This is a genomic window from Mesorhizobium sp. WSM4810, from assembly GCF_055811235.1.
This window is the reverse complement of record NZ_JBVVQV010000005.1, coordinates 94,353-205,426: the sequence shown is the minus strand read 5'-3', so window position 1 is coordinate 205,426 and position 111,074 is coordinate 94,353. Positions and strand designations below refer to the sequence as shown.

At 63.4% G+C, this 111,074-nt stretch carries 100 protein-coding genes, 1 tRNA gene, 1 other RNA gene and 5 pseudogenes (2 of these 107 cut by a window edge); 37 read left to right on the top strand and 70 right to left on the bottom strand.

What is annotated here, in order from left to right; translation table 11 throughout:
• The 4 genes from AC0L3O_RS10040 to ssrS all read right to left on the bottom strand — a co-directional run.
• Nucleotide 1, bottom strand: partial view of a TerC family protein gene (locus AC0L3O_RS10040; protein WP_128245934.1) — a 1-nt sliver only. It extends 767 nt beyond the left edge of the window; only 1 of the gene's 768 nt is visible here; its start codon straddles the left edge of the window (only 1 of its three bases is visible, at nt 1); its stop codon lies beyond the left edge, outside the window.
• Between the two features lie 72 nt (nt 2-73).
• Nucleotides 74-898 carry a TIGR00282 family metallophosphoesterase gene (locus AC0L3O_RS10035; protein ID WP_023800020.1) on the bottom strand — a complete coding sequence of 275 codons (825 nt, stop codon included), beginning with the start codon at nt 896-898 and terminating at the stop codon, nt 74-76.
• An 81-nt stretch (nt 899-979) separates the two neighbouring features.
• Nucleotides 980-1,567 carry a 5-formyltetrahydrofolate cyclo-ligase gene (locus AC0L3O_RS10030; RefSeq protein WP_473535742.1) on the bottom strand — a complete coding sequence of 196 codons (588 nt, stop codon included), beginning with the start codon at nt 1,565-1,567 and terminating at the stop codon, nt 980-982.
• 94 nt (nt 1,568-1,661) lie between these two features.
• A non-coding RNA gene (gene ssrS / locus AC0L3O_RS10025) (6S RNA) lies at nt 1,662-1,817 on the bottom strand.
• A 181-nt stretch (nt 1,818-1,998) separates the two neighbouring features.
• On the opposite strand from ssrS, the gene AC0L3O_RS10020 reads away from it, so the two are divergent.
• The 6 genes from AC0L3O_RS10020 to msrB all read left to right on the top strand — a co-directional run bounded on the left by AC0L3O_RS10020 (nt 1,999) and on the right by msrB (nt 6,440).
• Complete coding sequence (locus AC0L3O_RS10020; RefSeq protein ID WP_128245933.1) at nt 1,999-2,838, top strand: AAA family ATPase; 840 nt, start codon at nt 1,999-2,001, stop codon at nt 2,836-2,838.
• Nucleotides 2,839-3,006: 168 nt separating this feature from the next.
• A complete protein-coding gene (locus AC0L3O_RS10015; RefSeq protein ID WP_023800023.1) occupies nt 3,007-3,453 on the top strand; it encodes a GNAT family N-acetyltransferase in 447 nt (148 codons plus the stop codon).
• A 46-nt stretch (nt 3,454-3,499) separates the two neighbouring features.
• A complete protein-coding gene (locus AC0L3O_RS10010) occupies nt 3,500-3,904 on the top strand; it encodes a type II toxin-antitoxin system HicB family antitoxin (RefSeq protein ID WP_036269921.1) in 405 nt (134 codons plus the stop codon).
• Nucleotides 3,905-3,914: 10 nt separating this feature from the next.
• Nucleotides 3,915-5,105: a vWA domain-containing protein gene (locus AC0L3O_RS10005; RefSeq protein WP_128170685.1), complete on the top strand. Its 1,191-nt coding sequence runs from the start codon at nt 3,915-3,917 to the stop codon at nt 5,103-5,105.
• On the top strand, nt 5,106-5,927 hold the full coding sequence (locus AC0L3O_RS10000; RefSeq protein ID WP_023800026.1) for an MBL fold metallo-hydrolase: 822 nt from the start codon (nt 5,106-5,108) through the stop codon (nt 5,925-5,927).
• Between the two features lie 108 nt (nt 5,928-6,035).
• Nucleotides 6,036-6,440 (top strand): peptide-methionine (R)-S-oxide reductase MsrB, encoded by a 405-nt coding sequence (gene msrB / locus AC0L3O_RS09995; protein WP_023800027.1) that lies wholly within the window; start codon nt 6,036-6,038, stop codon nt 6,438-6,440.
• A 60-nt stretch (nt 6,441-6,500) separates the two neighbouring features.
• On the opposite strand, the gene AC0L3O_RS09990 is transcribed toward msrB, so the two are convergent.
• Nucleotides 6,501-6,845 (bottom strand): hypothetical protein, encoded by a 345-nt coding sequence (locus tag AC0L3O_RS09990; protein WP_473535743.1) that lies wholly within the window; start codon nt 6,843-6,845, stop codon nt 6,501-6,503.
• Between the two features lie 217 nt (nt 6,846-7,062).
• Here AC0L3O_RS09990 and AC0L3O_RS09985 point away from each other — a divergent pair, with 217 nt between their 5' ends.
• Complete coding sequence (locus AC0L3O_RS09985) at nt 7,063-7,572, top strand: arsenate reductase ArsC (protein WP_473535744.1); 510 nt, start codon at nt 7,063-7,065, stop codon at nt 7,570-7,572.
• A gap of 21 nt (nt 7,573-7,593) precedes the next feature.
• Here the strand turns inward: AC0L3O_RS09985 and AC0L3O_RS09980 are convergent, their stop codons facing one another.
• The 12 genes and pseudogenes from AC0L3O_RS09980 to AC0L3O_RS09925 all read right to left on the bottom strand — a co-directional run bounded on the left by AC0L3O_RS09980 (nt 7,594) and on the right by AC0L3O_RS09925 (nt 22,054).
• Nucleotides 7,594-8,049: a hypothetical protein gene (locus AC0L3O_RS09980; RefSeq protein WP_128170682.1), complete on the bottom strand. Its 456-nt coding sequence runs from the start codon at nt 8,047-8,049 to the stop codon at nt 7,594-7,596.
• A 48-nt stretch (nt 8,050-8,097) separates the two neighbouring features.
• Nucleotides 8,098-8,358 (bottom strand): DUF2312 domain-containing protein, encoded by a 261-nt coding sequence (locus AC0L3O_RS09975; protein WP_023800031.1) that lies wholly within the window; start codon nt 8,356-8,358, stop codon nt 8,098-8,100.
• 369 nt (nt 8,359-8,727) lie between these two features.
• On the bottom strand, nt 8,728-12,186 hold the full coding sequence (gene pyc / locus AC0L3O_RS09970; RefSeq protein ID WP_287260526.1) for a pyruvate carboxylase: 3,459 nt from the start codon (nt 12,184-12,186) through the stop codon (nt 8,728-8,730).
• 238 nt (nt 12,187-12,424) lie between these two features.
• Nucleotides 12,425-13,543, bottom strand: a complete 1,119-nt coding sequence (locus tag AC0L3O_RS09965; protein ID WP_023800033.1) for a branched-chain amino acid ABC transporter substrate-binding protein — start codon at nt 13,541-13,543, stop codon at nt 12,425-12,427.
• Between the two features lie 139 nt (nt 13,544-13,682).
• Nucleotides 13,683-14,030 carry a DUF6867 family protein gene (locus AC0L3O_RS09960; protein ID WP_027152865.1) on the bottom strand — a complete coding sequence of 116 codons (348 nt, stop codon included), beginning with the start codon at nt 14,028-14,030 and terminating at the stop codon, nt 13,683-13,685.
• 17 nt (nt 14,031-14,047) lie between these two features.
• Complete coding sequence (locus AC0L3O_RS09955; RefSeq protein WP_287218932.1) at nt 14,048-14,776, bottom strand: ABC transporter ATP-binding protein; 729 nt, start codon at nt 14,774-14,776, stop codon at nt 14,048-14,050.
• A gap of 17 nt (nt 14,777-14,793) precedes the next feature.
• Nucleotides 14,794-15,924, bottom strand: a pseudogene (locus tag AC0L3O_RS09950) (ABC transporter ATP-binding protein); the annotation flags it as partial.
• A pseudogene (gene livM / locus AC0L3O_RS09945) lies at nt 15,924-17,417 on the bottom strand (high-affinity branched-chain amino acid ABC transporter permease LivM); the annotation flags it as partial. The pseudogenes AC0L3O_RS09950 and livM, both read right to left, overlap by 1 nt.
• A 106-nt stretch (nt 17,418-17,523) precedes the next feature.
• Nucleotides 17,524-18,426 carry a branched-chain amino acid ABC transporter permease gene (locus AC0L3O_RS09940; RefSeq protein WP_473535745.1) on the bottom strand — a complete coding sequence of 301 codons (903 nt, stop codon included), beginning with the start codon at nt 18,424-18,426 and terminating at the stop codon, nt 17,524-17,526.
• Between the two features lie 338 nt (nt 18,427-18,764).
• Nucleotides 18,765-19,763, bottom strand: a complete 999-nt coding sequence (locus AC0L3O_RS09935; RefSeq protein WP_473535746.1) for a 4-hydroxyproline epimerase — start codon at nt 19,761-19,763, stop codon at nt 18,765-18,767.
• A gap of 12 nt (nt 19,764-19,775) precedes the next feature.
• A complete protein-coding gene (locus AC0L3O_RS09930) occupies nt 19,776-21,113 on the bottom strand; it encodes an NAD(P)/FAD-dependent oxidoreductase (RefSeq protein WP_473615479.1) in 1,338 nt (445 codons plus the stop codon).
• A gap of 47 nt (nt 21,114-21,160) precedes the next feature.
• Nucleotides 21,161-22,054 carry a dihydrodipicolinate synthase family protein gene (locus AC0L3O_RS09925; protein ID WP_128173579.1) on the bottom strand — a complete coding sequence of 298 codons (894 nt, stop codon included), beginning with the start codon at nt 22,052-22,054 and terminating at the stop codon, nt 21,161-21,163.
• Nucleotides 22,055-22,122: 68 nt separating this feature from the next.
• On the opposite strand from AC0L3O_RS09925, the gene AC0L3O_RS09920 reads away from it, so the two are divergent.
• Nucleotides 22,123-22,815, top strand: coding sequence for a GntR family transcriptional regulator (locus AC0L3O_RS09920; protein ID WP_473535748.1), 693 nt, complete (start codon nt 22,123-22,125; stop codon nt 22,813-22,815).
• Nucleotides 22,816-22,905: 90 nt separating this feature from the next.
• Here AC0L3O_RS09920 and AC0L3O_RS09915 read toward each other — a convergent pair whose 3' ends face one another.
• The 3 genes from AC0L3O_RS09915 to AC0L3O_RS09905 all read right to left on the bottom strand — a co-directional run bounded on the left by AC0L3O_RS09915 (nt 22,906) and on the right by AC0L3O_RS09905 (nt 25,609).
• A complete protein-coding gene (locus tag AC0L3O_RS09915; RefSeq protein ID WP_473615478.1) occupies nt 22,906-23,196 on the bottom strand; it encodes a hypothetical protein in 291 nt (96 codons plus the stop codon).
• A 286-nt stretch (nt 23,197-23,482) separates the two neighbouring features.
• The gene (locus AC0L3O_RS09910; RefSeq protein WP_473535749.1) at nt 23,483-23,782 is read right to left on the bottom strand and encodes a hypothetical protein; all 300 of its coding nucleotides are present in this window, start codon (nt 23,780-23,782) and stop codon (nt 23,483-23,485) included.
• A 330-nt stretch (nt 23,783-24,112) separates the two neighbouring features.
• The gene (locus AC0L3O_RS09905; RefSeq protein WP_473535750.1) at nt 24,113-25,609 is read right to left on the bottom strand and encodes a CoA-acylating methylmalonate-semialdehyde dehydrogenase; all 1,497 of its coding nucleotides are present in this window, start codon (nt 25,607-25,609) and stop codon (nt 24,113-24,115) included.
• Between the two features lie 230 nt (nt 25,610-25,839).
• Between AC0L3O_RS09905 and AC0L3O_RS09900 the strand changes: the two genes are divergently transcribed.
• Nucleotides 25,840-26,721: a LysR family transcriptional regulator gene (locus tag AC0L3O_RS09900; protein WP_287224954.1), complete on the top strand. Its 882-nt coding sequence runs from the start codon at nt 25,840-25,842 to the stop codon at nt 26,719-26,721.
• Nucleotides 26,722-26,816: 95 nt separating this feature from the next.
• Here the strand turns inward: AC0L3O_RS09900 and AC0L3O_RS09895 are convergent, their stop codons facing one another.
• The 8 genes from AC0L3O_RS09895 to rsfS form a co-directional block, all read right to left on the bottom strand.
• Nucleotides 26,817-28,073: a D-amino acid dehydrogenase gene (locus AC0L3O_RS09895; RefSeq protein WP_473615477.1), complete on the bottom strand. Its 1,257-nt coding sequence runs from the start codon at nt 28,071-28,073 to the stop codon at nt 26,817-26,819.
• A gap of 152 nt (nt 28,074-28,225) precedes the next feature.
• Nucleotides 28,226-29,374, bottom strand: coding sequence for an alanine racemase (gene alr, locus AC0L3O_RS09890; RefSeq protein ID WP_473615475.1), 1,149 nt, complete (start codon nt 29,372-29,374; stop codon nt 28,226-28,228).
• A 90-nt stretch (nt 29,375-29,464) separates the two neighbouring features.
• Nucleotides 29,465-29,986: an RNA pyrophosphohydrolase gene (locus AC0L3O_RS09885; protein WP_128173586.1), complete on the bottom strand. Its 522-nt coding sequence runs from the start codon at nt 29,984-29,986 to the stop codon at nt 29,465-29,467.
• Between the two features lie 2 nt (nt 29,987-29,988).
• A complete protein-coding gene (locus AC0L3O_RS09880; RefSeq protein ID WP_473535753.1) occupies nt 29,989-31,200 on the bottom strand; it encodes a divergent polysaccharide deacetylase family protein in 1,212 nt (403 codons plus the stop codon).
• A gap of 130 nt (nt 31,201-31,330) precedes the next feature.
• Complete coding sequence (locus AC0L3O_RS09875; RefSeq protein ID WP_128173588.1) at nt 31,331-32,656, bottom strand: S41 family peptidase; 1,326 nt, start codon at nt 32,654-32,656, stop codon at nt 31,331-31,333.
• A gap of 1 nt (nt 32,657) precedes the next feature.
• Nucleotides 32,658-34,079 (bottom strand): murein hydrolase activator EnvC family protein, encoded by a 1,422-nt coding sequence (locus AC0L3O_RS09870; protein WP_473615474.1) that lies wholly within the window; start codon nt 34,077-34,079, stop codon nt 32,658-32,660.
• Nucleotides 34,080-34,225: 146 nt separating this feature from the next.
• Nucleotides 34,226-34,708, bottom strand: a complete 483-nt coding sequence (gene rlmH, locus AC0L3O_RS09865; protein WP_128173590.1) for a 23S rRNA (pseudouridine(1915)-N(3))-methyltransferase RlmH — start codon at nt 34,706-34,708, stop codon at nt 34,226-34,228.
• An 82-nt stretch (nt 34,709-34,790) separates the two neighbouring features.
• Nucleotides 34,791-35,168, bottom strand: coding sequence for a ribosome silencing factor (gene rsfS, locus AC0L3O_RS09860; protein WP_023800052.1), 378 nt, complete (start codon nt 35,166-35,168; stop codon nt 34,791-34,793).
• Nucleotides 35,169-35,408: 240 nt separating this feature from the next.
• On the opposite strand from rsfS, the gene AC0L3O_RS09855 reads away from it, so the two are divergent.
• Nucleotides 35,409-36,263 carry a mechanosensitive ion channel family protein gene (locus AC0L3O_RS09855; protein WP_473535754.1) on the top strand — a complete coding sequence of 285 codons (855 nt, stop codon included), beginning with the start codon at nt 35,409-35,411 and terminating at the stop codon, nt 36,261-36,263.
• Between the two features lie 17 nt (nt 36,264-36,280).
• On the opposite strand, the gene AC0L3O_RS09850 is transcribed toward AC0L3O_RS09855, so the two are convergent.
• From AC0L3O_RS09850 to obgE, 5 genes are all read right to left on the bottom strand, one after another.
• Complete coding sequence (locus AC0L3O_RS09850) at nt 36,281-37,576, bottom strand: MFS transporter (RefSeq protein ID WP_473535755.1); 1,296 nt, start codon at nt 37,574-37,576, stop codon at nt 36,281-36,283.
• A gap of 160 nt (nt 37,577-37,736) precedes the next feature.
• Nucleotides 37,737-38,324: a nicotinate-nucleotide adenylyltransferase gene (locus AC0L3O_RS09845; RefSeq protein WP_027152843.1), complete on the bottom strand. Its 588-nt coding sequence runs from the start codon at nt 38,322-38,324 to the stop codon at nt 37,737-37,739.
• Nucleotides 38,325-38,589: 265 nt separating this feature from the next.
• Entirely contained in the window at nt 38,590-39,876 is a 1,287-nt protein-coding gene (locus AC0L3O_RS09840; protein ID WP_419695103.1) for a glutamate-5-semialdehyde dehydrogenase, read from the bottom strand.
• A gap of 3 nt (nt 39,877-39,879) precedes the next feature.
• Complete coding sequence (proB, locus tag AC0L3O_RS09835) at nt 39,880-41,076, bottom strand: glutamate 5-kinase (protein ID WP_128245913.1); 1,197 nt, start codon at nt 41,074-41,076, stop codon at nt 39,880-39,882.
• Nucleotides 41,077-41,078: 2 nt separating this feature from the next.
• Nucleotides 41,079-42,107: a GTPase ObgE gene (gene obgE / locus AC0L3O_RS09830; protein WP_128168566.1), complete on the bottom strand. Its 1,029-nt coding sequence runs from the start codon at nt 42,105-42,107 to the stop codon at nt 41,079-41,081.
• Between the two features lie 147 nt (nt 42,108-42,254).
• On the opposite strand from obgE, the gene AC0L3O_RS09825 reads away from it, so the two are divergent.
• Nucleotides 42,255-43,124 carry an endonuclease/exonuclease/phosphatase family protein gene (locus AC0L3O_RS09825; RefSeq protein WP_473535756.1) on the top strand — a complete coding sequence of 290 codons (870 nt, stop codon included), beginning with the start codon at nt 42,255-42,257 and terminating at the stop codon, nt 43,122-43,124.
• 10 nt (nt 43,125-43,134) lie between these two features.
• Here the strand turns inward: AC0L3O_RS09825 and AC0L3O_RS09820 are convergent, their stop codons facing one another.
• From AC0L3O_RS09820 to AC0L3O_RS09810, 3 genes are all read right to left on the bottom strand, one after another.
• A complete protein-coding gene (locus AC0L3O_RS09820; protein WP_473535757.1) occupies nt 43,135-43,722 on the bottom strand; it encodes a GNAT family N-acetyltransferase in 588 nt (195 codons plus the stop codon).
• Between the two features lie 116 nt (nt 43,723-43,838).
• Nucleotides 43,839-44,108 carry a 50S ribosomal protein L27 gene (gene rpmA, locus AC0L3O_RS09815; RefSeq protein WP_023678077.1) on the bottom strand — a complete coding sequence of 90 codons (270 nt, stop codon included), beginning with the start codon at nt 44,106-44,108 and terminating at the stop codon, nt 43,839-43,841.
• A 99-nt stretch (nt 44,109-44,207) separates the two neighbouring features.
• Nucleotides 44,208-44,903, bottom strand: a complete 696-nt coding sequence (locus AC0L3O_RS09810) for a 50S ribosomal protein L21 (RefSeq protein WP_473615473.1) — start codon at nt 44,901-44,903, stop codon at nt 44,208-44,210.
• A gap of 321 nt (nt 44,904-45,224) precedes the next feature.
• Between AC0L3O_RS09810 and AC0L3O_RS09805 the strand changes: the two genes are divergently transcribed.
• Nucleotides 45,225-45,314 (top strand) — tRNA-Ser (locus AC0L3O_RS09805).
• Nucleotides 45,315-45,760: 446 nt separating this feature from the next.
• Nucleotides 45,761-46,477, top strand: coding sequence for a pentapeptide repeat-containing protein (locus tag AC0L3O_RS09800; protein ID WP_473533653.1), 717 nt, complete (start codon nt 45,761-45,763; stop codon nt 46,475-46,477).
• 182 nt (nt 46,478-46,659) lie between these two features.
• Here the strand turns inward: AC0L3O_RS09800 and AC0L3O_RS09795 are convergent.
• A pseudogene (locus AC0L3O_RS09795) lies at nt 46,660-46,935 on the bottom strand (hypothetical protein); the annotation flags it as partial.
• 201 nt (nt 46,936-47,136) lie between these two features.
• Between AC0L3O_RS09795 and AC0L3O_RS09790 the strand changes: the two are divergent.
• The 3 genes from AC0L3O_RS09790 to AC0L3O_RS09780 all read left to right on the top strand — a co-directional run bounded on the left by AC0L3O_RS09790 (nt 47,137) and on the right by AC0L3O_RS09780 (nt 49,756).
• Nucleotides 47,137-48,255 (top strand): alpha/beta hydrolase, encoded by a 1,119-nt coding sequence (locus AC0L3O_RS09790; RefSeq protein ID WP_473615471.1) that lies wholly within the window; start codon nt 47,137-47,139, stop codon nt 48,253-48,255.
• A gap of 123 nt (nt 48,256-48,378) precedes the next feature.
• Nucleotides 48,379-48,732: a cyclophilin-like fold protein gene (locus tag AC0L3O_RS09785; RefSeq protein WP_473536378.1), complete on the top strand. Its 354-nt coding sequence runs from the start codon at nt 48,379-48,381 to the stop codon at nt 48,730-48,732.
• 130 nt (nt 48,733-48,862) lie between these two features.
• A complete protein-coding gene (locus AC0L3O_RS09780) occupies nt 48,863-49,756 on the top strand; it encodes a LysR family transcriptional regulator (protein WP_236384761.1) in 894 nt (297 codons plus the stop codon).
• A gap of 120 nt (nt 49,757-49,876) precedes the next feature.
• Here the strand turns inward: AC0L3O_RS09780 and AC0L3O_RS09775 are convergent, their stop codons facing one another.
• Nucleotides 49,877-50,857 (bottom strand): Tim44 domain-containing protein, encoded by a 981-nt coding sequence (locus tag AC0L3O_RS09775; RefSeq protein ID WP_473536454.1) that lies wholly within the window; start codon nt 50,855-50,857, stop codon nt 49,877-49,879.
• A gap of 189 nt (nt 50,858-51,046) precedes the next feature.
• Here AC0L3O_RS09775 and AC0L3O_RS09770 point away from each other — a divergent pair, with 189 nt between their 5' ends.
• Together AC0L3O_RS09770 and AC0L3O_RS09765 are read left to right on the top strand one after the other, a co-directional pair.
• Nucleotides 51,047-51,940, top strand: coding sequence for an alpha/beta fold hydrolase (locus AC0L3O_RS09770; protein ID WP_473536379.1), 894 nt, complete (start codon nt 51,047-51,049; stop codon nt 51,938-51,940).
• A 78-nt stretch (nt 51,941-52,018) separates the two neighbouring features.
• A complete protein-coding gene (locus AC0L3O_RS09765) occupies nt 52,019-52,342 on the top strand; it encodes a hypothetical protein (protein WP_473536380.1) in 324 nt (107 codons plus the stop codon).
• Between the two features lie 104 nt (nt 52,343-52,446).
• Here the strand turns inward: AC0L3O_RS09765 and AC0L3O_RS09760 are convergent.
• Together AC0L3O_RS09760 and AC0L3O_RS09755 are read right to left on the bottom strand one after the other, a co-directional pair.
• Nucleotides 52,447-52,789 (bottom strand): annotated as a pseudogene (locus tag AC0L3O_RS09760) (type II toxin-antitoxin system PemK/MazF family toxin).
• Nucleotides 52,786-53,028: an antitoxin MazE family protein gene (locus AC0L3O_RS09755; RefSeq protein ID WP_287137677.1), complete on the bottom strand. Its 243-nt coding sequence runs from the start codon at nt 53,026-53,028 to the stop codon at nt 52,786-52,788. The pseudogene AC0L3O_RS09760 and the gene AC0L3O_RS09755 overlap by 4 nt, the downstream one beginning before the upstream one ends.
• On the opposite strand from AC0L3O_RS09755, the gene AC0L3O_RS09750 reads away from it, so the two are divergent.
• Nucleotides 53,027-53,371 carry a hypothetical protein gene (locus tag AC0L3O_RS09750; protein WP_473615470.1) on the top strand — a complete coding sequence of 115 codons (345 nt, stop codon included), beginning with the start codon at nt 53,027-53,029 and terminating at the stop codon, nt 53,369-53,371. The two genes, AC0L3O_RS09755 and AC0L3O_RS09750, sit on opposite strands and share 2 nt — an antisense overlap.
• 25 nt (nt 53,372-53,396) lie before the next feature.
• Nucleotides 53,397-53,708 carry an SEC-C metal-binding domain-containing protein gene (locus tag AC0L3O_RS09745; RefSeq protein ID WP_287180042.1) on the top strand — a complete coding sequence of 104 codons (312 nt, stop codon included), beginning with the start codon at nt 53,397-53,399 and terminating at the stop codon, nt 53,706-53,708.
• A 36-nt stretch (nt 53,709-53,744) separates the two neighbouring features.
• Here the strand turns inward: AC0L3O_RS09745 and recQ are convergent, their stop codons facing one another.
• The 9 genes from recQ to uxaC all read right to left on the bottom strand — a co-directional run bounded on the left by recQ (nt 53,745) and on the right by uxaC (nt 63,151).
• Complete coding sequence (gene recQ / locus AC0L3O_RS09740; protein WP_473615469.1) at nt 53,745-55,589, bottom strand: DNA helicase RecQ; 1,845 nt, start codon at nt 55,587-55,589, stop codon at nt 53,745-53,747.
• Between the two features lie 423 nt (nt 55,590-56,012).
• Nucleotides 56,013-56,351: a cupin domain-containing protein gene (locus AC0L3O_RS09735; protein ID WP_128173604.1), complete on the bottom strand. Its 339-nt coding sequence runs from the start codon at nt 56,349-56,351 to the stop codon at nt 56,013-56,015.
• A gap of 28 nt (nt 56,352-56,379) precedes the next feature.
• Nucleotides 56,380-57,147, bottom strand: coding sequence for a 2-dehydro-3-deoxy-D-gluconate 5-dehydrogenase KduD (kduD, locus tag AC0L3O_RS09730; protein WP_128173605.1), 768 nt, complete (start codon nt 57,145-57,147; stop codon nt 56,380-56,382).
• The gene (gene kduI, locus AC0L3O_RS09725) at nt 57,144-58,001 is read right to left on the bottom strand and encodes a 5-dehydro-4-deoxy-D-glucuronate isomerase (protein WP_287224973.1); all 858 of its coding nucleotides are present in this window, start codon (nt 57,999-58,001) and stop codon (nt 57,144-57,146) included. Before kduI ends, kduD begins: the two co-directional genes overlap by 4 nt.
• Before the next feature lie 27 nt (nt 58,002-58,028).
• The gene (locus tag AC0L3O_RS09720) at nt 58,029-58,805 is read right to left on the bottom strand and encodes a FadR/GntR family transcriptional regulator (RefSeq protein ID WP_023800077.1); all 777 of its coding nucleotides are present in this window, start codon (nt 58,803-58,805) and stop codon (nt 58,029-58,031) included.
• A gap of 9 nt (nt 58,806-58,814) precedes the next feature.
• Entirely contained in the window at nt 58,815-60,095 is a 1,281-nt protein-coding gene (locus AC0L3O_RS09715; RefSeq protein ID WP_023800078.1) for a TRAP transporter large permease, read from the bottom strand.
• A 4-nt stretch (nt 60,096-60,099) separates the two neighbouring features.
• Nucleotides 60,100-60,627 (bottom strand): TRAP transporter small permease, encoded by a 528-nt coding sequence (locus tag AC0L3O_RS09710; RefSeq protein ID WP_031255309.1) that lies wholly within the window; start codon nt 60,625-60,627, stop codon nt 60,100-60,102.
• Nucleotides 60,628-60,727: 100 nt separating this feature from the next.
• Complete coding sequence (locus AC0L3O_RS09705; RefSeq protein WP_287050659.1) at nt 60,728-61,705, bottom strand: TRAP transporter substrate-binding protein; 978 nt, start codon at nt 61,703-61,705, stop codon at nt 60,728-60,730.
• Between the two features lie 36 nt (nt 61,706-61,741).
• Nucleotides 61,742-63,151, bottom strand: coding sequence for a glucuronate isomerase (gene uxaC, locus AC0L3O_RS09700; RefSeq protein ID WP_128168581.1), 1,410 nt, complete (start codon nt 63,149-63,151; stop codon nt 61,742-61,744).
• A 176-nt stretch (nt 63,152-63,327) separates the two neighbouring features.
• Between uxaC and AC0L3O_RS09695 the strand changes: the two genes are divergently transcribed.
• Nucleotides 63,328-64,812, top strand: a complete 1,485-nt coding sequence (locus AC0L3O_RS09695) for a mannitol dehydrogenase family protein (RefSeq protein WP_473615467.1) — start codon at nt 63,328-63,330, stop codon at nt 64,810-64,812.
• Between the two features lie 219 nt (nt 64,813-65,031).
• Here the strand turns inward: AC0L3O_RS09695 and AC0L3O_RS09690 are convergent, their stop codons facing one another.
• From AC0L3O_RS09690 to AC0L3O_RS09660, 7 genes are all read right to left on the bottom strand, one after another.
• On the bottom strand, nt 65,032-65,439 hold the full coding sequence (locus AC0L3O_RS09690) for a F0F1 ATP synthase subunit epsilon (RefSeq protein WP_027154563.1): 408 nt from the start codon (nt 65,437-65,439) through the stop codon (nt 65,032-65,034).
• A 115-nt stretch (nt 65,440-65,554) separates the two neighbouring features.
• Nucleotides 65,555-67,138: a F0F1 ATP synthase subunit beta gene (gene atpD / locus AC0L3O_RS09685; RefSeq protein ID WP_027154564.1), complete on the bottom strand. Its 1,584-nt coding sequence runs from the start codon at nt 67,136-67,138 to the stop codon at nt 65,555-65,557.
• Between the two features lie 73 nt (nt 67,139-67,211).
• A complete protein-coding gene (locus AC0L3O_RS09680; protein ID WP_473615466.1) occupies nt 67,212-68,096 on the bottom strand; it encodes a F0F1 ATP synthase subunit gamma in 885 nt (294 codons plus the stop codon).
• Nucleotides 68,097-68,130: 34 nt separating this feature from the next.
• Nucleotides 68,131-69,660 (bottom strand): F0F1 ATP synthase subunit alpha, encoded by a 1,530-nt coding sequence (gene atpA, locus AC0L3O_RS09675; protein WP_023800086.1) that lies wholly within the window; start codon nt 69,658-69,660, stop codon nt 68,131-68,133.
• On the bottom strand, nt 69,660-70,220 hold the full coding sequence (locus AC0L3O_RS09670; protein WP_023800087.1) for a F0F1 ATP synthase subunit delta: 561 nt from the start codon (nt 70,218-70,220) through the stop codon (nt 69,660-69,662). The genes atpA and AC0L3O_RS09670 overlap by 1 nt, the downstream gene beginning before the upstream one ends.
• Before the next feature lie 246 nt (nt 70,221-70,466).
• On the bottom strand, nt 70,467-70,862 hold the full coding sequence (locus tag AC0L3O_RS09665; protein ID WP_023800088.1) for an AGROH133_08824 family phage infection protein: 396 nt from the start codon (nt 70,860-70,862) through the stop codon (nt 70,467-70,469).
• A 301-nt stretch (nt 70,863-71,163) separates the two neighbouring features.
• Complete coding sequence (locus AC0L3O_RS09660; RefSeq protein WP_128168585.1) at nt 71,164-73,347, bottom strand: primosomal protein N'; 2,184 nt, start codon at nt 73,345-73,347, stop codon at nt 71,164-71,166.
• Between the two features lie 188 nt (nt 73,348-73,535).
• Between AC0L3O_RS09660 and fsa the strand changes: the two genes are divergently transcribed.
• Nucleotides 73,536-74,189 (top strand): fructose-6-phosphate aldolase, encoded by a 654-nt coding sequence (fsa, locus tag AC0L3O_RS09655; protein WP_473615465.1) that lies wholly within the window; start codon nt 73,536-73,538, stop codon nt 74,187-74,189.
• A 106-nt stretch (nt 74,190-74,295) separates the two neighbouring features.
• Here fsa and AC0L3O_RS09650 read toward each other — a convergent pair whose 3' ends face one another.
• Both AC0L3O_RS09650 and leuS read right to left on the bottom strand, forming a co-directional pair.
• Nucleotides 74,296-74,883 (bottom strand): LPS assembly lipoprotein LptE, encoded by a 588-nt coding sequence (locus AC0L3O_RS09650; RefSeq protein ID WP_128168587.1) that lies wholly within the window; start codon nt 74,881-74,883, stop codon nt 74,296-74,298.
• On the bottom strand, nt 74,870-77,494 hold the full coding sequence (gene leuS, locus AC0L3O_RS09645) for a leucine--tRNA ligase (protein WP_473615463.1): 2,625 nt from the start codon (nt 77,492-77,494) through the stop codon (nt 74,870-74,872). The genes AC0L3O_RS09650 and leuS overlap by 14 nt, the downstream gene beginning before the upstream one ends.
• Nucleotides 77,495-77,640: 146 nt before the next feature.
• Between leuS and AC0L3O_RS09640 the strand changes: the two genes are divergently transcribed.
• The 4 genes from AC0L3O_RS09640 (at nt 77,641) to AC0L3O_RS09625 (ending at nt 80,229) form a co-directional block, all read left to right on the top strand.
• Nucleotides 77,641-78,303 (top strand): YggS family pyridoxal phosphate-dependent enzyme, encoded by a 663-nt coding sequence (locus tag AC0L3O_RS09640; RefSeq protein ID WP_473615462.1) that lies wholly within the window; start codon nt 77,641-77,643, stop codon nt 78,301-78,303.
• Between the two features lie 85 nt (nt 78,304-78,388).
• Entirely contained in the window at nt 78,389-78,643 is a 255-nt protein-coding gene (locus tag AC0L3O_RS09635; RefSeq protein WP_123151235.1) for a type II toxin-antitoxin system Phd/YefM family antitoxin, read from the top strand.
• Nucleotides 78,643-79,044, top strand: coding sequence for a PIN domain-containing protein (locus AC0L3O_RS09630; protein WP_473615461.1), 402 nt, complete (start codon nt 78,643-78,645; stop codon nt 79,042-79,044). Before AC0L3O_RS09635 ends, AC0L3O_RS09630 begins: the two co-directional genes overlap by 1 nt.
• A 135-nt stretch (nt 79,045-79,179) precedes the next feature.
• Nucleotides 79,180-80,229, top strand: coding sequence for an aldo/keto reductase (locus tag AC0L3O_RS09625; RefSeq protein WP_473615459.1), 1,050 nt, complete (start codon nt 79,180-79,182; stop codon nt 80,227-80,229).
• A gap of 49 nt (nt 80,230-80,278) precedes the next feature.
• Here AC0L3O_RS09625 and AC0L3O_RS09620 read toward each other — a convergent pair whose 3' ends face one another.
• Complete coding sequence (locus tag AC0L3O_RS09620; RefSeq protein ID WP_023800095.1) at nt 80,279-81,187, bottom strand: LysR family transcriptional regulator; 909 nt, start codon at nt 81,185-81,187, stop codon at nt 80,279-80,281.
• 137 nt (nt 81,188-81,324) lie between these two features.
• Between AC0L3O_RS09620 and AC0L3O_RS09615 the strand changes: the two genes are divergently transcribed.
• Entirely contained in the window at nt 81,325-82,500 is a 1,176-nt protein-coding gene (locus AC0L3O_RS09615; protein WP_473615458.1) for an MFS transporter, read from the top strand.
• 29 nt (nt 82,501-82,529) lie between these two features.
• Nucleotides 82,530-83,564: an aldo/keto reductase gene (locus AC0L3O_RS09610; protein WP_128168592.1), complete on the top strand. Its 1,035-nt coding sequence runs from the start codon at nt 82,530-82,532 to the stop codon at nt 83,562-83,564.
• A gap of 258 nt (nt 83,565-83,822) precedes the next feature.
• Here the strand turns inward: AC0L3O_RS09610 and AC0L3O_RS09605 are convergent, their stop codons facing one another.
• Nucleotides 83,823-84,095 carry an usg protein gene (locus AC0L3O_RS09605; RefSeq protein WP_473615457.1) on the bottom strand — a complete coding sequence of 91 codons (273 nt, stop codon included), beginning with the start codon at nt 84,093-84,095 and terminating at the stop codon, nt 83,823-83,825.
• Between the two features lie 308 nt (nt 84,096-84,403).
• Between AC0L3O_RS09605 and acs the strand changes: the two genes are divergently transcribed.
• Nucleotides 84,404-86,359 carry an acetate--CoA ligase gene (gene acs / locus AC0L3O_RS09600; RefSeq protein ID WP_473615456.1) on the top strand — a complete coding sequence of 652 codons (1,956 nt, stop codon included), beginning with the start codon at nt 84,404-84,406 and terminating at the stop codon, nt 86,357-86,359.
• Between the two features lie 59 nt (nt 86,360-86,418).
• Here the strand turns inward: acs and AC0L3O_RS09595 are convergent, their stop codons facing one another.
• The 3 genes from AC0L3O_RS09595 to AC0L3O_RS09585 form a co-directional block, all read right to left on the bottom strand.
• Nucleotides 86,419-87,687: a class I SAM-dependent methyltransferase gene (locus AC0L3O_RS09595; protein WP_473615454.1), complete on the bottom strand. Its 1,269-nt coding sequence runs from the start codon at nt 87,685-87,687 to the stop codon at nt 86,419-86,421.
• A gap of 432 nt (nt 87,688-88,119) precedes the next feature.
• On the bottom strand, nt 88,120-89,481 hold the full coding sequence (locus AC0L3O_RS09590; RefSeq protein ID WP_287353338.1) for a pilus assembly protein: 1,362 nt from the start codon (nt 89,479-89,481) through the stop codon (nt 88,120-88,122).
• A gap of 337 nt (nt 89,482-89,818) precedes the next feature.
• Nucleotides 89,819-90,688 (bottom strand): transglutaminase-like domain-containing protein, encoded by an 870-nt coding sequence (locus tag AC0L3O_RS09585; protein ID WP_023800101.1) that lies wholly within the window; start codon nt 90,686-90,688, stop codon nt 89,819-89,821.
• Between the two features lie 172 nt (nt 90,689-90,860).
• Between AC0L3O_RS09585 and AC0L3O_RS09580 the strand changes: the two genes are divergently transcribed.
• Entirely contained in the window at nt 90,861-91,526 is a 666-nt protein-coding gene (locus AC0L3O_RS09580; RefSeq protein WP_473615453.1) for an HAD-IA family hydrolase, read from the top strand.
• Between the two features lie 180 nt (nt 91,527-91,706).
• Here AC0L3O_RS09580 and AC0L3O_RS09575 read toward each other — a convergent pair whose 3' ends face one another.
• Complete coding sequence (locus AC0L3O_RS09575; RefSeq protein WP_287063409.1) at nt 91,707-91,946, bottom strand: DUF1674 domain-containing protein; 240 nt, start codon at nt 91,944-91,946, stop codon at nt 91,707-91,709.
• Between the two features lie 123 nt (nt 91,947-92,069).
• Here AC0L3O_RS09575 and htpX point away from each other — a divergent pair, with 123 nt between their 5' ends.
• The 4 genes from htpX (at nt 92,070) to purH (ending at nt 98,040) form a co-directional block, all read left to right on the top strand.
• Complete coding sequence (gene htpX / locus AC0L3O_RS09570) at nt 92,070-93,083, top strand: zinc metalloprotease HtpX (RefSeq protein WP_023800104.1); 1,014 nt, start codon at nt 92,070-92,072, stop codon at nt 93,081-93,083.
• Nucleotides 93,074-94,474, top strand: coding sequence for an RsmB/NOP family class I SAM-dependent RNA methyltransferase (locus tag AC0L3O_RS09565; RefSeq protein ID WP_473615451.1), 1,401 nt, complete (start codon nt 93,074-93,076; stop codon nt 94,472-94,474). The genes htpX and AC0L3O_RS09565 overlap by 10 nt, the downstream gene beginning before the upstream one ends.
• Nucleotides 94,475-94,607: 133 nt before the next feature.
• Nucleotides 94,608-96,332, top strand: a complete 1,725-nt coding sequence (locus AC0L3O_RS09560) for a heparinase II/III family protein (protein ID WP_473615450.1) — start codon at nt 94,608-94,610, stop codon at nt 96,330-96,332.
• A gap of 91 nt (nt 96,333-96,423) precedes the next feature.
• Complete coding sequence (purH, locus tag AC0L3O_RS09555) at nt 96,424-98,040, top strand: bifunctional phosphoribosylaminoimidazolecarboxamide formyltransferase/IMP cyclohydrolase (RefSeq protein WP_287345562.1); 1,617 nt, start codon at nt 96,424-96,426, stop codon at nt 98,038-98,040.
• Nucleotides 98,041-98,215: 175 nt separating this feature from the next.
• On the opposite strand, the gene AC0L3O_RS09550 is transcribed toward purH, so the two are convergent.
• Both AC0L3O_RS09550 and AC0L3O_RS09545 read right to left on the bottom strand, forming a co-directional pair.
• Nucleotides 98,216-99,661, bottom strand: coding sequence for an MFS transporter (locus AC0L3O_RS09550; RefSeq protein WP_473530294.1), 1,446 nt, complete (start codon nt 99,659-99,661; stop codon nt 98,216-98,218).
• 282 nt (nt 99,662-99,943) lie between these two features.
• Nucleotides 99,944-104,752, bottom strand: a complete 4,809-nt coding sequence (locus tag AC0L3O_RS09545; RefSeq protein WP_473615449.1) for an NAD-glutamate dehydrogenase — start codon at nt 104,750-104,752, stop codon at nt 99,944-99,946.
• Nucleotides 104,753-104,887: 135 nt separating this feature from the next.
• On the opposite strand from AC0L3O_RS09545, the pseudogene AC0L3O_RS09540 reads away from it, so the two are divergent.
• Together AC0L3O_RS09540 and AC0L3O_RS09535 are read left to right on the top strand one after the other, a co-directional pair.
• Nucleotides 104,888-105,046: pseudogene (locus AC0L3O_RS09540) on the top strand (peroxidase-related enzyme); the annotation flags it as partial.
• Nucleotides 105,047-105,213: 167 nt separating this feature from the next.
• Nucleotides 105,214-105,537 (top strand): YciI family protein, encoded by a 324-nt coding sequence (locus AC0L3O_RS09535; RefSeq protein ID WP_023800470.1) that lies wholly within the window; start codon nt 105,214-105,216, stop codon nt 105,535-105,537.
• 9 nt (nt 105,538-105,546) lie between these two features.
• On the opposite strand, the gene AC0L3O_RS09530 is transcribed toward AC0L3O_RS09535, so the two are convergent.
• Entirely contained in the window at nt 105,547-106,161 is a 615-nt protein-coding gene (locus AC0L3O_RS09530; RefSeq protein WP_023800471.1) for a LysE family translocator, read from the bottom strand.
• 300 nt (nt 106,162-106,461) lie between these two features.
• Nucleotides 106,462-108,291, bottom strand: coding sequence for a translational GTPase TypA (gene typA, locus AC0L3O_RS09525; RefSeq protein ID WP_027154593.1), 1,830 nt, complete (start codon nt 108,289-108,291; stop codon nt 106,462-106,464).
• A 200-nt stretch (nt 108,292-108,491) separates the two neighbouring features.
• On the opposite strand from typA, the gene AC0L3O_RS09520 reads away from it, so the two are divergent.
• Complete coding sequence (locus tag AC0L3O_RS09520) at nt 108,492-108,767, top strand: hypothetical protein (RefSeq protein WP_128168604.1); 276 nt, start codon at nt 108,492-108,494, stop codon at nt 108,765-108,767.
• Nucleotides 108,768-109,024: 257 nt separating this feature from the next.
• Here AC0L3O_RS09520 and AC0L3O_RS09515 read toward each other — a convergent pair whose 3' ends face one another.
• Together AC0L3O_RS09515 and AC0L3O_RS09510 are read right to left on the bottom strand one after the other, a co-directional pair.
• A complete protein-coding gene (locus AC0L3O_RS09515; RefSeq protein WP_128168605.1) occupies nt 109,025-110,593 on the bottom strand; it encodes an alkaline phosphatase D family protein in 1,569 nt (522 codons plus the stop codon).
• A 278-nt stretch (nt 110,594-110,871) separates the two neighbouring features.
• Nucleotides 110,872-111,074 carry the 3' end of an MFS transporter gene (locus AC0L3O_RS09510; protein WP_473536401.1) on the bottom strand. It continues 1,081 nt past the right edge of the window, so 203 of the gene's 1,284 nt are visible here — the last part of the coding sequence; its start codon lies off the right edge, out of view; it ends in the stop codon at nt 110,872-110,874.

The window sequence follows — 111,074 nt, the reverse complement described above, 5'->3', positions numbered from 1 at the left end:
TGGAGGTCGTCCCCTCTTACGATCTGAAGCAGGCGTGGCCGGCAATTAGGTACTACAATCGCTTACATCAATGTCATGACCAGAACGAGGGCGCTGTTTCTTCGAGCCGCGGCCCGCGGCGAAACGGCGCAATCCGCTCGGTAAGGCCGCTGCGATCCGAAATGTCGACGCCGACGCCGCACAATGTCGCCGGGCCGCTCGCCGCCTCGAAGCGCCCTTTCGGCACCTTCGACAGAAAGCGGTTGAGCGGCTCCTCCTTGTCCATGCCGAGCGAAGAATCATAGTCGCCGCACATGCCGGCGTCTGAGATATAGCCGGTGCCGCCGTTGAGGATATGGTGGTCGCCGGTCGGCTGATGCGTGTGAGTGCCGACAACCAGGCTGGCGCGGCCGTCGACGAAGTGCGCAAAGCACATTTTTTCAGAGGTCGCCTCGGCATGGAAATCGATGACCACCGCATCGGCCTGTTCGCCAAGCGGGCAGGCGGCAAGCTCGCGCTCGCCGGCCTGAAACGGATCGTCGAGTTCAGGATGCATGAACACCCGGCCCATGATGTTGGCGACCAGAACGCGCGCGCCGTTCCTGGCGATGTAGACGCCCGAGCCCCGCCCCGGCGTGCCCTTGGGGAAATTGGACGGACGCAGAAAGCGTTCCTCGCGCGGCGCGAAAGCCAGCGCATCGCGCTGGTCCCAGACATGATTGCCGGTTGTGACGACGTCGGCGCCCGCCGAGATCGTCTCGCGAAAGATCTCTTCGGTAATGCCGAAGCCGCCGGCGGCGTTCTCGCCATTGACGATGACGAAGTCGAGTTTGAAATCCGAGATCAGGCCGGGCAGTTGTTCCCACACCGCCGTGCGTCCCGTCTTGCCGACCATATCGCCGAGGAAGAGAAGTCTCATCTAAACATGATCCCGAACCGAAGGTCAGCGAAGCAAAAAGCTGCATGACTTCCGGAAAAGACCATGCGTCCAGGAACTTATCTACAATTTCGGCGCGAACCGGCGCAACCCGCTCTCGGTGAGTATTTCCGGAATGGTCACGTCATGCGGCTCGTCCGGCACCAGCGCCACCTGCTGGCAGTCGAAAGCAATGCCGATCAGCCTTGGCGGCTGCCCCTTGTCGACCAGCCGCGCGATGGCACGGTCGTAATAGCCGGCGCCATAGCCGATGCGGTGGCCGCACGCGTCGAAAGCCGCGAGCGGCACCAGCATCACCTGGGGATCGAGCACCTCGGCCTCCTCATGCGGCCCGACGGTGCCGAACCCCATGTCGATCATCGGCGCGCCGCGCACCAGTTCGCGAAAGACGATGGTGGTCTTGTCGAGAATCGCCGGCAGGCAAAGCCGTGCCCCTTTTTCGCGCAAGGTGAACATCAGCGGCCGGACGTCGACTTCCGAGCGCATCGGCCAGAAGCCGGAGACGATCTGGCCCGGCTCCATCGCAATGCTGTCCCGCGCCGTCTCGGCCATTTCGAGCGCTGCCTCCACCCGCCAGAACGGATCGAGCGCGTCGCGGCGCCCGAGTGCTTCGCGTCGCAACTGTCTTTTCAGGTCTTTCGAGGATGTCATGCGCCGACGATAGAAAAGGTCAGATTTGGATGGAGTTTTAGGAGCGACGTTTTCCACCGCATGATCCACCGAGGCGTGGATCCTTTGCGTCGAGTGACGATCCACACAACCGGTGGAGAGAGCGATCCCGGGAACCTACAAAGTAGGTGGGCGCCGTATGAGAAAACCCACGGGTCTTCCCAGGGACAGCTCCCTAGGGATCATTAAGGCCCCGGGGAAAATGTTCTCCTGCCGGGAAGCGCAGACCGTCACGCTCAATATAGGCCGATGGCAGGCCAAGCGCCAGAGAGACGGCCATGTTCGGCGGCTTTATTCGTCGCAAGGTACTGCCTGGGAGCTGCGCGGCACATGGGTTCACCGCGCCCTCGCCGCTGCGCCTTGCATGGGCTGGGCTGTCTCCTTACGGTTGCCATGAAAACCGAGGAGCAAAAATGCGTTTCGAAGGCACGGCGGCCTATGTCGCCGACAAGGATTTGATGGTGGCGGTCAATGCGGCGATCGCGCTGGAGCGGCCATTGCTGGTCAAGGGCGAGCCCGGCACCGGCAAGACGGAACTGGCCAGGCAAGTGGCGGCCGCGCTCGGCCTCGAGCTGATCGAATGGCACGTCAAGTCGACGACAAGGGCGCAGCAGGGGCTCTACGAGTATGACGCCGTCTCGCGGCTGCGCGACAGCCAACTCGGCGACGAGCGCTTCAACGACATCAGGAACTATATCAAGCGCGGCAAGCTGTGGGATGCCTTCGCGACGGCCAAGAAGGTCGTGCTTCTGATCGATGAGATCGACAAGGCCGACATCGAATTCCCCAACGATTTGCTGCAGGAACTCGATCGAATGGAGTTCTTCGTCTACGAGACCGGCGAAACGATCCGCGCTGCCGTGCGCCCGATCGTCATCATCACCTCCAACAACGAGAAGGAACTGCCGGACGCCTTCCTGCGCCGCTGCTTCTTCCACTATATCCGCTTTCCCGACTTCGAGACGCTGCATCGGATCGTCGACGTGCACTATCCCGGCATCAAGCAGAACCTGGTGCGCGCCGCGCTCACCCAGTTCTACGAGATCCGCGACGTGCCGGGCCTGAAGAAGAAGCCGTCGACCTCCGAGGCACTGGACTGGATCCGCCTGCTCGTGACCGACGATATCGCGCCCGAGGATTTGCGTGCCGACCCGAAAAACGCACTGCCTAAGCTGCACGGCGCGCTGTTGAAGAACGAACAGGACGTGCATCTGTTCGAGCGGCTGGCCTTCATGGCGAGAAGGCAGGGGTGAGGAGCGGTCGGCCGACGAAAAGCCGACGATTTGGCTTTTCGAGCGACGAACGCCCGAAGCCATAGCGGATGGCCGGGCATGCGGCGGACAGCGCTTTCCCGTTGCTGGACCGTTGCCGCCGTCCGGGCACCGGGGCAGCCTGGGCCCGAAGCTTCAGAAGGAAATGAAATGACCGAGATCACCGTCCGCCCACTGGCACAATCCGACCACGCCGACTGGCAGCGTCTGTGGACTGCCTACCTCACCTTCTACAAAACCGAGCTGCCGGAAGACGTCTACGCCGTCACCTGGAAGCGGCTGTTCACGGCGGGTGAGTTTGAACCAAAAGGGTTCATCGCCACGCTCGGCGGTAAGGCGGTCGGCCTGACGCACTATCTCTACCATCGCTCCTGCTGGTCCGAAAAAAACAACTGCTATCTGCAGGACCTGTTCGCCGACCCGGACGTGCGCGGCAAAGGCGTCGGCGCCGCCCTGATCGAAGCAGTAAAGCAGGAAGCCGGCAAGATCGGCGTCAAGAACGTCTACTGGATGACGCACGAGACCAACACCACCGCGCGCAAGCTCTACGACCACGTGGCGCGCAGGACCGGCTTCATCGAATATGATCTGATGTGATGAACGGTCGATCGCCCGGCTTGCCGGATGGATTTAAGGAGGAATGATGACGCACTATGTCGGAATTCTTGACGGCGCACATGATGTCTGGGGAGTGCGGGTCCCCGATCTTCCCGGATGTCACGGCGGTGGCGCAAGTCCCGAGGAGGCGATAGCCGACGCGACCTCCGCCGTTCGCGAATGGGCTGAGGCACGAAGGGCGAAGCACTTGCCCTTGCCCGACGCACGCACGGTGGCAGATCTGCTCCGACTGGGCGAAATCGATAGCGCCGCCGGAGAATCTGCCGTGATGATCCCCGTGCTGATCGATTCCGGACGGCCTGTCCGAGCCAATCTGTCGCTCGACGCAGGTCTCTTGGCGGCAATCGATGCCGAAGCGAGCCGACGCGGCCTCACGCGTTCCGCCTTCATCGCCAGCGCCGCTCGCGAGAAGATCGAAGGGCACAGATAGAAGTCGGACGATGTTCATCCCCTTCTTCCTCGAACTGAAGGCTGCGCGGGTTCCCGTCTCGCTCCGGGAATATCTGTCGCTGCTGGAAGGGCTGGAGGCGGGGCTGGTCGACTATGACGTCGAGGGTTTTTACTATCTCGCCCGCTCGGCACTGGTGAAGGACGAGCGCCACATCGACCGTTTTGACCAGGTCTTTTCGCACATCTTTAGGGGTGTCGAAGCGCTGGCTGGCGAAAATCCGGTCGACGTCGAGAACATTCCGGAGGAATGGCTGCGGCGGCTTGCCGAAAAGCACCTGACCGATGAGGAGAAAAAGCTGGTCGAGGCGCTGGGCGGTTTCGAAAAGCTGATGGAAACGCTCAAAAAGCGGCTGGAGGAACAGAAGGGCCGCCACCAGGGCGGGTCGAAATGGATCGGCACCGGCGGCACCTCACCCTTCGGCGCCTATGGCTACAATCCCGAAGGCGTTCGCATCGGCCAGCATGAGAGCCGCAACCGCCGTGCGGTGAAAGTCTGGGACAAGCGTGAGTTCAGGAATTTCGACGATGCCGTCGAGCTCGGCACCCGCAACATCAAGATCGCGCTGAAGCGCTTGCGTCGCTGGGTGCGCGAAGGCGCCGAGGAAGAGTTCGACCTGCCCGGCACCATCCACGCCACGGCCGAGCACGGCTATCTCGACGTGCAGACACGGCCCGAGCGGCGCAACGCCGTGAAGCTGCTGATGTTCTTCGATGTCGGCGGCTCGATGGACGATCACATCAGAAGCGTCGAGGAGCTGTTTTCGGCCGCCCGCGCCGAATTCCGCCAGCTCGAATATTTTTACTTCCACAACTGCCTCTACGAAGGTGTGTGGAAGGACAATCGGCGCCGCCATGCGGAGGTGATTCCGACCTTCGATCTCCTCCACAAATACGGTCCGGACTACAAGGTGATCGTCGTCGGCGATGCCTCGATGAGCCCCTATGAGATCGCGCATCCCGGCGGCTCGGTCGAGCACTGGAATCCGGAGGCCGGCGTCGTCTGGCTCAGCCGTCTGCTGCAGCAATGGCCGAACGCGGTATGGCTCAACCCCGAAAGCGAAAAGCACTGGGGTTTTACCCATTCGATCGCCATGATCCGCGACATCTTCGGCGGCCGCATGTTTCCGCTGACGCTCGCCGGACTCGAGGCCGCGACGAAGCAGCTTTCAAGGAAGCACTGAATGGATTTACGCAAAACAGGACGTCCGACCTGTTTCCTCTGCCTGCAATGTGGCGTCCAGTTCGCGGCGGCAGCCGCGCCGCCGCAACGTTGCCCGATCTGCGAGGACGAGCGGCAATATGTGCGCTGGGAGGGCCAGGCCTGGATCACGCCGCAAGAGCTCGCCGCCGGGCATCGGATCGTGATGAAGGACGACGCCGGCGTGCTCGCCTTCGGCATCGAGCCGCGCTTCGCCATCGGTCAGCGGGCGCTGCTGGCACAGACGCCGCACGGCAATGTGCTGTGGGACTGCATCTCTATGGTCAGCGACGAGGCGGTGGCCGAAATCAACCGCCGCGGCGGCCTCATCGCGATCGCCATTTCGCACTGCCATTACTATTCGGCGATGGTCGAGTGGAGCGAGGCGTTTGGCGGCGTGCCGATTTATCTGCATGCCGATGACCGCAAGTGGATCATGCGGCCGCATCCGGCTGTTGTGAGTTGGCAGGGCGAGACGCGCGCCCTGAACCCCTCGCTGACACTTATCCGTTGCGGCGGTCACTTTGCCGGCGGCCAGGTGCTGCACTGGAAGCGCGACGGCGGCGACGCCATCCTGGCCGGCGACATCCTGCAGGTGACGCCAACCCGCCGCCATGTCAGCTTCATGTACAGCTACCCGAACTACATCCCGCTCAATGCGGCGAAGGTACTCCGCATCGCGTCGGCACTGGAGCCTTTCGCGTTCGACCATATCTATGGCGCATGGTGGAACCAGAACGTCATCGGCGATGCAAAGACGGGATTTGCAAGGTCTGTTGCGCGGTATCTCGCAGCGATCGCCTAAGGAATTCTTCGCGGCAGGACTGGAAATATCGGCAAAGGCCGTAACAAAAGCCTATTTTAGGCGAACTTGGGAAGCAGCCCAATAGCGGCATGAGCTAAGAGGCATAAAATGGATAGTCACATCTACCCTGTCACCCGCACTGATGCCGAATGGCGCGCCCGGCTGACGCCGGAGCAATATGCGGTGATGCGCAACCACAGCACCGAGCGGCCGGGCAGCTGCGCCCTGCTCCACGAGAAGCGCGCCGGCACATTTTTCTGCGCCGGCTGCGACCAGCCCTTGTTCGAATCCAAGCTGAAGTTCGAGAGTGGCACCGGCTGGCCAAGCTTCAACGATCCGGTGCCCGGTTCGGTCGAGACGACCGTCGACCGCAGCTACGGCATGGTCCGCACCGAATGCCACTGCGCCCGCTGCGGCAGCCATCTCGGCCACGTCTTCGAGGACGGCCCGCCGCCGACCGGCCTACGCTATTGCATCAACGGGGTCGCGCTGAAATTCGAGCCGGCCGCCTGACTGGAATTCAACGTTGTCAAAGGACGGCTTCCGCCGGCCTTTGACGGCAGCACTGTCCCGTCAGATCACCACCACCAGTAACAGCCACAGCACGGCCCCCAGCGTCATCAGCGAAGCCTTGACGCCGCCGGTTTTCTCGGCGGTCCGCCACACCGCAAAAGTCAGGAAGAAATTGTACGGCACCGGCGCGAAATGCACCGCCAGAACGAGAGCGAGCGGCAGCTTCAGCCCGAGCAGGATCAGCGCCAGCACCGACACGGCGATGTTGATCGCCGTGCCGACAAGGACAAGATCGCGCCAGAACAGCCGGTCTAGCGGGGCCGTGCCTTGCCAGCGCGAGCGGAAGAAACCCGCCGCACGGCCTGCCTTGCCGTCTTCGCTTTCGAAAGTCTCCGGCGCACTCATCGATACAGCTTTCTCTCATTCGACAGCCGCAGAGATTTCCAAAGCAGCAATCCTGTCAACGCAAATCGATCATCGGCACGCAAGCGTATGATTTGACAAATTGTCATCAAACGGTCGTGAAACCTTTCTACGTCGCCCTTGTCGGCGTCTCGGCAAAGACACCTTGCCGGACTCTGCCGCCCCCATCATCCAGTCGCCTGCCAAGGGAGGTCTTGAGATGAGCGATAATGTCTACAACGTGCTGTTTCTTTGCAACGCCAATTCGGCGCGATCGATCATGGCGGAAGCCATTCTCAGCCGGATCGGTGGCGGCAGGTTCAAGGCGTTTTCCGCCGGTTCGCAACCGAAGGGCGAGGTCAATCCCTACGCACTGCAGCTGCTCGAAAGGCTCGGCTACGATACGAACTTCGCCCGTTCGAAAGGCTGGGACGAGTTTGCCGAGCCCGACGCGCCGGAAATGAATTTCATCTTCACGCTTTGCGACAGCACCGCGAATGAATCCTGTCCGATCTGGCCGGGTCATCCGATGACCGCGCTCTGGTCGATACCGGACCCAGGCAAGGCAGACGGCACCGAAGCCGAACTGCATCTTGCCTTTGCCGACGCCTATCGCATGCTCAACAACCGCATCTCGCTGTTCACCAATCTGCGGATGGATGCGCTCGACCATCTGGCGCTGCAACAGCATCTCGATCGGATTGGCCGCGACACGGCGAAGCCGAACTAACTCAGCCACTGCGACGCGAATTCACGGTCCGGCTTCGCCACCCCCGCCCAGCACCTCGGAAACAGCGCGCTCGAAGCGCGATGCTTCCGTCACCAGCCAGTCGGCCATGGCCGGCCAATTGTCCTCGGCAAAACAGTTCACGCGCCACAGCGAATTGATGCCGAGGCCCTCGCAGCTCTGTTCCGGCCTGAGCTTCAACCTGTCTTCGATCGCAGGCTGGAACGGCTTCAACCGCGACCAGGCTTGCGTGGCACCGAACTTCTCGTTGCGGCCGAAGAAGACGCCGACATGGTTCTGCGCCGGCGCGACATACATGGAAAGGACCAATGCGAAGTCGGGCAGCCCGCGCTGCCAGAACCAGGGTCCGCGCCGCGCCATCAGAGGCCTTTCTTCCGGATGCCGTTCCGCGAACAGCGTCCAGAAGCCGCGTTGGCGGAACTCAGAGGCGCGGCGGCCGCCAAAGTCGAATTCGCTCATGGTTCGACCCGTTGCGGGCGCAACCGGCGCCCAGGGCTGTTACCAGCCTTACACCATGCCGAGTGCGGCTTTGTAGAGATCGAGGATGGTTTCCTCCTCTTGCCGCTCAGCCTGGTCCTTCTTGCGCAGCCGGATGATCGACCGCATCGCCTTGGTGTCGAAGCCGGTGCCCTTGGCCTCGGCGAACACTTCCTTGATGTCGTCGGCGATCGTCTTCTTCTCTTCCTCGAGCCGCTCGATGCGCTCGATGAAGGCTCGCAGCTGGCCGGCGGCAACAGTCTGGCTGGTCTCGGTGATGTCGTCGGCCATTTTTTCTCCGCGTCGTTTTCCATGCCGCGACTCACGAACCGTCGCGGCGAATTTGCAGCGGTTCGATGCCCGACCGGAGGCGACCGGTCAAGCTGTTATCGATGCGGCATGAAGGGTGGACAGGACCTAAGGTGTGTTGAGATTCAGGTCAGGCCGAGTCGAGAACGCCGGCTTCCGAGAACCGGAGCGGAGCGTACTTAAAGTACGTGAGCCCGCGCATGATCCCCGAAATCGGAATCGAGTTGCGGAAAGGATCATGCGCAAATCAAATACTACAGCGTCCTTTGCGCGCCCGGGGGCGCGCGGCGCTGAAAGCAAGCGCAGGAAGCTGGCGTTTGCAGGCCGGCATCACCTGAATATCAACGCACCTTATCCGAAGGCGATCAGCAAATCCTTGGCGTCGATCTGATCGCCGGCCTTGACCAGCACTTCGGCGATTGTGCCGTCGCGCTCGGCATGCAATGCCGTCTCCATCTTCATCGCCTCGATGGACAAAAGCACGTCGCCGGCCTTGACCGCCTGGCCGGCGGCAACCGCGAGCGCCGAGACGACGCCCGGCATCGGTGCGCCGACATGCGCCTCATTGCCCGGCTCAGCCTTGCGCCGCGCCTTGGCGGCGGAAGCGCCATGCGCCCGATCCGGCACTTTGACCCGGCGCGGCTGGCCGTTGAGCTCGAAGAACACGGTGACCATGCCCTTCTCGTCGACATCGCCTATGGCCAGGCAGCGCACCACCAGCGTCTTACCCTTCTCGATGTCGACAAAGATCTCGTCCTCCGGCTTCATGCCGTAGAAATAGGTCGGCGTCGGCAGCACGCTGACCGGCCCATAAGTTTCCTGCGCTGCGGTAAAGTCGGAGAAGACCTTCGGGTACATCAGCCACGAGGCGAATTCGAACTCGCTGAGCTTGCGCTCGAGCTTGTCCTCGATCTCCTTGCGGCTGGCCTTGAGATTGGCTGCTTTCAGCAGCGAACCGGGCCGCACGGTGATCGGTTTGTCGCCTTTCAGCACCTTCTTCTGCAGCGCCTCCGGCCAGCCGCCGGGCGACTGGCCGAGGTCGCCGCGCAGCATCGACACGACCGAGTCGGGGAAGGCGATATCCCTGGCCGGATTTTCGACATCGGCAACCGTCAGGTCCTGGCTCACCATCATCAGCGCCATGTCGCCGACGACCTTGGACGACGGCGTCACCTTGACGATGTCACCGAACATCAGATTGACGTCGTGATAGGTCTGCGCCACTTCGTGCCAGCGCGTTTCCAGCCCGAGTGAGCGCGCCTGCTCCTTGAGGTTGGTGAACTGCCCACCCGGCATTTCGTGCAAATAGACTTCCGAGGCCGGCCCCTTCAGGTCGCTTTCGAAGGCAGCATACTGGTTGCGCACCGCCTCCCAGTAGAACGAGATGTTCCTGATCCATTGCGGGTCGAGGCCCGGATCCCGCTCGGTGCCCTTCAGCGCCTCGACGATGGAGCCCAGGCAAGGCTGCGAGGTGTTGCCGGACAGGGCATCCATCGCCGCATCGATGGCGTCGACACCGCTGTCCACCGCCGCCAGCACCGTCGCCGCCGACAGGCCTGACGTGTCGTGCGTATGAAAGTGGATCGGCAGGTCGGTCGCCTCGCGCAGCGCCTTGAACAGAGCGCGGGCGGCGTTCGGCTTCAAGAGCCCGGCCATGTCCTTGACCGCGATGATATGGGCGCCAGCCGCCTGCAACTCCCTGGCCAGCGCGACGTAGTATTTGAGGTCGTACTTGGCTCGGGCCGGGTCGAGTATGTCGCCGGTGTAGCAGATCGCTGCTTCGATCAGCTTGCCTTCGGCGCCGACAGCGTCCATGGCGACGCGCATGTTGTCGACCCAGTTCAAACAGTCAAAGACTCGGAACAGGTCGACGCCGCCACTTGCTGCCTGTTTGACGAAATGCTGGACGACATTGTCCGGATAGTTGGTGTAGCCAACGCCGTTGGCGCCGCGCAAAAGCATCTGCAATAACAGATTGGGCGCTGCCTCGCGCACCAGCGCCAGCCGCTCCCACGGGTCTTCGGTGAGGAAGCGCATGGCGACGTCGAAGGTCGCCCCGCCCCAGCATTCGAGCGACAAAAGCTGCGGCAGTGCGCGCGCATAGGTGCCGGCAATGCCGGCGATGTCATAGGTGCGCACGCGCGTCGCCAGCAGGGATTGGTGTCCGTCGCGCATCGTCGTGTCGGTGACCAGCACTTCTTTGCATGCGCGCATCCAGGCCGCGAATTTCTCCGGCCCAAGCGCGTCGAGCTTCTGCTTGCTGCCATCGGGCACATTGCCGTTGAGATAGGGCACCATGGGCGCCGCCGCATCGGCCTTCGGCTGCGGCCGGCCGCGGGTTTCGGGATGACCGTTGACGCTGACATCGGCCAGGTAGTTGAGCAGCTTGGTCGCGCGATCCTGCCGCTTCACGCTCGCGAACAGTTCCGGTGTCGTATCTATGAACTTGGTCGTATAGGAATTTTCGGCGAAACTCGGGTGATTGATGATCGCCTCGAGGAAGGTGAGGTTGGTCGCCACCCCGCGAATACGGAACTCGCGCAGCGCCCGGTTCATGCGGGCGATGGTCTCGGCCGGCGTCGGCGCCCAGGCCGTCACCTTCTCCAGCAGCGGATCGTAGAAGCGGGTGATGACCGCGCCCGAATAAGCGGTGCCGCCATCGAGGCGGATGCCGAAACCGGTGGCGCCGCGATAGGCGGTGATGCGGCCATAGTCGGGGATGAAATTATGTTCGGGATCTTCCGTGGTGATGCGGCACTGCAGCGCGTGGCCGTTGAGCCTGATATCCTTCTGCGCCGGCACGCCCGATTCCGGCGTGCCGATGGCAAAGCCATCGAGGATGTGGATCTGCGCCTTGACGATGTCGATGCCGGTCACCTGTTCGGTGACCGTGTGCTCGACCTGGATGCGCGGATTCACCTCGATGAAGTAGAATTTGCCACTGTCGGCATCCTGCAGGAACTCGACCGTGCCGGCGCCGATATAGCTCGTCTCGCGCGCGATCTTGAGCGCGTAGCCGCAAAGCTCTTCGCGCTGCGACATTTCGAGATAGGGCGCCGGCGCGCGCTCGACCACCTTCTGGTTGCGGCGCTGGATCGAGCAATCGCGCTCGAACAGGTGCACGGCGTTGCCGTGTGTGTCGCCCAGCACCTGCACCTCAACATGGCGGGCGCGCTCGATCAGCTTTTCGAGATAGACCTCGTCCTTGCCGAAGGCAGCTTTCGCTTCGCGCTTGCCCTCCGTCACCTCGCGGGCGAGATCGGCTTCCGAGCGGATGGCGCGCATGCCGCGGCCGCCGCCGCCCCACGACGCCTTCAGCATCACCGGATAGCCGATCGTCCTGGCGAGCGCCTTCACCGTCTCGATGTCGTCCGGCAAGGGATCGGTGGCGGGAATTACCGGCACGCCGACCTCGATCGCCAGGTTGCGTGCGGCGACCTTGTTGCCGAGCCTGCGCATCGTATCCGGCTTGGGTCCAATGAAAATAATGCCGGCCTTGACACAGGCTTCGGCGAATTCAGGGCTTTCCGACAACAGCCCATAGCCCGGATGGATGGCATCGGCGCCGGAAAGCCTGGCGACGCGGATCACTTCCTCTATCGACAGATAGCTTTCGATCGGCCCCATATCCCTGGTCAGATGCGGCCCGCGCCCGACCTGATAGCTTTCATCCGCCTTGAAGCGGTGCAGCGAGTACTTGTCCTCCTCGGCCCAGATCGCCACGGTTTTGAGGCCGAGTTCGTTGGCCGCGCGGAAGACGCGGATGGCGATTTCGGACCGGTTGGCGACAAGGATCTTCGTGATTGCCAAGGACAAGGCTCCGGACGCTGACGGAAGGGGGACTGCGCCATGATTAACGCGAAAATGCTGCAGCGCAAACAAAATCGGGCGGCGACGATTAACCGATTTAAATCCACTCATTGGGTAGAGCGCCGCGCGTTCCCTCGAATGCGCAAAGGGTGCTCCGACGAAAGGTAAAACGGCACACACGAAAAATGCCCGGCGCGAGGCGCCGGGCATTCCGGAATTGTCGTCGTCGTCGACAGGCTTACATCTTCTGGACGTAGGTGTATTTGCCGTCGTCGCCCTTCTTCCATTCGTACATGACGTAGCCAGGCAGCGTCGGATCGCCCTTCTCGTCGTAGGAAAGATCGCCCAGCACGGTCTTGAACGGGCCGTTGGCCTTGAGAGCCTTGGCAACTTCCATCGGATCGTTCGACTTGGCGGCTGTGGCGGCTCCCACGATCGCCTGCATGGCGGCGTAGGAATAAAGCGTGTAGGCCTCCGGCTCGAAGCCCTGCGCGCGGAACTTCTCGACCAGTTCCTTGTTCGCCGGGATCAGACGCGGATCCGGGCCGAACGTGTTCAGCGTGCCCGCAACCGCGTCACCGGCGATTGAGGCCAGTTCGTTCGACACGATGCCGTCGCCGGAAACCAGCGTGGCCTCGAGGCCCTGGTCAGCCACCTGGCGGATGATCAGTCCGGCTTCGGTGTGCAGACCACCCCAATAGATGATGGAAACGCCGGCTTGTTTCATCTTGGCGATCAACGCCGAGAAGTCCTTGTCGCCGATATTTACGCCTTCATACATGACTTCCGTCACGCCGGCAGCGTTCATCGCCTTCTTGGTCTCGTCGGCAAGGCCCTGACCATAGGTCGTCTTGTCGTGGACGACCGCGATCTTGGCATCCTTGAAGTTCTCCGCGAGATAGGCGCCGGCGATGCTGCCCTGCTGGTCGTCGCGTCCGCAGGTACGGAACGTGTTCCACAGGCCGCGCTCGGTGAACTGCGGGTTGGTCGCGGCCGGCGTGATCTCGAGGATGCCGTTCTCCGCGTAGACTTCCGATGCCGGGATCGAAACGCCCGAGTTGAAGTGGCCGACCACGAACTTGACGCCGTCGCCGACGAACTTGTTGGCGACCGAAATCCCCTGCTTCGGATCGGAGACGTCGTCGCCGACCGTGAGCTTGACCTGCTCGCCGTTGATGCCGCCGGCCGCATTGATGTCGGCGACAGCCTGTTCGGCGCCCTTCTGCAGCTGCGCGCCGAAGGCGGCATTCGGGCCGGTGATCGGACCGGCAACTCCGATCAGGACGTCAGCCCACGCGCTTCCGCTGAACGCGACGAGCGCGGTCAGGGCGACGGCGGACAAAAGTGATTTTCTCATGTAAAACGCTCCCATTTACAGAGTGGGCGTGGATGATGCTTTCATGCGATGCCCACCTTTACTCGCAGAAAGCGTACTTTGCCGATTTTCAGGCACTTGTCACGCCGATTCATCCGCGAAAAGGCGTTAATGATGAACGTCAACCTTTTGGTTTCCAACTCAAAAGCGATGCTCTTTCGTAGAGCCAGCTATACTGTGTCACCATCTGGTTGGTGCGCGTGTATTGATAGCCGATGAAGCCCAATATCATCAGGACGATGGTGTCGACGATGTAGTAGTGCAGCGAAAACATCGTGCCGCCGAACAGCGCGTGATGGATGAACCTTACGGCTATACCGAGGCCGAGCAAATAGGCGAACAATTGGACAACGCTGCGCCATGTCTGGGCGCAGGCCTTGCCCGTCATCCACGCCGCCCAGCCGCCAAGCAGGCAGGTGACGAAGAAGAACTGCCAGACCGAGGGTTCCTCATAGAGAATGCCCTGCATGATTAAGACTCCTGAACTCAGTGATGGCCGCCTTCGAGATAGGCGGCGCGCACGTCCGGATCGGCGAGCAGCTCCTTGCCGGTGCCGCTCATCGTCACGTTGCCGTTGACCATGACATAGCCGCGCGTGGCGAGCTTCAGCGCGCCGAAGGCGTTCTGCTCGACCAGGAACACGGTCAGCCCCTGCGTGCGGTTCAACTCGCGGATGGCGTCGAATATCTGCTTGACGATCAGCGGCGCCAGGCCTAGCGACGGCTCGTCGAGCAAGAGCAGTTTCGGCCGCGCCATCAGCGCACGTCCGATCGAAAGCATCTGCTGCTCGCCGCCCGACAGCGTGCCGCCGCGCTGGGCAATGCGTTCCTTCAGGCGTGGAAACAGCGTGAACACCTTCTCGACGTCCTCGTCGTAGTGGTTGAGGTTGTCGAGGCTGGCGCCCATCTGCAGGTTTTCCATCACCGTCATGCGCGGGAAGATGCGCCGGCCCTCCGGAGACTGGGCGATGCGCATGCGCGCGATCTCATGGGTCGGCAACTGGGTGATGTCGGTGCCGGCGAAGGTGATGGTGCCGGCCCGCGCCCGTGGAGCACCAAAAATGGTCATCATCAGCGTCGACTTGCCGGCGCCATTGGCGCCGATCAGCGCCACGATCTCGCCCTGCTTGACGGTGACATCGACGCCGTTCAGCGCCCTGATGTTGCCGTAGTAGGTCTGGACGCCCTTGATGTCGAGCAGCGTTGTGCCGGCCATCATTCATTCCCTCCGCCGCGGTTGGAGTCGCCCGGTGTCTTGGGCTTTGCCGGAGCCTTGGCGTCCGGCTTTGCCGCGGAGGATTTCGCGTCGGCTTCGGCCGGCGATGCGGGCCTTGCCGCCGCGCCCGGCCTTGCATCGACCTGCCCGGCTTTCGACGCGCCCTTCGACACCGTGACGCGTTCGCCCTCACTGTGTCCGACGGTGTCGATCACTGGCCCGGCGAAATACGAGGACGAAGAGTCCGGACCGTGCGTCGAATCCGGGCCGGTGTCGAGTTGCTCGATGACGTCTTCGTCGCCGACCTCGATCAGCACCGTCTCGACGTCCTCGTCTTCGACCCCAAGATAGGCGGCGATGACACGCGGGTCGGTTCGCACCGCATGCGGACTGCCGTCCGAGATCTTGCGCCCGTATTCGAGCACCACGACATGGTCGGAAATCTGCATGACCACCGCCATGTCGTGCTCGATCAGCAGGATCGAGGTGCCGGTGTTGTCCTTGATGTCCATAAGGAGCGCGTTGAGCGCCATTGATTCCTTCGGATTGAGCCCTGCCGCCGGTTCGTCGAGGCAGAGCAGTTCCGGACCCGTGCACATGGCCCGCGCGATCTCCAGGCGCCGCTGCGCGCCGTAGGGCAAGTCGCCGGCCGGATCGTCGGCTCGATCGACGAGGTCGGCCTTTTCCAGCCAGTGCCTGGCGAGATCGATCGACTCGGCCGACGCCGTCCGGTAGCCGCTGAAGCCAAACAGGCCGAGGACAGTGTAGCCGGACGCCTTCATCAGCTTGTTGTGCTGCGCCACCAGCAGGTTCTCCAGCAGCGTCATGCCGGAAAACAGGCGGATGTTCTGGAAGGTGCGCGCCACCTTGGCTCGCGCCGGAATCTCATGGTTCGGCAGCCGTTCGAGCAGATAGCTCGAGCCGTCGCGCCGGTTGAGCGTGAGCATGCCCTCAGACGGCTTGTAGAAGCCGGTGATGCAGTTGAACACGGTTGTCTTGCCGGCGCCGTTCGGCCCGATCAGCGCGGTGATCTCGCCGCGCCTGGCCTGGAAGGACAGGTCGCCGATGGCGACCAGACCGCCGAACTTCATCGACAGATGTTCGACCTGCAGGATGGCATCGTTCACGGATGGGTTCGCATCGCTCATCAGCCGTGGCCCTCCTTGGTGAAGGAGCCGGATACAGCCCTGCTCTCCTTGAGAAAGGCTGTCGGTTCACGACTGCCGACGAAGCCGCGCGGCTTCCACAGCATGACGATGACCATGGCCATGCCGAACAGCAGCATGCGGTAGAGTTCCGGCGTGAAGTCGGGACCGAAGACCTGCTTCAGGAAATCGAGTTCGCGCAGCACCTCGGTGCCACCGATCATCACCATGGCGGCGACGGCGATGCCAACCAGCGAACCCATCCCGCCGAGCACGACGATGGCGAGGATGATGGCCGATTCCAGGAAGATGAAGGATTCGGGGCTGACGAAGCCTTGCCGCGCGGCGAAGAACGAGCCGGCGAAGCCGCCGAACATGGCGCCGGTGGCAAAGGCGGTGAGCTTGGTGGTGGTGGTGTTGATGCCGAGCGAGCGGCAGGCGATCTCGTCCTCGCGCAGCGCTTCCCAGGCGCGGCCGACGGGCATGCGCCTGAGCCTTATGGTGACGAAGGCGGTGAGCAGGCAGAGCCCGAGGATCAGGTAGTAGAGGAAGATTTTGTAATAGGCGCTCGACGTGGCGATGTCCAAGACCTTGGCGATATAGTTCGGATCCGAGACGTTGAACGACATCAGTCCGAAAAACGTGACCTTGGGAATGCCGGAGATACCGGCCGAGCCGTTGGTAACCTCACGCCAATTGATCAGCACGAGACGAATGATCTCGCCGAAGGCCAGCGTCACGATCGCCAGGTAGTCGCCGCGCAGGCGCAGCACCGGAAAGCCGAGCAGCACCCCCCAGAAGGCGGCCATGGCGCCGGCGGCAGGCAGCAGGATCCAGAACGACAGGCCGTATTGCGTGCCGAGCAGCGCATAGGCATAGGCGCCGACTGCATAGAAGGCGACATAACCAAGGTCGAGCAGGCCGGCGAGGCCAACGACGATGTTCAGCCCCCAGGCCAGCATGACATAGATCAGGATCTGAATGCCGTAATTGTCGACCCATTTCAGAGAACCCTGGAACCCGGCGGCCACCGATCCTCCATACACAGCAAGCACCAGCACAACGATGATCGGGTAGAGCGCCAGTGCGGTTATGCCCAACGCCGAGAAATGGGCATGAATGAAGGTTCGGAAATAAAACATCACCGAGGCGAGGGCGTAGATGGTCGCCAGCGCTCTCAGGAACCGTGCATAACCGGCCAGGCCGGGCCCCAGCAATCCGTCAAGGGAGCCGGCAAGGAAAACCAGCACGGCCACTGTGACGATGGCAGCGATGAAATACGGCAGGCGGAAGAACCGCGCCGCCATGCTCTGCGGCAGCAGGCCGGTGGCGACGTCGACGATCTTCTGATTTGCCAGGAAAGGCTGTCCGTAGGCGACATAGAGAAAACGGCCAGCCATGGTCAGCACGACCACGACTGCAAGAAGCCACCAGCGCTGTACAAGGATCAGCTCGTTGGAGATGTTCTGATCGGTCCTCAGGCCGATGAAGAGCACGAACAGGCCGAGCGCGATGGCGCCGGCATAAAGTGCTTCGCGGGTAGCGCGCTGCATGGGAGTGGCGACGATGTCGCGCTCCGGAGACGTGGTGACCGCCATGAACTCAGACCTTTTCGACTTCTGGCCGGCCGAGAATGCCGGAAGGCAGGAAGATCAGCACGATCGCCAGGATGGAGAAGGCCGCGACGTCCTTATAGTCGATCGAGAAATAAGCCGACCACATGCTTTCGATGAAGCCGATCATAAGCCCGCCGAGCACGGCGCCGGGCAACGAGCCGATGCCGCCGAGCACGGCCGCGGTGAACGCCTTCACGCCGGGCGTGAAACCGTCGGAGAAGGCGATGACGCCATAATACATCAGGAACAGCGTGCCGGCGACGGCGGCAAGGGCCGCACCCATGACGAAGGTGATCGAGATGGTGCGGTCGACGTCGATGCCGAGCAACGCCGCCATCTTGCGATCCTGCTCGCAAGCCCTTTGGGCTCGACCCAGCGAGGTCTTGTTGACCAGGTACCAGAACAGCCCCAGCAGCAGCGCGGTGACGATGACGATGACGATTTGCTTCAGCGACACGCTGACGCCCTCGATATTATAGACCTTGGACACCATCGGCGGGATCGGCTTGTTGCGCGGCCCCTGCGTCACCTGGACGAAGTTCGACAGCGCGATCGACATGCCGATCGCGGTGATCAGCGGCGCCAGCCGGAACGACCCGCGCAACGGCCGGTAGGCCACCTTTTCGATCGTCCAGTTGTACAGGCTGGTCAACAGCATCGCGACGATCATCATGACCAGCAGCGCGATCACCACCGGCACCGAATAGAACATCGCGCCGAGGATGAGGAAAACGATGAGGGCGGCGAAGGCGCCGACCATGAAGATGTCGCCATGGGCGAAATTGATCATGCCGATGATGCCGTAGACCATCGTGTAGCCGATCGCGATCAGTCCATAGATCGATCCCAGCGTCAGCCCGTTGATAAGCTGCTGGACAAAATACTGCATGCTGTCGTGGCTCCCCTGGAATGTCGCCCATGCAGACGCATTCCTTTTCAGTATTTCCCCTAGTCGTAAAGTTTCGAGCCCGGATTGCAACGTCATTCTTTAATCGGCATGCGTGATTTTGAAGCACGCAATCGGATTGCCCGTTCTTCCCTTCCCGGCCTCTGGACTATCGCCGACCCTATCATTGGCCTAACGCAATGTCTTTGGCGATTCGTCGTCAAAATGCACGCTGCTTCGAAGGAATCGCCGTAAAAATAAGTTGATGAGCGGGATCGTTGCGCCGTCTGGGCAATCGATCCTTGCATTCTGTTCGATTCCCCTGCGTCAGGATTCTCTCTCTATTTGACGACGAATCCGTGCGCGAACGGATCGCGATCGTCGATGAAGATCGTGTTCAATCCGGTCATGCGCGCCCAGCCGCCGATCGAGGGGACGATCGCCGGCTTGCCCGCCACCGTGACTTCCTTCTCGACCCTGCCCTTGAACAGCGAGCCGATGATCGATTCGTGGACGAATTCGTCGCCGGTCCCAAGCTTGCCCTTGGCGTGAAGCTGCGCCATCCGCGCCGAGGTGCCGGTGCCGCAAGGCGAGCGGTCGATCGCCTTGTCGCCGTAGAAGACGGCGTTGCGCGCATCCGCCTGGCTGTCGGTCGGCGCACCCGTCCACAGTATGTGCGACAGCCGGCCGATGCCGGGATTCTCGGGATGCACGAAGGCGTATTTTTCGTTGAGCCGCTGCCGCACCACCGGGCTCCAGGCGATGAGGTCGCCGGCAGAGTGGTCGGCCATGTCGCGATAGGTCTTCTGCGGCTCGACGATGGCGTAGAAATTGCCGCCATAGGCGACATCGACGCTGATCTCGCCGAGCTGCGGACATTCGACAGTCAGACCCTCCGCATGGAGGAAGGACGGCACGTTGGTGATGCGCACCTCCTCGACATAGTCGACGAGCCTGTACTCGGCGGTGACCAGGCCGGCCGGCGTGTCCAGCCTGAGCAAGCCCGGTGTCTTCGGCTTGACCAGCCCGTGCTCGATGGCCATCGTCACCGTGCCGATGGTGCCGTGACCGCACATTGGCAGGCAGCCCGAGGTTTCGATGAACAGGATGGCGATATCGCAATCGGGCCGCGTCGGCGGATAGAGGATCGAGCCGGACATCAAATCATGGCCGCGCGGCTCGAACATCAGCCCTGTTCGGATCCAGTCATATTCGGCCAGGAAATGCGCGCGCCGCTCCATCATCGTCGCGCCGTTGAGCAGCGGTCCGCCCCCGGCGACCAGCCGCACCGGATTGCCGCAAGTGTGACCGTCGATGCAGAAGAAGGAGTGGCGCGCCATTTCTAGATCCCGTCAGAAGCGGTTCGGAGAAAACGGAGACAGATCAAACACCGGATTTTGGCCGAGAATGAGATCGCGAACCAGGCGTCCGGTGGCAGCCGCCTGGGTGAGGCCGAGATGGCCGTGGCCGAAGGCATAGACTATCGTGCCGGCCTGCCTGGCGCCACCGATCACCGGCAGCGAATCCGGCAGCGATGGCCGCAATCCCATCCATTCGCGGCCGCCGGCCGGGTCAAGCCCCGGCAGGAATTTCTGCGCCTTGTCGAGCAGCGCTTTCGAGCGGGCGTAGTTGGGCGGCCGCTCGATGCCGCCGAGCTCGACCGCGCCGCCGACGCGCACGCCGGTTTCAAGCGGCGTGACGACGAAGCCGTGGCCGGAGAAGATAAGTTGCCGCTTCACGTCGAATGCGGTCTTCGGCAGTGTCGTGTTGTAGCCGCGCTCGGTTTCGAGCGGGATGCGGTCGCCGATATGTTTCGCCAGGAGATGCGACCAGGCGCCGGCGGCGATGACGAGGCGTTTTGCCTGCCGCACCGTGCCGTCGGCCAGCGTCAATGTCGCGCCGTCCTGTCCCGCCCCGACGTGGTCGATCCGAGCCTTTTCGAAACGCCCGCCCTTGGTTTCGGCATAGGCCCAGATCGCTTTGCCCAATAATTTCGGATCCGTAACGGTCTTCCATCCCGGCACGAAAGTGCCCTTGACGAACCGCGGCGACAGGCCCGGCTGCAAGGCGGCGAGCGCATCGCCCTCGACTTGGCTGAAGCCGATGCCGAAGCGTTGCCTCGCCGCCCAGCCGGGCAGCGACGCCTTGAACTCGGCCTCGCTCTCGTAAAGTTCGAGCGAGCCGTCCTCGCGCAGCATATTTTCGGTGCCCGAGCGCGCCATCAGCCCGGCCCATTCGGCCTCGGCGAGCCGCATCATCCCGGCCTGCGCCGCGAGGCTGGCCTCGTAGCGGTCGCTTCGTCCGGCGCGCCAGAAGCGGATGAGCCAGGGCAGCAGCTTCGGCAGATAGGCCGGCGGGATGCTGAGCGGGCCGAGCGGATCGGCAAGCCATTTCGGCAGATGCCTGATCATGCCCTTGTGGGCCAGCGGCAGCACATCGGAAAAGGCCAGGGCGGCGGCATTGCCGGAACTCGTTTCCTCGCAGATCCCCGTCCGATCGAAGATCGTGACGTTTCGCCCCGCCTCGGCCAGATAGGTGGCGACACAGATGCCGATGATGCCGCCGCCGACAATGGCGATGTCCTCACCTTCTCCCCGTTCACGGGGAGAAGGTGCCCGAAGGGCGGATGAGGGGCGGCGCCCCGCTTTTGCCGACTTGGAAATTCCTTGCACGTGGGCGCTGCCCCTCATCTGGCTGCCGCCATCTCTCCCCGTAAACGGGGAGAAGAGAGCCTGCCTCAAAACCTCGGCAGCTCCGGCCGCGCCGCCAGCGCATCCCGGACGATCTTCTCGACCATCTTGCGGCGCTCGCCCGACAGCGGCTGGCGCGGCATGCGCACGCGGTCGTTGGTGTTGATCGCCAGGACTTCGGCGAGCTTGATGTTCTGCACCAGATAGGTCGACACGTCGAGGTCGAGCAGCGGCCGGAACCAGCGGTAGATTGTCAGCGCCTCCTCGCGGCGGCCCTGCTTCATCAATTGGTAGATCGCGACCGTCTCGCGCGGGAACGCGGTGACCAGCCCCGCCACCCAGCCGATGGCGCCGACCGACAGCGCCTCGAACGCCAGATTGTCGACGCCGGTGAACAAATCGTAGCGGTCGCCGAAGCGGTTGATGATTTCGGTCGAGCGGCGGATGTCGTCGGAGGATTCCTTGATGGCGACGAAGCGCTTGTCCTTCGCCAGTTCCTCCATCTGATCGACGGTGACGTCGACGCGGTAAGCAAGCCGGTTGGAGTAGATCATCACCGGCAGGTCGCCGGCCTCGGCGACGGCGCGCAGTGCGGCAACCGTCTCCTCCGCATTGGTGTGATAGATCGGGCTCGGCACCACCATCAGCCCGTTGGCGCCCTCTCTGGCGGCGCGGCGCGCGATCGCCGCCGCCTCGCGGGTGCCGGGTTCGTTGACAGTCAGCAGAACCGGCTTGCCGCCGGCGATCTTCTGCGCGGTCTTCAGCACGTCGATCTTCTCGTCATGCGAGAGCATCGGCCCCTCGCCGAGCGAGCCGCAGACGATGATGCCGTCGCAGCCAGCCTCCATCTGCAGCGCAAAGCAGCGTTCCATCTCGGCATGGTCGAGGCGGTCGTCCTCAGTGAATTTGGTTGTGACGGCGGGGAAAACTCCGGTCCACATAGCGGTGCTCCATCTGATATATCAGTCGTATATTTATCAGGAAACGGACTGTCAACACGGATTTTGCTATGATATACCAAAAACATATCAGGAGCTCGCCTTTGATATTCAATGAAACAAACCCGGCATTCGAGCCAGTGGCGGCGAAAGCCTACCGCGTGCTCGAGCACATGATCGTGACGCTCGAACTGGCGCCTGCAAGCTTCATCACCGAAGGCGCGCTGATCGACAGGCTGGGGCTCGGCCGCACGCCGGTGCGCGAGGCGATCCAGCGGCTGGCGTGGGAGGGACTGCTGGATGTCCGGCCGCGTGCCGGCATCGCCATTGCCCCGCTGCATCCCGGCGACTGGTTGCGCGTTCTCGATGCACGACGTGGCGTCGAGGTGGTTCTTGCCCGCTCGGCCGCCCGCTTCGTCACCCGCGAGGCGGCCGACCTGTTTCACGACGCGGCACTGGCCATGCAGAGGGCGGTGATATCGGGCAATGTGCTGGCCTTCATTCAGGCCGACAAGGCGCTCGACGAGGCGCTGGCGCTGGCGGCCGACAATCCCTTCGCCGCGCGGCTGGCGGCCCCGTTGCAGACCCACAGCCGCCGCTTTTGGTTCCGCTACAAGGCCGACACCGGGCTTGCCGAATCGGCCGAGCACCATGTCGCGCTGATCCGCTCGATCCTCGACGGCGACGAGGACGCCGCCGCCAAGGATGCCAAGCGTCTGATGGCGCTGCTGCGCGGCCATGCCGCGGCGGCCGCTACGCGATAGAGATCGGCAGCAAGCTTCGGCAGGCTCTTTGAGTTCCGCCCACAGGCGCTGAGCATCGCTCAATTCGTCAGGCGTCCTGGTCGGTCGGGATCACCACGTTTTCCCAATGTTCGCCGGCCGCGACAATGCAGCTTCTGCCGGCGACGTCGGTGACGATGATCGTCCAGCTTCCGCTGTCGGCGACATAGACTCCATAATCGCCATCTGACCGATCAGCCCGAAAGCAAACTGTCTTTCCTGGAACTGCTCGCTCAGGTGGGCGACGAGATCGCGATGTTCAACGCAGTATTGATATTGGGCGCTTGCGGCGTTCGTACCCACCGCCGATGCGCCAGCAAGAATGAGGGTTTTCAACCCAACCAACAGCGATTTGCGCGCCATAGGGCATCTCCTTTGCCATCACGTCCGGCAAAGGAAGAGCCCTCATTTTGCCGGAACGATCCAGGCCGGTCCCGACGTCATCATCATCGCGTCGTTCCTTTCCGTGTTCCGGTCTGTCATCAGCGGGGACGAAAAAAATGTTCCCACTATGTTCCATATATGGTGTCGGCAACAAAAAAGCGCAAGCAGGCGCCCGCTGGGGCGCCTGTGGATCGTTTTATGGTCGTCGCCGAGAACCGCGGCCTGCGCGCGGCTATGCTAAGGCGGCTGCCACCCGCTAGGCGGCTCAGGTCCCTGGCAGCGCCGCTGTCTTCACCGCGCTCTCCCAGCCTTCACCCACCGAAACCACGCAGCTTTGACCGCGTGTGTCACTGGCGAGGATGGTCCAGGTGCCCTGATCGGAAACGAAGACTTCAACAATCACATTCGGATTGACGACGCCGATCGCGGTTGGATTTTCCCGGAACTTCTCGCCGAGCGCCTTGATCATGTCGGCTCGTGACGCGCATTGTTCGGCCGCTGTTGCCGGGGCCGCGGAAAACGCGGCAGCCGCCGCGCCAAGTATCGACACCATGAGACGTGTCATCTCACACCTCCTTGCGCCGGCCGTACCCCCCGAAGCTGTCGTCAGCGCCGTTGGTCGATCTGCCGCGTCTCCTTTGCGGCAGGATTGCAAGTTAAGGCTTCTGCTGTCCGCCTGGTTCCATCACATTAGCGTTCAGGCATACACGCGGCCGCGACCGGTCAGCCAAAAGGCCCGGTTTCTGGCCGGGCCTTTTTCGTCTTCAATCATAAAATCTGGAGCTGTTTGTCGACTGGCTAATCATCGTCGGGATGACGAATTCGGCGCCGTCTTTCACGCCTGCCCGCGCGCCCGCAGCCGAAGGCGAGGACGCGCAGACAAGCAACCGCCCGGCTAATTCATCGTCGGAATGACGAATTCGGCGCCGTCCTTCACGCCGGACGGCCAGCGCGAGGTCACCGTCTTGGTCTTGGTGTAGAACCGGAATGCGTCCGGTCCGTGCTGGTTGAGGTCGCCGAAGGAAGACGCTTTCCAGCCGCCGAACGTATAGTAGGCGATCGGCACCGGGATCGGCACGTTGATACCGACCATGCCGACCTGGACCCTCGAGGCGAAATCGCGGGCGGCATCGCCGTCGCGGGTGAAGATGGCGACGCCGTTGCCCATTTCGTGATCGTTGGCGAGCTTGATCGCGTTCTCGTAGGTCGGCGCACGCACTACCGAGAGCACCGGCCCAAAAATCTCTTCCTTGTAGATGCGCATATCGGCGGTCACGTTGTCGAACAGGCAGCCGCCCATATAGTAGCCGTTCTCATAGCCCTGCATGGAAAAGCCGCGCCCGTCGACGACCAGCTTGGCGCCTTCCCTGACGCCGGTATCGACATAGCCCTTGACCCGCTCCAGCGCCTGCGCCGTCACCAGCGGGCCGAAATCGGCGGACGAATCCGTCGATGGGCCGACCTTCAGGCTTTCGACGCGCGGCACCAGCTTTTCCATCAGCCGATTGGCGGCATCGTTGCCGACCGGGACAGCCACCGAGATCGCCATGCAGCGCTCGCCGGCCGAGCCGTAGCCGGCGCCGATCAGCGCGTCGACGGTCTGGTCCATGTCGGCGTCGGGCATGATGATCATGTGGTTCTTGGCGCCGCCGAAGCACTGCACGCGCTTGCCGGCCGCGCAGCCGCGCGAATAGATGTACTGGGCGATCGGCGTCGAGCCGACAAAGCCGATGGCCTTGATATCGGGATCGTCGAGGATGGCGTCGACCGCCTCCTTGTCGCCGTTGACGACATTGAGAATGCCCGCTGGCAGGCCGGCCTCGATGAACAGTTCGGCGATGCGCATCGGCACGCCCGGGTCGCGCTCCGAAGGCTTCAGGATGAAGGCGTTGCCGCAAGCGATAGCCGGCGCGATCTTCCACAACGGGATCATCGCCGGAAAATTGAACGGCGTGATGCCGGCAACGACGCCGAGCGGCTGGCGCATCGAATAGACGTCGATGCCGGGGCCGGCGCCGTCGGTGAACTCGCCCTTCATCATGTGCGGCGCGCCGATGCAGACCTCGACCACTTCCAGGCCGCGCTGGATGTCGCCCTTGGCGTCAGCGATGGTCTTGCCGTGCTCGCGCGCCAGAATGTCGGCCAGCGCATCATATTCCCGGGCGACCAGTTCGAGGAATTTCATCAGGACGCGCACGCGCCGCTGCGGATTGGTCGCCGCCCAGCCAGGCTGCGCCGCCTTGGCGTTCTCCACGGCTGCGCGCAGCTCCGCCTGCGAAGCCAGCGCCACGGTGCCGCGCACCGTGCCGTCCATCGGCTGCATGACGTCCTGCTTGCGGCCGCTGGTCCCGGCGACACGCTTGCCGCCGATGAAATGACCGTAGTCGATCATGGTTTTCTCTCCCTGTATTTGTGATGCGGCATTGTCCGCCTTTGCGCCGCCGATGGCAACGTGAGCGGAAACGCAACCGTTGTGCAGAAAATAGAGTGCGAGCGACGCCTGTGCATCAATTGCCGCAAGTGATAGGGATGCAGGTCCCTTAGCGGCAAGGATAGAGAAATTGAGTTCCTTCGCGCCCCCCACGGAACGCAACGTCGACGATTGTCATCCGGACCCTCCTCATGAACTGGGATGACGTCCGCATCTTTCTTGCGGTGGCGCGTGCCGGCCAGATACTTGGCGCGGCCAAGCGGCTGGAGCTGAATCACGCCACTGTCTCGCGCCGCGTCGCCGCGCTCGAGGATGCGCTGCGCACAAAACTCTTTCGCCGGCTGACCACCGGCAGCGAGTTGACGCCGGCGGGCGAGCGTTTCCTCGACATCGCCGAGCGCATGGAAGGCGACATGATCGCCGCGCGCGCGACCGTGGCGGGCGAAGGCGACGACGTCTCCGGCACCGTGCGCATCGGCGCCCCTGATGGTTTCGGCGTTGCCTTCCTGGCCAAACGACTCGGCGCACTGACGGCGCTTCACCGCGAACTCACCATCCAATTGGTGCCGGTGCCGCGTTCCTTCTCGTTGTCCAGGCGCGAGGCCGACATCGCCATCACCGTGGAGCGACCGACCGAAGGCAGGCTGGTGGCGGGAAAGCTGGTGGATTACACGCTCGGCCTGTTCGCGTCCCGCGCCTATGCCGACGCGCATGGCCTGCCGCAGACGCCGGCCGAGCTTGGCCGGCACACGCTGATCGGCTATGTGCCGGACCTCATCGTCAGCCCCTCGCTCGACTATGCGGCCGAGTTCAGTGCCGACTGGCGCACGAGCTTCGCCATCTCCTCGGCGCTCGGCCAAGCCGAAGCGGTGCGCTCCGGCGCCGGCATCGGCATCCTGCACACTTTTGTCGCCCACTCGATGCCGGAACTGGTGGCCGTCGACATCGTCGCGCCCATTCGCCGCGCCTACTGGCTGGTCTATCACGAATCGGTCAGGCCGCTGCGCCGCGTCCAGATCGTCGCGAGCTTCATCACCAGGGCGGTGGAACGGGAGCGGAGCCTGTTCGTCTGACGATATTTTCTCTGACGCGGCGAGGTGTGCTGGAGACTGATGCCGAGTCACGCGGCAAGTTCCTCCGCTCAAATGCGTGAAGAATCCTTCCGATCCTACCGCTGGTATCGCTCCGATCCGAGATCGCGGACATCGATGTCCGGCACCCGGCTGGAAATGATGTCGGCCAGGACCTTGGCCGAGCCGCAGGCCATGGTCCAGCCGAGCGTGCCGTGGCCGGTGTTGAGATAGAGGTTGGAAAACTCGGTGCGGCCGATCAGCGGCGGCCCGTCCGGCGTCATCGGCCGCAACCCGCACCAGAAGGTCGCCGACCGCATGTCGCCGCTGCCCGGAAAAAGGTCGCCGAGCGAATGTTCGAGCGTGCGCCGCCGCGATTCATGCAGCGTCAGGTCAAAGCCGGAAATCTCCGCGGTGCCACCGACGCGGATGCGATCGCCGAGCCTGGTGATCGCCACCTTGTAAGTCTCGTCCATCACCGTCGAGACCGGTGCTGCGGCAGCATCCTTGATCGGCACGGTGATCGAATAACCCTTGACCGGATAGACCGGGATAGGTCGTTTCAGATAGCGCATGAACTTTGCCGAATAGCTGCCCATCGCCATCACATAGGCGTCGGCGGCCTTCCATCCCTTGCTCGTATTGATGTTGGCGATCTGGTTGCGCTTGCGCACGATGCGCCTGATCGACGTGTCGTATTCAAAGGTGACGCCGCGCGCTGCGCAGAGCTCTGCCAGACGGTCAGTGAACATCTTGCAGTCACCGGTCTCGTCGCCCAGCAGCCGCAGACCGCCGACGAGCTTTTCACGGATCCCTGCCAAGCCCGGCTCGGCCGCGATGCAGCCGTCGGGATCGAGGATCTCGTAGGGAACGCCATATGTCCTCAGCACCTCGACATCGCCGGCTGTGCCATCGAGCTGCTGTTGCGTGCGAAAAAGCTGCAGCGTTCCCTTGCTGCGCTCGTCATAGGCGATGCCGGTCGCCTCGCGCAGCGCTTTCAGCGTGTCGCGGCTGTATTCGGCCAAAGGCACCATGCGCGACTTGTTCACCGCATAGCGCTCGGCGGTGCAGTTGCGCAGCATCCTGACCAGCCAAATCCACATATGTGGATCGAGAGTCGGCCGCACCACCAGAGGACCATGCTTCATCAGCAGCCATTTGATCGCCTTCAGCGGGACGCCGGGACCGGCCCAGGGCGAGGCGTAGCCTGGCGAGATCTCGCCGGCATTGGCAAAGCTGGTTTCCAGCGCCGGGCCCTTCTGGCGGTCGATCACCGTCACTTCATGGCCGGCCTCGGCCAGGTAATAAGCAGTGGTGACCCCGACGACGCCGCCGCCCAGCACGAAGATCTTCATCGCATAGCTCTCCAGAACGATGTCTTGTCAGCGGGTGCATCGGGCTTTCTGTCTGCCGGATTTTACCGCGTCCGCCAAGTGCCCAAGCATGTCGCCCAAAAGTAGGCAGGAGGTTGTGGGACGACGACACATGCCTAAAAAAAGCCCGCGCGCTATCCATTCACATAGCGCCGGTGAAAGCGGTGTCCGAGGCTGGTCAGGATTTCATAGCCGATGGTGCCGGCATGGCCGGCCGCCTGGTCGACCGTCTGCGACGGGCCGATCAGTTCGACGAGGTCGCCCGCCTTCAGCCTGCCGGGCGGCAGGGCCGAAATGTCGAGGACGATCGAATCCATCGACACACGGCCCAGGAACGGCAAGCGCACATTTTCGAACCAGGCGGCCGAGGCCGCACGTCGATGCCAGCCGTCGGCATAGCCAAGCGAGATCGTTGCGGCGATCAGCGAATCGGTGACGTGAAAAATATGGCCATAGCCGACGCCGGCTCCCCTCTCGAGGCTGCGCGTCTGGATGATTTTTGCTTGAAGCCGCAGCACCGGCAGCACCGGATTTTCCTGCGCAGGCGTCGGATTGATGCCGTAGAGCGCCGCACCGGGTCGGACGAGGTCGTAGTGAAAGGACTGCCCAAGAAAGATACCGGAGGAATTGGCGAGCGAGGCCGGCGCATTTGGCAGCATCCTGCGTAGCCTCTCGAATTCCAGCCGCTGCTGCTCGTTGGCCGGATGTTCGGGCTCGTCGGCGCGAGCGAGATGGCTCATCACGATGGTGACGTCGATACCATCGAAAGCCTGCGGGTCAGCAGCGACGGCCTCCACCTCGGCTGCCGCCATGCCGAGCCGCGACATGCCGCTGTCGACCTGGATTGCAGCCTTGAGCTTGTGGCCGGCCCGCTGCGCCGCCGCGCGCCAGGCGGCGAGCTGGCCGGCACTGTTGATGACCACGCCCAGCTCCGCTGCGACGGCTTCGCTTTCGGCGCCCGGCTGAATGCCGTTCAGCACATAGATCGCCGCCCGTGCGCCGAGCGCCTGGCGCAGCAAGGCACCCTCGGCCAGATGCGCGACAAAAAAAACGGCGCAGCCTTCGGCCGCCAGCGCCGCGGCCACCTGCGGCCCGCCGAGCCCGTAGCCGTCGGCCTTGACGACACCGGCGCAGCCGACACCGCCCAACCGCGCCTTGAGCCGCCGGTAATTTTCGCGGATGGCGCTGAGATCGACGGTCAATATGGCGCCGGCCGCCGCTTCGCTGATCGGCGCGGCTTTGACGGCCCTTTCAGAAAGAGATTTTTTGGAAGTGCCGTTCATGCCAATCCCGTCTGCAGCGGATCGGCCATCAATAAGGCCACCGCGCCGACGCGGCAACCGTGGTCGGCGCGAGCGCGGCTTGCGCCAGGCCTACGCAACCAGATGCCGGAATGCCACAACCACGTCCTCATAGACCTGACGCTTGAACGGAACGATCAGGTCGGGCAATTCCTCCATTGACCGCCAGGCCCATCTGTCGAACTCGGCGGTGTGGCCGCCCGGCGGGGGATTGATCTCAATCTCGCTCAAATCGCCGTGAAAGCGGAAGGCGAACCATTTTTGCGTCTGGCCACGATACTTTCCCTTGAAGGCGACGCCGACCAGATGGGCCGGCAGGTCGTAAAATATCCAGTTCGGCGCCTCATCCAGCAACGAGACGCTGCGCATGCCGGTTTCTTCGTAGAGTTCCCGCTGTGCCGCCTGCAGCGGCTCTTCGCCCTTGTCGATGCCGCCCTGCGGCATTTGCCAGAGCTGCGTCGTGCCGGCGAATTCGCTGTCCGGCTCGGCAATGCGATGCCCGACCCAGACCAGCCCGTCTCCGTTGAGGACCATCGCTCCGACGCAGCGACGATAGGGCAGCGTCTCGGGGTCGACCGGTTTTTTCTTCGCCATGCTCAACCTTTTTCCGGATCCACCGCCACTGCCGAAATCGGCACGATCTCGATGCCGCGCTTCTTGGCCTCGATCACCCAGGACGACACGGTGTCGACCGTCAGATCGAAGGCCGAGCCGATGCCGACTGCAAAGCCTTTCGCCCGCGCGGTTGCTTCCAGTTCGTCCAGCTTCTTCAATATGGCGCCGCGGTCACGCACGGCGTCGATCGACGTGTCGCCGGCGGCGAACGGCACACCGTTCTTCAACGCCAGTTCGGGCGCCAGGCTGCGTGCCGACGAACCGTCGTCGACATAGGCCAGGCCGCGCCTGCCAAGCTCGGCCATCAGTGGCCCCATCGCCGCCGCATCGGCCGAAAAACGAGCGCCCATATAGTTCATGACGCCGGTGTAATTGGTCGTCCGCGACAGCGCCCAGCGCAAATTCTCCAAATTCTCGTCGGGTGTCGCCACGACCGTCAGCGTGTTGCGGCCGGGATTGACATTCGGATAATCGAACGGTTCGAGCGGCACCTGCATGACGATCTCATGGCCGCTCTGCCGCGCCGCCTGCATCCAGCGGCCGATGCTGTTGCCCTGCGGCGCGAAGCCCAGCGTCACTTCGGCCGGCAGCTTGGCGATGGCAGCCTGCGTGCCGGTCTGTGACACGGCAAGCCCGCCGATGACGATCGCCACGCGCGCACCGCGCGCGCCGGACCATGGTCGCGCATAGACATCGAACGGCCGCCTGCCGTCGGCAGCACGAACCGGCAATGGACCGGTTTCGCCAGACTCGACCAGTGCCCTGTCGGGAATATGCGCGATCCTCAGGTTCTGGCCGGTCGTCGAAGGGTCGTGGATGACGATGGCCCCGGGCGGACCGTCGCCCGCTTCGGTCTGCATGTGGATGATCTGCGGCCCGCCCGTCTTGGATCCGCTTGCCTTGGACCCGCCCGTCTTGGGTATGCTCGCCTTGGACGCTGCTTCGGCCTTCGGCGCCGGTTCAGTGACCGGCGCTGCGGGTTCGACCACGGCTGTCGCCTTCGGCGTCGAAACGGCGACTTCTTCCGGCTTTCGAAACGGCCTTTCACGCAGCGCAATCGCCCCGGAGACGCCGATCACGGCCAGCACCACGACAGTGGCCGCGACCACGCCAGCGCTGATCCTGCGGGCCACGCGCGGCGGCCGGACGGCCTGCCCGAGTGGGCGTTCGATGTCACTACCGATGTCAGCCAAGCCGCATCCCCAGCCGCGGTCCCCGAATCAAACTGCCGAGGCCTTGCAGCCCCGGCAGCATTACATCGCTTCGATCAGGCAGCCAGACCTGTTGTCCGGCTGATCGACTTTTACTGGTTCAGCACGGCCCCTACTGGTTCAGCACAGCCTTGTCCGGATTCGGCGGGAACGCCGGATCGGTCTTCTCGCCGCGCAGCAACTGCTGGGCGAAGATGAGCTGCAGATCGTCCTTCGGCTCCGGCGGCACATAGGCTGCCGAGCCTGAACCGGCATCGCCCTCCTCGCTGCCCTTGATGTGGCCCTTCAGGTCCGACTCGCCGCGCGTCAGGTCCCTGCCCTGCAGGTCCGGCGGCAACGGCTGGTCGACCTTGATGTCGGGCGTGATGCCCTTGCCCTGGATCGACTTGCCGGACGGCGTGTAATAGAGCGCCGTTGTCAGGCGCAGCGCGCCGTTCTCGCCGAGCGGGACGATGGTCTGCACCGAACCCTTGCCGAACGACTGCGTGCCGACGACCGTGGCGCGGCGCAAATCCTGCAGCGCGCCGGCGACGATTTCGGACGCACTGGCCGAGCCGCCATTGACGAGCACGACCAGCGGCTTGCCGTCGATATCATCGCCCGGCCGCGCGTCGAAGCGGGTGACGTCCTTCGGATCGCGGCCGCGCGTTGAGACGATCTCGCCACGGTTGAGGAAGGCGTCGGACACGCTCACCGCCTGATCGAGCAGCCCGCCCGGATTGAGGCGCAGATCGAGCACGTAGCCCTTGAGCTTTTCCTTCGCCACCTGCTTCTCGATGGTTTCGATGGCGCTCTCGAGATCATCATGGGTCTTTTCGGTGAAGGAGGTGATCTTGATGTAGCCGATGTCGTTCTCGACCCGGAACTTGACCGCCTTGACCTTGATGATGTCGCGCACCACCGTCAGTTCAATCGGCTTGTCGGCGCCCTGACGCAGGATGGTGAGCTTGATCGGCGTGTTGACCAGCCCGCGCATCTTCTCGACCGCATCGTTGAGGCTCAGGCCGCGAACCTCCTCGCCGTCGATCTTGGCAATATAGTCGCCGGCAAGCACGCCCGCCTTGGCAGCCGGCGTATCGTCGATCGGCGTGATCACCTTGACCAGGTCGTTCTCCATGGTGACCTCGATGCCGAGGCCGCCGAACTCGCCCTTGGTCTGCACGCGCATGTCCTGCGCCTCTTCGGCGTTCATATAGGAGGAGTGCGGGTCGAGCGAGGTAAGCATGCCGTTGATGGCGTTTTCGACCAGCGACTTGTCGTCGGGCGGCGTCACATATTGCGCCCGCACCCGCTCGAAAATATCACCGAAGATCGCCAGTTGCTTATAGGTCTCGGAGCCCGCAGCGTTCGCCGTCGAGCCGGGCGCGCCATAGACCAGGCTCATCGCGGATGCGCCCATCAGCGCACCGGCAAACAGAAGCGACAGTTTCCGCATCATCTCACGTCCTTCCAGACAAACGGTCCGCCCACCATGGGGTCGGATCGACGGGTTTTCCATCCTTGCGGAACTCAACATAGAGTTCCGGCGTGGCATTTCCATTCTTCGATGCCGAGGTGCTCGCCACCCGGGCCTCTCCCATCGCGCCGACCGGCTCTCCTGCGAGCACCGACTGGCCAGACGCGACGCTGATTCTGCTCATCCCCGCGAGAACGACATGATAGCCGTCACCTGCGTTCAGGATCAAGAGTTGACCATAAGAGCGAAAAGGTCCCGCATAAAGTACATTTCCGTCCGCCGGCGCGGTGACGATGGCTCCCGATTGTGTCGCAACCATGTCACCGAGCATCACTGCGCCGTTACCGTCGCTGGCCCCGAACCGCCGCTTGATCTTGCCGGTGACTGGCAACGCGATCTGCCCCTGAAGCGCCGAAAACGGCGCAGCGGCGGTGAGCCGGTTGGCTTCCGGCACCGGCAGGGCCGCCAGTTCCGTCTGTTCCGGCGCCTTCTGTGCCGGAGCCGTCTGCGCCGGAGCCCCCAGTGCCGGGGCCTTGTCGGCACCCGCTGCCTTCTGCTCCGCGGCTTTCTGTTCGGCGGCTTTCTGCTCGGCGGCCTTCTGCTCGGCTGCCTTCGCCGCGTCCGCAGCCTTGCGGGCCTTGTCGGCCTCGAGCGAGGCGATCAGTTCCTTCAGGCTGCCGGCCTTGGTCGCCAGTGCTGCGGATCGCTGCTTTTCCGCCGCCAGGGCCGTTTGCGTCTCGGCCTCGAGCTTCTGCTTGGCTTCGAGCAGCATGCCGAGCCGCTTCTTTTCCGCCGTCTGCTCGGCGACTGCCGCCGTCAGCCGCGCCCGCTCCGCCTCGATCGAGGCCGTCACCCGTGACTGCTCCTTGAGTTCCGCCAGCAATATCTCGGTCTGCTGGCGCAGTTCCGGCACTACGGCGCCGAGCAGAATGGCGCTGCGCACCGACGACAGCGCGTCCTCCGGCTTGACCAGGATGGCCGGCGGCGGATTGAGCCCCATGCGCTGCAGCGCGGCCAGCACCTCGGCCAGAACGTCGCGTCTGGCAGCCAGTGAGGCACGGATTTTCTGCTCGTCGCCCTTCAGCCCTTCCAGCTTGGCACCGATGTCCTCGATGTCCTGGCCGAGCTTCTGCTCGGTCATCGCCGACTGGATCAGCGCCGCGGTGATCGAGGCATGGTCCTTCTTGACCGTCGCCATGTCGGCGGCGAGCTTGGCCAGCCGCTCCGACGACAGTGTGATCTCCTGCGATATCCGTTCGTATTCGGCGCGGCTCTGGTCCGGGTCGGGCGCCATGTCGAGCCTGCTCTGCGCCCGCGCGGCACCGAGCGACAGCATAAGCACCGCCGCTGCCAAGCCGCAGCCTGCGCGCCAAAAGCCCGTTCGCGATTTCCAACCTTCAGCCATTGAAGCCCGACTCTATGCGTGGCTTCGTTAACGAACAATCAACCATGTTCGAGAGCCCGCCGACCGAAAACAGCCTCGTGACGCATTGAGGCGAAAATCCGGGCGGCTCACGCCAATCCACCGGTTTCGGTCGAATCTGCAACGGCTCACGAGCGATGATAGGGATGGCCGGACAGGATTGTGGCCGCCCGGTAAAGCTGCTCGCCCAACATGACACGGACCAGTTGGTGCGGCCATGTCGGCGCGCCGAACGACACCATCAGGTCGGCCTGATCGCGCAGCGACTGGTCGTGACCGTCGGCGCCGCCGATGGCGATGACCAGCGCCTTGCGGCCGCTATCACGCAGCAGCCCGATGCGCCCGGCGAAATCCTCGGAAGAAAAACTCTTGCCGCGTTCGTCGAGCAGCATCAGTGCGGCACCAGGTTGCAACTGCGCCTGCAGTTTCTGGCCTTCCTCGCGGCGACGCTCGTTGGCGGTCTGGGCGCGGCCCTCCGGGATCTCGACGACCCCTGAGAATTCGAGCCCCACGGCCGGTCCGCTCTTGGCGAAGCGCTCGAAATACCGGTCGGCGAGCAGCTTCTCGGGGCCGGCTTTCATCCGGCCCACGGCATGAACGGTAATTTTCATCCCTGCCTCGAAGAGCCGCTAATGCACGTCACCAAAAGTGGTCACCGGTTTTGGGACACGACATGCATCAATCAAATGCGACTCAGTGGAGGGTCTCTTCCTCGAGGTCCGGCGCCTGCCACATCTTTTCAAGATTGTAGAAGTCGCGGACTTCGGGGCGGAAGACATGGACGATGATGTCGCCCGAATCGATCAGGACCCAGTCGGCGCCGGCCAATCCCTCGACGCGCGCCGTGCCGAGCCCGGCATCCTTGAGCGCCTTGAGGAGATGATCGGCGACAGCCGAGACATGACGGTGCGATCGGCCGGACGCGATGACCATATAGTCACCGAGGCTCGATTTTCCCTGAATGTCGATTGAGACGATGTTTTCGGCCTTGGAGTCTTCCAGACTGGCAAGGACTGTCTTGATGGCGCGAGACACGGCGTCGTTTACGCTGATCCCGGCCGGCGAAGGCACGATGTCGGCCTTCTTCCAAAGTGCTGTTCTCAGTGTATTTCCTTTCGCAGCAAGAACAACCAAATCACCCTTCAAAGCAGGTGACACCCCTTAGATAGGCAGAGTTGCGTTGCAGTTTCAAGACGGCAGCCCTACCGTAGCCAACGAAGAACCGTTCTTCCGGTTCCGCTGTTGAAGAAAAAACGGAACTCTTGCCGCCCGGCGAGGGTTATCGGCGCATTGACCAATCGGATCCCCCTCATGCCTGTCGACCCTCAGAACGCTCTCCTCGCCGTGCAGTCCGGCCTTGCGCAGCTCAGCGCTCTGATCGTCTCGTACTCGTTCTCGGCCATTGGCGCCGCCATCCTGCTGGTTCTCGGCTATATCGTCGCCGGCCTTGCCCAGCGCTCGATCTACGCCGGCCTCGGCCATATCCATGGCTTCGACACGACGCTGCGCCACTTCTTCTCGCGGATCGTCCGCTACGCCATACTGATCCTCGTCGTCGTCATGGTGCTCGGCCAGTTCGGCGTCCAGACGACCTCGATCATTGCCGCGATTGGCGCCATCGGCCTGGCCATCGGCCTGGCGCTGCAGGGCACGCTGCAGAACATTGCCGCCGGCATCATGCTGCTGGCGCTGCGACCATTCCGTATCGGCGAATATGTCGAGGTCGGGGTCATTTCCGGAACCATCGAGGAAATCGGGCTGTTCGCCACCACACTGAGAACGGTCGAAGGCGTTTACGTGCTCGCTCCCAATTCGACGCTGTGGAACCAGCCCGTCCGCAATTTTACACGCAACGGCGTCCGCCGCGCCGATATCACCCTGACCATCGGCTCGTGGAACGATATCGATCTCGCTCAAAAGACCATGCTGGGCGTCGCCGCCGCCGAGCGACGCGTCAGGCGGGAGCCGGCGCCGATTGCCTTTGTGGCGACCGTCGGCGACAGCAACGTCGCCATAACCTTGCGCTACTGGACCTCGGCTGCGGATTTCTTCGCGACCCAGATCGATCTCACCAAACGCGCCAAGCAGGCCTTCGACAGCGAAGGCATTTCTATACCCGCGCCACCGCCGGAAGCACCGCAGCAGGAAACCGTCACCAGACAGTGAGACGATTCCCGGTATAGCTACTTATCCGCCCGGCGCTGCTCTTCGGACGGAAAGGCAAGATCGACCGGCAGCGGTGCCTGCGCCGTCATCGGCGCGAAATTGCCGGTCTCGGCGGCGGGAACAGGCGACATCGCCACGACGCGCCACAGCACGAACAGGCAAAAAACGGTGGCAATGACGATGGCCACATGGATGAAGGCCTGGGTTCCGTAGACGGCGGAAAGCCCGGTCACGATGCCGGGCACGATGAAGCCGGACAGCGACCACGCGAACAGCAGTGAACTGGACAGCGCCACCATGTCGTCCTTGCCGGCGCGGTCGGCGGCATGTGCGCTGGCCAGCGAATAGATCGATTCCGACGCGCCGGCCCAGACCACATAGATGACGACCAGCGCCGCCAGCGCACCACCATCGAAGCCCAGCGCGAACAGTCCCGCCACCATGGCAAGCGCCGAAGCGGCGACCAGCACAAAGCGGCGGTCGGTGCGGTCGGAAATCCAGCCGAGCGGGATCTGCAGGATCAACGTGCCGATCGGCATCGCCGACAGCAGCAGTGCCACATCGGCCTGGCTGTAGCCCTTGGCCGTGGCATGGATCGGCGCAAAGCCTGAAATCGTCATCGACAGGCCGCCGACGGCAAGCATGCCGGCGACGCCGACCGGCGAAATCCGCCAGGCCCGGCCAAGCGCCACCGACGCCGCCTGCGGCGGCGGCGGCTGGGCAAGCCGCGTCAACCCGACGGGGAGGATCGACAGCGCGGTGAAGGCGATGCCGACCAGCGGCGCGTCCGCAGCCCGTATGTCGATCAGCGCCAGTGTGGAGTAGCCGACACCGAGCCCGGCGACATAGGCGACGTAGAAGAAGGCCATGACCCTGCCGCGTATGGCGTTGGCGATGACGTCGTTCAGCCAGCTTTGCGCAACGATGAACAGGCCGCATATGGCAAAGCCGTAGAGCGCGCGTGCCGCGATCCACGACAGCGGGTGCGGTCCGGCCCCGACGGCGGCGTTCGACAGCACGATCAACGCCGACAGCACCATGAATGCGCGCGCATGGCCGACGCGTCGTACCAGCGGACCGGTCAGGATGCAGCCTGCCAGGCCGCCGGCCGAGAGGCCGGTGACGATCAGCCCGGCCCAGGTCGGATCGAAGCCTTCGGCGCCGAGCCGGACCGGGATATAGGCGAACATCAGTCCGTTGCCGACCGCTACCAGCGCCATCGACAGGACGACGCTGGCGATGGCGATCGCCGGGGCCGGCGGGCTGCCCTGTGCCGGGTCGCGTCTGGTCTGGTTTCGCTCGAGAATCGCCATGCCCGCGCAGGATCGCTCACGGACCGAGGAAAGGCAGCCGCAAATGCGACATCGCCGTAAGTGCTTAGGTCTTCAAGGTAGCGATCCTTCCAGCACCCCTCATCCGACCGAGCTTCGCTCGGCCACCTTCTCCCACAAGGGGAGAAGGAGAAAGAGACTCCTATCCCTGCGCCATCTTGCGGATCGCGGTCGACGACAGCGACGAGCGCGGGCCGTGAATGAAGGTCCAGGCCGGCGCCTTCATGCGGGCGAGCCGCGGCGCGTCGCCCTCGTCGACACGCGCGTAGTCGAAGGTCTTGGCGACAACCGACGACAGGAACGACAGCGTCGCGCCAGGGCGATCGATCACCGCGATCGGAAACGTCATCACGATCTGGCGCCAGCGCTGCCAGCGATGAAAATCGCGCAGCGAATCGGCGCCCATGATCCAGACGAAGTCGACGCCCGGGTTGCGCGCCTTGACCAGGGCCAGCGTGTCGGCGGTGAAGCGGACATAATGGCTCGCCTCGAAGGCGGTGACCTTGACCTTCGGGTTCCGGGCAATCTGCTCGGACAGGCGTAGCCGCTCGGCCAGCGGCGCCAGTTCCCGCGCGCTCTTGAGCGGATTGCCCGGCGTCACCATCCACCACAACTGATCGAGCGCCAGGCGCCTGAGCGCGATCTCGGCGACCAGCGCATGGCCGGCATGGGCAGGATTGAACGAGCCGCCGAACAGTCCGACGGCCAGGCCCTTTTCGGCATGCGGCATATGAAGGTAGCGAGAGGGGACGGGTTGTTCGGACGGGGATAGCATGTGTCAGGCACCCCCCTCTGCCCTGCCCTGTTTGCCAAGACTTGGCATCTCCCCCTCTAGGGGGGAGATTGGCGGCTTCATCCCTGGCGCCCTTACTGCGACGCCGGAGGTTGGCGAAAGTCCATGCGACAGCCAATCTCCCCCCTTGAGGGGGAGATGTCCGGCAGGACAGAGGGGGGTGGCTGGGCGCACGCCTCTCAGGCTCTAACCGCGAATGAGCTCAAGGCCTCACCTGTCCCGTCCCGCGCACGCGGTACTTGAACGAGGTCAGTTGCTCGACACCGACCGGCCCGCGCGCATGCATCTTGCCGGTGGCGATGCCGATCTCGGCGCCCATGCCGAATTCGCCGCCATCGGCAAATTGCGTCGAGGCATTGTGCAGAAGGATCGCCGAATCGATCTCGTTGAAGAACCGTTCGACGGCGTTCGTATTCTCGGCGACGATCGCCTCGGTGTGGTGCGAGGAGAAATTCTCGATGTGCTCGATCGCACCGGCAACGCCATCGACCAGTTTTACTGCGATGATGGCATCGAGATATTCGCTCACCCAGTCGGCGTCGGTCGCAGGCTGGGCGTCGGCAAACACTTTCAGCACCTCGGCGTCGGCGTGGATTTCGCACCCTGCCGCGCGCAACGCCCCGAGGATCGGCACCAGATGAGTGGCGGCAACAGCGCGGTCGACCAGCAGCGTCTCGGCCGCGCCGCAGACGCCGGTGCGCCGCATCTTGGCGTTGACCGCGATCCTGGCCGCCATGTCGAGATCGGCCGAGCGGTCGATGTAGAGATGGCAGATGCCTTCGAGATGCGCGAAGACCGGCACCCGCGCCTCGTTCTGGACGCGTTCGACCAGGTTCTTGCCGCCGCGCGGGATGATGACGTCGATATTGCCGGAAAGTCCTTTCAGCATCTCGCCGACGGCGGCGCGGTCGGCGGTCGGCACCAACTGGATGGCATCCTGCGGCAGCTTGGCCGCTTTCAGCCCTTCGACCAGGCAGGCATGGATCGCCGCCGAGGAGTTGAGCGAATCCGAGCCGCCGCGCAGGATCACCGGATTGCCGGCCTTGAGGCACAGCGCGCCGGCATCGGCGGTCACGTTCGGCCGGCTTTCGTAGATGACGCCGACAACGCCGAGCGGCGTGCGCACGCGCTCGATATGCAGGCCGTTCGGCCGGTCCCATGCGGCAATGACATCGCCGACCGGATCGCGCAGCCCGGCGATTTCACTGATGCCGTCGGCCATGGCACGGATGCGGCCGGGATCAAGCTTCAGCCGGTCCATGAAAGAAGCCGAAAGCCCCGACTGCTCGCCATTTTTAATGTCGATGGCGTTGGCGTCGAGAATATCCTGCTCGTGGCGAAGGATCGCCTGCGCCATACCGATCAACGCGGCGTGCTTGCGCTCGGCTGTGGCGACGGCCAGCGGTCGGGCGGCAGCGCGGGCGCGGCGGCCGATATCGGCCATCAGCGCCACCGTATCGTCCCGGGATTTTTCATGCAGCTTCAGCATGGCTCATCCTCCGCTATTCACCTCGTCACCGACCGCTTGGTCAGCGGCCTGCACTTGGTCGCCGGCCTGTACTTGGTCACTAGAATGGCTCACCACAAGGTCGTCGCGGTGGATCATCGCCGATCGCGCTTCATAGCCGAGCACCGTTTCGATCTCGGCTGTTTTCAAGCCAGCGATCCTTACGGCATCGGCGGCATCGTAGGCAACCAATCCGCGCGCGATCTCGCGGCCTTCGGGCGACAGGATCGCCACCGTGTCGCCGCGCGAGAAATTGCCGCTGACCAGCTTGACGCCGGCCGGCAGCAGCGACTTGCCCGACAGCAGCGCGCCGATGGCGCCGGCATCGACTGTCAGCCGGCCTGCCGGTTCGAGCTGCCCGGCGATCCATGTCTTGTAGCCCTTGACCGGATTGGCGCTCGGCCGGAAGAACGTCGCCCGCTCGCCACGCTCGATCGCCAGCAGCGGCGACAGCCGCGTGCCTGATGTGATGATCATGGCAGTGCCGGCGGCGGTGGCGATCTTGCCGGCGTCGAGCTTGGTGCGCATGCCGCCGCGTGAAAACTCCGAAGCGGCCGCACCCGCCATCGCCTCGATGTCAGGCGTGATGCGGTCGACGACAGCGACGAACCTGGCATGCTGGTCGCGCGCCGGCGGCGCCGTGTAGAGCCCGTCAATGTCGGAGAGCAGCACCAAAAGGTCCGCGCCCATCATCGTCGCCACCCGCGCCGCCAGCCGGTCATTGTCGCCATAGCGGATTTCGGAGGTCGCCACCGTATCGTTCTCGTTGATGACCGGCACCGCCTTCATCTTGAGCAGCGTCGAGATCGTCGCGCGCGCATTGAGATAACGGCGGCGCTCTTCGGTGTCGCCGAGCGTCAGCAGGATCTGGCCCGATTTCAGGCCGCCCTTGCCGAGCGCATCCGACCAGGCGCCGGCCAGCGCAATCTGCCCGACGGCCGCCGCCGCCTGGCTTTCCTCGAGCTTCAGCGCCCGCTTGCCGAGGCCCAAAATGGTGCGGCCAAGCGCGATGGCGCCGGACGACACGACGAGGATCTCGGCGCCATTCTCGGCCAGCACTGAAATGTCGTCGGCAAGCGAGGCCAGCCAGTCGCGCTTCAGCCCCGCCGTGCGGTCGACAAGCAGCGCCGAGCCGATCTTGACGGTGATGCGCCGGTATTTTTTCAGCGACTGCGCGGCCATCGCTATCTCCAGCGCGTCTCGACCGGAGCGGCGACAGCTTCGCGCGCCTCGGCGACGACCGTCATCAGTGCGCGCAGAACCGCCTCGACGCCTTCGCCGGTGACGGCGGACAAAAGCATCGGCGCGCGGCCGGCGGCGCGTTTCAGCGAAGCGACCTTCTTCTTGCGCGCGTCGGCATCGAGCGTGTCGACCTGGGAAAGTGCGACGATCTCGACCTTCTCGACCAGCCCATGGCCATAGGCGTCGAGTTCGGCGCGCACGGTCTTGTAGGCCTTCCCCGGATTTTCTTCCTGCGCCGAGACGAGGTGCAGGAGGACCCGCGTGCGTTCGACATGTCCGAGGAATCGGTCGCCGATGCCGACGCCTTCATGCGCGCCTTCGATCAGGCCGGGAACGTCGGCGATGACGAACTCGCGCCCGTCGATACGGGCCACACCGAGGCCCGGATGCAGCGTCGTGAAGGGATAATCGGCGATCTTCGGCTTCGCTGCGGTGACGGCGGCGAGGAAAGTCGACTTGCCGGCATTGGGCAGGCCGACCAGGCCGGCATCGGCGATCAGCTTGAGCCGGAGCCAGATGTTGAGCTCTTCGCCCGGCTGGCCCGGATTGGCGCGGCGCGGCGCCTGGTTGGTCGAGGTCTTGAAATGCTGGTTGCCGAAGCCGCCATTGCCGCCCTTGGCCAGCAGGAAACGCTGGCCGACGACGGTCAGGTCGCAGATCAGCGTGTCGTTGTCCTCGGCAAAGACCTGCGTTCCCGCCGGCACTTTCAGCGTCACGTCGGCGCCCTTGGCGCCGGTCATGTTGCGGCCCATGCCGTGCGTGCCGGTCTTGGCCTTGAAATGCTGCTGGTAGCGATAATCGATCAGCGTGTTCAGCCCATCGACCGCCTCCACCCAGACGTCGCCGCCGCGGCCGCCGTCGCCGCCGTCGGGACCGCCGAATTCGATGAACTTTTCGCGCCGGAACGACACCGATCCGGCACCACCATCGCCGGAGCGGACATAGACCTTGGCTTGATCGAGAAATTTCATCGTATTGCTGAGTTTCTGCTAACGGCCTTGCGGCATTGCTCTAACGTTTGGCACTGCTCTAAACCAAGGCGGGGCGAAGGGCGAGGCTGTTTATCAACATGGCCCGAGTCTGAACATGGTCCGAGTCTGAACATCGCCGGAGTCGCAATGAAGCTTGTAACCTACAACATCCACTACGGCGTCGGTCATGACGGCCGCTACGATGTCGGCCGCATCGCGGATGCCGTGCGCGGCGCCGACGTGATCGCGCTGCAGGAGGTCTCGCGCAACAACCCCAACAATGGCGGCCGCGACATGGTGGCCGAGCTCGGCGACGCCCTGCCCGAATATTTCGCCGTCTACGGCAGTAATTTCGAGGCCAATGTCGGCTCGCGCCTGGAAAACGGCCGCGCCATCACCACCACCTTCCAGCTCGGCAACATGGTGCTGTCGAAAACCCCAATTCATCTGTCGCGCAATCTGCTCTTGCCGCGCAGCCGCAGTTTCGAAGTGATGAATTTCCAGCGCGGCGCGCTGGAGGCGCTGATCGAGACGCCGATTGGTTTCATCCGCTTCTATTCCACCCATCTCGACCATCGCAGCCCGGTCGAACGCGCCAGCCAGATCCGGTTTCTGCGCCGGCGCTTGTTGAACTATGCGATCGAGGGCGGCGCGCTGTCGGGCGTCGCCGAGGTCGGCCTGCCCGACCTGCCTTGTCCCGAAGGCTTCGTCGTCATGGGCGACTTCAACATGCTGGCCGGATCGCCGGAATATGTCGAATTCGCCGGCCGCCTGGACCACGAATTCGGCATGGCGGTGACCGCGGATCTTGCCGTCGATGCCGCCCTGCGCCTTGCCGCCGCAGGCGCCGATCTCGCCACCTGGGTCGACCCCAAGCGGCCTGACGACGCCAGCCGCCACAAGCGCATCGACTATGTCTTCACCAGCGCCTCGCTGGCCAAATCGCTGAAGCGCCTGTGGGTCGACCGGCAAGCAGTCGGTTCGGACCACTTGCCGGTCTGGGTCGAGATGGTTTGACCAGCGTCCGTCAGAAATGCACCCAGTTGCGCAGGCTCGTCCAGGTCTTGCGATCGAGACGGTAGCGCTCGACCGGCACCTGGCCGGCGACGATCGAGTTCAGCATGCCCTGGCCGGCATATTGGAAGCCGCATTTGTGGATGACCCGGCGCGAGGCCGGATTGATCACCCGCGTCGAGGCATGCAGCACCTGGATCGACGTCCTCTGGAAGGCGAGGTCGACCAGCGCATGCGCGGCCTCCGTCGCATAGCCGCGCTTCCAGTATGGCTCGCCGATCCAGTAGCCGAGCTCCAGCCCGCGTTCGGTGGTGTTGAGGCCGGCGCATCCGACGAAGGTTTCGGTGCCGGCCAGGGTCAAGGCATAGGCAATGCCGGCCCGGCGCGATGCCGTCATCGCGAGGAAGGCGCGTGCCTCGGCCTCGCCATAGGGGTGCGGCATGCGGGCCAGCATTTCGGCGACATGGCGATTGTCGGCGAGCGCCACCAGTTGCTCGATGTCACTTTCGCGCGGGGCCTGCAGGACCAGCCGCTCGGTCACCAGGACCGGACAATCTATCGCGTAACTTTCACCGTCTGTGTCATCCGCTTCGGCAACCATGTCAGTCCTCCAGGCAAGAAAAAGGGGAGATGGAAACCCATCTCCCCTGATCCATTTCCTGGCTTGGCCAGACACCGGTTCCCGAGATGGGTGCCGGTGTTCTCGTGCGGAACCGGCTACTCCGCGGCCTTGGTCATCGGGTTCACCGATACGTAGGTTCGGCCATTGGCTTTTTTATTGAAGGTGACTGCGCCAGCTTCGAGCGCAAACAGCGTGTGATCCGTGCCAATGCCGACATTGGTGCCGGGATGCCACGTCGTGCCGCGCTGACGAATAATGATGTTGCCCGGAATCACGGCTTCGCCGCCGAATTTTTTCACGCCGAGCCGCTTGGAATGGGAGTCGCGACCATTGCGCGACGAACCGCCAGCTTTCTTGTGTGCCATCTAACTAACTCCGATGCGCCGCTAGGCGCTTAAAGGGTCTTATGAACGCGTTCGCGTTCCGTTTCAAGTCCGAACCGGCGACGATCGCGCCGGCCCGCTTTACTTCTTCGCCAAATCTCTGGCCTGCTCGCGCCAGTCCGTGATCTGGTCGGCGCTGAACGGCATATGCTCGTCGATCTTGGCGATATCCTTGTCCGACAGCTTGGCGATCTGGGCGAAGGTCGTGATGCCCTGCTCGTTCAACTGGCCGGCCGCAACCGGGCCGATGCCCTTGATCACGGTCAGATCGTCCGGCTCGCCCTTCGGCGCTTTGAACAGCGGCGCGGCGGCGGTTTCAGTTGCCTTGGCTTCCTTCTTCGGCGCAGCCTCTGCCTCGGTCTTTGGCGCGACCTCAGCCTTCATCTCGGCCTTTGCGGCAATCTCGGCCTTCGCCTCGGTCTTCGCCTCGGCCTTGGCCGCGGCCTTCTTCGTCGGCTTGGCGCCGCCCAGCAGGATCTCGGCGATCCGCACGGTTGTCAACAGCTGGCGATGGCCGATCTTGCGGCGCGAATTCTGCCGGCGGCGCTTCTTGAAAGCGATGACGGTGCGGTTCTTGCCCTGCTCGACGACTTCGGCGGTGACCAAAGCGCCGTCGACGAACGGCGCGCCGAACGTGACATTCTCGCCCTCGCCATGCGCGAGCACGTGGCCGATCTCGACGATGTCGCCGACCTGGCCTTCGACTTTTTCGATCTTCAGGAGATCGTTGGCGGCGACGCGATACTGCTTGCCGCCCGTTTTGATGACTGCGAACATTTTTTGCCTTTCGCTGTTCGGTCGGCCTTGACGAACCGCTTCAGCGGTTCGGCCGTCTTTTTGTCAGTCTGCGGGTTCAAAAAGCAAGCGGCGCGGAAGAGCCCTCCACGCCGATTGCGCGCTGTCCCTAGCCGAAGGTGCGGCGCGAGTCAAGGCAAACGGCCGAAAGCGAGCCGGTGCCGTTGGCACAAGCGGCAGAGGTATCGAGGGACGAGCCATACGGCCCGGAGAGAAGCCTGATATCAGGCAGATTGGCCCTTGTAACCTGTCCGTCCAGCCGTTATCTAGTGCGCCGCGCCGGCAACGGCGGACCATGACCGCGGAGAGGTGGCAGAGTGGTCGAATGCACCGCACTCGAAATGCGGCATGGGTGCAAGCCCATCGGGGGTTCGAATCCCTCCCTCTCCGCCATAGGTTGCGCGCCCGCCAGAAAGCCCGCCTACCGAAAACGCCGTATTCGCGGCACGTCAGCTTACGACACAAATATGCGGGGTTCATGCTTCGACCTGGTAGATGGCAGAGATCAACTTCGGCCTCGCTAAGCGAAGTCGTGGGGTAGCGACAGCGGAATCAGGATACGCGACTAGCCCCCCGTGCCGGGTCAACCTCGCCGTCGGGAAGTACCGATCGGTGCGGACCCAGGCGGGTTCACCCTTGTCGGCGGCGGACGCCGGCGGTGGCGGTCAGCACCCGAGCAGGCTTCCCATTGTTGACGTCCGCTGCGCATCTGCGGCGACCGTCGCCATGTCCTCTGCTCCTCTGCTCCCGGGTTGACGGTGGTGTAGACGAGGAGCACTCTCGAGTGTCAGCAGATGTGGTCAGGTTGAGTGTCGGCGAGTAGCAGAGGTCCAGCAACCATGACTTTGAGGCGAACCAGAGCTTACGCTGCATCCGGCTTGGTTCTAGCGATTTGCACTGTGTTTGCTTGGCAGAACGCCACTGCTGCTCACAATTGCCACGCAGCTGCGACGCCTGGCGTCAATTGGCACGAGTGTGACAAGAAGCTTCTCATCCTAGAAGGACAGGACCTGAGCGGGGCGAACCTGTTCGGTGTTGATTTCACTTCGACCGACCTCAGGAACAGCAATCTCCTTGCGGCAAATCTTGAGAAGGCAACGCTTGTGCGTGCTTCCCTGGCCGACTCGACCGCCAAAGGCGCCCGGTTCGACAGAATCGAGGCCTACAGGACCGACTTCAGCCGTATGGACGCGCAGGGCGCTGTGTTCGCGAGCGCGGAATTGCAGCGCTCGAATTTCCAGAACGCCAATCTGACCAACGTTGATTTCACAAAGGCAGAATTGGGGCGTGCGCGGTTCCATGACGCCGATATCAGCGGCAGCCGCTTCTCGTTTGCCAATCTCGCACGGGCGGACTTCCGAGGAGCGACGTTCACCGCGTCGATAGACTTTGACCGCGCCTTTTTCTTTCTGACCCGTATCGAGGGCGTCGACCTTTCCAATTCGGCGGGTCTGTCCCAGTGGCAGCTCAACATGGCTTGCGGAGACGCCCGGACCGAGTTGCCTTCTGGCTTGACGAGGCCTGAAGATTGGCCCTGTCAATTCCAGCAGGAATAGTTGTCGGCAAGCGAACTGCGGCAATGCTGCACCCGACAGGATTCGAACCTTTCGGCAAGCCGCCTAACCCGAATGCCCTGCCGTTCCCGAGCGGTTGGGATAAGCGTCTCGACATGCATGAACTCGTGCTTTCCGCACCGTTCGCAGAGGTGGCTAGTCCACCTCCTGCTCAGAAGGAAGGATCATAGCATGAGTGACGAACTGATCCGCCTTCCGGACGGAATGGAGCCCGTCACGCGCCCCGGCATTATACACCATAGGTGCGAGCATCCCGGCTGCGCCAAGAATGCGGGATGGGGCTTTGCCAATGTCCTCTGTTCCAGGTCGAAGTATCCAAGATCATAGGGCATGAGGCTCAAGGGCCAAATGCCATCGTCGAACTCGTTGACGCCGAACCTTTGATCGGCGGGCACGGTGACGATCTTCTTCCTGTGCATGCAGATGCGGCCGGAGGCGGACGAATCTGTTCACCTTCGGGACGAGCCTGCGCTATTCGATTGATGAATCACCCTCATAACGACCTGCGGATTTTGCCGTCTAATCGATCGCCGGCGTCGTCGCTATTCTATTTGGACATTCGCGACACTGCCGCGCATGCCGAGGAAATGAGCATGGCCCGGCAGGCCTGCGACAGTTCAGGACGATCAAAGGAGACAGGCATGACCAAGCAGATCGGAATCGAGAACACGGCGGAACCGCAGTCCAGTGTCGACTTTGGCCGGCGTGATCTCTTGAAGCTGACCGGCGCCGGCGTTGCCGCGCTCGGTGCGGCGTCGCTGTTCAGCATCCCCTTCGCAAAGGCTCAAGACATGTCAAACGGCGCCAACAACTTCTACACCAGTGATCGGGTGACGCTGGAAAAGATCGCCTTCAAGAGCCAATACGAGATGAACGTCGCGGGCAATCTGTTCATTCCCAACAAGCTCGACCGCAATGCGCGCCATCCGGCGCTCGTCGTCGGGCATCCGATGGGTGCGGTGAAGGAACAGAGCGCAAATCTTTATGCCACCAAGATGGCCGAACAGGGCTTCGTCGCCATGTCCATCGACCTGCCGTTCTGGGGCGAAAGCGAGGGCGAGGCCCGCCAGATCGTTTCACCGGATGTCTACGCCGAAGCATTCAGCGCCGCGGTCGATTTCCTGGGGACACGGCCATTCGTCGACAGAAACCGCATCGGCGCGATCGGCGTCTGCGGCAGCGGCAGCTTCGTCATCAGCGCGGCCAAGATCGACCCGCGGATGCGCGCCGTCGCAACCGTCAGCATGTACGATATGGGGGCCGCCAACCGCAACGCGCTTAACCATTCACTGAGCGTCGAGCAGCGCAAGCAGGCCATTGCTGCAGCCGCCGAGCGGCGCTGGGCAGAGTTTGAAGGCGGCGAGGTCGAATATACCAGCGGCACGGTGCATGAGCTGACCGCCGACACCCATCCGATCCAGCGAGAATTCTATGACTTCTACCGCACGCCGCGGGGTGAATTCACGCCCGCAAGCGCAAACCCGCAGATCACCACGCATCCGACGCTGACCAGCAATGTCAAGTTCATGAATTTCTACCCGTTCAACGACATCGAGACGATCTCGCCGCGCCCGATGCTGTTCATCGCCGGCGATCAGGCTCACTCCCGCGAGTTCAGTGAGGATGCCTACCAGCGAGCGGCCGAGCCGAAGGAGCTTGTTTGGGTTTCCGGCGCCGGGCACGTCGACCTCTACGATCGCGTCGACCTGATCCCGTTCGACAAGCTGACCAGCTTCTTCAATCAGCACCTCTCCGCGTGAGCGGCGCGATGGAGCCTGTACCGGACGGAACAGGCTCCATCAGCATGGATCGGGAGGTACCACGGAATGCTGAAACTAATGCTGAGTTCGGCTGTTATCGCACTCGCAGCGGCTGGATCTGCCATGGCTCAAGAACGCATTCGCATTTCTTCGGATTGGGGCGAGGTCACAGCCGATCTCGCCGATAACGAGGCCGCAAGATCTCTGGCGCAGATGCTGCCGCTCACGATCGAGATGTCCGATCATCTGCGCCAGGAAAAGACCGGCAATCTGCCTTCCGCCTTGCCCGAGCTGGCGCGGCAGCGCGACTTCTCTGTCGGCACGCTTGGGTTGTGGAATTCCGATCATTTCGTGATCTACTATCGGAGCGGTCGCCTCCCGGCGCCTGGCATCATCAGGCTCGGGCAGGTCACTGGCGATGTCTCGATCTTTGATCGTCCCGGTCCGGTCACCATCCGCGTTGAACGCGCCGACTGAAACCTGCGCAATCCGCTCGTAGTTCGTCGCCGGGGGCGAACGGCGGATTGAATAGCTGCCGCTCAATGAAGTGTGTTCGCCTTCGATTTATCCGGTATAATCGAGCTCTGGCTATTACAAGGATTCATGAGTGCCGCGGCAGAATGTCAACGATCTGCTCGCGTTCCTGGCCGTTGCTCGGGAGCGCAGCTTTACGCGCGCCGCAGCCCGGTTCGGGATATCGCAATCGGCGCTAAGCCACACTATCCGTCAACTCGAAGCGCGGCTTGGCGTTCGCCTGCTCACACGCACGACGCGCGCGGTGGCTCCCACGGAGGCAGGAGAGAGGCTTTTGCAGCGGATTGGGCCGCACTTTGACCAGATCGAAATCGAGGTCGATGCCCTGAACGAACTGAGGGAAAAGCCCGCTGGAACCATCCGGCTGTCAGCGCCCGACTATGCAATCAGCAGCATCCTTTGGCCCAAGCTGAAACGCTTTCTCCCGAAATATCCCGACATCAAGGTCGAACTCCTGCTCGACAACGGCCTCACCGACATCGTGACGGAGCGCTTTGACGCCGGGATCCGCATGGGCGAACAGCTTGCGAAAGACATGATCTCGGCTCGCATCGGACCGGATTTCCGCTTCGCGGTCGTCGGCGAAGAATCCTACTTTGCCGAGCATCCCGCGCCGGAGAAGCCGCAGGATCTCGTGCAGCACAATTGCATCAACTACCGTTTTCCCACGTCCGGGGCCCTTTATGTGTGGGAGTTCGAGGAGAACGGCCGCGAGATCAAAATTCGCGTCGATGGGCAGCTCGTCTTCAACAACATCTTTCATGTCCTGGACGCCGCGCTGGCCGGCCGCGGCCTCGGCTATGTTCCGGAAGAAATGGCCCTTCCCCACATCGCCAAAGGGCGGCTGGCGCGGGTCCTGGAAGGATGGTCGCCCTATTGGGATGGCTACCATCTCTATTATCCGAGCCGCCGGCAATCCTCGCCTGCTTTCGTTGCCCTGGTCGATGCGCTGCGCCATCGCGACTGACTATCGATGCCGCGGGCTTCGACGTTCTTGCCACTGAAAGCCCGCAAAGAGGGCGACGACAACCGTCCATACATCATGGCTCGCCAGATGACGTGAACCGCCGAGGCTGCAGCATAACGGTCAGGGCTGCTGTATTGCCGCCAGCTTCCAGTCGCCGCCGTTCTGGCGCGTGAAGGTCCACAGTTCGGTTGTTTCCGTCGGCCGATCGGCTTCGCCGGCGACGATCTTGCCGCTGGCGCGATCGCGCATCACGTCAAGAGACTCGTAGCGCAGGGCAGCCGTCGCGTAGTCACGATCATCTTCCCGCCAGCTCTCCGCAATATCGGCCTCCAGCAGGCTGACGTTCGACACCTCGTTCCTGATGCCGTTCTTGGCATTGTCGGCAAGTTCTTCGGACAGGTACGACACCATCTCGGGGGTCGCCAGCCGGCGCAAGCCAGCATGGTCTTCGCGCCCGAACGCTTCCTGAACTTCGGTCAACCGCTGCTGGAATGTATCGAGATCGGCCGGCGTCATCGTAATTTGATCATTGGCTGGAGCCGTCCGGCCAAAGCCAGACCCGATGCCTGGAATGGGGAAAGATGTGACGTTGTCCGCCTCGCGCTGGGCTGCCGCGTTTCGCCCAAAATTGCCCATGCTCCGCGGAACACCGGCCATGGCGGGCGCTTGGTTGCGTGCCGATTGCGACCGGAAAAAGCGGATGATCAGCATGATCGCGCCGCCGATCAGCAGTCCTTGCAGCAGCAGGCCCAACATGCCAGCCAAGCCGCCGAACCCCTGGCCCAAAAGAAGTCCGATCAGACCGCCGAGCAGCAGGCCGCGCATCATCGAACCGCCGAGGCCGCTGAAGATCCCTGGTCGTTGGGCTGCCGGTGTCTGGCGCGCCGCATTGTTCGTTGCGGTGTTGGGCGTCATCGAGCGCTCGACCGGCGCGGCCGGCTGTGGCGCCGTCCTGGTCGGCGGGACCGACTGGAAAGTACGCGTGCCGCGGCTACCGAAGCTGCCGCCACGCCGCGCCTCGGCGTAATCGGCCGTGACCATGGAAAAAACCAGGAACAGTCCTGCAAACAAAACCGCAAACCGGCTCGAACGCGAAATCATCATGGCAAATCCTCAAGCGACACTCTGGCGCTATATGGGGTGCGCCGATCGAAATATCAGTGGCCGCAGTTTCCGTACCTGGCAATTGAGGAGAATTCCAGGGCCGCCACAAATTCAGGCAAAGCAGCCGACCGTGATCCTTCTGCCACCTTGTGCGTTGTCGCCTGAGGCACACCGAGGAGAAAAACGGTGTTTGCAGGTTTCAGGGCCACCAGCTTGCAACTGGACGACACGACCATTTTCGCAAGGGTCGGCGGAACCGGTCCGCCGCTGCTGCTGCTTCATGGTTTTCCAGAAACGCATCTGATGTGGAGGGATATTGCCGCGGCCCTGGCGCCCCGCTTCACAGTCGTCGCCGCCGATCTTCGCGGCTATGGGCAAAGTGGCTGCCCGGTCTCCTCGGCCGATCATAGCCCATACGCCAAACGCGCCATGGCCGCAGACATGGTTCAAGTCATGCAGCAGTTGGGTTTTGAGCGGTTCATGGTTGCCGGACACGACCGCGGTGGGCGGGTCGCCTATCGCCTGGCACTCGATCACCCCGATGAGATGTCCAAGGTCGCGGTCCTCGACGTCATCCCGACCGCCGCCGCGTGGGACAGGGCGGATGCCAGACTGGCTCTCGGCTTCTGGCCCTGGAGCCTTCTTGCGCAACCGGAACCGCTGCCGGAGCGGCTGATCGGCGCGGCGCCCGATGCCATCGTCGACAATGCGATTGTGCAGTGGGGATCGCCGGCAGAAATGTTCTCTGCAACGATCAGGGAGGCTTATGTCAAGGCGCTTCGCGATCCCGTTCATATTCATGCGATTTGCGAAGAGTATCGGGCCGCTGCCACGATCGATCGTGAGCATGACGCGCTGGACCAGATAAACGGTCGTCGCATCAAATGTCCGCTCCTGGCACTGTGGAGTAGCCAAGGCGGCCTCGAGACCTGGTATGCGGAGCAAGGCGGACCGCTGGCTATCTGGAGGAAATGGGCCGACAGAGTTGAAGGAGGTCCCGTTCCGGGCGGGCACTTCTTTCCAGAAGAGCACCCTCACCAGACCGCAGCGGCTCTCTCGAAATTCTTCGAGGTTGAATAGGGAATGACGCCCAGGGCGGAGTGTTGTAGAGCTTCACATGCCTCATTCGCCCGTCCGGCGTCAAATCTGCTTGATAAAATGAAAGCCATCTCGCCAGCCATATCCCTGATGTGCAGCATCGTGTTTGTCGGAGGTTGCGCATCGCCCTTCCATGCATCCTTTGATGCCGCGAAATACGACAGGATGAGTTGCGTCGAACTCAACGTGGCCATGGGTGAAGTCGCCAAGGAGCTGTCGGCGACAGCGATCACCCGGGGCAAAGTCGCGAAAACCAACATTCCGAACTGGCTCTGGGGAGCCCGGCGTGTCGCCACTACCGTCACAGTCCGCCAGAACGCGAAAATCGAGCAATTGCAGCAGCAGGAGGCCGCGATCGCAGCTGTGAGACGAAGCAGGTGCTGATTGCGGCATCGGTGTGAGAGCCTGCTGCCGAAGGCTGAAAATGATCGATTTCGCAGTATTACAGCCGAGGCTCGACGGCTCCGTGGACTCTGTCATCCTCACCGTCACGGCTTCAGTCTCGGCGACACGGCCAAGCCGAGGAAAACGATAACGGCCTGATTGAGGCGCAGGATGTCCGCGTCGTCTAACCGCCCGATATTTGCGCCGATCTTGGACTTTGGGACCGTGGTGATCTTGTCCACCATCAGTCGGCAGACGGTGAGCAGCCCGTTGCGCTCGTTCGGTTCGACGGACAGACAATGGCGCGTCCGTCTCGTCGGTCGTGCAGCCGCAGATGGTGATCGAATCCGTCGCATCGAAACTGTCATCCTGGATGATGACGACAGGGCGCGGTTTGCCGGCGTAATCCTTGTCGCCGGCGACCGTCCAGATATCGCCACGCTTCATTCATCACCCCAATCCGATATCGCGTCCCAATCGGAAATCATGTCAATGAACGCCTGATCCTCGCTTGCATGGGCGCTTGCCGCAACCGCCAGTGACTGGCGATGCGCTTCCGAACGGAAGGCCGGCGCACGCACGTCCGGCACCCAAATCTGTATCGGCCGCAGACCTTGCCGGCGCAGACGTTCACGATGTTCCCGCACCTTCATGCCCGAGGACTTAGGCTTCGATGGCGAGGCCATGACGATTCTCCTGCTAGTGGTTACATGTAACCTGTTGCAGAGGGCGAGCTTTGACCAGTCCTCATCGGAAAGCCCGCCGGGCTACGACACCGGCGGTGACTTGCTGCTATTGCGTGCCATGCTATCCTATTGGCTTCAGCCGTTCGATGAAGCGCCCCTTGCGGATATGCCGTTCGCGGATCGCCTGAAGCCGGTAGGCGAACTCGCCAACCATCCCCCGCTCCTCGGCGATCGCATTGAGGTCGAGCAGAAGACCGGCGGCCGTATCGTAGCCGGGAGCATTGCGGCGCTCGATTTCGGTCTCCCGGCTTGGCTTGCGCGACCTGTCGCCGCTGGTTCATAGCGCCTGGGACCAGGGCCGCGTACCAATGGGCATGCTTGAACTCAGTGATTTCGAAGACGATCTCCTGGCAGCAGAGCAAAGCCCGAACGATATCGACCGATTCAAGCGCGCCGGTCTCGGCTATATCGACGATGTGCTTGAAGCGTTGGAATGGACCAGCCCCCTTGAGTATTTTGCCGAGGAAGATTGGCAATCGCCCTTGCCGGAACAAACCTGGCTCGACGAGTTGCCGAGCCTGACAGCGCCGGTCACAAATCCTTTGCGCCATGTCGGACGGAATGATCCGTGTCCCTGTGGAAGCGGCAAGAAAGCGAAGAAATGCTGTCTCGCAAACTGACCTGCTGCAGCACCGCGGATTTGATCTTTGGCTGTCTCAGACCGACACACCGGATTGGTGCGCAGCGATTGCGCCGAGGAAGATCTCGCCGAATTCCCTGAGTTTTGCGGCGCCGACGCCGTTGACTGCGGCGAAGGCATCGAGGTCGCGCGGGCAGCGTTCGGCCATATCGATCAGCGTGCGATCGGAGAAGATGACGAAGGCCGGCACCTGGCGCTCCCGGGCGAGACGCAGCCGAACCGCCTTGAGCGTGGCCAAGAGCGCGGTATCCAGGTCTTCCGTGCCCGCGGCAGCATTCGGGGTGGGACGAGTCTTGCCTCGTGCCGTGCGGTTCCGCACCTCTACGCGATACCGGAACGGGACCTCGCCACGGGCCAGCTCACAGCCCTTTTCGGCGACGGCAAGGCCGGCATGGCCGCCTGAGTCAAAAGTCAGAAACCCTCCCGCGACGAGTTGGCGGATGAGCGACTGCCAGACATCCTTCTTGTGCGCCACACCGGTCCCGAAGCTGGCAAGCCTGTGGTGGTTCCTGGCCAGAACCTTCTCGGTTTCATGGCCGAGCAGAACATCGACGACATGGGCGGCGCCAAAACGCTCGCCGGTCTGCGCGATCGCCGCGAGGACGATCCGCGCCTCCGCTTCGCCATCTTCATGCGGCGTCTGGTCAAGGCAGTTGTCGCAATTGCCGCAAGGCATTGCTGGTTCGCCGAAATAACCAAGCAGGATCTGGCGACGGCACTGGGCCGTTTCGCAATAGCCGATCAGCATATCGAGCCGGCCATGCGCGCGCCTTTTATGCTCCGCCGGCGCGTCCTCGTCGTCGATGAACAGCCGCCGCATGCGGATGTCGCCGAGACCGAAGAGCATATGAGCCTCGGCAGGCCGCCCGTCGCGGCCGGCGCGGCCGATTTCCTGATAATAGGCTTCGAGGCTGCCCGGCAGGTCGGTGTGGAAGACATAGGCGACGTCAGGCTTGTCGATCCCCATGCCGAAGGCGATGGTCGCCACCATCACCACGCCCGACAAGGTCATGAAAGCGTTTTGATTTGCTTCACGCGCCTCCTTGCTCATGCCGGCATGATAGGCCAGGGCGCGCACGCCGTTCTTCTCGAGGAACGCCGCCATCTCTTCCGTCTTCTTGCGCGACAGGCAATAGACGATGCCGCTGCGGCCGGCATGACGCTGCACGAAGCCCAGCAATTGGCGCTTGCTGTCCTGCTTGGCCTCGACGCCAAGCTTGATGTTCGGCCGGTCGAAACCCAGCACCAGGGTTTCGACGCGCCCGGCGAACAGTTGTGCGGCGATATCGGTGCGCGTCGCCTCGTCCGCTGTCGCCGTCAGCGCAATGATCGGCACATCAGGGAAAATGTCGCGCAGCCGCGACAACTCTTCATATTCGCGCCGGAACGACGGCCCCCATTGGGAGATGCAATGCGCCTCGTCGACAGCGATCAGCCGGATGTCGAGCCTGGCCAGCGCCTCGAGCATCCGCGCGGTCATGAGCCGCTCCGGTGCAAGATAGAGCAGGCGCGTCTGGCCCGCCGCGACGCGGCGCCATGCGGCGACATTGGCATCGCGGTCGAGCGAGGAATTGATCGTATCAGCCGCCACGCCGGCAAGACGCAATGCGGCGACCTGGTCCTGCATCAGCGCCACCAGCGGCGAAACGACAATGGTGAGGCCGCCCAGAACCAGCGCCGGGACCTGATAGCAGAGCGATTTGCCGGCGCCGGTCGGCATGACGGCCAACACATGACGCCCGGCCAGCAGCGCCTCAGTCACGGCGTCCTGGCCGGGACGAAAATCGTCGAAGCCGAACACGTCCTTCAGGGCGCGCCGCTTGGGATCCTCCGCCGGGACGCTCGCCGCCGCTGCCTGCATCAGGGAATTTCTATGATCGGCGCTGCCCGAAAAGGCAGTGGGTGAACGGCTCGAGGCAGCGGCGACGTGACCTGCCAAAGCTCCCTGGCGAATCGTCGGGTGACTGCCCGGACAGCCGATTCGAACATTCGAACGCTCCTCAAGTCCTTTCTCCCCCGACACCGTCTGAAAGGTATGCCCCTCATTGGCGGATATGCGAGCGTGATTCCAGCCTCTATTCGCTTTGGCTGTGAATATCGCGCAACGGCTCGGGTCGATTAATCCTATCTTCACCATGATTCGGCAGGTTCAGGTCCTGCGGTGATGTTTTGAGTACCGCGGCGCCACAAGCGCCCAGGCAACACGCCCGCGTCTCTCCGGAGGCGCGGGCTTTTTTGCTTCCGAGACAGGCTGCCGCTGCGTACTGACCTGCGGGGGTTCTCGTCAGACGAGGAAATCGGCGCGGTGCGGTGTAAAACTGTCGACCAGGCGGCCGGCCTCGAGCGCCTTGACGCCGTGGACCAAATTGGCAGGGACAATGAAGCTGCTTCCCGTTTCCATGATCTCGGTCGTGCCGTCGATGGTGACCTCGAAGCGGCCTTCGGCGACATAGCTCGCCTGGACATGCGGGTGCGAATGCAGCGCGCCGACACCGCCCTTGTCGAACCCGAATTCGACCATCATCAATTCGTCGGTGTGCAGCAGCACACGCCTGCGATTGCCATCCGGGGTCGGCGTCCACGCGCCCTCGCCGGCATGCGTAAAGATCTTCGTTCCGGTCATCGCCACATCCTCGTCATGGGCATGCGCCTCATCGCGCCAGCCAGCCGCCGTCCACCGGCACCACCGCGCCATGCATGTAGTTTGACGCCGGCGCCAGCAGGAAGACGGCCGCGTCGCCGATGTCTTCCGGCCCGCCCCAGCGCCCGGCCGGAATGCGCGCCAGAATGGCGGTGCTGCGGTCCGGGTCGGCACGCAGCGCCTCGGTGTTGTTGGTTTCGATGTAGCCGGGCGCAATACTGTTGACGTTGATGCCTTTCGACGCCCATTCGCAGGCGAGCAACCGGGTAATGCCGACCACGCCGTGTTTCGAGGCGGTGTAGGAGGCGACGCGGATGCCGCCCTGGAAGCTCAGCACCGAGGCGATGTTGACGATCTTGCCGCGCCGTTCGGGATCGGCAAGCACGCGCCGGGCAAAGCTCTGGCTGAGAAAAAACACCGTCTTCAGGTTGACGTCCATGACATCGTCCCAATCGGCTTGCCCCAAATCGACGGCGTCGGCGCGCCGGATGATGCCGGCATTGTTGACCAGCCCGTCGAGCGGCCCGGTTTCGTCCCAGACGCGATCGAGCATCGCCTGGGCGGCGGCGTGGTCGGCAAGATCGCAGCGCACCGCCTCGAAGCGGCCGCCCGACGCGCCGATCTTTTCCGCGGTCTCATCCATTGCAGAGCGGCCGACGCCGACCACCGCACCACCGGCGCGCGCGATCGACAGGGCGATGCCTTGGCCAATGCCGGTGTTGGCGCCGGTGACGAGAATGCGCTTGCCGGCCAGGCTGAAAGCCGAGAGGTCGCTCATCGCAGCTCTTCCATCGCTACCGGATCGACATCCGTATAGTCGACATTGTCGCCGGCCATCGCCCAGATGAAGGCGTAGTTGGAGGTGCCGGCGCCCGAATGGATCGACCAACCCGGCGACAGCACCGCTTCCTCGTTGCGCATGACGAGATGGCGCGTCTCGTCCGGCTCGCCCATGAAATGGAACACCCGCGCCGTCTCCGGCAGGTCGAAATAGAGATAAGCCTCCATGCGGCGGTCATGCACATGGCACGGCATGGTGTTCCAGACCGAGCCTGGGGCGAGCTGGGTCATGCCGACGACGAGTTGGCAGGTTTTGACGCCCTCGGCATGGATGAACTGGAAGATCGAGCGCTCGTTGCAGGTCGCCTGACTGCCGAGATCGAGGCGCTTGGCATCGCCGATGCGGATCAGCTGGCTGGGATGGCTCTGATGCGCCGGCGCGCTGAGCAGATAGAACTTGGCCGGCTCGGCTGGATTGACTGAGGCGAATGACACCTCATTGGCGCCCATGCCGAGATACAGCATGTCGCGGGGTTGCAGCTCGTAGGACTGGCCGCCGGCTTTGACGATGCCGGCGCCGCCAATGTTGACGGCGATCATTTCGCGGCGATCGAGAAAGTTCTTTGTTCCGGTCGGCTTGATCGCCTGCAGCGGAAGCGGTGTCCCGGCTGGCATGGCGCCGCCGACGATCATGCGGTCGTAATGCGTGTAGGTCAGGCCGATGCGGCCGAGCTGGAACAGGCCTTCGATCAGGAAATTGTGGCGGAGCTCGTCCGTCCCCATCGCCGCGGCGGTGACAGGGTCGATGGCGAAGCGCGAGGTGAAGTCGGTGTGGTTTTCAGTGTGATTCATTGCTGTCCCATTGGGCTGCCTCATTGGTCATTCGGTTGCCGCGGCCTTGACCGAATCGGCATAAAAAATCTGACGTGCATGCAGGCGCTCGCGATAGCGCTGCTGGCTGGCGCTGAGATGCGCGCGCATCGCTTCGCGCGCGGACTCGGCATCGCCAGATGTAATGGCGTTCAGGATCACCAGATGCTCGTCTTGCAGGCCGCGCTGATAGGCGTCGGATTGGGCGAGTTCTGTCGACCACGGCGATGTCACGTCGCAAGGAATGGCGCGCCGGCCGAGCACGTCGAGCATCTCGACATAGAACGGATTGTTGGTGGCGCTGGCGATTGCCCGGTGGAAGGCGAGGTCGGCCGGACCTGTCGGCTCGCTGTTCAACAGCAGCCGCTCGAACTCGAAGAACGCCTCCTGGATCGCCGCTTCCTGCGCGGCATTGCGACGGATAGCGGCCAGCCCGGCGGATTCGATTTCGATCGCCAGGCGCACCTCCAGCACGTTGAGCGCGATCGAATCCTTGCTGCCGATGTCCGCAGCCAGCGTGCCGAACATCGTCGAGATGTGCTCGGTGACGAAGACCCCGGCACCTTGGCGCGGCTCGACCAGACCGTCGGCGGCAAGCTTGGCCAGCGCTTCGCGGATGACGGTGCGGCTGACCCCGAAGGTTTCGGTCAGCCGACCCTCGGTCGGCAGCTTTTGGCCTGGCTGGATCTCGCCCGCCTGCAACTGCTTGCGGATCGCCGCGACCACGGTCTCCGACAGCTTGGGCTTGCGTTCGACCTTCAGGTTGATTGCCATATCCGATGCCATTGCCAGCCCTTATTTGAAGACGCTCGGCAACCATAGCGAGATGGCCGGAATGTAAGTGACGAGCCCCAGCACCACGATGCCGGCCCCATAGAACGGCCAGATCGAGCGCATCGCTTCCCAGACGGATATCTTGCCCACCGCGCACGCCACGAACTGCACTGCGCCTACCGGCGGCGTGTTCAGCCCGATGCCGAAGTTGAGGATCATGATGACACCGAAATGCACCGGATCGACGCCGTAGGCCTGCGCCACGGGCAGGAAGATCGGCGTGCAAATGATGATCGTCGGCCCCATGTCCATGAAGGTGCCGAGGAACAGCATCAAGAGGTTGAGCAGGAGCAGCACGACCAGCGGATCTTCCGAGATCGCGTTCATCGAGGCTATCAGCGCTGCCGGCACTTTGAGGAAGGCCATCAACCACGAGAACGCCGCTGCCATGCCAATGATGAGCAGCACCATGGCCGTGGTGCGCACGGCGCCATGGGTGGCATGAACGAAACCTTCCCAGGTCATCTGCCGGTAGACTAGGACAGTCACGAGCAATGCATAGATGACGGCGATGCAGGAACTCTCGGTGGCTGTGAAAACGCCCGATCGCACGCCGCCGAAGATGATCGCTATCAGCAGCAGGCCTGGCACCGCGACCGCGAAGAGATGCGCGACGGCGGCGAAGCCAGGAAACGGCTCGGTCGGATAGCCGCGCGAGCGCGCCACGAAGTAGGCGGTGATCATCAGCGCCAGGGCCAACAGCAGGCCCGGGATGATGCCGGCGGTGAACAGGTCGGCGATGGAGATCTTTCCGCCTGCCGAGATCGAGTAGATGATCATGTTGTGCGACGGCGGCAGCAGCAGCGCGATCAGCGCCGCCATCGAGGTGACGTTGACGGCGTAATCCGCTCCATAGCCACGCGCCTTCATCTGCGGGATCATCAAGCCGCCCACCGCCGCGGCCTCCGCCACGGCGGAGCCCGAAATGCCGCCGAACAGTGTAGCGGTCGCGATGTTGACCTGCCCGAGGCCGCCGCGCATGTGGCCGACCAGCGAGCCGGCGAAGGCAACGATCTTGCTGGCGATGCCGCCGCGCACCATCAGGTCGCCGGCGTAGATGAAAAACGGAATGGCCAGCAGCGAAAAGACGCTCATGCCGGAATTCAGGCGCTGGAACACGATGAGCGGCGGCAGGCCCATATAGAGAACGGTGGCAAAGCTTGCAACGCCGAGGCAGAAAGCGATTGGCGTGCCGATGAGCATCAGGACGGTGAAGACGCCAAAAAGTATCCAGAGTTCCATGGCGTCAGACCTTCACGTTGGCTGTGTCGAGTTCGGCTGCGACTTCCGCCGGCGGCAATTCGTCGAGCGCATCGTCGATCGGCGCACCGGAGAGGCGAAGCACGATGCGCTCCAGCGTGAACAGCACGATGAGCACGCCTCCCGCGACAAGCGGGACGTAGTCCCAGCCCCCCGATATGCCGAGCGACGGCAAGGTGGCGCCCCAGGTCAGCGCGACCAGCTGGCTGCCATACCAGATCATGCCGATGCCGAAGGCGAGCGCGACGAGATCCGAGATCATCCTCAGCCAACGCTTTCCGCCTTTCGGCAGCACGTAGAGCAGGACGTCGAAGCCGAGGTGATAGTTCTCGCGCACCCCGACGGCAGCGCCGAGGAAAATGAACCAGCTCATCAGCATCACCGAGCCCTGCTCGGTCCAGCTCGGCGAGCGGTTCAGAACATAGCGGCCGAACACCTGCCAGGCGACGAAAGCGGTCATCAGCACCAGCCCGATGCCGGCGATCCACAGCGCCGCCGTGCTGACGCGCGACATCACGCGCGCGATGCCGGACAGGGACGGTCTCTGTTCTGAGCTGGAGGTCACTGGTTCTCTCCGCAAGTGGGGCGGCGCGTAATGCCCGCGCCGCCGCTGATCACTGCACGGCCCTAATGGCTTCGACCATCGCCTTCAGCTTGTCGTCCTTGACGTGCTTTTCGTAGACCGGTCCCATCGCGTCGATGAAGGGCTGCTTGTCCGGCGTCGTGATCTGCGAACCGGCCGCCTCGACCTTGGCACGCGATTCCTTGACCTTGGCGGCCCACAGCTCACGCTGTTTGGCGACGCTTTCCTTGGCGGCCGCTTTGAAGATCGCCTGGTCTTCCGGCGTCAGCTTGTCCCAGCTCGACTTCGCCATGACAAAGGCTTCCGGCACCATCGTGTGCTCGTCGAGCGAATAGTGCTTGGCGACTTCCGCATGCTTGGCGGTGTCGTAGCTCGGAAAATTGTTCTCCGCGCCGTCGATGACCCCGGTTTCGATCGCCGAATACACCTCGCCATACGGCATCGGCGTCGCGTTGGCGCCGAGTGCGGCCACCATGTCGACGAAGATGTCGGACTGGATGACGCGGAATTTCAAGCCGGCCATATCGGCTACAGTGTTGATCGGCTTCTTCGAATTGTAGAAGGAGCGCGCGCCGCCGTCATAAAAGGCGAGCAGCACCAGCCCGACCTGTTCGAACGCCGCCGCGATCTGGTCGCCGACTGGTCCGTCCATGACCTTGTGCATATGGTCTTCCGAGCGGAAGATGTAGGGCAGCGAGGGCACGGTGGTTTCGGGGATGAGTCCGTTGAACGGCGCCATCGAGACGCGGTTGAGGTCGATCACGCCGGAGCGCACCTGCTCGATCGTGTCCTTTTCCTCGCCGAGTTGCGCGGAATGATAGACATCGACCGAATAGCGGCCGGCCGTGCGCTCCTTCACCAGCTCGCCAAAATATTTGACAGCCTCGACCGTCGGATAGCCGTCCGGGTGCGTGTCGGACGAGCGCAGGACCGTCTGGGCGCTTGCCGTTCCGGCCATCAGTGCGGCGGCCAGTAGCGTAGCTCCCGCCAGTCTAGAAAAATGCAGCATTGGTTCCTCCCGTTTGAACGATGGCGGCAAGCGCCGTTAGAGCCGGTACGCCTTTTTCGCGAGCGTATAGGCAAGTTCCTGCGCCAACTCGTGCGCCTCGTCCTCGCGGAGCCGGTGCTCGGCGACGAGACGCGCAAGAAAGGCGCAATCGACCCGACGCGCCACATCGTGGCGAGCCGGGATGGATGGAAAGGCGCGGGTGTCGTCGTTGAAGCCGACGGTGTTGTAGAAGCCGGCTGTCTCGGTGGTCATCTCGCGGAACCGGCGCATGCCCTCCGGGCTGTCGTGGAACCACCAGGCCGGCCCGAGCTTCAGCGCCGGATAGACGCCGGCGAGCGGCGCCAGTTCGCGCGCATAGCTGGTCTCATCGAGCGTGAAGAGGATGACGGTGACGTCGCGCTCCAGCCCGACGCAATCGAGCAGCGGCTTCAGCGCCGTCACATAGTCGGTTCTGGTCGGGATATCGAAACCCTTGTCCCTGCCGAACTTGTGGAAGACGGCAGGCGAATGATCGCGCCAGGAGCCGGGATGGATCTGCAGGACGAGCCCATCGTCGCGGCTCATCTTGGCCATCTCGGTCACCATCTGGGCGCGAAACAGTTTTCGCTCACGCTCGTCGTCCGAGCCCCGGCGGATGCGGTTGAACAGCTCCTGCGCGGCGGCATCCGACAGATTGGCGGTCTCCGCTGTCGGATGGCCGTGATCCGACGCGGTCGCGCCAAAACTTTTGAAGAAGGCCCTTCTCTGGCGATGCGCATCGAGATAGCCGGCCCAGCTGCCGGTGTCGCAGCCGGTGATGTCGCCGAGCCGATCGAGATTGGCAGAAAAGCCTTCGAAATCGGGATCGACGACGGCGTCCGGCCGATAGGCGGTGACGACGCGGCCCTCCCAGCCGCTGTCGCGGATCATCTGGTGCCATCTGAGATCGTCGAGCGCGCCTTCGGTCGTCGCGATGACCTCAATGTTGAAGCGCTCGAACAGGGCTCGCGGGCGAAAATTCTCCCACTGCAGCAAGGTCGAGATCGTGTCGTAGTGGGCGTCGGCGGTTGCGGCCGTCAGCGGCTCTTCGATGCCGAACAGGTAGGCAAGCACATGGTCGAGCCATAACCGCGTCGGCGTGCCGCGGAACAGATAATAGTGCTCGGCGAAGCGGCGCCAGATCGTCCTGCCGTCGGTCTCCACCGGTGAGCCGTCGAGCGTTGGCACGCCGAGATCCTCGAGCCGGACGCCCTGGCTGAACAGCATGCGGAAGATGTAATGGTCCGGCACAACAAGCAATTGCGCTGGATCGGAAAACGCCTCGTTGAGCGCATACCAGCGCGGATCGGTGTGACCGTGCGGGCTGACGATCGGCAGATCCTTGACAGCGGCGTAGAGATCGCGGGCGAGCGACAGCGGACGCGCCTCCGAGGGAAACAGCAGATCCGGATCGGTCAATGCGGCCACGTCGTTCCTCCCAACCCGGCCATCGGTAGGATCGGAAAGAAATAATGTCAACATACAAAAAATAGATTGTTGTATGATGACTTTAACGCGGCGTCAGCCCATTGTGCGGGAACGAAACGGATGTTACGCCGCATGCTGGCCACGCCCGGCACGAGCTCGATCAGACCCATCGCACGATGACAGACAGACGCCTTTCCAACAGCACGCGGCAGGCATTGCCGGCTTCGGTCGCGGTCCCCGGATACGACCGCAACCGTGTCGTACCCGGCATCGTCCATCTCGGCGTCGGCGCATTCCACCGCGCCCATCAGGCAGCCTATGTCGACGACTGCCTGGAGGCAGGAGAGACGGATTGGGGCATTGTCGGCGTCTCGCTGCGAAGCGCCGACACACGCGACGCGCTGGCGCCGCAGGACGGACTTTACACGCTGGCGGTCAGGAGCAGCGACAGCGAAAGCCTGCGCGTCGTCGGCTCGATCCTGTCGATGCTGGTGGCGCCGGAAGATCCCGGTGCGGTGCTGGCCGCGCTGACTGATCCGCGCACCGCCATCGTCACACTGACGATCACCGAAAAAGCCTATCTCAGGGCGGCGGGTGGCGGACTGGACACAGCCCATCCCGACATCGTCCACGATTTGGCCAACCCGCAAATGCCGCGGACGGCGCATGGTTTTCTGGCCGAATCGCTTGCGCGCCGCCGCGTCGCCGGTATCCAGCCATTCACCGTGCTGTGCTGCGACAATCTCCCTGCCAATGGCGCCACGCTGCGCCGGATGCTGGTCGAATTCGGCGCTTTGCGCGGTACCGATCTCGCCCGCCACATCGCTGACGAGGTGGCATTTCCGTCGAGCATGGTCGATCGCATCGTGCCGGCGACCACCGATGCCGACCGGGCACGGATATCGGGCCAGCTCGGCGTCGTCGACGCCTGGCCTGTCATGACCGAGCCGTTCTGCCAATGGGTGGTCGAAGACGATTTCCCGGCGGGCAGGCCGGCCTGGGAAAGGTTCGGCGTCACCATGGTCGGTGACGTCGGGCCGTTCGAGGACATGAAACTGCGCCTGCTCAACGGCTCGCATTCGGCGATCGCCTATCTTGGCCTGCTCAGCGGCTATGAGACGGTCGACCGCGCCTTCGCCGATCCGGCGATCCGGCAATTCGTCGACGGATTGTGGGCCGAGGCGATCACGACACTGCCGAAAGACGCCGGGCTCGACACGACCGACTACACGGCCCAGCTCGCCAAGCGTTATTCGAACACCGCGCTCGCCCATCGGACGGCGCAGATCGCCAATGATGGCAGCCAGAAACTGCCTCAGCGCATCATTGCCTCGGCAATGGAGCGGATGAGTAACGGTGCCCCGCCCGCCTATCTGATGCTGGTGGTGGCCGCCTGGATCGCGGCTTGCGAGGCGCGCGGCAAAGCCTTGCCGGAAAACCACTTCACCGACCCGCTCGACTTGGCTTTGGCCGCACTCGACACTCGGCATCTGTCGGCTGGCGAAGCGGTGGTGGCGGTGTTCGACCTGGCCGGCTTCGCCAAGGGCGGTGCCGAGCGCCTGACGCTGATCGACCTCGCGGCCGCCCATCTCGAACGCCTGCGCCAGGGCGGCGTGGCTGCTGCTTTCACAGCGCTGGGCATTGAGGGCGAAAAGCTCTGAGGCCGGCCTGCAACGCGCCATGCGCGCGGTAGATCGCGAACGGGCTGAGGCACTTACCTTCTCCCCTTGTGGGAGAAGGTGGCCTCGCGAAGCGAGGTCGGATGAGGGGTGCTCCAGCTTGGCGCCGACAGCACTCCGTCCAACACCCCTCTTCCGTCTTGGCGCTGCGCGCCAATCCACCTTCTCCCACAAGGGGAGAAGGCAAGAGGGCGCCCCGCCCTATGCCGGCAAAATCGCGCCTTCGAGTGTGGTGAGCTGGCTAAGGAACTGCTCGGCCTTGCTGCGCGTCTCGTCGTCCTTGGCGTCGGCGACGTCTTCCCTGGCTTCCTGGATACGGCGGGCGAGGTCGGCGCGGTCGATGTCGCCGACGGCTACAGCCGATTCGGCCAGCAGCGTGCAGCCGGCCGGAACAATGTCGGCAAAGCCGCCGAACACGACGTAGCGCTCTGCCTTGCCTTCTGCGGTCTTCACCGTGACGACGCCGGGCTTGATCGTGGTCATGACCGGCGCGTGATGGGCCATGACGGTCATTTCGCCTTCGGCGCCGGGAATGACGACGGATTCGACCTGCTCGGAAACCAGCAGGCGCTCCGGCGAGACCAGTTCGAATTTGAAAGCTTCAGGCATGATCAACTCAGCGAATGGTGAATGGTGAATGGTGAATGGTCCGAAAGACCTTCACTCAGCCTCGATTTCCTGTCCGCTGCTCCCCATTCACAATTCACTATTGACCATTCACCAATCACGCCGCTTCGGCCGCCAGGCGCTGTGCCTTCTCGACCGCTTCTTCGATGCCGCCGACCATGTAGAAGGCGGCTTCCGGCAGGTGGTCGTAGTCGCCGTTGCAGAGGCCCTTGAAGCCCTTGATGGTGTCGGCGAGATCGACCAGCTTGCCCGGCGCGCCGGTGAACACTTCGGCGACGAAGAAGGGCTGCGACAGGAAGCGCTCGATCTTGCGGGCGCGGGCCACCGTCTGCTTGTCCTCTTCCGACAGCTCGTCCATGCCCAGGATGGCGATGATGTCCTGCAGCGACTTGTAGCGCTGCAGGATCGACTGCACCTGGCGGGCGACCTGGTAGTGCTCTTCGCCGACGACCATCGGGTCGAGCATGCGCGAGGTCGAATCGAGCGGATCGACGGCCGGATAGATGCCCTTTTCCGAGATCGCGCGGTTGAGCACGGTCGTCGCGTCAAGGTGGGCGAACGAGGTCGCCGGCGCCGGGTCGGTTAGATCGTCGGCCGGCACGTAGATAGCCTGCACCGAGGTGATCGAGCCCTTGGTCGTCGTCGTGATGCGCTCCTGCAGCGCGCCCATGTCGGTGGCCAGCGTCGGCTGATAGCCCACGGCCGAGGGGATACGGCCGAGCAGCGCCGACACTTCGGAGCCCGCCTGCGTGAAGCGGAAGATGTTGTCGACGAAGAACAGCACGTCCTGGCCCTGGTCGCGGAAATATTCGGCAACAGTCAGCCCGGTCAGGCCGACGCGGGCGCGTGCGCCCGGCGGCTCGTTCATCTGGCCATAGACCAGCGCCGCCTTGGATCCTTCGCCGCCGCCCTTCTTGTTGACGCCGGACTCGATGAACTCGTGATAGAGATCGTTGCCTTCGCGGGTGCGCTCACCGACGCCGGCGAACACCGAGAAGCCGCCATGCGCCTTGGCGACGTTGTTGATCAATTCCTGGATCAGCACCGTCTTGCCGACGCCGGCGCCGCCGAACAGGCCGATCTTGCCGCCGCGGGCATAGGGTGCCAGCAGGTCGAGAACCTTGATGCCGGTGACCAGGATTTGTGCTTCCGTCGACTGCTCGACATAGGTCGGCGCCGGCTGGTGGATGGAGCGCATCTCGATGCCGTCGACCGGGCCTGCCTCGTCGACCGGCTCGCCGATGACGTTGATGATGCGGCCGAGCATGCCCGGACCGACCGGCACGGTGATCGGCGCGCCGGTGTCATAGACGTCCTGGCCGCGAACCAGACCTTCGGTCGAGTCCATGGCGATGCAGCGCACCGTGTTCTCGCCGAGATGCTGCGCCACCTCGAGCACGAGGCGATTGCCGACATTGGACGTTTCCAGGGCGTTCAGGATCGCCGGCAGATGTTCGCCGAACTGCACGTCGACAACGGCGCCGATGACCTGGCGAACCTTGCCAGCCAGGCCGGTCTTGTTGATGGCAACGGTCGGCGCCTTCGCCGCGGCAGCCTTGGCGGGCGCTGCCGCCTTCTTGGCCGGAGCCGCCTTCGCTGCGGCTGCCGGAGCCTTTGCCGGTGCTGCCGCCGTCGCGGCGGTCTTCGGGGCCGCCTTCTGGGGGGTCGCTGCTTTCGCCATCGTCTTTACCCTTTTCGTCTCTTTGTTTCTCACGCGATCCGCCTGAAGGTCGCCGACCTTCATGGGAGCGCGCCTAGAGCGCCTCGGCGCCCGAAATGATTTCGATCAATTCCTTGGTGATCTGCGCCTGCCGCTGGCGGTTGTAGGTGATCGACAATTTGTTGATCATGTCGCCTGCGTTGCGCGTCGCATTGTCCATGGCGCTCATCTTGGCGCCCATCTCGCCGGCGGCGTTTTCGAGCAGGGCGCGAAAAACCTGTACGGAAATGTTGCGCGGAATGAGATCGGAGAGGATTTCGCCCGGCTCCGGCTCGTATTCATAGACGGCACTGCCGCCGTCCGTCGCTTCGGCGGTAGCGGTAGCCACGCCTGCCGGGATGATCTGCTGGGTTGTCGGGATCTGGCTGATCACCGATTTGAACTGCGAGTAAAACAGCGTGCAGATGTCGAAGCCGCCCTCGTTGAAGAGCTGGATGACCTTCTTGGCAATGCCATCGGCATTGACGAAGCCCAGCGTCTTCACCTCGCGTAAGTCGACGCGCTCGAGGATCAGCGCCGCATAGTCGCGACGCAGGATGTCGAACCCCTTCTTGCCGACGCAGATGATCTTGACCTGTTTCCCGTCGGCCAAAAGCTTGCGGATGTGGTCGCGGGCAAGGCGTGCAATCTGCGAATTGAAGCCGCCGCACAGACCACGCTCGGCGGTGCAGACGACGAGCAGATGCACGTCGTCCTTGCCGGTGCCGGTCATCAGCGCCGGGGCCTCGCCGCCGCCGCCGATCGCCTGGGTGATGTTGGCCAGCACCGCGCCCATGCGCTCCGAATAGGGGCGCGCTGCTTCCGCCGCCTCCTGCGCGCGGCGCAGCTTCGCCGCGGCGACCATCTGCATCGCCTTGGTGATCTTCTGCGTCGCCTTGACCGAGGCGATACGGTTACGAAGGTCTTTTAGTGAAGGCATGCTTCAAACCTGATCCCGTCCGTCCGGCCGTCGTTCAAGCAAAGGTCTTGGCGAAGGTGTCGATCTCCGCCTTCAGCTTGGCGCGCAGATCGTCCGACAGCGCCTTCTCCTTGCGGATACCGTCGAGCACCTCCTTGCCGGCCGAGCGCATGTGGCTGAGCAAGCCATGCTCGAATTTGCTGACCTGGTCGATCGCCAACTTGTCGAGATAGCCGTTGACGCCGGCGAAGATCACCGCGACCTGTTCTTCGACCCTGAGCGGCGAGAACTGCGGCTGCTTCAGGAGTTCGGTCAGGCGTGCACCGCGGTTGAGCAGGCGCTGCGTCGCGGCGTCGAGGTCGGAGCCGAACTGGGCGAAGGCCGCCATTTCGCGGTACTGCGCGAGCTCGCCCTTGATGGAGCCGGCGACCTGCTTCATCGCCTTGATCTGCGCCGAGGAGCCGACGCGCGACACCGACAGGCCGACATTGACCGCCGGGCGGACGCCCTGGAAGAACAGATTGGTTTCCAGGAAGATCTGGCCGTCGGTGATCGAGATGACGTTGGTCGGGATATAAGCCGACACGTCGTTGGCCTGGGTCTCGATGATCGGCAGAGCCGTCAACGAGCCGCCGCCATTGTCGTCATTGAGCTTGGCGGCCCGCTCCAGCAGGCGCGAATGAAGGTAGAAGACGTCGCCCGGATAGGCTTCGCGGCCAGGCGGGCGGCGCAGCAGCAGCGACATCTGGCGATAGGCGACGGCCTGCTTCGACAGATCGTCGTAGCTGATCAGCGCGTGCATGCCGTTGTCGCGGAAATATTCGCCCATCGTGCAGGCGGTGAACGGCGCAAGGAACTGCATCGGCGCCGGATCGGAAGCGGTGGCGGCGATGATGATCGAATAATCGAGCGCGCCGCGCTCTTCGAGAACTTTCACGAACTGCGCAACGGTCGAGCGCTTCTGGCCGACGGCGACGTAGACGCAGTAGAGCTTTTCCTTCTCCGGGCCGTGCTCGTGCACCGATTTCTGGTTGAGCATTGTGTCGAGGATGATCGCGGTCTTGCCGGTCTGGCGATCGCCGATGACCAGCTCGCGCTGGCCGCGGCCGACCGGGATCAGCGCATCGATGGCCTTGAGGCCGGTCGACATCGGCTCGTTCACCGATTTGCGCGGAATGATGCCGGGCGCCTTGACGTCGACGCGCTTGCGCTCGGTCGCCTGGATCGGGCCCTTGCCGTCGATCGGGTTGCCGAGCGCATCGACGACGCGGCCGAGCAGGCCCATGCCGACCGGCGTATCGACGATGGCGCCGGTGCGCTTGACGATATCGCCTTCCTTGATGTCTCGGTCGGCGCCGAAGATGACGACGCCGACATTGTCAGCTTCGAGATTGAGCGCCATGCCGCGGATGCCGCCGGGGAATTCGACCATCTCGCCGGCCTGGACATTGTCGAGGCCGTAGACGCGGGCGATGCCGTCACCGACGGACAGAACCTGGCCGACTTCGGAGACCTCGGCCTCCTTGCCGAAATTCTTGATCTGGTCTTTCAGAATTGCGGAAATTTCCGCGGCGCGGATGTCCATCAGCCGACCTCTTTCAGTGCAAGCTTGAGCGAATTGAGTTTGGTTTTGAGCGACGTATCGATCTGGCGCGAGCCTATCTTGACCACCAGCCCGCCGAGCAACGACGGATCGACGGTCACGGTGATCGCGACATCCTTGCCGGCAACGCTTTTCAGCGCCGCCTTCAGCTCGGTTTGCTGGGCGTCGGTCAGCGCATGCGCCGAGGTCACTTCAGCGGCGGTCTCGCCACGATGCTCGGCGGCGATCTGGCGGAATGCCTTGATCATGCCGGGAATGGCGAACAGACGGCGGTTCTGGGCGACGACGCGCAGGAAATTGCCGGTGAGGCCGGTGATCCCTGCCTTGTCGGCGATCGCCGCAATGGCCTTGGCCTGGTCCTCGCTGGAGAACACCGGGCTATTGATCAGCCGGGTCAGATCAGCACTGCCTTCGAGCATCGCCGCGAAACTGTTGAGGTCGGCCTCGACCTGGCCGACCGAATTCGCCTGGAGCGCGAGCTCGAACAGCGAACCCGCATAGCGCTCTGCGACACCTGAGATTGGCGATGACGATTGGGCCACGGACCGTCTTTTCTCTTGTCTGACAGGCCGCAGATTATTGGCGCGAGCGAAAACTCTGGCTAAATCTTTGACCTTACTGCATTTTTCCAAGCACGAAGACGCGGCTTCCGCTATCCCCGGCCGAAAGTCGATTGCCGTCTAGCACAGGCATTTTAAGACCGCAATGCGTCGCCCCGCATGGTTTTCAGGCACTATTGTCGCATCCGGCGGCGCGGTTCGACCGCCGGTCCCGAATTAGCCTTTGATTCAAGGCACAAAGCCGAAAGCGAAGGCAAGCGGCAGCGCCGCCAGCACCAGTTCGACCACGATGGACGCCCAGTTGAAAGGTGTGTTGGCGCTGTCCGACATCATCGACAGCAGGCGACCGAAGGCGGTGAACAGCCAGGAAAAGCCAAGCGCCATGTAGAGCAGCGGTTGCGCCAGCAGAATGCAGCACAGGCCGACGCCGAGATAGAAGCCTGACATCCTGCCGCGCCCTTCGGCGATCGCCGCCGCCTTTTCGGGCTTGACCTGCAGTCTGAGTATCCGGAAAGCCAGTGCCGGCGCCAGGAACAACATCAGCCCGAACAGCAAGGTCACGACGGCGCTCGACCACGCCAGCCACTCGCCCTGGCTCATCGGCCACGGAAACGCAAATTCCATACTGTCCCCTCGCAAATGGCTGTTTCGAAATTTCGGGCATTCTAGCGAAGCAAGAGCCATGCGCCAGATGCGCGTCACGAATTACGGGCGCGCATCAGTCCAACGCGAACACGACCGCCGCCTCGGTATGGATGCGCGTCGTACCAAGAGCTTCATGACGGGCTGTTCCTCCTTTATGGAACGCTATGCATGCTATGCATTATGACCACATGAGACCACACAGGGAGTGAGGCGCTCGAGGTGTGGTGCTGGAATATATTGCAAGACCCGCCTGCGGCCGACCAGACTAACTCCAAACGCCTCACAAAAAGCTCTGCGGGTCGATGTCGACCTGCACGCGCACCGAGCCCCGCAGCTTCGGTCCCTCGGCCAGCATGGTGCGGATGAACCCTTGCATGTCGGCGCGCCGCTCGCCCTGGATCAGCAGGCGAAAGCGATGGCGGCCGCCGATCAGCGACAGCGGCGCCTCGGCCGGGCCGAGCACGAACAGATCGGCGGCCTGAGGTGCGGCGCGCCGCAAACCCCGCGCATGGCCCTCCGCTTCGGCCCGCGTCGCAGCACTGACGATGACGCCGGCGAGCCGGCCGAAAGGCGGCAGCACCGCCCGCTCGCGCTCAGCGATTTCGCGCTCGTAAAAAGCCTCGGCGTCGCCGGAGACGATCGCCCGCATGACCGGGTGGTCGGGCTGGAAGGTCTGCAGCAGGCCAAGGCTCTTCTTGCCGGTGCGGCCGGCGCGGCCGGTCACCTGGCTGAGTAGCTGGAAGGTGCGTTCGGCGGCGCGCGGATCGCCATTGGCCAGGCCGAGGTCGGCGTCGACCACGCCAACCAGTGTCATGTTGGGGAAATTGTGGCCCTTGGCGACGAGCTGCGTGCCGATGACGATGTCGGCCTCGCCATTTGCGATGGCTTCAAGCTCCAGCCTCAGCCGCCGCACGCCGCCCATCAGGTCAGACGACAGGACGATGGTGCGGGCGTCGGGGAAATGCGCGACGACCTCTTCGGCGATGCGCTCGACGCCCGGCCCGCAGGCGACCAGATGGTCGAGCGTGCCGCATTCCGGGCAGGCCTCGGGCCGCCGCTCATTGTGCCCGCAATGGTGGCAGACGAGCTGGCCGCGAAAGCGGTGCTCGACCAGCCAGGCCGAGCAGACCGGGCAACCGAAGCGATGGCCGCAGACCCGGCACAGCGTCAGCGGCGCATAGCCGCGCCGGTTGAGGAACAGCAGTGACTGTTCCTTCTTCTCCAGTGTCTGGCGCATGTGGCCAAGCAGCACCGGCGACAGGAAGCCGCCGCGTGCCGGCGGGGCGCGGCGCATGTCGATCGTCTTCAGGTCGGGAAGCGCCGCCTCGGCAAAGCGCGCCGAAAGCACCGCCCTGCTATAGCGGCCTTGGCTCGCATTGACCCGGCTTTCGACCGACGGTGTCGCCGAGGCGAGCACGACCGGAAAGCCGCCGATGTGGCCGCGCACCACCGCCATGTCGCGGGCATTGTAGAAGACGCGGTCTTCCTGCTTGTAGGCGGGGTCGTGCTCCTCGTCGACGACGATCAGCCCAAGCTCCCTGAACGGCAAAAACAGCGCCGAACGCGCGCCGGCAACGACGCGCACGCCACCCTCCGCCACCTGCCGCCAGACACGCTCGCGCATCCTTGGCGGCAGGTCCGAGTGCCATTCGGCCGGCTTGGCGCCGAACCGTTCCTGGAAGCGCTCGAGGAAGGCGTGGGTCAGCGCGATCTCCGGCAGCAGGATCAGCACCTGCTTGCCGCGGTCGAGCGCCGCCGACACCGCCTCGAAATAGACCTCGGTCTTGCCCGATCCGGTCACCCCGTCGAGCAGCGTGACGCCGAATGCGCCGGCCGCGACATTGCTGCGCAGCATCTCGGCTGCATCGCGCTGGTCCGGCATCAGCGATGGCTGGGCGTAGCCTGGGTCGGGTGCTGCGACCACCGGTCGCGGCGGGATCATGACGGTCTCGAACACGCCTTGCGCCTTCAGCCCGTCGATCACCGTCGACGACACGCCGGCCGCATGCGCCAGCCCGGACCGCGTCCAGGCGAGCCCGCCTTCGGCTGTCTCCAGCACGCGCATCCTCGCATCCGTCACACGGTCGGGTCTGGCCAAGGTGCGTTGCAGCCCTTCGATCCACGGTTCCGGGTCGAAGGCCTCCGGCGCCCGCAGCAGCATACGCGCCACCATGCCGGGCGGCGACAGCGTGTATTGCGCGATCCAGTCGACGAAGCGGCGCATAGCGCGGTCGATGGGCGGGCAGTCGAAGACCTGCTCGATCGGGCGCAGTTTTTTGGCATCGACCTTTTCGACGGCTCCGTCCCAGACGATGCCGGCGACCTGGCGCGGGCCGAGCGGAACGCGCACGATCGAGCCCGGCACCACGCGCATGCCGGCGGGCACGGCATAGGTGTAGGGGCGCTCGGCGGGCATCGGCACCAGCACCGGTGCGGCCGCGACAAAGGGCGAATCTTCGATCATGAGGCGTGACCTTGCCCCGACTTTGGTCTAGATCAAAGTCCGACCCCAAATGTGCATGACACGCACTAGAGCGACGTGCGTCCATCCGGACGCACAAAGTACGCTCTAGAACTTTAAACCTCGCATCGTGCTTCCGAAAATCGATTCGATTTTCGGGCCGATGCGATAAAAATCTTCAGGAGACCGTCATGAAATTTTTTGTCGACACCGCCGATGTTAAGGAAATCCGTGAACTGAATGATTTGGGGCTGCTCGACGGCGTCACCACCAATCCTTCGCTGATCCTCAAATCCGGCGGCAAGATCGCCGACGTCACAAGAGAGATCTGCGAGATCGTCAAGGGACCGGTCTCGGCCGAAGTCGTCGCCACCGAATACAAGGACATGATGGCGGAGGCCAAGATCCTGGCAAGGATCGCCGATAATGTCTGCATCAAGGTGCCGCTGACGCTCGACGGCCTGAGGGCCTGCAAGGACATCCGGTCGGACGGCCGCATGGTCAATGTTACGCTGTGCTTCTCGGCCACCCAGGCGCTGCTCGCCGCCAAGGCCGGTGCCTCCTTCATCTCGCCCTTCGTCGGCCGCATCGACGACAGCGGCTGGGACGGCATGGAGCTGATTGCGGATATCCGCACCATCTACGACAACTATGATTTCCGGACCGAGATCCTGACCGCCTCGGTGCGCACGGTGAACCATGTCAAGCAGGCCGCACTGATCGGCGCCGACGTCATCACCGCGCCGCCGGCGACGCTGAAGGCGCTGGTCAAGCACCCGCTGACCGACAAGGGCCTGGAGCAATTCCTCGCCGACTGGGCCAAGACCGGCCAGACAATCGGCTGAAATCAAGACGCGGTGTTCACATAAAAGGCCGAGCAATCGGCCTTTTTTTGCGCCATCAATCAGGCCTCGGCGGTAACCGGAACGTCTCGGCCCAAGCCGAAAAATTCTAACCGGCCACTGTCTTGCCGTGCTTGACCAGATCCTGCGCGATCGACAGGCGCAGCAGATCCGCCAGCTCGCGCGCCGCGCGGTTCTCGGCGTCGATTTGCGCCCGGTAGGAGGCAAACTCCTGACGCGGCCTGTCGAAGGACGACGCTATCGAGCGCTTGCCGGTCGCGATGGTCTTGCCGGTCCTGGCGTCGGTCAGGAGATAATTCGCGGTCAGTGTCACCGTGCCCGCCGTTGGCTCGTCGTCATCGGTCGTGATCTGCACGGTTGCAGCGGATTCAACAAGTTCGGTAACGCCGAGATCGAGCGAATAGGCGGGGGACGCCGGCTCGCCCGCACCCTGGCCGAGCGCGAAGATCAGATTGTTGCGGACCTGCTGGGCGTAACGGGTGTTGACCGGTTTGACCGAGATGGACCCGAGTTCGGCGGCAGCCCCGACTTGCGAGCCGGCCGACAGCGGCGCGCTCGAATAGAGCGGGCGCACCGTGCAGGCCGAAACCAGCGCAACCGAAGCGACCAGGCCATACAGCGTTATACGGCGCAGCAAATGCGTCACTTCTGTCTTCCTCGGATCAGGCAACGACATTGACGATCCTCTGCGGGACGATGATCACCTTGCGCGGTGCCCTACCTTCAAGCGCTTTCTGCACGAAGTCGAGAGCCAGAACCGCTTTTTCGACGGCACCTTGGTCCGCGTCGCGGGCAATTGTCAAATCGCCGCGCTTCTTGCCGTTGACCTGAACCGGCAGCACGATCTCGCTGTCGAGGACAAGCGCCGGATCATAGACGGGCCAAGGCCGTTCGGCGACCAGATCGGTACCGCCGAGCGTCTGCCAGCATTCCTCGGCCAAATGCGGCATGACCGGCGCAATCAGATGGACGAGGATGTCGACGGCCTGCCGGCAGGCAGCCTTGAGCGCCGGATCGGCCTTGCCTTCGGCCGCCTCGTTGAGCGGCGTGGTGAGCGCATTGGCGAGCTCGTAGATGCGGGCAATGGCGCGGTTGAAGGCGAGCTTTTCAATATCCTCGCCGACCGATTTCAACGCCTTGTGCGCGGCCTTGGAAACAGTCCCTGCCTCGCCCTCCTTCGCCGCTGCCGGTCGGATTCCGGCGAGCGATTCGGCAGCCGTCGACACCAGGCGCCAGATACGCTGGATGAAGCGGTGCGCGCCGGCGGCACCCTCGTCGGTCCATTCGACGTCACGCTCGGGCGGCGAGTCCGACAGCATGAACCAGCGCGCGGTGTCGGCGCCATAGCCGTCGGTGATCTCTTCCGGGCTCACTGTGTTCTTCTTCGACTTCGACATTTTTTCGAGCGGGCCGATCACCGCCTCTTCGCCGGTCGCGATTTCGATGGCGCGGCGCTTGCCGTCGACGTCTTCCAGCCGCACCTCGCTGGGAGCAACCCAGCGGCTGTTCGATCCACTGCCGACCCGATAGGTCTCGTGCACCACCATGCCTTGCGTGAACAGGCCCCTGAACGGCTCGGCGAGATCGACATGGCCGGTCTCGCGCATGGCGCGGGTGAAGAAGCGCGAATAGAGCAGGTGCAGAATGGCGTGCTCGATGCCGCCAATATACTGGTCGACCGGCAGCCATTCGGTCGCTGCCTTGGGATCGGTCGGATCGTTCGCCCAGGGTGCGGTGAAGCGGGCGAAATACCAGGACGAATCGACGAAAGTGTCCATCGTGTCGGTTTCACGGCGTGCATCCTTGCCGCATTGCGGGCATTTGACATGCCGCCATGTCGGATGGCGGTCGAGCGGATTGCCCGGCCGGTCGAATTCGATGTCGTCGGGAAGCTTGACCGGCAGGTCCGCCTTCGGCACCGGCACGACGCCGCAATCCTCGCAATGGATCATCGGGATCGGGCAGCCCCAGTAGCGCTGGCGCGAAATGCCCCAGTCGCGCAGGCGGAAGTTGACCTTGCGCTCGGCCATCGGCCGGTTGCCGATGGTCTTTTGTTCCAGCAGCTTGGCCACCTCATCGAACGCCTGATCAGGCTTCATGCCGTCGAGGAAGCGCGAATTGATCATCACGCCGTCGCCGACATAGGCCTCGTCGATGATCTGGAAGTTTCCCTGGATCTCGCCTTCCGGCATCACCACCGGAATGACCGGCAGGCCATATCGGTTAGCGAAGTCGAGGTCGCGCTGGTCACCGGACGGGCAACCGAATATGGCGCCGGTGCCGTACTCCATCAGCACGAAATTGGCGACATAGACAGGCAGCGTCCAGTTCGCGTCGAACGGATGGACGACTCGTATACCGGTATCCATGCCCTTTTTTTCGGCCGTTTCCAGCGCCGCCACCGAAGTGCCCATGTGGCGAACCTCGTCGATGAACTTGGCCAGCGCCGGATTGTTTTCGGCCGCCTTCTTGGCCAGTGGATGGTCAACTGCGACCGCCATGAAGGAGGCGCCGAAGATGGTGTCAGGCCGCGTCGTGTAGACCTCCAGCTCACCCTCGCCAGCAATCGGCGCGGCCAGCGGCCAGCGGATCAGCAGGCCTTCCGAACGGCCGATCCAGTTCGCCTGCATCAGCTTGACTTTTTCTGGCCACTCGTCGAGGCCCTCCAGCGAGTCCAGCAGGTCCTGCGCATAGTCGGTGATCTTGAAGAACCACTGCGTCAGCTCGCGCTGTTCGACCAGCGCACCGGAGCGCCAGCCGCGTCCCTCGATGACCTGCTCGTTGGCAAGCACCGTCATGTCCTCCGGATCCCAGTTGACCTTGGAGGATTTGCGCGTCACCAGCCCCTTCTCGACGAAATCGAGGAACAGCATCTGCTGGCGGTGGTAGTAGTCGACATCGCAGGTGGCGAATTCGCGCGCCCAGTCGAGCGACAGGCCCATGACCTTGAGCTGCTCGCGCATGGCGGCAATGTTCTGATAGGTCCAGTCCTTGGGATGGACCTTGTTCTGCATCGCCGCGTTCTCGGCCGGCATGCCGAAGGCGTCCCAGCCCATCGGGTGCAGCACGTTGAAACCCTTGGCCCGCTTGTAGCGCGCCACCACGTCGCCCATCGTGTAGTTGCGGGTATGGCCGATATGGATGCGCCCCGACGGATACGGAAACATCTCGAGCACGTAGTATTTCGGACGCGGGTCGTCGTTGTCAGCCTCGAACAGCTTCTTGGCGTCCCAGGCCTTCTGCCATTTGGGCTCTGATGCGCGCGGATTGTATCGTTCGGTTGCCATTGGGTGTTTTTCACTTAAAAAGCATGCGCGAACAGCCGGACATGCCCGGCGGCTCAGGAAATGTCGTCGCGGTGTTCACCATGGATTGCCGGACCCGTCAACTGCGACGCCCCGGCCAGGACAAAAACCAGAGTCAGGATATAGGCATGGCGAGCGCCGTAGAACAGTTTTTCACGGTCAAGGCGAGGATCGCCGCCGCCGAGCGCGAGGCAGGCCGGCAAGCCGGCGCGGTGACGCTGGTCGCGGTCTCGAAGACCTTCAGCGCCGACGATATCAGCCCGGTCATCGACGCCGGGCAGCGCGTCTTCGGCGAGAACCGCGTCCAGGAAGCACAAGCCAAATGGCCGGCGCTGAAGCAAGCCTTCCCCGACATCGAGTTGCACCTGATCGGTCCGCTGCAATCGAACAAGGCGAAGGAAGCGGTCGCCCTGTTCGACGTCATCGAGACGGTCGATCGCGAGAAGATCGCCGCCGAACTCGCCAAGGAAATCGCCAGGCAAGGTCGGTCACCAAAACTCTACGTTCAGGTCAACACCGGCTCGGAACCGCAAAAGGCAGGGATCGAGCCGCGCGAAGCCGTACCCTTCGTTACGCGCTGCCGCGAGGTCCATGGCCTCGCCATCGAAGGCCTGATGTGCATTCCGCCGGCCGATGAGAATCCCGGCCCGCATTTCGCGCTGCTGGAAAAGCTCGGCACGGAGGCAGGGGTGGAGGCGCTTTCGATGGGCATGTCCGGCGACTACGAAACCGCGATCACCTTCGGTGCAACCAGCATCAGGGTCGGCTCGGCGATCTTCGGCAGCCGCTAGCGGGCATTTTAGCGGCAGTTTAGCGATCAGCCTTGATAGTCGGGCGCGTCAGGCATATATCTAGCCAAGCTAGCCAGGAGGACCGATGAACTGGCACCTTCAGGATGCGAAAAACAACTTTTCCAAAGTGGTTCAGCGCGCGCGCAGCGAGGGACCGCAGACGGTGACCCTGCGTGGCGAGCGCGCGGCCGTGGTGCTTTCTGCCGAAGACTATGACCGCTTGTCGGGAAAAAAGAAGTCACTGGCAGAATATCTTCTGACCGGCCCGGTCTGGGATGATGATTTCGCCGAGGAGGTCAACCGTCGCTCGGATACGATGATCCGCGACATCGACCTCTGATGTACCTGCTCGACACGAACATCGTTTCGGATGTGGAACGACGCTTGTCCAAGCCCACCGCTTGGCTAGCTTCAGTGGATCCGGGTTCGGTCAATCTCAGCGTCATCACGCTCGGCAAGATCGAACGCGGGATCGTCAAGCTGCGCAAGGTCGATCCCGAACGGGCAACGCGCCTCGATCTGTGGCTGCGAGAGCTTCGGCGGGACAATGCCGACCGCATCCTTGCGGTTACTGAAGATGTCGCGTTGTCGTGGGGTCGCATCTCGGCTGGCCGCACACGGGGTAGCGCCGACACGCTCATTGCCGCCACAGCTTTTGTCCACGACCTCATTCTGGTTACGCGCAACGTCGCCGATTTCGACGATACCGGGGTGACGGTCCTCGATCCTTGGACAATCTGACCTGTTCCCCGTTGCACCGGATCGTCGGTCGCGGAGCTTGGTCCAGAACCACCAGGCCGTTACGCCAACAAGTAGAAACGAAACGTATCGTTCCTATATCGACCGGGTCATTCCAAAACTTTCCGGAGCCGCACCATGCGTTACAATCAACTTGGAAACACGGGGATGTTTGTCTCCGAACTGTGTCTCGGCACCATGACCTTCGGCGCCGCCGACCAAAACAACCAATGGGGCCTGATCGCCAGCCTCGACCAGGATGGCGTCGACAGGATCGTCCAGCGCTCGCTCGCCGCCGGCATCAATTTCTTCGACACGGCCGATGTCTATTCCTTCGGCGCATCGGAACGGCTTCTCGGCCAGTCGCTGCGCAATCTCGGCATCGAGCGGCAGGACGTGATCATCGCCACCAAAGTCCATGGCGCCATGGGCGACGGCCCCAACCAGCGCGGCTCCTCGCGCGGCCACATCATAGATTCGGTCGACGGCAGTCTCGAACGGCTGCAACTGGACCATATCGATCTCTATCAGCTGCACGGCACCGACGCGGTAACGCCGATCGACGAGACGCTAAGGGCGCTCGACGATCTGGTTGCCAGCGGTAAGGTCCGCTATGTCGGCGTCTCGAACTGGGCGGCCTGGCGCATCGCCAAGGCATTGGGCATCGCCGAACGCAAGGGCTTTGCCCGTTTTGAGACGGTCCAGTCCTACTATTCGATCGCCGGCCGCGATCTGGAGCGCGAGATCGTGCCGCTGCTCAACGAGGAGAAGCTTGGGCTGATGGTCTGGTCGCCGATGGCGGGCGGGCTGCTTTCCGGCAAATACGGACCCGGCGCGCCTGGCAATGGCGAGGGCCGCCGCGCCAGCTTCAATTTCCCGCCGGTCAATGAAGACCGCGCCTGGGCGGCGGTCGCCGTCATGCGCGAGATCGCCGGCAAGCACGGCGTCAGCGTCGCCACGGTGGCACTTGGCTATGTCTTGGCCAAGCCTTTCGTGATGAGCGTGATCATCGGCGCCAGCCGCATGGAGCAGCTCGAACAGAACCTTGCCGCCACCGAGTTGAAGCTCGACAGCGACGATCTTGCTCGTCTCGACGAAGTCAGCGCGCTGCCATCCGAATATCCGGGCTGGATGCTCGAGCGCCAGGCGGCTGGCCGGCGTCCGGCGCCCTTTGCGGAGAAGAAGTAAATCTCATCTTCGATTTCGGGAGCCGGCGGGCTCCCGATCTTTCTTGGGCTCAGCTCAGCCGGACCGTCTCGACCAGAAAGTCGAGAAAGGCCCGCACTCGGGCCGGCAAATGTTTGCCCTGGCCGACGTAAACAGCGTGGGTAAGCTCCTCGTCGCCGGGGTTGAAGTCCTCCAGAAGCGGGACCAGCCGGCCGGCGGCGATGTCGGGCTCGACATGCCAGCGCGCCAGCCGGGCGATGCCAGTGCCCGAAAGCGCCATCAGCCGCATCGCCTCGCCGTCGCTGACCAGCGCGTTTCCGGTGATCGGGACGATGAAGGCGTCGCCGGCCGCAGCGACGAAGGGCCAGCCGTCGACATGGCGCACGAAGCAGAAACCCATCCGGTTGTGATGATCGAGATCGGCCGGCGTTTGGAGCGCGCCATGCGTCCTGATGTACGATGGCGCGGCGACGACGACCAGCCGGCTCTGCCCGAGCTTGCGCGCCACCAAACGTGATTCGCCGAGCGGCCCGGCGCGGATGGCGACATCGGCGCGCTCCTCCATCAGGTCGATGACATTGTCGGTCAAAACCAGATCGATGGCGATTTCCGGATAGCGTTCGAGAAAGCGCGGCAAGAGCGGGATCAGCCGGTGCTGCCCGAACGGCACGTAGCTGTTGACCCGCAGCCGGCCGCGCGGCGCAGCACCGGCCGCCGCCTCGCGCTCGGCTGCCGCCATGTCGGCCAGGATGCGCACGCCGCTGTCGAAGAAGGCCGCGCCTTCTGGAGTCAATTGGAGCTTGCGCGTCGAACGGCTGATCAGCCGCGCGCCAAGCCGCGCCTCAAGCCGCGCAATCAGCTTGCTCACCGCCGACGGCGTCATCCGCAGCATCCGCGCCGCAGCCGAAAAACTGCCCGCTTCGACGACACGGACAAACACTTCGATCTCGCCGGAGCGGTTGATGTCAGGCCTCGCCATTCGTGAATCTATTTCACAGACAATGTGCCCGACGCAAGGCTGGTTCACAGCACATGGCAACACGATCTTCCGGGTCGGGGCGCAGGAGGACACGGCGTCCTGTCGTCAAAACTGCTGTCATCGGAGTGGGAACCGCAATGCCTCTTGCCCTTTATGCTCTCGCCGCTGGTGCGTTCGGCATCGGTGTCACCGAATTCGTCATCATGGGCCTGCTGCTCGACGTCAGCGCCGATCTCGGCGTCTCGATCTCGGCCGCCGGCCAGTTGATCTCCGGCTATGCGCTGGGCGTCGTCATCGGCGCGCCGCTGCTGACGATCGCCACCGGCCGCTGGCCGCGCAAGACCGTGCTTCTGGCGCTGATGGCGGTCTTCACGCTGGGCAACCTCGCCTGCGCGCTGGCCCCCGACTACTGGACGCTGATGGCTGCCCGCGTGCTCACCGCCTTCGCCCACGGCACCTTCTTCGGCGTTGGTGCGGTGGTTGCGACCGGGCTGGTCGCTCCCAACAGGAAGGCCTCGGCGATCGCCCTGATGTTCACCGGCCTGACCATCGCCAACATCCTCGGCGTGCCCTTCGGCACCTGGCTCGGCCAAGCCTTCGACTGGCGGGCGACCTTCTGGGCTGTAACCCTGGTCGGCATCGTCGCCTTCGCCATCATTCTCCTGCTGGTGCCGCGCAGCCCGGCAGCGCTGGAAAAGAGCGACCTGCGCGGCGATCTCGCCCTGCTCGGCCGCGCCCCGGTTCTGCTTGGCTTCGCCGTCACCGTGCTGGGCTATGCGGGCGTCTTCGCCGTCTTCACCTATATCGCCCCCCTCCTGACCGAGATCACCGGTTTTGCGGAAGCGGCGGTGTCGCCGATCCTGCTTGTCTTCGGCGGCCTCATCGCCGGCAATCTCGCCGGCGGCAAGTTCGCCGACCGCTGGCTGGTGCCTTCCGTCCTCGGCAGTCTCGTTGTGCTGGCGCTGGTGCTCGGCACGATGACCTTCGCCCTGCACAGCCGGGCGATGGCTGTCATCCATGTCGGCCTGCTCGGCGCCGCCGCCTTCGCCACCGTAGCGCCGCTGCAGATGTGGGTGCTGGAAAAGGCTGAAGGCGCCGGCCAGAGCCTCGCCTCGTCCTTCAACATCGCCGCCTTCAACCTCGGCAACGCCGCCGGCGCCTGGCTCGGCGGCATGGTCATCGCGCATGGCCCCGGCCTCGGCGCCGTCTCCTGGGTCGCCGCCCTGCTGCCGCTCTCGGCGCTCGCCGTGGCGTGGCTGGCGCTGCGCCTCGATCGCCCGACGCTTGGAGAACCGGCATCTGCCCGCTCGTAGCAACCCCTTAGACATCACAGGAGAAAAAGATGGATTATCGACGTCTTGGCGCCTCGGGCCTGAAGGTTCCGGCGCTCTCGTTCGGCGCTGGAACCTTCGGCGGCTCGGGGCCGCTGTTCGGCGCCTGGGGCAACAGCGATGCGACGGAAGCGCGGCGGCTGGTCGACATCTGCCTGGAGGCCGGCGTCAATCTGTTCGACACCGCCGACGTCTATTCGAACGGCGCCTCCGAGGAAGTGCTCGGCGCGGCCGTCAAGGGCCGCCGCGATGCCGTGCTGATTTCGACCAAGACCTCGCTGCCGATGGGCGACGGACCCAATGATGCCGGGTCCTCCCGTTCGCGCCTCATCAACGCGGTCGAGGACGCGCTCAAGCGTCTCGGCACCGATTACATCGACCTGCTGCAGCTGCATGCTTTCGACGCCGCAACGCCGATCGAGGAGGTGCTGTCGACGCTGGACAGTCTCGTGCGCGCCGGCAAGCTGCGCTATGTCGGCGTCTCCAACTTTTCCGGCTGGCAAGTGATGAAATCGCTCGGGCTGGCGGACAAGCACGGCTACCCGCGCTACGTCGCCCATCAGGTCTACTATTCGCTGGTCGGGCGCGACTATGAATGGGAGTTGATGCCGCTCGGCCTCGACCAGGGCGTTGGCGCGCTGGTGTGGAGCCCGCTCGGCTGGGGCCGCCTGACCGGCAAGATCCGCCGCGGCGAGCCACTGCCGGAAAAAAGCCGGCTGCACGACACCGCAAGCTTCGGGCCGCCGGTCGAAGACGAGCTGCTCTACAGGGTTGTCGATGCGCTCGAAGCCGTGGCCAGGGAAACCGGCAAGACCGTGCCGCAGATTGCCATCAACTGGTTGCTGCAGCGGCCGACCGTCGCCTCTGTCATTATCGGCGCGCGCACCGAGGAACAGCTGCGCCAGAATCTTGGTGCCGTCGGTTGGTCATTGACATCAGACCAGATCAAGACGCTCGACGCAGCAAGCGCGGTGACCGCAGCCTATCCGTATTTTCCGTATCGCCGGCAGGAGGGTTTTGCCCGGCTGAGCCAGCCTGCGGTTTAATGCGCGCGGGCCGCCAGGCCGCGGGACAGCGCCCCCTTCTATCCTGCCGGACATCTCCCCCACAAGGGGGGAGATCGGCAGCTTCGCTGACCGTGCCACTCTTTCACCACGTTGGAGCGAAAGCCGCTGCAACATCCGATCTCCCCCCTTGTGAGGGAAATGCCAAGTTTTGGCAAAGAGGGCAGGACAGAGGGGGGCGCCGTAAAACGCGGATCTCAACAGCCATACAACTGCAAGCTGACATCCTGCGCCGTTACACTAATGCAGCACGAACTCGCCATCGAGCTTCCGCCACTCATTGGGCGCGATCAGCTTCTGGTGCGTATAGCTCACCGAATGCAGCGGACCATCGAGCTTGGTCTGCCAGAATTCGATGAACCGGATCAGCGCCGGAAATTTCGGAGCGATGTCGTAGTCCTGCCAGATGAAGCTCTGCAGCAGATGCGGGTGATCGGGAAAATGATAAAGGATCTTGGCCGTGGTCAAGCCGTAGCCCTTGAGCATCAGGTCCATTTCGGAATGGTCGCGCATCGCGGTCCCCTGGTTGATTCTCCTTTCCTCCCAATTTGAAATTGTGCGCGCTATTTGCTTAATCGTCTATTGATATTTCGTAGTTAAAGGCCGGATTTACGACCCAAAAACATGCAGTTAGCAGCGATCGTGGTCGAGTGCTGATAGTGGTGAAAACGACCTCTGCGGCATCCCGCCGCGCGAATCCAACGTCTAATGTTGCCGTCACCGCGGAACTGTTAATAATGCGCGCGAATTCGCGGCCGCTTCGCCGCGATGCCGCTCGGCGAGCAAGCCGGGCGGCCTGGTTTCGGGAGGAAGGCAAAGATATGTCCGAGGTTCATGTCCATCGCGTCCAGCCGGCGTGGAAGAAGAATGCGCTGATCGATAATGACACCTATTTGAAATGGTACGCCGACAGCGTGAAGAACCCGGACAAGTTCTGGGGCAAACACGGCAAGCGCATCGACTGGTTCAAGCCCTACAGCAAGGTCAAGAACACCTCCTTCGACGGCAAGGTCTCGATCAAATGGTTCGAGGATGGCGAGACCAATGTTTCGTGGAACTGCATTGATCGGCATCTGAAGAAGCGTGGCGACCAGACCGCCATCATCTGGGAAGGCGACAATCCCTACGACGACAGGAAGATCACCTATAACGAGCTCTACAGGCATGTCTGCCGGCTCGCCAATGTGATGAAGAAGCACGGCGTTAGGAAAGGCGACCGCGTCACCATCTACATGCCGATGATCCCGGAAGCCGCCTATGCGATGCTCGCCTGCACGCGGATCGGCGCCATCCATTCGGTGGTCTTTGGCGGCTTTTCGCCGGACGCGCTGGCCGGCCGCATCGTCGACTGCGAATCGACTTTCGTCATCACCGCCGATGAAGGCCTGCGCGGCGGCAAGTCCATTCCCTTGAAGGAGAACACGGACAAGGCGATCGACATCGCCGCGAAGAACTTCGTGATGGTCAACAAGGTCGTGGTCGTGCGCCGCACCGGCGCCAAGGTTGGTTGGGCTCCGGGGCGCGACGTCTGGTACCATGACGAGATCGCGACAGTTGAGGCGGATTGCAAGCCGGAGAAGATGAAGGCAGAGGACCCGCTGTTCATCCTTTACACATCGGGCTCGACGGGCAAGCCGAAGGGCGTGCTGCACACCACCGCCGGCTATCTCGTCTATGTCTCGATGACCCACCAATATGTCTTCGACTACCACGACGGCGACATCTACTGGTGCACCGCCGATGTCGGCTGGGTCACCGGCCACAGCTATATCGTCTACGGGCCGCTCGCCAACGGCGCGACCACGCTGATGTTCGAAGGCGTGCCGAACTATCCGTCGCAATCCCGCTTCTGGGAGGTCATCGACAAGCACAAGGTCAACATCTTCTACACCGCGCCGACGGCTTTGCGCGCGCTGATGGGTGCCGGCGACGCCCATGTCACCAAAACCTCGCGCAAATCGCTGCGCGTGCTCGGCACGGTCGGCGAGCCGATCAACCCGGAAGCCTGGGAGTGGTATTTCAACGTCGTCGGCAACGGCAAGGTGCCGATCGTCGACACCTGGTGGCAGACCGAGACTGGCGGCATCCTGATCACGCCGCTGCCCGGTGCCACTGACCTGAAGGCAGGGTCCGCGACGCGGCCGTTCTTCGGCGTCAAGCCGCAACTTGTCGACAGCGACGGCAAGGTGCTGGAAGGTGTTGCAAGCGGCAACCTCTGCATCACCGATTCGTGGCCGGGCCAGATGCGCACTGTCTATGGCGACCACGAGCGCTTCGTGCAGACCTATTTTTCCACCTACAAGGGCAAGTATTTTACCGGCGACGGCTGCCGGCGCGACGCCGACGGCTACTACTGGATCACCGGCCGCGTCGACGACGTCATCAATGTTTCCGGTCACCGCATGGGCACGGCCGAGGTCGAATCCGCGCTGGTTTCGCACGAGAAGGTCTCGGAAGCCGCCGTCGTCGGCTATCCGCACGACATCAAGGGCCAGGGCATCTACTGCTACGTCACATTGATGGCCGGGGAGAAGCCGGACGAAGAGTTGCGCAAGGAACTCGTCGCCCATGTCCGCAAGGACATCGGCGCCATCGCCACGCCCGACAAAATCCAGTTCGCTCCCGGCCTGCCGAAAACCCGCTCGGGCAAGATCATGCGGCGCATCCTGCGCAAGATCGCAGAGGACGATTTTGCCGCGCTCGGCGATACCTCGACGCTGGCCGACCCGGCGGTCGTCGACGACCTCGTCGCCAACCGGCAGAACAAGCGGGCATAAAAAACATTCGATCAACGGTCGGCGGAAACCCGATCGGATGAGATCGGCTCGCTCCCGCTCTACCGATAAAGGTCCGCCCGTGTCGGTGGCAGTCCGCTCGGGCCCCGCGCGCGCTTGGTGACGACGGTCTGGAAAATCTGTGCCGAGGCGCGTTCGAAAGTGATCGAACAGCCGGTGAGATAAAGCAGCCAGAGGCGCGCCTTGGCTTCGCCGACCTCGGCGATCGCTTCGTCGAAGCGTGCGTGGAGGCGCTCGGCCCACAGACGGCAAGTGCGGGCATAGTGCTCGCGCAAATTCTCGACATCGTAGACAAGAAAGCCGTGCGCTTCGAGATTGCCGAGCGTCATGCCGATCGTGTCGAGTTCGCCGCCGGGAAAGATGTATTTGATCAGCGCTTTGAATTCCGGGCCCTTGCGCAAGGTCTTCTTGATGCTGCCCTTGTCGCGCCGGGTGATGGCGTGATGCAGATAGATGCCGCCCGGCTTGAGCAGGCGACGAATGGTCGAGAAATAGGCGGCGTGGTTGGCCAGCCCCAGATGCTCGAACATCCCGATCGACGAGATCTTGTCGAAGGAGCCGGACAGCTCGGCATAGGACTTTATCTCGATGGTGATGCGATCCTCCAGTCCCTCAGCACGGATGCGCTCGCGGGCGAGCTGGGTCTGGGCTTCCGACAGCGAGACGCCATGGCCGACGACGCCGTAATTTTTCGCGGCATGGATGAGCATGGCTCCCCAGCCGCAGCCGATGTCGAGCAGCCTTTCGCCGGGCTTCAGCCGCAGCTTGCGGCAGATATGATCGAGCTTGTCCTTCTGCGACTGGTCGATGCCATTGGCGAAATCGGTGAAATAGCCGCAGCTATAGACCATGCGTTCGTCGAGGAAGAGCCGGTAGAAGGCGTTCGAGATGTCGTAGTGGTGCTGGATTGCCTGCCTGTTCGACCCGCTGACGAAGGGGTTGCGCCCGGAAAGGTCGGTCCGCGCCGTCATCTGTTTTCGCGAAAACAGCACGGCTGGCAGGTCGCGCAGGACCGCGAGCTTGGGCAACGACTTGAGCTTCGCCCTGAGCTTGCCCTGCGCAGGCAGAGCGTAGAAATCGAACAGCGACCCGTCTTCCACGTCGATGGTCTTGGAAATCCACATTTCGATCAGCGTCGAGAGGTTGGGCCGCCGCATCACCTGCCAGACGATGTCCTGGTCGTTGATGGTGACCACGGGGCCGGTGGCGGGGCCGATCCGCTCGCCGTTCCACAGCTTGACCGCGAAACCCGGCTTCAACGTCTCGATAACCGTTCGAACGATCCGTGCGGCTCTCTCGGCTGCCTCCATCCGCGTTCCTCCTGCTCAGCCCCTGGCGGTCCGGCAGCGACATTGCCTGTCCGATCGGATAGCCGCAAGCAGTTAGCGGCAAACGCGCACCGCATTTTCACGATGGCGCCTTGCCATTTGCAGATCGACACCCCATCATGAGGGCGTGTTCAACAAATCGAAAGGAGGTGATCCGATGTCGAGTGATTTCGTTTTCCAGAACGTGGCCTCAGCGGATTGCACTTTCGGGAAGCAGTCTTCCCGTTAAGGCGCGAGATGCGCGGCTGGCGACGCCTGGAGCGCCGCGCGTCCTTTGGATGCGCAAAGGACGCTCCAGCACTTTAAGTCACGTCGCTGCCATGAGCCGCGCCATGGACGGAAACACGGAAGGCCGCCGGCTTCGAAAGAAGCGGCGGCCTTTTCCTTGTCCGGATCCTGCCTGGTCAATGCCCTCTATTTGGTCAATGCCAGGCTTTCGATGTTGCGCGCTATATCCTGGAAAGCCTGGTTGAGCTCCGTCCCGTTCGCGGCCTGATAGAAGTGCTTGATCTTGCCGGTATCCGGGCTCGCGCAATTCTGCAGTGTCGCCTGGGCATTCTCCTCGTTGAGATCGAAACCGATGGTGAAGATTTCGATGCCCTTGTCGCGCATGGCGGTACAGAGCGTCTTGGCTGCCGTGCGGGTCGGTTCCTTGCCGGCATCATTGTAGACCTCACCGACAGTGCTGGCATCGAAATAGGACAGGTTGAACTCGCCGTCGGTCATCAGGATCGCGATTTTGGCGACCTTTTTCGGATCCGCCTTGGCCGGTCGCTGCGACGCGTTCATCACACTGCCCCAGTTTTCCGAAAGCATGTACCAGGTCCACTGCACGCCGATATGGCCCGCGGTGCCGCCCGATGCGACAAAGTTCTTGATGACGTTCTTGAGCGCCACGGCGTCCGCCGTCAGCGGCTTCAACGCGGCGACCGGGCAGGCAGCCGTGCCGGTCGGCCAGGCGAAGAACGACAACAGGTAATCGCGATTGATCATGCTGATGTCGGGACCTACATCCGAATATTGATAGGTGCCCTTGCGCTCGGTGGCGCAATTGTCCGGACGCGTTAAGCCGGAGACATACTGTATAGCGCCATTGCCGGGCGCCTGCTTGCGCTGGCTGGTCGAGGCTTCGACGTAGACGCTGCTGCCGGCAAGCGCGCCGGCATTCACCGAGTTGGCGTAGGGCACGATGGAGACTCGCACTCGGGGGTTGGCGGGGTCCTGACCGCCCAGGAAGCTGTCGACCGCGTTCGCTGCGGCCGTCCTCAGGTCGATTATTTTCTGGCCGGCCATTGAACCTGTGACGTCGAGCATCATCGCCACTTCGATCGTCTTGTCCGAATAGACTGCCGTCGTCGATGCGGCAATGCGCTTCATGTCGCCCATGCCGAAGATTGGAAAATAGAGGCCAAGATCGACATGGATCTCCGCCTGAACCGTCTTGGCGATTTTGTCGATGGTCAATTTGTCCAGGACGATCCGATCAGCCTGCAGCATGCCCGCTCGGCTGTTGGCATCGAGAAACGCCTGCACCGACTTGTTGGCGTCGGCCTCGTTGATGACGCCGGTGGTCAGGTCGCGTGCCGTCGAGGTCACCGCCGCATCGACCACGCCTTGCAAGCTCGATTTGGTGTTGTAGAGCTGCGAAACATTGACGGCAAAGCCGACGCCAAGCGCCAGCACCGACGCGACCATGCCGAACAGAACCGCTAAATTTCCGCTTCGATCTCCGGCAAAGCCGCCGATTGCGTGAACAAGACCCCCAAAACGCCGCATGCTCGCCTCCATTCGCCACGACTCGAGCCGTGTGAGGGCCGCATTGCAGGATTCCGGCCGGACGGCGTCGTCATCGCAGCAAAAGCCGGCGGCTCATCGTCAAACTATTGTTTTTGCTTGGTTTCGAAATGCGGCAATGTAAACAACTGGTAAACGACAAGCCGCTGCGGCAGTTTCGTTTACCAAGCGCTTACCATAATCCCGACGTCTGCCGTGGAGCACAACAGCCCGATCCCGATCCGGCACAGAGGGTCTGTGCCGAAGCGGATCAGGCGCATCATATCCGTAGGACAGCCCGATGATCGTAACAGCCGGACGCGCTGGACGCGCTGCGCCGCTATGTCAGCATCTGCGCGCTGGCCGTCCTGTCGACCCCGCGATGAGGCGGGTTGAACAGATTGCTTTCCTGCTCGTAGGTCCAGACCTTGAACAGGCTGAGCCGGTGCGGGCCGAAACTGTGCAGCAGCGGCACGTCGGTCGCGTCGCGGCCGCGCGCGATGACGACGCGGCCGATCCTCGGCATGTTGTGGCGGGGGTCGAACGTGTACCACTTGCCGTCGAGGAACACTTCCAGCCACGCCGAAAAATCCATCGGTGCCGGGTCGACCGGCACGCCGATGTCGCCGAGATAACCGTTCACGTAGCGGGCTGGGATGTTCATGCAGCGGCAGAGCGTGATCGCCAGATGAGCGAAGTCGCGGCAGACGCCGACGCGCTCCTCATGCGCCTGCGCCGCCGTGCGGGTCGGGCGCGCATAGCCGTAGCCGAACGACAGACGGTTGTGGACATAGTCGACGATCGCCTGCACCCGGGCCCAGCCGGATGGAACAGGCCCGAAAACCTGCCAGGCCAGATCGCTGAGATGATCGGTTTCGCAATAGCGACTGCCGAGCAGATAACACAGCACCTCGTCGGGCAACTCCGCCACCGGCACTTCCCTGGCCAGCGTGTTGACCTCGTCGGTCTCGCCGCTGTCCTCGACGACGGCGTCGTAAAGAATGCGAAAGCCTCCGCCAGGCGCGGTGAAGCGGCGGCAGGTGTTGCCATAAAGATCGTGATAGAGCCTGGTTGGGACGGAAGGCGAGGTCAGCACGCGCGTTTGCCGCTTGATGTCGGCCTGGCGCTGCTTGTGGATCTCGAGCAGCGAAATCACCGGGGTGGATTCAGCACAGTCGATGGCGATTTCGTAGCCGAGCCGAATCAGCATTGCGGTTCCCCTCTTGTGAGTGTCGTGGAAGACGATTTAATTAACGCGAGATGGCCGGCCGTGGTTCCCTGGCCTGTCGAAAAAGGCGATCTCGTGCCTTCCCATGCCGCCGGTGCGACGTTACGGTCGATCGACAGGCTTTGGTTCCTTCCGAAACAACTTGGGATAGCAGATGTTCGCAGGCAGAAAATTCGCAGCCTTGCTGTTCGATATGGACGGCACGGTGGTCAATTCGATTGCCGCGGCAGAAAGGGTCTGGGCAGACTGGGCACGCCGGCAAGATCTCGACGTTGCCGCATTCCTGCCAACGATCCACGGCGTGCGGGCGATCGAGACCATCGCTCGGCTGGCGCTTCCAGGCGTTGACCCGATGCGTGAAGCCGATGCGCTTCTGCAGGCCGAGGTGGCCGATATCGACGGCATCCTTCCAATCGCCGGCGCCGCGGCGTTTCTGGCGTCGCTGCCACCCGAGCGCTGGGCAATCGTCACTTCGGCGCCGCGCGAGCTGGCTCTGCTGCGCATCGCGGCCGCCGGCATCCCGCTTCCCGCCACCCTTGTCGCGGCCGAGGACGTTTCCCGCGGCAAGCCGGCGCCGGATTGCTTCCGGCTGGCGGCCGTGCGGCTGGGCGTCGACGCGCGCGACTGCCTCGTTTTCGAAGATGCGCCCGCCGGGATAGCGGCGGCCGAGGCCGCGGGAGCCACCGTCGTGGTGATCAGCGCCACGCACCAGCATCCGTTGCAAACGCCGCATGCTGCGATCGCCGGTTATGACGGGATCGGCGTCACCGTCGACGACCGCGGCTGGATTGTCCTCGGCGCGGAGCGCGCTGCGGCTTAGGGTATGTTGAGATTCAGGTCAGGCCGAGCCGGAGTCGAAGACGGGCGCGAAGCGACCAGACTAGGTGGGTTCCGAGAACCGGAACGGAGCGGACTTTCAGGTCCGTGAGAAGCGCAGGAATCCGCTGTTCGCAGGCCGGCATCACCTGAATATCGACATACCCTTAGAAATCGCTGGCCCTTAGAAATCGCTGGTCAGGCCCTTCACTTCCCAATCGCCATAGCGGCCGGGTTCCCTGCCGCCACGGCCGCCGAGTTCCCGGGGCATCGCGGCTTCCTGCTGGCGATAGTGTTCGCGCCGTGCTTCCGCTTCCGCCAAAGCGCGGCGGGCTGCCGGTGTCAGCGTCCTTTGCGGCACGTCGTGACCGGGGCCGGCGTCTGCATTGCTGGTTTCGCCTGATATATTGGCTTCGTCGATCATGCGATATTCCCGGCGATTGAAACATGGCCCAATTGAAACAGGGCCACACGTTTCCCATCATATAGCGATGAGCCGACAAGGATCGACCCTTTTTGCGGAAGGCCGGCAGAAACGGAGCAGACAATGAACACACTTCGCACCGCCATGCTTTTGGCAGCGATGACCGCGCTGTTCATGGGCGTCGGCTATCTGATCGGCGGATCGGGCGGCATGGTGATCGCCCTGCTGATTGCCGCCGCCATGAATCTGTTCAGCTATTGGAACGCCGACAAGATGGTGCTGTCGATGAACCGCGCGGTCGAGGTCGACGAAAGGAACGCCCCGGAATATTACGCCATCGTGCAGAGCCTCGCCAGACAGGCCGGCCTGCCGATGCCGAAAACCTATCTGATCGACAACCCGCAGCCCAACGCTTTCGCCACCGGCCGCAATCCGGAGAATGCCGCGGTCGCCGCCACCACCGGGCTGTTGCAGCAACTGTCGCATGAGGAAGTCGCGGCGGTGATGGCGCACGAGCTCGCCCATGTGCAGCACCGCGACACGCTCACCATGACGATCGTCGCCACGCTTGCCGGCGCGATCTCGATGCTCGGCAATTTCGCCTTCTTTTTCGGCGGAAATCGCGACAACAACAATTCGCTTGGCATTATCGGTGTGTTGGTGGCGATGATCGTGGCGCCCTTTGCCGCGATGATCGTGCAGATGGCGGTCAGCCGCACCCGCGAATACGAGGCCGACCGGCGCGGCGCCGAGATCTGTGGACAGCCGCTCTGGCTTGCCTCGGCCCTTGACAAGATCGCTCGCGGCGCCGAACGCATCCGCAACCCGGATGCCGAGCGCAATCCGGCAACTGCCCACCTCTTCATCATCAATCCTCTTTCCGGCGAGCGCATGGACAGCCTGTTTTCGACCCACCCGAGCACCGACAACCGCATCGCTGCCCTGCAGGCGATGGCGCAGGACATGGCCGGTGGCGCATCCGCCTCCGCGCGGCCGCAAACGCCGATGCCGCGGCAGGCAGACGAACAGCGGCCTTCGGGCCCGTGGGAGAAAGCTGAGCAGCCGGCTGAACCGGCCAGGCCGAAGTCCAATCCCTGGGGCCGCAATCCGACCGGACCCAAGGGTCCGTGGTCGTGAGCGAAGCGAAACGCCGGCACCGAATTTCAGGCGATCATGAAAACAATGCAGCGAGCCCCGGCGAACCTATTGCCGGCCTGGCCGCGCGCAAGGCCGCGGCACGATTGCTGGCCGCCGTCATCGATGCGAGGACGGCGCTGGACGGGCTGACCGACCACGAGAACGGCCATCCGCAATACAAGGCGCTCGACCTGCGTGACCGGGCGCTGGTGCGCGCCATACTGGTCACTGCGCTGCGCTTCCGCATGACCATATCAGGGTTGCTGGCCCGCCGCCTGGAAAAGCCGCTGCCACCCAACGCCACCGCGCTTTCGCATATTCTGCATGTAGCAGCGGCGCAGATCCTGTTCCTCGATATTCCCGACAGCGCCGCAGTCGACCTTGCCGTGACCCACGCCAAGTCCGATCCGCGCACGGTGCGCTTCTCCGGTCTCGTCAATGGCGTGCTGCGCACGCTGGCGCGATCCAAGCAGGCCGAACTGGCTGCAGCGCTTGCCGCCACCGACGAAGCGCCGAAATGGTTTTCCGACCGGCTGAAAGCCGCCTATGGCACTGAAAAAGCCAGGCAAATCCTCGCCGCCCACAGATACGAGGCGCCGGTCGACTTCACGGTCAAGACCGATCCTGCGCTGTGGGCGGAGCGGCTCGGCGGCATCGTGCTGCCGACCGGCACTGTGCGCGTGGAGAAACTCAGCGCCTCGGTCACTGAACTGCCCGGCTTTGAAGACGGCGCCTGGTGGGTCCAGGATGCCGCCGCCAGCCTTCCTGCCCGGCTTTTCGGCGACGTGAGGGGTTTGCGCGTCGCCGATCTCTGCGCCGCCCCCGGCGGCAAGACCGCTCAGCTCATTCTCGGCGGCGCCACGGTCACCGCGATCGATTCCTCGAAGAACCGGTTGGCGCGGCTCTCGCAGAACCTCGAACGGCTCGGTCTGTCCGCAGAGGTTGTCCAGGCCGATCTGCTCAAATACGAGCCGGAACAACTGTTCGACGCCGTCCTTCTCGACGCGCCCTGCTCCTCGACCGGCACGGTGCGGCGGCATCCCGACGTGCCGTGGACGAAGACGGCGGCCGACATCGAAAAACTCGCCGATCTGCAACGCAGGCTGCTCGCCCGCGCCGTCAGCCTGGTCAGGCCTGGCGGGCGCATCGTCTTTTCCAACTGCTCGCTCGACCCGCTCGAAGGCGAGGCGCTCCATCGCGCCTTCCTCGCCGGGACGGCTGATGTCGTCGACGACCCGCTCCGCCCGGGCGAGATCGCCGGCATCGATCCGTTCCTGACGCCGCAGGGCACTCTGCGCACCACGCCCGCAGATCTGGAGCTCGGCTCACCGGAACGGTCCGGCCTGGATGGCTTCTTCGCCGCCCGCATGCGCAGAACCGGCCAACGCTGAAAATTTGAAGACTGTTTTAGGAAGAATCCTGCGGAAAACAGGCTGAATTTCAAGGCCTCCGTGGAATTCACCTTCGCATAAGTTCTTGAATCACATAAGCTTGTCTTCGGATTGGGCGCTATGAGGAGGGCTTTTGGCGATCGCTGCCGGCAGCACGACGCGTCTATGGACGCTTGTCGCGAAGGAGTTCTGGCGCAAGACGCGCCGGCGCCTGCGTGGCGGGCCGATCCATCGCTGGCGCTACTCCGGCCGCACACCGGAACGCGTGTTGATCGCTCCGCCAGACCTGCGCCTGGCCGACCGACAGATTGCGCTCGAGATTTATTATGGCCGCTATCCGCTGTCGGGACATCTGGTAGAGACCGGCGGCAAGACGCCCTTCCAGATTGCCGTGGCCAATCCCGGCTGGCAAAAGGCCCTGCACGGCTTTCGCTGGCTGCGCCATATGCGCGCCGCCGGCACCGAGCTTGCCGCCGCCAATGCCCGCGCGCTGGTCTCCGACTGGATCACCATCCATGGCAGCAATATTTCCGGTGTCGCCTGGGAGCCCGGCACGACGGCCAAGCGCGTCATTGCCTGGCTGCAGCATTCCTCGGTGGTGCTGCAGGGTGCTGAATTTCCCTTCTACCGGGCCTTCCTGAAATCGCTGGCCATGCAGATCCGCTATCTCAGGGCGATGGCACGCGAGATGCCGGACGGCAAGGACAGGCTGCGCGCCCGCATCGCGCTTGCCTTTGCCGCTCTGTCGCTACCGGCGCCGGCATCGGCGCTGCGCGGCGCGACCCGCAACCTCGCCGAGGAACTCGACCGTCAGATTCTGCCGGATGGCGGCCATATTTCGCGCAATCCGATGGCCGTGCTTGAAATCCTCGCCGACCTTCTGCCGCTGCGCCAGACCTATGCCAATCAGGCCGAAACGCCGCCGGCGGCGCTGATGGGCGCCATCGATCGCATGCTGCCGGCGCTGCGTTTCTTTCGCCACCAGGACGGCAGCCTCGCCCGCTTCAACGGCATGGGCGCGACCATCCACAACCGCATCGCCACCATTCTGCGCCACGACGACACCGCCGGCGCGCCATTGCTGCACGCACCGCATTCGGGCTACGAGCGCCTCTCCATGGGCGGCGTCACCGTGATCGCCGATACCGGCCCGCCACCGCGCATCGATGTTTCCAACGCGGCGCACGCCGGATGCCTTTCCTTCGAGCTGTCTTCCGGCCGCCGCCACTATGTCGTCAACGCCGGCGTGGACACCTATGGCGCCGCCGAATTCCGGCCGCTTGCCCGCGCCACGGCCGCCCATTCGACAGCCACCATCAACGACACCTCGTCGGCGCGTTTCAGCCACTCGCTGCGCGTCAACGATCTGCTCGGCACGCCGTTGATCGGCGGCCCGCAGCATGTGCCTTGCAAGCGCACCGACCAGCAAGGCACACAGGGTTTTCTGGCTCGCCATGACGGCTATGTCGCGCGCTTCGGCTTGCTGCATGAGCGCGAACTGAAATTGTCGACGAACGGCAATGTGCTCGCCGGCAGGGATCGCCTTCTGCGGCCGGGCAATGCTGCGATCCGCAACAACGGCCGCGATTTCGTCACCGTGCGCTTCCACATCCATCCCGACATAGGCCTGCTCAAGGACGAGCACGACCGTCTGGTGCTGACCGCCGATGAAGCCGACACATGGGTGTTCACCTGCACCGAGGTGGCGCCCGAGGTCGAAGAATCCATTTATTTCGCCGGTCTTGGCGGCCCGCGCCGCAGCCGGCAGATCGTGCTGGCCTTCAAGGCGTCAGAGATTTCCGAAGTCCATTGGCAACTGACACGGACGGCCATCGCCGGTCATCCGGCAAAAAGCTGAGACTGCGGTTAGTCCCGCAGTTTGATTTCCAGGCCTCATGTGCTACGGCGCGCGGACACTGTCCCAACCAGCCGTGAAAGGCCGCCAGCCCATGGCCGTCGCCGCCAAGAACATTCCCGCGCCGGACCTCGTTCCCGTTCGTCGCGCGCTGCTTTCCGTTTTCGACAAGACCGGGCTCATCGATTTCGCCAGGGCGCTGGCCGCGGCCGGCGTCGAGCTGGTCTCCACCGGCGGCACAGCAAAGGCGATCGCCGAGGCAGGCATGGCTGTGCGCGACGTCTCCGAACTCACCGGCTTTCCCGAGATCATGGACGGCCGCGTCAAGACCCTGCATCCGTCCGTGCACGGCGCGCTGCTTTGCGTGCGCGACGATCCCGAACACGCCGCGGCGATGCGCGATCATGGTATTGAGCCGATCGATCTCGTCGTCTCCAATCTCTACCCTTTCGAGGATGTCCGCCGCTCCGGCGCCGCTTACGCCTCGATCGTCGAGAACATCGACATAGGCGGCCCGGCGATGATCCGCGCTTCGGCCAAGAACCACGCTTACGTCGCCATCGTCACCGATCCCGAGGACTATGCCTCGGTGCTCAACGCGCTGGAGATGAATTTCGGCTCGCTCTCGCTGGATTTCCGCAAGAAGCTGGCGGCCAAGGCCTTCGCCCGCACCGCGACCTATGATGCGGCGATTTCCGGCTGGTTCGCCGAAGCGCTGGAGATCGAGCATCCCACCTGGCGCGCCTTCGGCGGCAGGCTCGACCAGGTGATGCGCTACGGCGAGAACCCGCACCAGAGCGCCGGCTTCTACGTCGATGGCGACAAGCGACCGGGCGTCGCGACGGCGCGCCAGCTTCAGGGCAAGCAGCTTTCCTACAACAACATCAACGACACCGACGCCGCCTTCGAACTGGTCGGCGAGTTCGATCCGGCCCGCTCCGCCACCGTCGCCATCATCAAGCACGCCAACCCATGCGGCGTCGCCGAGGGCGCTTCGCTGAAGGCGGCCTATGCCAAGGCGCTTGCCTGCGATCCGGTCTCGGCCTTTGGCGGCATTGTCGCGATGAACCGCACCCTCGAGGCCGAGGCCGCCGAAGAGATCGTCAAAACCTTCACCGAGGTCATCATCGCGCCGGGCGCCTCGGACGAAGCAATCCGCATCGTCGCCGCCAAGAAGAACCTGCGCTTGCTGGTCACCGGCGGCTTGCCCGATCCGCGCGCGGCCGGCTCCACTGTGAAATCCGTTTCCGGCGGGTTGCTCGTCCAGGGCCGCGACAATGCGGTGGTCGACGACCTCGACCTGAAAGTGGTGACCCGGCGGGCGCCGACAACGGCCGAAATGGCCGATCTCAAATTCGCTTTCCGCGTCGCAAAGCACGTCAAGTCGAACGCCATCGTCTATGTCAGGGACGGTGCCACCGTCGGCATCGGCGCCGGCCAGATGAGCCGCGTCGATTCCTCGCGCATCGCCGCGCGCAAGGCGCTCGACGCGGCCGAGGCAGCCGACCTGGCCGAGCCGCTGACCAAGAATTCTGTCGTCGCCTCGGATGCCTTTTTCCCGTTCGCCGACGGGCTGCTGTCGGCGATCGAAGCCGGCGCCACCGCCGTCATCCAGCCGGGCGGCTCGATGCGCGACGACGATGTCATCGCCGCCGCCGACGCCCACGGCATCGCCATGGTATTTACCGGCGTCAGGCATTTCAGGCATTAGCGCCTCACCCTCCCCCTCGTGGACCCCACGTGGGGAGGGTCGGCAAACGATCTTTTCGAAGCAAAGTTCGTGAGCGGGGTGGGGGCAGCGCCGGGGGGGGGGGGGGGCGGGGCCCCCCCCCCCCCCCCCCGCCCCGCTTCGCGGATCGACCCTCCCCACAAGGGGGAGGGTAAGCTCACTCCGCCGGCCGGTTGTCCGCCGGATACGGCGTGCGGACCAGGATCGCCAGGCCGACGCCGAGGAACAGCACGATTACAGCCATGCCGAGCCGTTGCGAACCGCTTACCCAGCCTATGGTCGACACCAGAAACGGCGCGAGGAAGCTGGTCGCCCGTCCGGCCAGCGCATAGATGCCGAAATAGCGACCCGATTCGGCCGCGGTGACGCTACGCGCCATGTAGGAGCGTGACGAGGCTTGTACTGGCCCGAAGGCAAGGCCGATCAGCAAGCCGTAAAGAATGTAGGCCTTTTCCGCCGCCGTGCCGAACAGGCCGCCCGAGTCGGCGGTGGAGAGCTGTAGCATCCCGAGCAGCGTGAAACCCGGTCCGGTCGAGACGATGCCGATTGTCGCGACAGACAGCATAACCAGCGAAATCATCACCACGGCCTTGGAGCCGAGCGCCGTGTCGAGACGGGCGGCGATCCAGCAGCCGACGATGGCAACGACGTTGAGGATGATGCCGAACAGGCCGATCTCGGTGATCGACCAGGCGAACATCCCTGCCGCGAAAAGTCCTCCCAGCGCAAGCAGCGCATTGACGCCGTCTTGATAGATCATGCGGGCGACCAGGAAGCGGAAGATGCCGCTGCGCTGGCGCACTTCGGCCAGTGTCGACTTCAGCTCCGACAGCCCCTCGCGCACCGCCGGCCCGATCGGAATGCCTTTGGCGGCATCCGGGGTAAAGAAGAACATCGGCAGGATGAACAGCAAGTACCAGCCAGCCGACAGTGGTCCGGTCGCCCGAGCGTCCTCGCCGAAGATCGGGTCGAGACCGAGGAGCGGGTCGAGACCGACGATCGTCTTGCCGGTCTCCGGCAAACCCGCCATGAAGGCGACGACGAAGATCAACGCGATCATGCCGCCGAGATAACCAAGACCCCAGGCCATGTTTGAGATGCGGCCGATTTCGCTCTTCGGAACCAGGCGCGGCATCATCGAATCGTTGAACACCGTCGAGAATTCCGCCGCCACCGACGCCAGCGAAAACAAAGCCGCGATAAGAAACAGATTTGAGCCCGGCGCGGCAAACCAGAGCAAACAAAGACTCGTGATCTTGATCGCAGCAAAGCACGCGATCCACGGCTTTCGCGGGCCGGTCTGGTCTGCGATCGAGCCGAGTATGGGCGACAAAACGGCAATGACCAGTCCCGCCGCGGCGATGCTCCAACCCCAGACCGTCAGGCCAAGTAGATGCTGGGATTCGACGTAAGCTTCAACTGCGGCTGGACCGGCTGCCTCGGCAGCTTGCATGGCAGCCGGATCCAGAACCATGCGCGAAGCGAAATAAGGGCCGAAGATGAAGGTGGTGATGACCGTGAAGAACGGCTGTGCTGCCCAGTCGAACAGCATCCACCCCCAGATGCCGCGTTCCGGCGCTCGCTGCACTGCTACCTCGGCCATATTCCCTCCTGCCCCGTTCGCTTGGCCCGCGACCGGCGCCATGTCTGCATGTTTCCGGTGCTCACGCAAATGACAGGGGTCGCGCCGCCCCTCATTGCCCTGCCGGGCATTTCTCCCCGTATAGGGACGGGGAGAAAGACATTGTCATCGGCGGTTTCGCGAACGGCTGCCGTTGCAGAAAAGGCGCTGGCGTTGCAGCAAGTTCCTTCTCCCCGTCACTATACGGGGAGAAGGTGGCGGCAGCCGGATGAGGGGCAGCGCCGGCCTTGTGAAGCGAACAGTTCACAGCGCCGTCAGGTCGCTGATCAGCCCCGATGCCACCGACAGCCGCGACACGGTGATGTCGCCGCCCTCGGTCAGCGCCTGCAGCCGCTCGCGGATGCGCCCGACCCTCTCGCCGCCGGCCTCCAGCCATGCCGCCACCGGGTCCGCCGCCCCGGCATGGCCGGTGAGCGCTGCGACGGCGATGCCGCGCCTGGCTGCGCCGATCGTGTCGGTGGCGCGGAAAAGCGCCAATTGATCGTAGTAGTCGGACGGCGCGATCGAGCGCGCCGCATCCTCGACGCGCGGAATGCGGAAGGCATCGCTGACCGCGAAAAACGCCTTGGCGGCGGCGATGATGTCGGCATTCGCCGTTCGGGCCGTCAGCGCGATGTCAGGCACGACGCCGGCCACATCGGTCAGCGCCAGATGTTCTGCCAGCTGTTCGGGCGCGCCGCCCTTGGCCAGAGCATGCCGCCGATCCTCTATCCGCTCGCGCGAGAAGGCCGGAAGCAGCGAAGGGAGCTTCGGTTCCAGTGCCTTGCGGGCGTTCTGCAATTCGGCGATCCGTTGGCCCAGCGGAGCGGTGCTGGTATCGTTCTTGAGATACCAGCCGCTGGCGACATAGGTAAGCCGACTGACGGCTTGATAAAGGTCGAGCTGCACCTGCCCGTCGATCTGGTTGTCGAGCGCGTCGATCTGGCGATAGAGCGCCGGCAAGCCAAAGCCGTCGCGCACCACAGCGAAGGTCCGGACCACGTCGGCCGCGCTGCGGCCGGTTGCTTCCTGCAGCCTGTTGACGAAGGGTGGGCCGCCGCGATTGACCAGATCGTTGGCGACGACACGGGCGATGATTTCGCGGCGCAGGCGATGGCCATGGATTTCGGCCGCGAATTTCTTCGTCATACGGTCCGGAAAATAGCCCATCAGGTCACGGTCGAAATGCGGATCGTCCGGCACGTCGCTGGCGACGATGTCGGAAAACAGCACGATCTTGGCATAGGCCAGCAGCACGCCGAGCTCGGCCCTGGTCAGCGGCTCGCCGCGCGCCTCGCGCTCGGCGAGGGCTGCCGGCGACGGCAGAGCTTCGACATGGCGGTCGAGCAGGCCGCGCGCCTCGAGCGCTGCCATGAAACGGCTCTGATGGGCAATATCGGCAAGGCCGCGCTTGCGAGCAAGGGACAGCGCCAGCGTCTGCTCGTAATTGTTGGACAGCACCAGCGCGCTCACCTCGTCGGTCATTTCGGCGAGAAGCTTGTTGCGCGCTGGGCGAGTCAGCGCCCCCTTGCGCATGGCGGAAGCCAGCGCGATCTTGATGTTGACCTCGACGTCGGAGCAGTTGACGCCGCCCGAATTGTCGATGGCGTCGGAATTGCAGCGCCCGCCATTCAGCCCGAACTCGATGCGGGCCCGCTGCGTCGCGCCAAGATTGGCGCCCTCGCCGATGACCTTGGCGCGCACTTCGAGCGCAGTCACCCGAATAGCATCGTTGGCGCGATCGCCGGCGTCCTGGTTGGTTTCCGTCGATGCCCTGAGATAGGTGCCGATGCCGCCGAACCACAAAAGGTCGACCGGCGCCTTGAGGATGGCGCTCATGATCTCGACCGGCGAGGCGGTCGTCTTGCCGAGGCCGATCGCCGCGGCCGCGGCCGGCGGCAGCGTGATCGATTTCTGGCTGCGCGAGACGATGATGCCGCCTTCGGACAGTTTTGTCTTGTCGTAGTCCTGCCAGCTCGAACGGGCGAGGGCGAACATGCGCCGGCGCTCGGCCATCGAAACCGCCATGTCGGGAGCGGGATCGATGAAGATGTCACGATGGTCGAAGGCGGCGATCAGCCGGGTCTGCTCGGACAGGAGCATGCCGTTGCCGAACACGTCGCCCGACATGTCGCCGACGCCGACAACGGTGAAGGGTGCGGTCTGGATATCGCGGTTCATCTCGCGGAAATGCCGCTTGACCGCTTCCCAGGCACCCTTGGCGGTGATGCCCATCTTCTTGTGGTCGTAGCCGGCCGAGCCGCCGCTGGCGAAGGCGTCGTCGAGCCAGAAGCCATGCTTCTCGCTGATGGCATTGGCGGTGTCGGAGAAGGTCGCCGTGCCCTTGTCTGCGGCGACGACGAAATAGGGGTCGTCCTGGTCGCGCCGCACGACCTCAGCCGGCGGAATGACGCCGTCCAGGCCGATATTGTCGGTGATCGACAACAGGCTGGAGACGTAATTCTTGTAGGCGGACGCGCCGGCTTCGAAGATGGCGTCGCGGCCGGCGCCCATCGGCAGCTTCTTCGGATAGAAACCGCCCTTGGCGCCAACCGGCACGATCACCGCGTTCTTGACCTGCTGCGCCTTGACCAAACCGAGCACCTCGGTGCGGTAGTCCTGGGCGCGGTCCGACCAGCGCAGGCCACCGCGCGCGACCGGGCCGAAGCGCAGATGCACGCCCTCGACCTCGGAGCCGTAGACGAAGATCTCCCGCCACGGCCGCGGCGCCGGCAGGCCGTCGACCGCTTGCGAATCGAGCTTGATCGCCAGCGACTGGCCCTTCTCCTTCAGATCGGGAACGAAATGATTGGTGCGCAGCGAGGCTTCGATCAGGTTGAGGTAGCGACGGACGATGGTGTCGTCGTCGATGTTGGGAACCTCTTCCAGCGCATCCCTGATCTTGGCCTTGAGGTGCCTGGCCGCGACCGCCCCGTCCGTCTGCGCCGTCGGTCCGAGGCGGGCGACGAACAGCTCATGCAGGCCACGCGCGATCTCCGGATAGCGGTTGAGCGCGGCGGCAATGAAATCCTGGCTCTGTGGGATGCCGGCCTGCTGCAGATAGCGGCCGTAGGCGCGCAGGATGGAAATCTCGCCCGACCACAGGCCGGCGGTCTGGGCAAGGCCGTTATAGCCGTCATTGTCGATGTCGCCGCGCCAGACGGAAAGGAACGCGTCTTCGAACAGCGCGCCGCGGTCGCCAAGGTCGATTGGCTTGCCGTAGCTGTTTTCGAGTTCCATGTCGTGGATGAAGACCATGCCCGGCTGATCAGTATTGATCATGTCGGAAGCCTCGTCCCCGACCTCGAAGGTGCGCTCGCTGATAACGCGGAAACCGATGTTCTCCAGCACCGGCACCCGTCGCGACAGCGCCACCGGGCTGCCATGGTGATAGATCTTCAGCGCCGCCTGATGCGGTTCCTGGTTGGCATGACGATAATAGTCGATGGCGATCGGATTGGCCGCGCTGATCCTGGCGATGCGCCCGGCATCGGCCAGCGCCTCCGCCGGTGAGAAGCTGTCGCGATAGCTTCCCGAGAAGCGCGAGGCGATCGCCGTGAGCGCCGCATCGGCGCCGGTCTCTTCGGCGGTCTCGCGCAGAATGTCGTCCCAGGTCCGCACGATGGCGCGGATCGCTGCCTCGATCGTCGCCTGGTCGACCTTCGGCGTCCTGCCGCCGGAACGGCCGATGATGAAGTGGACACGAGCCAGCCCGCCTTCCGGGAAGGCCGGGTAGTAGGCCGAAAGCCGGCCCTGGAACATCGTCTTCAGATAGGTGCCGATCTTCTCGCGCACGACGCTGTCGTAGCGGTCGCGCGGCACGAAAACGAGGATCGAGACGAAACGGTCGAACTGATCGGCGCGCACCAGCGCCCTGACGCGCGGCCGCTCGATCAGCCCCAGAATGGCTTCGGCGTGCTTGCGCAGGATCGGCACCGGAACCTGGAACAGCTCGTCGCGCGGATAGCTCTCCAGCACGTTGATCAGTGCCTTGCCGGAGTGGTCTTCAGGGTTGAAACCGGATTTGGCGATGATGGTTTCGGCTTTCGACCTGAGATAGGGGATCTTCATCACCGAGCGCGTGTAGGCAGTCGAGGTGAACAGGCCGACAATGCGCAGCTCGCCGGCAAGCACGCCCTTGGCGGTGTAGGTCTTGACGCCGATGTAATCGAGATAGATGCGGCGGTGCACCGACGATTTGGCATTGGCCTTGGTGACGATCAGCGGTTCCGGCCCGTGCAGGAAGGCGCGGATTTCCGGCGTCGTCGACACCGCTTCGGTGCCGCGCCGCAGCACCAGCACGTCGGGATCGGAGAGGATGCCGAGGCCGGGCTTTTCGGTGCGCTCCAGGGTGCCGCTCTTCTCGCCGCCGGTATATTTGAACTCGCGCATGCCGAGGAAGGTGAAATTGTCGTCGCGCAGCCATTCCAGGAGGGCGATCGCTTCGGTGACGTTGGCCTTGTCGAGCGGCACCGGAGCGTAGCGGAACTCGGAGATTGCCTGGTCGAGGCGGGCCAGCATCGGCTTCCAGTCGGTGACGGCGGCGCGCACCTGGCCCAATATTTTCTTCAGCCGGTCAGCCAATGCCTCGGCCTGCTCGGACGAAACACGGCCGATATGGACGTGGATGACGCTCAGCCGTTCATGACTGTGATCGCCCTTGGCGAAGCCGCCATCGCCGAGGATTTCGTCGACGCCGCTCTTGCCGTGCCTGACGACGATGACCGGATGGGTAACCAGCAGCGGTTCGCCAGCGCTCTCGGTGATCTCGCCGAGGATGGAATCGAACAGGAACGGCATGTTGTCGTTGACGACGGTGATCACCGTCATCGGCCTGCCCTGGCGCACGACACCGGAATCAACCTCTATGGCGACGACGCAATCGCCCTTCTTGTGCCTGGCGACGGCGCGTCCGGCGAGATCGGCGGCGCGTTCGAGGGCGGTGACCTCATAGGCGGCGACATCTTCGGCCGGCGCACGGGCCAGCAAGTAATCGGCAAGCCTGCCGGGTTTCTCGCTGCCCTTGGCCGTGCTTATCTTTTTCAACTGGCTTGCAGATTTCAGGCCGGCCATGTCGCTAAATCCCTCCCTCATATGTTTTGCGACTATGGTAGCAGATGACCGATATTTGGCGACAAAGGTTTGACCGCTTGCGACGAAATGTCGGGATTCGCCGGTGGGTCACCGAAAATGAGGAGAAAATCCGCCATAAAAGACAAAATCGTCGCACTTGACCTCGCGCCTGCGGAACTGAGCGAAGCGACGAAAGCCTATTTCGCCAAATGCGAGGAGAAGCTCGGCCTCGTTCCCAATGTGCTTTTGGCCTACGCTTTCGACGAGACGAAGCTGCGCGCCTTCACCGACATACCGGCGATGGCGCGGTGAGAGCATGGCGATTGCGAGCCAACCGGACCTCACATTAGTGATTCGCATTCTCGTTGCTTGTTTTTCGGTTTGGTCCGATGATCGCCCTGCGGCGTGACCGCATGTCGGTTCGACGCCCGCCGATCAATGGAAGATCAACGGAGGAGAACATGGCGAAATTTCTCTATGTCTATCACGGCTCCGGCAAGATGCCGACCGACGACGCCGAACGGCAAGCGGCGATGGATGCCTGGAACGGCTGGTACGGCAAGCTTGGCTCGGCCGTGGTCGACGGTGGCAATCCGGTCGGCATGTCGAAGACCGTGCTGCCCGGCGGCAAAGTCGAGAACAATGGCGGCAGCAATCCGACCGCCGGTTACACAATCATCGAAGCGAACGACATCGACGATGCCGTCGCCAAGGCCAAGGATTGTCCTATCCTGAAGGACCCGGGTTTCAGCGTCGAGATCGCGCCGATCATCGAAATGGGCTGACGCACCGGCTCAGGATCGAGCCGCAATCGCCGCCGCGGCACCGGCCATGGTGGTGGCGCTGACGCGGTTGGCGATCTTCATCGCCCGCCTGCTCTTCAAGAGTTTTCGCGCCTGCGCTGCCGCCAGCACCCAGGCCAGATCGATGGCGACCAGAACCACGGCCATGGTCAGCGTCAGCTCGATCCAGCCGACGACCGTCACTGAGGCGAGATCGATGATGGTCGGCAGCAGCGCCAGGTAGAACATCATGATCTTGGGATTGCCGAGCGTCACCGCCATGCCGGCAAAGAACAGTTTGACGGCCGACTCCTCGCGCGGCATCTCGCCTTCGCGCGCCTCGACCGGGGCCGTCCACATCTTCCAGGCGAGGTAGGCGAGATAGGCGACGCCGACCCATTTCAGCACGACGAAGGCAAGATGGAAGGTCTGCGCCACCACCGCCAGCCCGAACACCGCCAGCGACAGCCAGATGGCCTCGCCGATCCACATGGCGAGCAGGAATGGAAACACGTCGCGAAAGCCCTTTGCGATAACCCGCGCCACCAGGGCGGCAATCGACGGGCCGGGCGAGCCCGCGGCGACGAAAAGGGCGGCGGCGAAGATCAAAAGCGAGGTGACGTGCATGTGAGTGCCTTCGAGCGTCAGAGAGCCCAAGGATACCCGATCAGCGGCGGTTTGGCACCCCTGCAGCTTGCAGAGAACTTTGCCCCCTAAACAGGCGTCGGCGCTGCCCCTCATCTGGCTGCCGCCATCTTCTCCCCGTCAACGGGGAGAAGGGCGCTGTCATCGACGGTTCCGCCAATTACCAGCGTTGCAAGAATTGAACGCCGAGGGTGCGCTCAGCGGTCTTCTCCCCGTTCACGGGGAGAAGGTGCCGGCAGGCGGATGAGGGGCAGCGCCGACCCCCTTCAATGAGACGTCGCCTTACGCCGCGCCGACCACTTTCGCCGATTTCTCAAAACGCTTGCGCTCGTTCGGGTCGAGATAGAGCTTGCGCAGACGAATGGTCTTCGGCGTCACTTCGACCAGCTCGTCGTCCTGGATCCAGGCCAGCGCGCGTTCCAGCGTCATGCGGATCGGCGGCGTCAGCTTCACCGCCTCATCCTTGCCGGCAGCGCGGATGTTGGTCAGCTTCTTGCCCTTCAGCACGTTCACTTCGAGGTCGTTGTCGCGTGAATGGATGCCGATGATCATGCCCTGATAGACCTTGACGCCCGGATCGATGACCATCGGGCCGCGGTCTTCCAGGTTCCACATCGCATAGGCCACTGATTCACCCTGTTCGTTGGAGATCAGCACGCCGTTGGTGCGGCCCGGCAGCTCACCCTTGTAAGGCTCGTAGGCATGGAACAGCCGGTTCATGACTGCTGTGCCGCGGGTGTCGGTCAGCAGTTCCGACTGGTAGCCGATCAGGCCGCGCGTCGGCGCGTGGAAGACGATACGCTGGCGGTTGCCGCCCGACGGGCGCAATTCGACCATCTCGGCCTTGCGCTCCGACATTTTTTGCACGACGACGCCGGCATGCTCTTCGTCGACGTCGATGACGACTTCCTCGACCGGCTCGAGCAACTCGCCGTTCTCGCCCTTCTGCATGACGACGCGCGGCCGCGACACGGCAATCTCGAACCCTTCGCGGCGCATCGTCTCGATCAGCACGGCAAGCTGCAATTCGCCGCGGCCGGAGACGAAAAACGAATCCTTGTCAGGCGATTCCTCGATTTTCAGCGCGACATTGCCTTCGGCCTCGCGCAGCAGGCGGTCGCGAATGACGCGGCTGGTCACCTTGTCGCCCTCGGTGCCGGCCAGCGGGCTATCGTTGACGAGGAACGACATCGTCACGGTCGGCGGATCGATCGGCTGCGCATGCAGCGGCTCGGTCACCGACAGGTCGCAGAACGTGTCGGCGACGGTGCCCTTCGACAGGCCGGCGATGGCGACGATGTCACCCGCCTGCGCCTCGTCGATCGGCTGGCGCTCGAGCCCGCGGAAAGCCAGGATCTTCGAGATACGGCCGGTTTCGACCTGGGTGCCGTCATGATGCAGCACCTTGACCGCCTGGTTGGACTTCAGCGTGCCGGATTCGATGCGGCCGGTGATGATGCGGCCAAGGAACGGATTGGCTTCCAGGATGGTGCCGATCATGCGGAACGGGCCGGGGTGGACGGTCGGCGCCGGCACGTGCTTGATGACGAGGTCGAACAGCGGCGCCAAACCCTGGTCCTTGGGGCCTTCGGGGTTTTCCGAAACCCAGCCGTCGCGGCCCGAGCCGTAAAGGATCGGGAAGTCGAGTTGCTCGTCGGTGGCGTCGAGCGCTGCAAACAGGTCGAACACTTCGTTGACCACCTCGACGTGGCGGGCGTCCGGCCGGTCGATCTTGTTGATGACGACGATCGGCTTCAATCCGACCTTGAGCGCCTTGCCGACGACGAATTTTGTCTGCGGCATCGGCCCTTCGGCGGCGTCGACCAGCACGATGGCCGAATCCACCATCGAGAGGATGCGCTCGACTTCACCGCCGAAATCAGCGTGGCCGGGGGTGTCGACGATGTTGATGCGGGTGTCCTTCCAGTCGACCGAAGTCGCCTTGGCCAGGATGGTGATGCCGCGTTCCTTTTCGAGGTCGTTCGAATCCATGGCGCGTTCGGCAACGCGCTGGTTGTCGCGGAACGAGCCTGACTGTTTCAGGAGCTGGTCGACGAGGGTGGTTTTCCCATGGTCGACGTGCGCGATGATCGCGATATTACGAATTTTCATGTTGTGGTCTCGGGAGCGTTGCAGGCAGCAGGCCAAAAGGCGCTGCCTCTTTCGGTTGGGCGGCTCATACAGGGTTTTTCGCAATTGCGAAAGAGGAGGCGTGCCACCAAATAGATGGTCACCAAATCTTAAGCGTCTTGGTGTGAAATTGAATTATTAACCAAAGCGGAACCTTTCACGGTCGGGACAGTTCAAATTTCATGAGCAAAACGGGCATCAGATACCGGCCAATCCTTGCATGGGCTGCGCTCGCCGTTCTGCTTGCGGCAGGCGTGGCACAGTCGGCCGCGACGTCGAAGGAGCCTGCCCCGCCGTCCGACACCCGAACGGCGGAGCAGTTGTTTGCCGACGCTCCCGATGGCGTCGACCCGGTGGTGACCGGGCCGGTCAGCGCCGCCTTCAAGCAAAGGCAGGAGGCCGCCAACTGCGACAGCGCTGTTTGGCCCAATATTCCGACCGTTTGCTATCCGGATTAGGACTGCTTTCCGCACATTGTCGGAAAGGTCGGATCGACCCTTCCTGAAGTTTTGCCAACGCCGGCGCAGCCCCTCATCTCCCCGTAAACGGGGAGAAGCCCGCTGCGCGAAATGTCGGCTCTCCTTCTGCAACGTTCGCGATTAGCGAAATCTTCGATGCGGGCCACTTTCTCCCCGTTTAGGGGGAGAAATGCCCGGCAGGGCCATGAGGGGCAGCGCGACGTCACCCAGGATTGATACAAAGTGACCCAGTCCCCTCACGCCGAATGCACCGGGTCGAGCGTGACCTTGTAGAGTTCATTGTCGTCGCGATCCATCAGCCGCACCGTCATCTGTTCAGTGGCGCCATCGATGTCGACGAGGCCGAAGAACTGCAGGCCGGCCGAGGGTGGCAGGTTCTGCCCCTGCTCGGCGGTGGGCGCCTTGATGAATTTCAGCTCCGGGCCGAAGGTCATGTCGAAATCATTGGGTCCATAGGTGCCGGCGTGTAACGGACCCGAGACGAATTCCCAGAACGGATTGAAGTCCTGGAACTGCGCCTTGTCGGGATTGTAGTAATGCGCCGCCGTGTAGTGCACGTCGGCGGTCAGCCAGACGGTGTTGGTGATGCCGGCATTCTTTATGTAGCGAAGGAGGTCGGCAATTTCCAGTTCGCGGCCCTTGGCCGGGCCATTGTCGCCATTGCTGACGGCCTCGGCGCCGGCCTTGTTGGTGGCGTCGTTCCAGACGACGAGACCAAGCGGCATGTCGGCGGCGATGATTTTCCAGGTCGCGTTGGAGTTTGCCAGTTCGCGCTTCAGCCACTTCATCTGCTGTTCGCCGAGGATGCGCGATTGCGGCGTCACCGTATCCTGCATGCCAGGACCGTTGGCGCCGCGATAGGAGCGCATGTCGAGGAAGAACACGTCGAGCAGCGGCCCGTAGGCGATCTTGCGATAGACGCGGCCCGGTTCCGACGGCTCGTAGCGGATCGTCGTCATCTCGTGGAAGGCACGTGCCGCGCGTGCCGCCAGCACATGGATGTTTTTTTCCGAGTAGCGGTCGTCGGCGCTCAGGTTCTTCGAATCCGACCAGTTGTTGACCACCTCGTGATCGTCCCACTGGTAGAAGGTCGGGCAGATGGCGTTTAGCCCCAGCACGTTCTTATCCATCATGTTGTACTTCCACTGGCCGCGGTACTCGTCCAGCGTCTCGGCAACCTTGCGCTTTTCGTCGATGAGGACCTTGTTCTTCCACTTGCTGCCGCCGGGCAGCTCGACCTCGTCCTTCATCGGGCCGTCGGCATAGATGGTGTCGCCGGAATGCAGGAAGAAGTCGGGCGTATGCTTGCCGATCGTGGCATAGGTCTTCATGCCGGTGTCGTCGATGCCCCAGCCCTGGCCGGCGGTATCGCCCGACCAGGCGAAGCGGATGTCGCGTTTCGAGGCCGGCGCCGTGCGGAAGCGGCCGACGATCGGCTCGGAGACGGCGTTGATGTCGGCAAGATCGGCCGCGACCATGCGGTAGAAGATGTCCTGGTCGGAGGTGAGGTCGGTGAGCAGCCGCTTTACGGTGTAATCGCTGGCCGGCGACGTATCGAGCGGCGCAAGGCGCAAGGGATTGGCGAAATTCTCGGTCGACGAGACTTCGAACATGACGCGCGAAGGGCGGTCGGTCCGCGTCCACACCACGCCACTGGTTGCGTCGACATCGCCCGACTGGATGCCATGGGTGAAGGCGGGCCGCTGATTGGCGCGCGAATAATAGGGAAGCGCGAGGCCCGATACGCCGACGAGGCCGGCGGCGCTCGCCGACGTGACAAAAGCGCGGCGCGAAATCTTGTTCATGGCTGTCTCCTGGATGGCTTAAACGTCGCCGCCAAGGTCCAGCCTCAATGTTTCACGCACATCTCGAAACCATGAAGGTTTTCTGACGATCAACAGGCTGGCGAATCTCCCCCTCGAGGGGGAGATGTCGCCGAAGGCGACAGAGGGGGTCGTGTCGCGTGGAGCGCCAACCTCCTGCGTCGGCGATAAGGGGCCGAGCCCGGTCGGACCGACCCCCTCTGGCCGCTTCGCGGCCATCTCCCCCCTCAAGGGGGAGATTAGCGCTCGGCCGTCACAGCTCAAGCCGCCTGCGGGTTCGGCTCGAAGGCCGGACGGCTGGTGTTGATCAACAGCGAGATGCAGGCTGCGGCTATTGCCGTCATGCCGGCGATGAGGAAGGCAAGTTCGTAATTGCCTTGCAATTCACGCATGGTGCCGCCGAAGAAGGCAGCCGCCGCTGCACCCACCTGATGGCCGGCGACGATCCAGCCGAAGACGATCG

What these genes read in the sequence shown, in the direction of transcription:
- fsa (WP_473615465.1), top strand. Translation starts at nt 73,536, where the DNA reads ATGAAATTTTTTGTCGACACCGCCGATGTTAAGGAAATCCGTGAACTG.
- leuS (WP_473615463.1), bottom strand. Translation starts at nt 77,494, where the DNA reads ATGGCAACCGAACGATACAATCCGCGCGCATCAGAGCCCAAATGGCAG.
- AC0L3O_RS09980 (WP_128170682.1), bottom strand. Translation starts at nt 8,049, where the DNA reads ATGAGCGAATTCGACTTTGGCGGCCGCCGCGCCTCTGAGTTCCGCCAA.
- AC0L3O_RS10005 (WP_128170685.1), top strand. Translation starts at nt 3,915, where the DNA reads ATGTTCATCCCCTTCTTCCTCGAACTGAAGGCTGCGCGGGTTCCCGTC.
- AC0L3O_RS09690 (WP_027154563.1), bottom strand. Translation starts at nt 65,439, where the DNA reads ATGCCTGAAGCTTTCAAATTCGAACTGGTCTCGCCGGAGCGCCTGCTG.
- AC0L3O_RS09545 (WP_473615449.1), bottom strand. Translation starts at nt 104,752, where the DNA reads ATGGCCGGCCTGAAATCTGCAAGCCAGTTGAAAAAGATAAGCACGGCC.
- AC0L3O_RS09785 (WP_473536378.1), top strand. Translation starts at nt 48,379, where the DNA reads ATGGCTCAAGAACGCATTCGCATTTCTTCGGATTGGGGCGAGGTCACA.
- AC0L3O_RS09605 (WP_473615457.1), bottom strand. Translation starts at nt 84,095, where the DNA reads ATGCGCGACCATTCCGAAATGGACCTGATGCTCAAGGGCTACGGCTTG.
- proB (WP_128245913.1), bottom strand. Translation starts at nt 41,076, where the DNA reads ATGGCCGCGCAGTCGCTGAAAAAATACCGGCGCATCACCGTCAAGATC.
- AC0L3O_RS10000 (WP_023800026.1), top strand. Translation starts at nt 5,106, where the DNA reads ATGGATTTACGCAAAACAGGACGTCCGACCTGTTTCCTCTGCCTGCAA.
- AC0L3O_RS09985 (WP_473535744.1), top strand. Translation starts at nt 7,063, where the DNA reads ATGAGCGATAATGTCTACAACGTGCTGTTTCTTTGCAACGCCAATTCG.
- AC0L3O_RS09615 (WP_473615458.1), top strand. Translation starts at nt 81,325, where the DNA reads ATGCCTCTTGCCCTTTATGCTCTCGCCGCTGGTGCGTTCGGCATCGGT.
- AC0L3O_RS09720 (WP_023800077.1), bottom strand. Translation starts at nt 58,805, where the DNA reads ATGGCATCGGATATGGCAATCAACCTGAAGGTCGAACGCAAGCCCAAG.
- AC0L3O_RS09915 (WP_473615478.1), bottom strand. Translation starts at nt 23,196, where the DNA reads ATGGCGCGCAAATCGCTGTTGGTTGGGTTGAAAACCCTCATTCTTGCT.
- AC0L3O_RS10015 (WP_023800023.1), top strand. Translation starts at nt 3,007, where the DNA reads ATGACCGAGATCACCGTCCGCCCACTGGCACAATCCGACCACGCCGAC.
- AC0L3O_RS09610 (WP_128168592.1), top strand. Translation starts at nt 82,530, where the DNA reads ATGGATTATCGACGTCTTGGCGCCTCGGGCCTGAAGGTTCCGGCGCTC.
- AC0L3O_RS09825 (WP_473535756.1), top strand. Translation starts at nt 42,255, where the DNA reads ATGAAGCTTGTAACCTACAACATCCACTACGGCGTCGGTCATGACGGC.
- AC0L3O_RS09875 (WP_128173588.1), bottom strand. Translation starts at nt 32,656, where the DNA reads ATGATGCGGAAACTGTCGCTTCTGTTTGCCGGTGCGCTGATGGGCGCA.
- AC0L3O_RS09810 (WP_473615473.1), bottom strand. Translation starts at nt 44,903, where the DNA reads ATGTTCGCAGTCATCAAAACGGGCGGCAAGCAGTATCGCGTCGCCGCC.
- alr (WP_473615475.1), bottom strand. Translation starts at nt 29,374, where the DNA reads ATGAACGGCACTTCCAAAAAATCTCTTTCTGAAAGGGCCGTCAAAGCC.
- purH (WP_287345562.1), top strand. Translation starts at nt 96,424, where the DNA reads ATGGCCGTCGCCGCCAAGAACATTCCCGCGCCGGACCTCGTTCCCGTT.
- kduD (WP_128173605.1), bottom strand. Translation starts at nt 57,147, where the DNA reads ATGAGCGACCTCTCGGCTTTCAGCCTGGCCGGCAAGCGCATTCTCGTC.
- atpA (WP_023800086.1), bottom strand. Translation starts at nt 69,660, where the DNA reads ATGGACATCCGCGCCGCGGAAATTTCCGCAATTCTGAAAGACCAGATC.
- AC0L3O_RS09955 (WP_287218932.1), bottom strand. Translation starts at nt 14,776, where the DNA reads ATGGCCGGCACAACGCTGCTCGACATCAAGGGCGTCCAGACCTACTAC.
- AC0L3O_RS09965 (WP_023800033.1), bottom strand. Translation starts at nt 13,543, where the DNA reads ATGAGAAAATCACTTTTGTCCGCCGTCGCCCTGACCGCGCTCGTCGCG.
- AC0L3O_RS09530 (WP_023800471.1), bottom strand. Translation starts at nt 106,161, where the DNA reads ATGCACGTCACCTCGCTTTTGATCTTCGCCGCCGCCCTTTTCGTCGCC.
- AC0L3O_RS10035 (WP_023800020.1), bottom strand. Translation starts at nt 898, where the DNA reads ATGAGACTTCTCTTCCTCGGCGATATGGTCGGCAAGACGGGACGCACG.
- AC0L3O_RS09660 (WP_128168585.1), bottom strand. Translation starts at nt 73,347, where the DNA reads ATGATCGAAGATTCGCCCTTTGTCGCGGCCGCACCGGTGCTGGTGCCG.
- AC0L3O_RS09585 (WP_023800101.1), bottom strand. Translation starts at nt 90,688, where the DNA reads ATGCTGATTCGGCTCGGCTACGAAATCGCCATCGACTGTGCTGAATCC.
- AC0L3O_RS09680 (WP_473615466.1), bottom strand. Translation starts at nt 68,096, where the DNA reads ATGCCTTCACTAAAAGACCTTCGTAACCGTATCGCCTCGGTCAAGGCG.
- AC0L3O_RS09845 (WP_027152843.1), bottom strand. Translation starts at nt 38,324, where the DNA reads ATGCCGCATGCCGAAAAGGGCCTGGCCGTCGGACTGTTCGGCGGCTCG.
- AC0L3O_RS09900 (WP_287224954.1), top strand. Translation starts at nt 25,840, where the DNA reads ATGAACTGGGATGACGTCCGCATCTTTCTTGCGGTGGCGCGTGCCGGC.
- AC0L3O_RS09515 (WP_128168605.1), bottom strand. Translation starts at nt 110,593, where the DNA reads ATGAACAAGATTTCGCGCCGCGCTTTTGTCACGTCGGCGAGCGCCGCC.
- AC0L3O_RS09755 (WP_287137677.1), bottom strand. Translation starts at nt 53,028, where the DNA reads ATGGCCTCGCCATCGAAGCCTAAGTCCTCGGGCATGAAGGTGCGGGAA.
- AC0L3O_RS09920 (WP_473535748.1), top strand. Translation starts at nt 22,123, where the DNA reads ATGATATACCAAAAACATATCAGGAGCTCGCCTTTGATATTCAATGAA.
- AC0L3O_RS10010 (WP_036269921.1), top strand. Translation starts at nt 3,500, where the DNA reads ATGACGCACTATGTCGGAATTCTTGACGGCGCACATGATGTCTGGGGA.
- obgE (WP_128168566.1), bottom strand. Translation starts at nt 42,107, where the DNA reads ATGAAATTTCTCGATCAAGCCAAGGTCTATGTCCGCTCCGGCGATGGT.
- AC0L3O_RS09850 (WP_473535755.1), bottom strand. Translation starts at nt 37,576, where the DNA reads ATGGCGATTCTCGAGCGAAACCAGACCAGACGCGACCCGGCACAGGGC.
- AC0L3O_RS09840 (WP_419695103.1), bottom strand. Translation starts at nt 39,876, where the DNA reads ATGCTGAAGCTGCATGAAAAATCCCGGGACGATACGGTGGCGCTGATG.
- AC0L3O_RS09990 (WP_473535743.1), bottom strand. Translation starts at nt 6,845, where the DNA reads ATGAGTGCGCCGGAGACTTTCGAAAGCGAAGACGGCAAGGCAGGCCGT.
- AC0L3O_RS09650 (WP_128168587.1), bottom strand. Translation starts at nt 74,883, where the DNA reads ATGTCGTTGCCTGATCCGAGGAAGACAGAAGTGACGCATTTGCTGCGC.
- AC0L3O_RS09960 (WP_027152865.1), bottom strand. Translation starts at nt 14,030, where the DNA reads ATGCAGGGCATTCTCTATGAGGAACCCTCGGTCTGGCAGTTCTTCTTC.
- AC0L3O_RS09635 (WP_123151235.1), top strand. Translation starts at nt 78,389, where the DNA reads ATGAACTGGCACCTTCAGGATGCGAAAAACAACTTTTCCAAAGTGGTT.
- AC0L3O_RS09930 (WP_473615479.1), bottom strand. Translation starts at nt 21,113, where the DNA reads ATGAGGGGCAGCGCCCACGTGCAAGGAATTTCCAAGTCGGCAAAAGCG.
- AC0L3O_RS09925 (WP_128173579.1), bottom strand. Translation starts at nt 22,054, where the DNA reads ATGTGGACCGGAGTTTTCCCCGCCGTCACAACCAAATTCACTGAGGAC.
- atpD (WP_027154564.1), bottom strand. Translation starts at nt 67,138, where the DNA reads ATGGCGAAAGCAGCGACCCCCCAGAAGGCGGCCCCGAAGACCGCCGCG.
- msrB (WP_023800027.1), top strand. Translation starts at nt 6,036, where the DNA reads ATGGATAGTCACATCTACCCTGTCACCCGCACTGATGCCGAATGGCGC.
- AC0L3O_RS09885 (WP_128173586.1), bottom strand. Translation starts at nt 29,986, where the DNA reads ATGGCGAAGAAAAAACCGGTCGACCCCGAGACGCTGCCCTATCGTCGC.
- AC0L3O_RS09665 (WP_023800088.1), bottom strand. Translation starts at nt 70,862, where the DNA reads ATGGAATTTGCGTTTCCGTGGCCGATGAGCCAGGGCGAGTGGCTGGCG.
- AC0L3O_RS09870 (WP_473615474.1), bottom strand. Translation starts at nt 34,079, where the DNA reads ATGGCTGAAGGTTGGAAATCGCGAACGGGCTTTTGGCGCGCAGGCTGC.
- AC0L3O_RS09800 (WP_473533653.1), top strand. Translation starts at nt 45,761, where the DNA reads ATGACTTTGAGGCGAACCAGAGCTTACGCTGCATCCGGCTTGGTTCTA.
- AC0L3O_RS09910 (WP_473535749.1), bottom strand. Translation starts at nt 23,782, where the DNA reads ATGACACGTCTCATGGTGTCGATACTTGGCGCGGCGGCTGCCGCGTTT.
- rlmH (WP_128173590.1), bottom strand. Translation starts at nt 34,708, where the DNA reads ATGAAAATTACCGTTCATGCCGTGGGCCGGATGAAAGCCGGCCCCGAG.
- AC0L3O_RS09750 (WP_473615470.1), top strand. Translation starts at nt 53,027, where the DNA reads ATGACGATTCTCCTGCTAGTGGTTACATGTAACCTGTTGCAGAGGGCG.
- AC0L3O_RS09575 (WP_287063409.1), bottom strand. Translation starts at nt 91,946, where the DNA reads ATGATCGACGAAGCCAATATATCAGGCGAAACCAGCAATGCAGACGCC.
- AC0L3O_RS09905 (WP_473535750.1), bottom strand. Translation starts at nt 25,609, where the DNA reads ATGATCGACTACGGTCATTTCATCGGCGGCAAGCGTGTCGCCGGGACC.
- AC0L3O_RS09695 (WP_473615467.1), top strand. Translation starts at nt 63,328, where the DNA reads ATGACAGACAGACGCCTTTCCAACAGCACGCGGCAGGCATTGCCGGCT.
- AC0L3O_RS09940 (WP_473535745.1), bottom strand. Translation starts at nt 18,426, where the DNA reads ATGCAGTATTTTGTCCAGCAGCTTATCAACGGGCTGACGCTGGGATCG.
- htpX (WP_023800104.1), top strand. Translation starts at nt 92,070, where the DNA reads ATGAACACACTTCGCACCGCCATGCTTTTGGCAGCGATGACCGCGCTG.
- rpmA (WP_023678077.1), bottom strand. Translation starts at nt 44,108, where the DNA reads ATGGCACACAAGAAAGCTGGCGGTTCGTCGCGCAATGGTCGCGACTCC.
- AC0L3O_RS09765 (WP_473536380.1), top strand. Translation starts at nt 52,019, where the DNA reads ATGAAAGCCATCTCGCCAGCCATATCCCTGATGTGCAGCATCGTGTTT.
- AC0L3O_RS09735 (WP_128173604.1), bottom strand. Translation starts at nt 56,351, where the DNA reads ATGACCGGAACGAAGATCTTTACGCATGCCGGCGAGGGCGCGTGGACG.
- AC0L3O_RS09590 (WP_287353338.1), bottom strand. Translation starts at nt 89,481, where the DNA reads ATGCGGCGTTTTGGGGGTCTTGTTCACGCAATCGGCGGCTTTGCCGGA.
- AC0L3O_RS09935 (WP_473535746.1), bottom strand. Translation starts at nt 19,763, where the DNA reads ATGGCGCGCCACTCCTTCTTCTGCATCGACGGTCACACTTGCGGCAAT.
- recQ (WP_473615469.1), bottom strand. Translation starts at nt 55,589, where the DNA reads ATGCAGGCAGCGGCGGCGAGCGTCCCGGCGGAGGATCCCAAGCGGCGC.
- AC0L3O_RS09855 (WP_473535754.1), top strand. Translation starts at nt 35,409, where the DNA reads ATGCCTGTCGACCCTCAGAACGCTCTCCTCGCCGTGCAGTCCGGCCTT.
- AC0L3O_RS09640 (WP_473615462.1), top strand. Translation starts at nt 77,641, where the DNA reads ATGGCGAGCGCCGTAGAACAGTTTTTCACGGTCAAGGCGAGGATCGCC.
- AC0L3O_RS09580 (WP_473615453.1), top strand. Translation starts at nt 90,861, where the DNA reads ATGTTCGCAGGCAGAAAATTCGCAGCCTTGCTGTTCGATATGGACGGC.
- AC0L3O_RS09710 (WP_031255309.1), bottom strand. Translation starts at nt 60,627, where the DNA reads ATGTCGCGCGTCAGCACGGCGGCGCTGTGGATCGCCGGCATCGGGCTG.
- AC0L3O_RS09705 (WP_287050659.1), bottom strand. Translation starts at nt 61,705, where the DNA reads ATGCTGCATTTTTCTAGACTGGCGGGAGCTACGCTACTGGCCGCCGCA.
- AC0L3O_RS09535 (WP_023800470.1), top strand. Translation starts at nt 105,214, where the DNA reads ATGGCGAAATTTCTCTATGTCTATCACGGCTCCGGCAAGATGCCGACC.
- acs (WP_473615456.1), top strand. Translation starts at nt 84,404, where the DNA reads ATGTCCGAGGTTCATGTCCATCGCGTCCAGCCGGCGTGGAAGAAGAAT.
- AC0L3O_RS10030 (WP_473535742.1), bottom strand. Translation starts at nt 1,567, where the DNA reads ATGACATCCTCGAAAGACCTGAAAAGACAGTTGCGACGCGAAGCACTC.
- AC0L3O_RS09625 (WP_473615459.1), top strand. Translation starts at nt 79,180, where the DNA reads ATGCGTTACAATCAACTTGGAAACACGGGGATGTTTGTCTCCGAACTG.
- AC0L3O_RS09520 (WP_128168604.1), top strand. Translation starts at nt 108,492, where the DNA reads ATGAGCAAAACGGGCATCAGATACCGGCCAATCCTTGCATGGGCTGCG.
- kduI (WP_287224973.1), bottom strand. Translation starts at nt 58,001, where the DNA reads ATGAATCACACTGAAAACCACACCGACTTCACCTCGCGCTTCGCCATC.
- AC0L3O_RS10020 (WP_128245933.1), top strand. Translation starts at nt 1,999, where the DNA reads ATGCGTTTCGAAGGCACGGCGGCCTATGTCGCCGACAAGGATTTGATG.
- AC0L3O_RS09745 (WP_287180042.1), top strand. Translation starts at nt 53,397, where the DNA reads ATGGGCATGCTTGAACTCAGTGATTTCGAAGACGATCTCCTGGCAGCA.
- AC0L3O_RS09620 (WP_023800095.1), bottom strand. Translation starts at nt 81,187, where the DNA reads ATGGCGAGGCCTGACATCAACCGCTCCGGCGAGATCGAAGTGTTTGTC.
- AC0L3O_RS09595 (WP_473615454.1), bottom strand. Translation starts at nt 87,687, where the DNA reads ATGGAGGCAGCCGAGAGAGCCGCACGGATCGTTCGAACGGTTATCGAG.
- typA (WP_027154593.1), bottom strand. Translation starts at nt 108,291, where the DNA reads ATGAAAATTCGTAATATCGCGATCATCGCGCACGTCGACCATGGGAAA.
- AC0L3O_RS09550 (WP_473530294.1), bottom strand. Translation starts at nt 99,661, where the DNA reads ATGGCCGAGGTAGCAGTGCAGCGAGCGCCGGAACGCGGCATCTGGGGG.
- AC0L3O_RS09895 (WP_473615477.1), bottom strand. Translation starts at nt 28,073, where the DNA reads ATGAAGATCTTCGTGCTGGGCGGCGGCGTCGTCGGGGTCACCACTGCT.
- AC0L3O_RS09790 (WP_473615471.1), top strand. Translation starts at nt 47,137, where the DNA reads ATGACCAAGCAGATCGGAATCGAGAACACGGCGGAACCGCAGTCCAGT.
- AC0L3O_RS09820 (WP_473535757.1), bottom strand. Translation starts at nt 43,722, where the DNA reads ATGGTTGCCGAAGCGGATGACACAGACGGTGAAAGTTACGCGATAGAT.
- AC0L3O_RS09775 (WP_473536454.1), bottom strand. Translation starts at nt 50,857, where the DNA reads ATGATTTCGCGTTCGAGCCGGTTTGCGGTTTTGTTTGCAGGACTGTTC.
- AC0L3O_RS09975 (WP_023800031.1), bottom strand. Translation starts at nt 8,358, where the DNA reads ATGGCCGACGACATCACCGAGACCAGCCAGACTGTTGCCGCCGGCCAG.
- AC0L3O_RS09630 (WP_473615461.1), top strand. Translation starts at nt 78,643, where the DNA reads ATGTACCTGCTCGACACGAACATCGTTTCGGATGTGGAACGACGCTTG.
- AC0L3O_RS09715 (WP_023800078.1), bottom strand. Translation starts at nt 60,095, where the DNA reads ATGGAACTCTGGATACTTTTTGGCGTCTTCACCGTCCTGATGCTCATC.